Genomic DNA, 115343 nt, shown 5'->3' with positions numbered 1-115343 from the left:
AGCACGAGGCGATCCTCAACGCACTCCAGCGGCGCGACGGCGTCGGCCTCGCCCACATCCTGCGGGCGCATCTTCGTCACAAGCGCGAAGAGGTTCTGCAGGCGGGCTTTGCCGAGACGGAAGGCAATGACCTCACGCTGAGAATTGCGTAACGCGCAATTCCGCGGTCGCATGCATCCGCCGACCAATTCTACTTGCTAGCTTGTCGTAACCGGCGCAGCATGGCTTCTGCCGACCTCCGGCCACATGGCTGATCAGGCCGGTCGCAACCGCGCGAACAATGGCGCAAGATACGCAAGACAAAAGACTAAAGCGGAGGAAACGCATGACAATCGATGTCTCTCGTCGGTCCCTGCTCGCACTCGGGGCGGGCCTTGGCGCCAGCGCCATGCTCGGCAGCAGCGCGCTGGCGCGGGCTCCCAAGCTCGGCACGCAGACGCCCTACTGGCACCGCTTCATTCTCGGCGACGCCGAGGTGACCGTCGTATCCGACGGGCCGCTGCCGCTCGGCGATCCCTCAGGGACCTTCACCGGCGTTCCCAAGGAAGAGGTCAAGAAGATGCTCGCCGACAATTTCCTGTCGCCGGACAATGTCGTGCTCGAACAGAACTCGCCGATCGTGAACACCGGCGACAAGCTGATCCTGTTCGATACCGGCATGGGCAGCTCGAAAATGTTCGGCGCCAGCACCGGGCGACAACAGAAGAGCATGACCGAGGCCGGCATCAAGCCGGGCGACATCGACGCCGTCGTCTGCTCGCATGCGCATATCGACCATATCGGCGGCATCGTCGACGAAGGCGGCAAGCCGCTGTTCCCGAACGCGCAGGTCTACATCTCACAGACCGATTTCGACTTCTGGACCGACGAGGGCAAGCTCGGCGGCCCGGCCAAGGACTTCGTCGTTCACGCCCGCAAGAACCTGCTGCCGGTGCGCGACCGCATCGTGTTCTTCAAGGACGGCCAGGAATTCCTTCCCGGCGTGCAGGCGATCGCGGCGCCGGGCCATACCGTCGGCCACACCATCTTCATGGTCTCTTCGGCGGGAAAATCCTTCGCCTTCCTCGGCGACCTCTCGCACCATTCGGTGCTGCTGCTGGAGCGGCCGCGGATGGAGTTCTCCTACGACACCGATCCGAAGCAGGCGGCGGACACGCGCGTCAAGCTGCTGACGATGCTTGCGGCCAACAAGACCCCGGTGATGTCCTATCACTTCGCCTGGCCCGGCTACGGCCATGTCGCCAAAGCGGGCGACGGATTCCACTACTATCCGGAACCGATGAAGATGACGCTGTAGGCCGGCAAATCAGCTCCGGGCGGCGCGAGCCGCCCGGACCGCGATTCAGCTCATTCCGCGGGTTCCACGCGGGCGAGTGCGTTCGAGCCGGCTGCGTCCGGCCGCACGCCCGGAAACATCCGCCGAACGAGCACGAACAGCGCGGGGACGAAGAAGATGCCGAGCGCGGTTGCCGCGATCATGCCTCCGGCTACCCCGATGCCGACCGCGTTCTGGCTGGCGGAGCCGGCGCCGGTCGCGACCGCGAGCGGCAGCACGCCGAGGATGAAGGCGAGCGAGGTCATGAGGATCGGGCGCAGCCGCTGGCGCGCGGCGTGCAGCGTGGCATCGACGAGGCTGCGGCCGGCCGCGATCTGCTCCAGGGCGAACTCGACGATCAGGATCGCGTTCTTCGAGGCGAGACCGATCGTGGTGAGCAGGCCGACCTGGAAATAGACGTCGTTGGCCTGGCCGAAGAGCGTCGCCCCGAGCAGCGCGCCAAGCACGCCGATCGGCACCGTCAGCATCACCGCGAACGGAACCGACCAGCTCTCGTAGAGCGCGGCGAGGCTGAGGAAGACGATCAGCAGCGAGATCGAATACAGATACAGCGTCTGGCTGCCGGTCAGCCGCTCCTGGAACGACAAACCGGTCCATTCGTGGGCGAAACCCTTGGGAAGCTTCGCCATCTGCTCCTCGACCGCCTGCATGGCGACGCCCGAGCTGATGCCCTGCCCCGCCTGTCCCATGAGCTCGACGGCGGCGACGCCGTTGTAGCGCTCGAGGCGCGGCGAACCAAAGCTCCAGCGATTGGTGGCGAGCGCCGAGAATGGTACCATCGAGCCCGCGGCGTTGCGCACGTACCAGCGGCCGATGTCGCTGGTGTCCATGCGGAACGGCGCATCGCTCTGGACATAGACCTGCTTGACGCGGCCGCGGTCGATGAAGTCGTTGACATAGGCGCCGCCCCACGCCGCCGACAGCGTGGTGTTGAGATCGCTCAGGCTCACGCCGAGCGCCGTCGCCTTGGCCTGGTCGACGTCGAGATTGAATTGCGGCGTGTCGTCCTGTCCGTTCGGCCGCGCCTGCGCCACGCGCTTGTCCGCCGCGAGCCCGCCGAGAAGCTGGTTGCGCGCCTCGATCAGCGCCTCGTGACCGTTCCCGCCGGTGTCCTGGAGATAGACGTCGAAGCCACCGGCATTGCCGAAGCCCGGGATTGGCGGTGGCAGCACGGCGAACACCATCGCATCGCGAATCCCGGCAAACGCACCCATGGCGCGGCCCACCACGGCCTGCGCCGAGGCCCCCGCATGCTTGCGCTCGTCGAACGGTTTCAGGCTGACGAAGGCAAGACCAACGTTCTGCCCCTGGCCGGCGAAGCTGTATCCACTGATCGCGAACACGCCTTGCACGGCGTCTTTTTCGTTGTCGAGGTACTGGTGCTCGACCTGCTTGATGACGTCCAGCGTGCGCGTCGAGGTGGCGCCGACCGGAAGCTGGATCAGGGTCATGATCGAGCCCTGGTCCTCCTCGGGCAGGAACGAGCTCGGCAGCCGCTGGAACAGGACGACCATGGCGGCGACGATCGCCGCGAACGCGATCAGGACGCCGGCGACACGCTTGATCGCGCCGGCCGCTCCGCGCTGATAGCCATCGGCCATGCGGTCGAAACCGCGGTTGAACACGCCGAAGAAACCGCGCCGGGCGCCGTGTTCCTTCGGCGGCCTCAGGATGGTGGCGCACAGCGCCGGCGTCAGCACCAGCGCCACCAGGACGGAGAGCAGCATCGCCGTGACGATGGTCAGCGCGAATTGCCGATAGATGATCCCGACCGAGCCGTTGAAGAATGCCATCGGGATGAACACGGCCGACAGCACGACGCCGATCCCGACCAGCGCGCCGGTGATCTCGCGCATGGACTTCTCGGTCGCCTCGCGCGGGGAGAGATGCTCCTCCGCCATCACGCGCTCGACGTTCTCGACCACGACGATGGCGTCGTCGACCAGCAGGCCGATCGCGAGCACCATCGCGAACATCGTCAGCGTGTTGATGGAATAGCCAGCCAGCGCGAGCACGCCGAACGTCCCGAGCAGCACCACCGGCACGGCGATGGTCGGAATGATGGTGGCGCGCCAGCTCTGCAGGAACACGAACATCACGACGAAGACGAGCGCGATCGCCTCGAACAGCGTATGGATCACCTTCTCGATCGACAGTTTCACGAACGGCGTGGTGTCGTAGGGATAGATGACGCGCAGCCCCTCCGGCATGGCAGCCGTGAGCTGGGCGATGCGCGCCTTCACCGCTTCCGAGGTCGCAACCGCATTGGCACCGGTTGCAAGGCTGATGCCCATGCCGGCGGCCGGCTTGCCGTTGTAGCGCGCGCTGGAGTCGTAGGATTTCGAGCCGAGCTCGATGCGCGCAACGTCGCCGATACGGACGGTCTGGCCCGTCGCGGCCGTGCGCAGGATGATGTCCTTGAACTGCTCGACCGTCTGCAGGCGGCTCTGCGAGGTGATGGTGGCATTGAGCTGCTGGCCGCCGACGGCCGGAAGACCGCCGAGCTGCCCGGCCGTCACCTGGGTATTCTGGGTCTGGATCGCCGCGGTGACGTCGCCCGGCATCAGATTGTATTTGGCGAGCTTGTCGGGATCGAGCCAGATCCGCATCGCGTATTCGGCGCCGAACAGCTGCACCTGGCCGACACCGGCGACGCGGCTGATCGGGTCGTTGATCGAGGACGCGACGTAATCGGCGATGTCGCTGGCACTGAGCCGGCCGTCATCGGAGACGAAGCCGAGCACCATCAGGAAGCTCGACGACGACTTCACGACCTTGATGCCCTGCTGCTGCACCACCTGCGGCAGCAAGGGTGTGGCGAGTTGGAGCTTGTTCTGCACCTGCACCTGGGCGATGTCCGCGTTGGCATCGTTGGTGAAGGTCAGCGAAATCGACACGGCGCCGGTCGAGGTGCTTGACGACGACATGTACTGGAGATTGTCGAGGCCGGTCATGTTCTGCTCGATGACCTTGGTCACCGAGTTCTCGGCCGTCTGGGCGTTGGCGCCGGGATAGGTCGCGCTGATCGTGACGACGGTCGGGGCGATCTGCGGGTATTGCGCGATCGGCAGGCGCATGATCGCGAGCACGCCGCCCAGCATGACCAGGATGGCGATGACCCAGGCGAAGATCGGCCGCTTGATGAAGAAATGCGACATGACAATTACCGCTCCGTTGCCGCGCCCGCCGGCCGCGCCTCGGCCTGCCGGATCGGGCTCGCCGTGAGGCCGGTCGCCCGGTCCACCGTGACTTCGACGGTCTTGACCGGCGCGCCGGGAAGCGCCTTCTGCGTTCCCTCGACGACCAGGCGATCGCCGGCCTTGGCGCCGGCGCGAACGAGCCAGTTGCCCTCGACCGCCTCTCCTAGGTCCAGCGTCCGCTGCTCGATCTTGCCGTCCCTGTCGACGAACATCGCCACCGCCTGCCCCAGCGGATTGCGCGAGATCGCCCGCTGCGGCACCAGGATCGCGGCCGTGTCGACGCCGGCGACGATGCGTGCGCGCACATACATGCCGGGAAGCAGCAGGCGGTCGGGATTGGCGAAGATCGCGCGCGATGACACCGAGCCGGTGCTCTCGTTGACGCTCGTATCGGTGAAGCCATACTTGCCCTTGCGGCCGTAGACCTTGCCGCTCTCCATCAGGAGTTCGACCTGCACGCCCCCGGCCGGACGTCTGAGCTGGCCGCTGGCGATCTCGCTCCGCAGGCGCTCCATCTCGGAGGTCGACTGGTCGAGATCGACATAGACCGGATCCAGCTGCTGGATCGTCGTCATCGCGGTGGACTGGCTCGCGGTGACGAGCGCTCCGGGCGTGATGGTCGACTTGCCGATCCGGCCCGAGATCGACGCGGTCACCCTGGTGCGGTCGAGCGAGATCGCCGCGGTGTCGCGGTTGGCCTGCGCCGCATGCAGATCGGCCTCGCCCTGCTTGTAGGCGGCGACGGCGTCGTCGACGTCCTGCTGGCTGGCCGCATTGGTCTGCAGCAGCTGGGTCTTGCGCGCGGCCTTCAGGCGCACGCTGACGAGCGTCGCCTCCGCCCGCTGCACCGAAGCCTCGGCGCTCGCCAGCGCGGCCTTGTACTGCACCGGATCGATCTCATAGAGAAGATCGCCCTCCTTCACCTCGGCGCCTTCCACGAAGTCGCGCTTGAGCAGAATGCCCGTGACCTGCGGCCGGACCTCCGAAACCTGGTAGGCGACGACGCGCCCCGGCAGGACGGTCGATATCTCCGCCTCCTGCGGCTTCAGCGTCATCACGCCGACCTCCGGCGCCATCTGTCGCGCGGCAGGCATCTGGCCCTGCTCTCCGCAGGCCGTGAGCGACAGCAGAGCGATCAAGGGAACGATTTGGACGATCTGGGGACGCATGAACGATCCATCGGTGAAGTTACGCCGCCTCGACGAGGCCGCGGGCGGAAACAATTGGAAACTTTTCAGTTTCCTGCGGGAAACTTGGTAGTTTCCAAATCCGAAGTCAAGTGCTAGACTGCCCGCAGATTTGCGTTCAAGCAGTCGTGAAGCGGCTCACATTCGGCGGCAGGTGTGACATGGCGAGAGGATCCGGCGGCCACAGGCCCATCGAGGGCAGCCCGCCCCCAGCGCGAAACAAGCGGGATCGCGACCGCCCCACCCCGGACGCGCGCATGACGCAATTGCTGGCGGCGGCAAAGGACACTTTCACCCGCAAGGGGTTTGCCGCGACGACGATGGACGACATCGCCGGCGCCGCCGGGATGTCGAAGAAAACGCTCTACAAGCTTTTCGAGAGCAAGACCGAGCTGTTCCGCGCCATGCTGCTGGGCAGCCTGCCCGATACCGATTTCGCAGACGCTCCCTGGGAGGGATCACCGACGAGCCGGCTTCGGAATACCCTGAGAGAGGCCGCGGACGTGGCGCTGACGCCCGGCGAGATCGCGCTGCAACGCCTGATCATTGGCGAACGCCAGGTCTCGCCTGCGCTCGGTCGCATGTTCGCGGAGATCATCATCGACGCCGGCACGGAACACGTCGTCGACCTGCTCAAGTCGGTTCGTCTGCAGCCTCGTTTCGAGGCCGTGCCGCTCCGCCTCATCGCCGAGATGCTGTTCGGCATGGTGTTCGGCCACGATCATTTCAGGCTGCTGACCGACACCGGATTCAGGCTCAACCGCCGCGTCGTGGACCGACGGATCGACCTTGCGATCGCAACCTTCTGCGCGCCCGACGACAAGGCCGACGAACTGCCTCGCCCGGGTTGAGCGACGATCAGCAGCCGAGCCTGTCGGCGATCCCGCCAAAATCCTTTGCGACGATGTCCCAGTTGCCGGTCGCCTCGAAATCGACCTTCTGCAACGGCCCGTATTCCGTCGGCCGCGCCACGAACGCCGTCTTCAATCCGTTCTTCTGCGCGGCTGCGAGATCGCCGTTGTGGGCGGCGACCATCATCACTTCCTCCGGCTTGAGGCAAAGCAGGCGCGCGGCGCCGAGATAGGTTTCCGGATCGGGCTTGTAGTGCTCGAACAGCTCGGCCGACAGGATGAGGTCCCACGGGAGCCCTGCAAACTTCGCCATGTTGGTGAGGAGCGCGACATTGCCGTTCGACAGCGGCGCGATCACGAATTTCGACTTCAGCCGCGTGAGGCCGGCGACACTGTCCGGCCAGGCATGCAGGCGGTGCCAGCCCTTGGTGAGGTAATCGAGATCGGCGTCCGTGAGGCCCGGAATCGCGAACTTCTCGACCAGCTTCTCCAGCGAGCGGCGATGCAGATCGTCCAGCATGACATAGCCACGCTCGGGATGCTGGCGCACGTCGTCCATCGAGGCCATGTACATGCCGCGCCAGCCGTCGACGAGCGCGGTCCAGTCGGCGGTGATGCCGCGCTGCTTGCTCCACCACATGAAGTCGGTGATCAGGCTGGTGCGCCAGTCCACGACTGTGCCGAAGACGTCGAAGACGAGGGCTTTGACGACGGAGAGATCGGATGTCGGCGTCATGTTTCGCTCCGCGGATTTCCTGCGCCCGGTTGGCTCAAGTCGAGATCGAGGGCTTTAAAGCATGATCCTTTCCATGCAACAATAGCGGTTGTCCGCCATCGAGTTCGTCCGCGACGAGCAATGTCATGCCTCAACCGGTTGGGGTCCGTATGCATCTGCCATGACAACCATCCCTGTCGCATACATTTTGCTCGAGGATGCCCGCCTCCCGGACGAGGAGACGTTGATCCGGACATTGCGCGCTCGTCATCCCGACTTGCGGTGGAGCCGCAGCACGGTCGCACCAAGCGACGGCGCCGACGGTCCGATGTTCATCCGTGTCGGCGATCATCTCATGACGATCCGGATGATGCCGGCGCCCATACCTTTCGATCAGCAACTGTGGCAACGGGCCTCCTGGCTGTGGCCGGAAGCGTTCCACGCCGCCGGCCGCCATCGTGCGCACCTCATCGTCTCGCCGATGGGCCCTGCCGAAAGCAACGCTGGAGTGAAGGCGCTGGGGTTTGCCGAGAATGCGCGCCTCGCGACGGCCTTTGTGGGGGCCGTGGTCGCGGCACTGCCTGGTGTCGTCGCCGTCGTCTGGCTGGGAAACGTCGGCCGTTCGCCCGAGATGTGGCTGGAGCAGTCACGCAGCGCGTTTGCCCCTTATCCAGATCAACCGTTCGCATTGTGGATGGAGATCGTCCCCTACCGTTCGGGCAAGACCATAGGAGCCTATACGGTCGGACTGTCCGCGTTCACTGGACGAGAGATTGAGTTCGAGGTCGATGGGCTCGATCAACACACCGTCACCGTCCGTGTCGCCCAGCTGTCGGCATACCTGATCGGAAACGGCCCGGACGACGGACCCAAGAGCGGCGCGGTGTTCGAGGCCGACTCCGAAATCGATCATCGCGTCGCGGTGCTCCATCGCAACTCGCGCTTCAACATCGGGCCGGTCATCTCATTCTCATCCCTTGATGATCGATCGGGGAGAATTAGGACCTACCCTATTATCCCCCCCGCTATCGCCCGGAATCATCCACTGCTCGTCATGCTGGGCAAGGTCGGGCTTTTCGATCCTGCAAAGGCAGAGAACCAAATCAGGCTCAGGCCGGATCACTACCAAACAGAGGTCCGCCTCGAGGCCTTCGATCAAGGCCTCTCACGGGCGCTGTCCGGCATGATGTCAACCGACATCTATGCCGAGGCCGACACGAACGCGCGCCGTGCGCTCGCGAACGGAGACATAGCGTCCGCGAGGTCCATTCTCCAGCCCTGGGCCGAGGAAGTCGGCGAGCTTCAGCTGACCGCCAAGCTCGGCCTCACCTTGTGCGACGCGTTTCTGTTCATGCCCGCGCCGCTCCGCAGCCTGTAGCTGACAGACAATGGATCAAGTCCGCGGCGGACGTCCGACCGGAGCAGCCGAACGATCGCGCGGACGGTCGCGACATCAATCCAGATGGAACTTCGCCAGTTCGCGGTGCTCGGCCTTGATGTAGCGCACGGTGCCGGTGACGGAACGCATCACCACCGTCTCGGTCTCGATCACGCCGTCCTTGCGGAACTTCACGCCCGACAGCAGCGAGCCCGTGGTGACGCCGGTGGCGGCGAACAGGCAGTCGCCGCGCGCCATGTCCTCGATGCCGTAGATCATCTTGGGGTCGTTGACGCCCATCTTGGCGGCGCGCTCGCGCTTCTCCTCGGAGTCGAGGATGAGGCGGCACTGCATCTGGCCGCCGATGCAGCGCAGCGCCACGGCGGCCAGCACGCCTTCCGGCGCGCCGCCTGTGCCGAGATACATGTCGACGCCGGTGTTATCAGGGTCGGCGCAGTGGATCACGCCGGCGACGTCGCCGTCGGTGATCAGGCGCACGGCGGCGCCGGTCGAGCGCACGCCCGCGATGATGTCGGCATGGCGCGGACGATCGAGCACGAGCACCGTGATGCCTTCCGGCTTGACCCCCTTGGCCTTGGCGAGGCGGCGGACATTGTCGGCAGGGCTGGCATCGAGATCGACGACGCCCTTGTCGTAACCGGGACCGATCGCGAGCTTCTGCATGTAGACGTCGGGGGCGTGCAGCAGCGTGCCGCCGTCAGCCATCGCCATGGTGGCGATCGAGCCCGGCATGTTCTTGGCGCACAGCGTGGTGCCTTCGAGCGGGTCGACCGCGATGTCGACCTCGGGTCCGGTCTTGAGGCCAACCTCCTCGCCGATATAGAGCATCGGCGCCTCGTCGCGCTCGCCCTCGCCGATCACGATGGTGCCCTGGATCGGCAGCTTGTTGAGCTCGCGCCGCATGGCGTCGACGGCGGCCTGGTCGGCCGCTTTCTCGTTGCCGTGCCCGCGCAGCCGCGCCGAGGACACCGCCGCCCTCTCCGTCACCCGCACGATCTCCAGCGTCAAAATGCGCTCGAGCAAGGCGTGCGGGGGGACTTCAATATGGGTCGACATCGGCTCACTCCTTCGAAACGTTTGGGCCGGAAATCTCCGTCCGCATCAACTCGTAACACCCACAGTTCGTTCGAACCGTGTCAGTTCTTCTCAATCCTGATGACCTGCGGCCGCCCGCTGATCACCTTGTCCTTCTGCACGGCGGCGAGCGCACGGCGTACGGCATCCTCGTGTGTGGCATAGGTGATCAGGATGACGGGCACCGGGACCGCCTTGCCGTCAGCGGGCGCAGCGCCGCCATTGGGATGACGCTGCACGATCGACTCGATCGAAATCTTCTGCTCGGCCAGTCGCGTCGCGATTGCGGCCGCAGTGCCGGGGAAGTCGCGCGCCAGCAGACGGATGTAATAGCCGCCCTCGTGCCGCTCCATCGGCGCCTTCTTGGTGTCGCGAAGCTGCGAGATCGGCCGGCCGAACGGATTGGCGCGGATGCCGCGCGCAACGTCGGCGATGTCGGCGACGACGGCGGATGCAGTCGCGGCCCCCCCGGCGCCGGGACCGACCAGCGTGATCGGAGCAATGCCCTCGCCGTCGATCGTGACCGCATTGGTGACGCCCATCACCTGTGCGATCGAGGATGATTTCGGCACCATGGTCGGATGCACGCGTTGCTCGATGCCCTTGGCGGTGCGGACCGCAACGCCGAGCAGCTTGACGCGGTAGCCGAGATCGGCCGCCGCCCGAAGATCTTCCGGCGCGATGGATGAGATGCCTTCGACATACACGGCGCTTTGAGCAACTTTCGTGCCGAAGGCGAGGCTGGCGAGAATGGCGAGCTTCTGCGCGGTGTCGTGGCCGTCGACGTCGAAGGACGGATCGGCCTCGGCATAGCCGAGCCGCTGCGCGTCCTTGAGGCATTCGGCGAAGGAAAGCCCCTCCTGCTCCATCCGGGTCAGGATGTAGTTGCAGGTGCCGTTGAGGATGCCGTAGACGCGGTTGATGCCGGTTCCGGCGAGGCCTTCGCGCAACGTCTTGACGACAGGAATCGCCGCGCCGACCGCTGCCTCGAAATTCAGCGCGCCGCCGTGCTTTTCAGCCGCCTTGGCGAGCTTGAGGCCGTGCCTGGCCAGCAGCGCCTTGTTGGCGGTGACCACCGACTTGCCGGCGCTCAGCGCGGCTTCCACCGCCGACAGCGCCGGATCCCCGGCGCCGCCCATCAGCTCGACGAAGCAGTCGACCTCGGGATGGGTGGCCAGCGCCATCGGATCCCTGGCCCATTCGACGCCGCGCAGGTCGATGCCGCGCTTCTTCGCCTTCGAGCGCGCCGTGACGGCGACGACACGGATGCCGCGGCCGCTGCGGCCCGCGAGCACGCGCGCCTGCGTTTCGATCAAACGGACAACTTCGGCGCCCACGGTGCCGAGCCCCGCTATGCCCACTTTCAGGGGTGCAACCATGGTGTCTTAGAAAACCTGCCGAAGAGAACTCAACGCCGATTGGCGAGCGGAACGACGTTGTGCAACGTTTCGATGCCGCTTTCAAGGAAGCGGCGCACGCCGCGCGCGGCCTGCCTGATCCGTTGCTCGTTTTCCACCATGGCGATGCGGACATATCCTTCACCATGCTCGCCGAAGCCGACGCCGGGCGAGACCGCAACGCCGGATTTCTCCACCAACAGGGTCGCGAACTGCATGCTGCCGACGCTGCGGAAGGCTTCCGGCAGCGGCACCCAGGCGAACATCGAGGCCTCCGGCGCCGGGATCTCCCAGCCGGCGCGCCCGAACGATTCCACCAGCGCGTCGCGGCGCTTGCGGTAGGTGTCGCGCATCTCCTTGATGCAATCGTCCGGCCCGTTCAGCGCGGCGGTCGCCGCGACCTGGACCGGCGTGAAAGCGCCGTAGTCGAGGTATGATTTGACGCGGGCGAGCGCCGCGATCACGCGCTCATTGCCGACCGCAAAGCCCATGCGCCAGCCGGCCATCGAATAGGTCTTCGACATCGAGGTGAATTCGACGGTGACGTCCATCGCGCCGGGCACCTGGAGCACCGAGGGCGGCGGGTTGTTCTCGTCGAAATAGACCTCGGCATAAGCGAGATCGGACAGGATCAGGATCTCGTGCTTCTTCGCGAAGGCGACGAGGTCCTTGTAGAAATCGAGGCTCGCGACATAGGCGGTCGGGTTCGAGGGATAGCAGACGACCAGCGCCAGCGGCTTCGGAATCGAATGCACGATCGCCCGCTCCGCCGCCTCGAAGAATTGCGGCGTCGGCTCGGACGGCACCGAGCGGATCACACCGCCCGCCATCAAGAAGCCGAAGGCATGAATCGGATAGCTCGGATTCGGACAGAGGATGACGTCGCCGGGCGCGGTGATCGCCTGCGCCACATTGGCAAAGCCTTCCTTCGAACCCAGCGTCGCCACCACCTGGGTTTCAGGATTGAGCTTCACGCCGAAACGGCGGGCGTAGTAGCCGGCCTGGGCCCTGCGCAGTCCGGGAATGCCGCGGGAGGCCGAGTAGCGGTCGGTGCGCGGCTTGCCCAGCGTCTCCTTCAGCTTCTCCAGCACATGCGCCGGCGCCGGCAGATCCGGATTGCCCATGCCGAGGTCGATGATGTCGGCGCCGGCATTCCGCGCGGCTGCCTTGGCCCGGTTGACCTGTTCGAACACGTAAGGCGGCAGGCGACGGATGCGGTAAAATTCTTCCATGGCTCTCCAGGGCTCCGGGCAACCGGTCAGGACAGAATCGACAGGCCACGAGGGCCATTTCAAAAGGCGCTCATGCTCATCGCGAAAATTACTCAAAATCAAATACTTAGAGCAATCATCGACGACGAGGACTGAAGTCGTTCGCCCTGACTCTTGGCTGAACCGGGATCTTTTAGCACGGCAAGGCGGAGGCGCCAGCGATTACCTTGCAGCGCCTCATTTGGCGTCCTTGGCCGCCACCGCCTGGCGATCGCGTGCCGCGGCGAGCTCGGCCTCGATCTTGGCGCGGCGCTCCGGCGGGATGATCGCCTCATCGCGGTCCGGCGGCAGGTCATGCACCGGCAGGTAAGTGCCGGGCTCCCTGACATGCGGCTGCGCATCCCCCGGCGTCAGATCCGCGAGCTGGCTCGAGCATCCGCCGAGAGCGAGCGCCGCGATCAGCAGCGCGCCGCAGATCGGCCGTGTCTTTTGCAGGTCCCATAACGCCAACACTTGGGAAATCCCCTACTCGTCCCAAAGCACGGCCCCGGGCAACCTTACCCAAGACCGCGCCCAAGCTCAAACCATTGCTGCCCACATGGTGCGAGCGAAAACAGCCCTTGCCCAACAAGACGAGCGGTGCGGCTCGATTGTGACGGAACCAAGAAGATTTGTCGCAGTGCAACACATCTTCGAGAGTGTTTAACGTCAAACATGCGAGCTTCGCGGTGACGAATACGGAATGAATCGTTACTGTTCTGCTCATGAGCATGGCCACAACCGACACGCCGAAATCCGGGACGAAGTTCGACGCGGAAGCCTTCGCGATGAATGTCGCGCGGGCGATGGAGAGCGGCGGCAAGGCGCTCGCCGCCTATCTCAAGCCGCGCGAGAGCGGCGAGGTGCAGGACCGCCCGCCGGCCGAGCTTGCCGAGGTCGTCAGGACCTTCACGTCGGTCGCCGAATACTGGCTGTCGGACACCTCCCGCTCCTCCGATCTGCAGACCAAGCTCGCGAAGGACTATCTCGACCTCTGGGGCTCGGCGGTGCGCCGCATGGCCGGTCAGGACGCCCAGCCCGCGATCGCGCCCTCGCCGCGCGACAAGCGCTTTGCCGATCCGGAATGGAAGTCGAACCAGTTCTTCGACTTCGTCATGCAGCTCTATCTGCTCACGACCAAATGGGCGCAGGAGCTGGTGCGCGATGCCGAAGGGCTCGATCCGCAGACCCGCCGCAAGGCGGAGTTTTACGTCCAGCAGGTCATCAACGCACTGTCGCCGTCCAACTTCGTCCTGACCAATCCGGAGGTGCTGCGCGAGACGGTGGCGAGCAGCGGCGAGAATCTCGCGCGCGGCTTGAAGATGCTGGCCGAGGACATCGCGGCCGGCAAGGGCATGCTGAAGATCCGCCAGTCCGATCCGGACAATCTCGTCGTCGGCGTCAACATGGCAACGACGCCGGGCAAGGTGATCTACCAGAACGAGATCATGCAGCTGATCCAGTACACTCCGACCACGGAGAAGGTGCTGCGCACGCCGCTCCTGATCGTGCCGCCCTGGATCAACAAATTCTACATCCTCGATCTGAAGCCGGAGAAATCTTACATCAAGTGGTGCGTCGATCAGGGCGTCACCGTGTTCGTGATCTCATGGGTCAATCCCGACAAGCGGCTCGGCAACAAGAGCTGGGAAGCCTACATGAAGGAGGGCCCGCTCACGGCGATGGACGTGATCGAGAAGGTCACCGGCGAGATGAAGGTGCACACCGCCGGCTATTGCGTCGGCGGCACCATGCTCGCGACCACGCTCGCCTGGCTCGCCGAGAAGCGCCGCCAGCGCGTGTCGTCCGCGACGTTCTTCGCCGCCCAGATCGACTTCACCCATGCCGGCGATCTCCTCGTGTTCGTCGACGAGGAGCAGATCTCGGCGCTCGAGCAGGACATGAAGGCCGCCGGCGTGCTCGAAGGCTCGAAGATGGCGATGGCCTTCAACATGCTGCGCTCCAACGACCTGATCTGGTCTTATGTCGTCAGCAACTATCTGAAGGGCCAGCAGCCGAGCGCGTTCGACCTGTTGCACTGGAACTCGGACGCGACACGGATGACCGCAGCCAACCATTCCTATTACTTGCGCAATTGCTATCTGGAGAACCGGCTCTCCACCGGCACGATGGTGCTCGACAACACCCTGCTCGACCTCTCCAAGGTGAAGGTGCCCATCTACAATCTCGCCACCCGCGAGGACCACATCGCGCCCGCCGAATCGGTACTATACGGCTCGCAGTTCTTCGGCGGTCCGGTGAAGTATGTCCTGTCCGGCTCGGGCCACATCGCCGGCGTGGTCAATCCGCCCGCCTTGAACAAGTACCAGTACTGGACCAACGACAACATCAAGGACGTCAGTATCGCGCAGTGGATGAAGGGCGCCGTGGAGCACAAGGGCTCGTGGTGGCCGGACTGGCGCCAATGGCTGGGCGAACTCGATCCCGAGGAAGTCCCGGCGCGCGCGGTCGGCAGCGAAGCATTCCCACCGATCGAGGACGCACCCGGCAGCTATGTCAGGGTTCGCGCATAGCGGAATCTCCCGCGCTTGTATAAGCTTGCTTGCAGCACCGCGACGACTGAGGGAACCGGACTATGACGCGCGAATTGTTCTGGCTGACACTGACGGTGATCCTGACCGGGATCCTCTGGATTCCCTACACCATCAATCGCTGCCAGGTTCGCGGGCTTAGCGGCGCCATGGCCAACCCGTCGCGCGGCGACAAGCCGCAGGCGGAGTGGGCGAACCGGCTGATGTTCGCGCATGACAACGCGGTCGAGAACCTCGTGATCTTCGCCCCGCTGGTGCTGATCCTGAACGCGATCGACTATTCCACGAAATGGACCGTGCTCGCCTGCGCGGTCTATTTCTGGTCGCGTGTCGCACATATCATCGTCTACACGATGGGAATCCCGGTGTTCCGCACCCTGGCCTTCACCGTCGGCTTCCTCGCGCAGGCCGTGCTGGCGCTGGCGATCTTCAATATCTTCTAGAGATCAGGCCGCGACCTTGCGAACGACGAGATGCAGCATGTTTGCCGGCGTCTTGTCGAAACTCTGGATCACGTTGGTTTCGGCTGACAGCGTGATCCACGGACCTGCGCCAGCGTAAGTCGCCTCGAGCCATTCGCGCGGCGGATAGTTGTAGTAGCGATCGAGGCTGTCGCGACCGTCACCCTCGCCCATCTTGTAGCTGGCGTAGAACACGCCTGAAGGCTTGAGCGCACGATGAATGCGCCCGAGGATGCCGGCAAGCTCGTCGCGCGGGACGTGCAGGAGACAGGCACTGGCCCAGACGCCGTCATAGGCCTCCTGCGCGTCCAGCTGGTCGAACCGCATCGCCTCGACGGGATGACCGAGCCGCTGCGAGGCAATCTCGGCCATTTCAGGCGAACCGTCGGTCGCGCGCACCGAAAATCCTTCGGCCAGCATCACCGCCGCATGATTGCCGGCGCCGCAGCCCAGCTCGAGGATCGCAACGCCGGATGGCAGCAGGGCCAGGAAGTCAAGCAGCCGCGTCGACGGTGCCTTCGCCCAGCCAGCATAGGACGCGGCATGGCCGCGGTAGAATTGAGAGCTGGCCCCGGTTGTTTGGACAGCGCCCCGCTGGATTTAAGTGGATTCCTGCCGGGTTATGCTGAACGCGGGGCTTTACGATTTTGTCGTTGCGTCGGGAGGGCGTAGCCCGACCAGAGCGACGACAAAATCGTCGGCGACGGTCATGCGGCCATCACCATAGCTTGCGTGCCGAAGTAAGCCTCGTCGGGCGTGCGCCCGTCAAGGCTCGAGTGAGGGCGTCCCTGATTGTAGAAGGCCAGATACTTGGCAATTGACGCTCGCGCCTCGGACACGCTGTCGTAGGCGCGGAGATAAACTTCTTCGTATTTGACCGTGCGCCAGAGCCGCTCGACAAACACGTTGTCGCGCCAGGCGCCCTTGCCATCCATGCTGATGGCGATCTTCGCGTCCAGCAGCACATCGGTGAACTCGAGGCTGGTGAACTGGCTGCCCTGGTCCGTGTTGAAAATCGCGGGCCTGCCGTGCTTCGCCAACGCCTCCTGGACCGCTTCGACGCAGAAGGCCGCCTCCATTGTGATCGAGACGCGATGGGCCAGGACCCGTCGGCTGAACACATCGACGACCGCCGCGAGATAGACGAAGCCACGCCGCATCGGAATGTAGGTGATGTCCATTGCCCACGCATGGTCGGGCCGCTCGATCTTCAATCCGCGCAACAGGTACGGGTAGATCTTGTGACCCGGAGCCGGCTTGCTCGTGTTCGGGCGACGATAGACCGCCTCGATCCCCATGCGCTTCATCAGCGTCGCGATGTGGCGGCGACCGGCGTATACCCCCTCCCGCCGCAGCAACGATCGCAGCATACGCGCTCCCGCGAAGGGATAATCGAGATGCAGCTCATCGAGCCGACGCATCAAGGCAAGGTCCTCGGCCGAAACTGGCCGAGGTTCATAGTAGACCGTGCTGCGAGCCAGCTTCAGGACCTTCGCCTGGCGCACGATAGAAAGATCATGACCGCGGTCGATCATCGCTTTGCGCTCAGCAGGCCCGCCTTGGTGAGCGCGCCGGACAAAAAATCGTTTTCCAACGCCAGCTCGCCGATCTTGGCATGCAACGCCTTCAAATCGACCGGCGTCTCGGCCGATGTCTTGTCATGCCCAAACACGCCGGCGGCGCCTTCCAGGAGCTGGTTTTTCCAGATCGTGATCTGGTTCGGATGAACATCAAACAGTTGCGCCAGCTCCGCCAGTGTCTTGTCTCCTTTGACCGCAGCCAAAGCAACCTTCGCCTTGAATGCCGGAGAATGCGTCCGGCGGCTCTTCTTCGTCATCTTCGCTCCTGATTCGCAGCAAGAATCCTCGCCGCTGTCAGGCAGAAAATCCACTCAAGCTACTGTCCGAATTTGCGGGGCCAGCTCTTTGCAAGGTCGCTTCGTCCACCGCAGTACCTCGTGTCATGGGAACAGCGCGATCTGCTCCAGCCCCGTCGTCTCGGGCAGCCCGAACATCAGGTTCATGTTCTGGATCGCCTGCCCGGCCGACCCCTTCACCAGATTGTCGAGCGTGGAAATCACGATCGCCCGGTTCTTGATCCGGTCGGCGACGACGCCGATCTGCACATAGTTGGAGCCGCGCACATTCTGGGTCTGCGGCAGCACGCCCTTCCTGGCAACATGCACGAAGGGCTCGTTGGCATAAGCCTGCTCCAGCACGGTTCGCAGATCGTCCGGCGTCGCGCCGTTGAGCTTGACATAGGACGTGCAGAGTTCGCCGCGCGCCATCGGAATAAGATGCGGCGTGAAGTTGATCGTCACCGCGGAACCGGCGGCGACGCCGATCTCCTGCTCGATCTCGGGCGCGTGCCGGTGGGTGCCGACCGAATAGGGCGACAGCCCCTCGCCCGCCTCGCTGAACAACGTGTTCTGTTTCAGCCCGCGGCCGGCGCCGGTGACGCCCGATTTCGCGTCGATGACGATGTCGTCGATGTCGATCAGTTTGGCTTTCGCAAGCGGCACCAGCGCGAGCAGCGCCGCCGTGGGATAGCAGCCGGGACAGGCGACCAGCCGCGCCGATGTGATCTCCTCGCGATAAAATTCGGTCAGGCCATAGACCGCTTCGGCCTGCAATTCGAGCGCCCGGTGCTCGTGGCCGTACCATTGCGCATAGGTGTTCTTGTCCCGCAGCCTGAAATCGGCGGACATGTCGAGGACCTTGATTTTGGGATTTGCCTTGAGGACCGCGGCGATGATTTCCTGCGTGGTGCCGTGCGGCAGCCCACAGAACACCGCATCGAGCTTGCTCCAGTCGACCTTTTCCCATTCCACCAGTTTCGGCAGGTTCAGCATGAAGAAATGCGGAAACACGTCGCCCATCGACTTGCCGGCGTGGGTGTTGGCGGTGAGCGTGACGATCTCGGCATCCGGATGCCGCGCCAACAGGCGCACCGCATCGGCCCCGGTGTAACCGGAGGCGCCGAGAATGCCGATCTTCTTCGAGCTCATCACGCGTCCCTTTCAGGCGTCATTGGATCGTCTTGCCGGGGTAGAAAGTTGCAGCGTCGCTTCCTCCACCGGGCTGGCCTCGCGAGCAACGCTCGATCAGCTACTTGTCGGCAAACCCAGCATCAGCCGCATGTTCTGCACGGCTGCGCCGGAGGCGCCCTTGCCGAGATTGTCGAGCCGGGCAACCAGCAGCGCCTGATGGTACTTGTCGTTGGCGAAGACGTAGAGTTCGAGCATGTTGGTCTCGTTGAGCGCCTCCGGCTCGAGTCGGCCGGCCTTGGTCGCCTCGTTCTGGAGCGGCATCACCTTGACGTATTTCGAACCGGCGTAACGCTTTGCCATCGCCGCTTGCAGGTCGGCGCCGCCAATCTTGCCCGGCAGCGCGTCGAGCTGCAGCGGCACCGAGACCAGCATGCCTTGCCGGTAGTTGCCGACCGAGGGAATGAAGATCGGCCGCCGCGTCAGGTTGGAATAGAGCTGCATCTCCGGCAGATGCTTGTGCTCGAAGCCGAGGCCATAGAGCTCGAAGGACGGCGCGCTGCCATCCTCGAAGCTTGCGATCATCGACTTGCCGCCACCGGAATAGCCGCTCACCGCGTTGATGGTGACGGGATAATCAGGCGGCAGCAGGCCGGCATCGACGATCGGCCGCAACAGCGCGATCGCACCGGTCGGATAGCAGCCGGGATTGGAGACCTTCTTCGCCGCCTTGATCCTGCCGGCCTGGTCCGGCGTCAGCTCGGGAAAGCCGTAGGCCCAGTCCGGCGCGACCCGGTACGCAGTCGAGGCGTCCAGCACCTTCGGCGCAGACGTGCCCATGCTGTCGACCAGCGCAACGGTTTCCCTGGCGGCATCGTCGGGCAGGCAGAGGATGACGAGGTCCACCTCCTCCATCAGCGCCTTCTTGGCCGCGGGGTCCTTGCGCTTGTCGTCGGCAATGGTCTTCACCGCGACATCGCTCTGGAGCTTCAGCCGCTCGTTGATGCCGAGCCCTGTGGTGCCGGAGCCGCCGTCGACGAAGACGGTGGCGGGCTTCCTGGCCGCGCCCGTGGTCGAGGCTTTCGTGGTCTCAGCGAGGCTCATGGCGCGCTCCTTTCGAGCATGTTCGTATCGTCTGCGAAGATCTGCGGCCGGGTGTGCCGCATCAACCGTGAAATCTCTCTTGCGTCGGCGTCACCGGCGCCAAGCGCGTTGGCGATCGCCGCGAAATCGGCGTCCGATTTGTGCTGGTTGAGCTTGAAGCTGCCCTCGACCTCTTCAACCGTCATGACCAGGCCCACGATCGCCTTCTTCATCGCCTCGAACCGCCCGGCGGTCATCTTGCCTGACGTCCATGGCTTCTTCGGCAACAGCCAGCTCTCGAACTTTTCGCTGAGCGTGTCGACCTGCACCGACAGCTCGTCATCCGACAACAGCCGCACCGGCCCGCTCAGATGCACCGACTGGTAGAGCCAGGTCGGCACCTGATCCGGCGAGACGTACCAGTCCGGCGATACATAGGCATCTGGGCCGTTGACTGCGAGCAGCCAGGACGCAGCACCATCCGCCAGCTTTAGCAGCGGATTGTGACGGGCCAGATGAAAGGCGGCCTGCGGCGTGCCGTCAGCGGCATAGGTCAGGTAGAACGGCAATGGCGAGGCGATGGGCTTGTGGCCGTCGAAGGCGCACATGGTCCCGAAGCCGCGCTCCTCGGCGAATTTCAGGCTCGCGGCGCGGTCCTGCTTGAAAAAGGGTGGCGTGTACATCGTGGTCTCCTGCTGGGCCTCCTTGGGGGGCCGCCGGATCAGATCGCGCTGACAGGAGAGAGAATGCCGCGGATCGGATCCAGCGGCAAAGACGATGATCTCAAACGCGATCGACCGCCCAAACCGCTGAAGAGCGGCGGCGGCGACGGGCGAACAGAATGGTCGCGGCGTTGATCATGGCGCGCGGCTATAAGGCCAGATCGGGTTCCGGTCAAGGTGCCGGCGTCAGATGACGCGCCAGATCCATTCCATGAGCTTGGCGAGCACGTCGCCGAACAACAGGAGCACGGCGGACCAGATCAGGGCCGAGACGAAATTGGCGGCCTGGAAGCTCCAATAAGGCATCTCGAAGATGCCGGCCGCAAGCGGCACGGAGGCGCGCAAGGGGCCGAAGAAGCGCCCGATGAAGATGCTGGGTATGCCCCAGCTGCGCACGAAAGCCTCGCCTCTGGGCAGCAGGTCGGGATAGCGCGAGAGCGGCCACATCTGGGCAACCCTCTCCTTGTAGCGGTAGCCGAACCAGTAGGAGACCCAGTCGCCCAGCGCCGCGCCAAGGCCGCCGGCAATCCAGACCGGAAAGAAACTGATGCCGCTGGCCCCGATCAGCGCACCGATGGCCACCAGCGCGCCCCAGGCCGGAACCAGCAACGAGATGAACGCAAGCGACTCCCCGAAGGCGAGCAGAAACACGATCGGTGCCGCCCAGGCCTGGTGAACGCGCACGAAATCGGCCAGGGCGTGCGCAAATTGCTCCATCAAAAATAGCCTTCCCGCCCCGTCTCAAGGTGCTGCTCGATGAAAAGGACTGGTAAGCCAAGGACTTGTGTGACATCAAGTCACAAAACCCGACATGACGCCTAGCGAACCGTCAAATTGCCGGGAACTTGTGGGCCCTGCGGCGTAAAATCGCCGGGATTGGCTCCCAACCCACACCGCCGGCCCCGACGCGGTAACCTTTCCAAGGCAGAAGTGGCATAGTCGGCCCAACCGATTCGCCGCCCATGCGGCCCCTCAAAACGCATCAAGATATATGTCCAAGCAGTTGAAGCCTAAAGCAAAAGACGACTTTTTCGGCGGCGACGAGCCGAAACCTCGTGCCGCCAAGGCGGCGCCGCGCGGAAGCGGCGGCGAAGCCGATTACACGGCAGCCGACATCGAGGTGCTCGAAGGCCTGGAACCGGTGCGTCGCCGGCCTGGCATGTATATCGGCGGCACCGACGAGAAGGCGCTGCATCATCTGTTCGCCGAAGTCATCGACAACTCGATGGACGAGGCGCTCGCCGGGCACGCGACCTTCATCGAGGTCGATCTGAGCGCGGACGGGTTCCTGACCGTGACCGACAACGGCCGCGGCATCCCGGTCGATCCTCATCCGAAATTCCCGAAGAAGTCGGCACTCGAAGTCATCATGTGCACGCTGCATTCGGGCGGCAAGTTCGACAGCAAGGTCTACGAGACCTCGGGCGGCCTGCACGGCGTCGGCATCTCCGTGGTGAACGCCCTCTCCTCGCGTCTCGAGGTCGAGGTCGCGCGCAGCCAGAAACTCTACCGCATGACGTTCGAGCGCGGCCACCCGAAGGGCAAGCTCGAGGACCTCGGCAAGATCAACAACCGCCGCGGCACGCGGGTGCGCTTCAAGCCCGACACCGATATTTTCGGCGCCAAGGCCGCGTTCAAGCCGCAGCGCCTGTTCAAGATGACGCGCTCGAAAGCGTATCTGTTCGGTGGCGTCGAGATCCGCTGGAACTGCGCGCCCGAGCTGCTCAAGGGCATCGAGGACGTGCCGGCCGAAGCGACGTTCCACTTCCCCGGCGGCCTCAAGGATTATCTCGCCGCGGCGATCCACGCCGACACGCTGGTGCATCCCGACATCTTCTCGGGCAAGTCGGGCCGCAACGGCGCGCATGGCGCCTGCGAATGGGCTGTGGCCTGGACCGCGGATGCCGACGGATTCCTCTCCTCCTACACCAACACCGTGCCGACGCCGGATGGCGGCACGCACGAATCCGGCCTGCGCAGCGCGCTTTTGCGCGGCCTGAAGGATCACGCCGAGCGCGTCGGCCAGGGCAAGCGCGCGGCCTCCGTCACCTCGGAAGATGTGATGGTCGGCGCCGCCGTGATGCTGTCGGTGTTCGTGCGCGAGCCGGAATTCCAGGGCCAGACCAAGGATCGCCTCGCCACTGCAGAGGCGCAGCGCATCGTCGAGCAGGCGATGAAGGATCCGTTCGACCATTGGCTGTCGGGCAATCCGAACATGGCCAACCGGCTGCTCGACTTCGTGATCGACCGCGCCGAAGAACGGCTGCGGCGGCGGCAAGAGAAAGAGACCGCGCGAAAAACCGCCGGCAAGAAGCTGCGCCTACCCGGCAAGCTCGCCGACTGCACCGACGCCGGCACCGATGGCTCGGAGCTGTTCATCGTCGAGGGAGACTCGGCCGGCGGTAGCGCCAAGCAGGCGCGCGACCGCAAGACCCAGGCCGTGCTGCCCCTGCGCGGCAAGATCCTCAACGTCGCTTCTGCCGGCAAGGACAAGCTGACGGCGAACGCCCAGCTCGCCGACCTCGTGCAGGCGATCGGCTGCGGAACGCTGGCGCAGTACCGCGAGGAGGATCTGCGCTACCAGCGCATCATCATCATGACCGATGCCGACGTCGACGGCGCGCACATCGCCTCGCTCCTGATCACCTTCTTCTATCGGCAGATGCCGCGGCTGATCGACGAGGGCCACCTCTTCCTCGCCGTGCCGCCGCTCTACAAGCTCACGCACGGCACCAAATCGGTCTACGCCCGCGACGACAAGCACAAGGACGAGCTGATCAAGACCGCGTTCAACGCCAACGCCAAGGTTGAGGTGAACCGCTTCAAAGGTCTCGGCGAGATGATGCCGGCGCAGCTCAAGGAGACCACCATGGATCCAAGCAAGCGGACGCTGCTCAAGGTGGTCCTGCTCGCCGACGACCGCGACACCACCGCGGATTCGGTGGAACGACTGATGGGCACCAAGGCCGAGGCGCGCTTCGCCTTCATCTCGGACAAGGCCGAATTTGCCAGCGAAGAGCTGCTGGACGTCTGAGGGATTGGTCCGTGCCGGGCACGCCAGCTACAAGCTCAGTGGTCCGGCGGTGGCGAAGGACCGCGCCGCCGCTTCTTCGAAAACCAGCCCCGGCCTCGGCCGGGGCTTTTTGCTTTTTGGCTCCTCCAAGTCGGCCACGGCGCGGACGACTCGATTCGCGCCGGACCGGGCGACTCGGCCATCGACTCAGGAACTCAAACGCCGAGCCAGGATTGCCTCCATTTCGAACAAAGCCGGATTTGCTAACGACAAGTTACCCGAAACCGAAGTCTTGAGACCCCAAACAACATATTGAAAGATATGGACTATTACGGATTCGAGCAACAGCCTTCGAAATACCCCAGCACCGGCGTTTTCCGGCGACTGTGCCTGCCCGGCAACAGCATTTCGGCGAGAACCGTCTATAGTCCGACCATCAGATGACACGAACTTCAGCGCGCTCGCGCCTGCTACGACAGACCAAGGTTGGGGATTTTAACATGAAGAAGACTTTGCTCGCTCTGACCGCGGTTGCGGCGATGACCGGTTCGGCCTCGGCGGCTGACCTTGGCGCCCGTCCCTACGTGAAGGCCCCGATGCCGGCGCCCGTTGCCAACTGGACCGGCTTCTACGTGTTCGGCGGTGGCGGCGGCGGCCTTTCGAATGCCGACCAGAGCGTTGTCGACACCGGCACGGGCACCCCGCTGACGATCACCCAGCGCCAGGGCGGTTCGGGCTGGTTCGGCACCGTTGGCGCCGGCTACGACTGGCAGTTCAGCGGCACCTGGGTCGCTGGTGTGTTCGCCGACGGTCAGTTCGGCAGCATCCGCGCCACCATCCAGGATCCGACCCTCGGCATCACCGGCAACCAGAAGCTGGAAACCTCCTGGGCCGCGGGTGTTCGCCTCGGTTGGCTGGTCGCCCCGAACGTTCTCTCCTACGTCAACGGCGGTTACTCGGGCGCTCACTTCGGACAGACCAACTTCACCACGCTGGGCGGCACTCCCGTGGGCGTCCATCTCAGCAGCTACGATCGGCATGGCTGGTTCGTGGGCGGCGGCGTCGAGAACAGCCTGAACATCTTCGGCATCACGTCGCCCGGCTGGTTCATGAAGACCGAGTATCGTTCGGCCTTCTACAATGCCAAGACTCAGGACGAACTGTTCGACGGCACCAACCTTCCGGTGGGCAACAGCATCCGTGCCAACAGCTGGAACCAGACGATCTCGACCTCGCTGGTCTACCGCTTCAACTGGACCGGTCCGGTCGTCGCGAAGTACTGATCCGATCTCACGATCAAACGTCAAAGCCCCGGGATCGCCGGGGCTTTTTCGTTTGGGCCGGGCAACCACGCCCACCTTCAATAATTTGCACGCGTCGACGAGCCTGGTTTCGCTCGCCAACCAATAGGCACGGCCGATCGCCCAGCCGCGAAATTGCCTTTCCAGGGACACGCTTCCTCCCCGCCGGCAGCTTGCGCCGGTGCCGCCATTGTATCCACACCGAAGCTACGGTTAGTGTGGGCTCAAGCTTTCGCGGCGCGGCGATCCTTCATCGCCGCACCGCTGACAGGAGCGGACCGATGGGAGGGAATCCATGCGCAGATTTCTGCTGGTCGCAGGCCTGCTTGCGACTGCCGTCGGGCTGCTCTGGATCGGACAGGGCACGGGCGCCGTTCCGTGGCCGCGATCGAGCTTCATGGTCAACCAGCTGCAATGGGCCGGCTATGGCGCAGCCATGGCCGGCTTCGGGCTGGTGCTGATCTGGCAGAGTCATCAATAAGATAAACCAGGGAATGAAAGCATGACATCCAGCCGGTTCGATCTTCGCGGCAAGGTCGCGATCGTCACGGGAGGCAATGGTGGCATCGGCCTCGGCATGGCGCGCGGCCTTGCCGACGCCGGCGCCGATATCGCCGTGGTCGGACGCAACGAGACCAAGTCCGCCGCCGCCGTGTCCGATCTCAGGCAGCGCGGCGTGCAGGCGATCGCCGTCACCACCGACGTGACCGACAAGGCGGCGGTCGCTGCGATGATCGAGCGCGTCGTCGGGGACCTCGGCCGCATCGACGTGCTCATCAACAATGCCGGCATGAGCATCCGCAAGCCGCCGCACGAGCTCGAGCTCGACGAATGGAACAAGGTGATAGACACCAACCTCACCAGCGCCTTCGTGTGCTCGAAGCTGGCCTACCCGGCGCTGAAGGCGTCCGGCAACGGCAAGGTGATCAATATCGGTTCGATGATGTCGATCTTCGGCGCGAGCTTCGCGACGGCCTATGCCGCAAGCAAGGGCGGCATCGTGCAGTACACCCGCGCCTGCGCCAACGCCTGGGCGCCCGACAACATCCAGGTCAACGCCATCCTGCCGGGCTGGATCGACACCGACCTCACCCGCGGCGCGCGGCAGCAGGTGTCGGGGCTGCACGAGCGCGTGCTGGCGCGCACGCCTGCGGGGCGTTGGGGCGACATCGACGACTTCGCCGGCATCGCCGTGTTCCTCGCCTCGCCCGCGTCGAACTTCGTCACGGGCACAGCGATCCCCGTCGACGGGGGCTTCTCGGTAATGGCCTGAGGCCGGGCGCGCCCGCAATCAAACGACACAAAAAAGAAGCCCCGGACCAGGCCGGGGCTTTCGAAATTTGCAGTGCTTTTCTTGATCGTTGGTCGCGTTGCGTCGACGTGCTCAGTAGCGGCCGATGGTCGGCGCGTCGAACTTGTAGCTCGCGCGCACGACGGCCCATTGGATATCGCGCGGCTTGGCATCGAAGGTGTAGTTACCCGAGGTGCCGCCGAGCTGATAGGTCTGGCTGCCGAAGGCCGCATAGTTGTATTCGAGGCCGACGATCCAGTTGCGGGTGACGCCGTATTCCCAGCCGGCGCCGACGGTCCAGCCGTTGGCCCAGTGAGTCTGCTCGCCCGAACCCGTCGCCACACCGACGGTGTCGGAGACCGAGAGACGGTTGTTCACGCCGGCATAGCCGCCCTTGACATAGAACAGGTTGTTCTGCACGGCGAAGCCGGCGCGACCGACGACGGTCGCGAGCACGTTGGCGCGCCAGGAGAACACGTCGTCCGCGGCGCCAAACACGTTGTTGACGACCGTGCCCTTGTTGTCGAGGCCGGAGATCGTCCCTTCCACGCCGAACACGTAGTTGTTGGCCTGCCAGTTGTAGCCGATCTGGGCGCCACCCATGATGCCCGAGTTGCGCTGACGGAAGCCATCACCCGGCGAAAGATCGCCGAACGGCGCGCCGGTCCCGTTGTTGGTGAACTGCTCGTTGGTCCAGGCGCCACCGATATGGCCGCCGACATAGAAGCCGGTCCAGTTGAACAGCGGCTCGACATAGGCGGGCGCCTTCGTGTAGCGCGCACCGAGATCGGCGGCGGAAGCCGCGCCGGTCGAAACCAGAGCTGTCGTGCAGGCGAAGGCGGCAATCAATTTACTACGCATGGTACACCCCGTGTCCTTTGATGGGCGCACGGTCACAGACGGCTCTTACTAAAAATGAAATCAACACGGTTAACGTGGCGGATGAGCACGCATCGGCCCGAGAATGCGTCGGCGCTGTTGCAGACGCGCAACGCGCCACGCGCGATTTAGCACGGCGTTATCCCTACCAAGTCCTACGCTAGTATCCCGGTGCGGCCCTCGAATGCACGTGCTCGGGCCGCACGCCGAGCGCAAGCAGGCGCGCCGGAATGCCCTGAAGCCACGGCAGCGCGGTGACGAGGCGCACGACCAGCGGCACTTTGAGCGGCCGATCGCTGCCCTGCAAGGCGCCGCTGATGATGTTGTTCTGCACGATCACCTGCATTGCTTGCGTCATCTTCACCGGAAATTCGCGTCGGCGCCTGATAGCATCGAGCTCGTCCTCGGTCGGGCAGCCGCGCTGAAGCTTGTCCGCCAGCAGATTGGCGGTCGCGACTGCGTCCTGCACGGCGAGATTGACGCCGACGCCGCCGACCGGCGACATCGCATGCGCGGCGTCGCCGATGCACAGCAGGCCCGGCTGCGTCCAGCGCTTGAGGCGGTTGATCGCGACCGTGAGCAGCTTGATATCGTCAAAGCTCTTCACATCAGTGATGCCGGATCGAAGGATCGGCGCCATGCGCACGACGTCGTCGAGCAACGCCTGCAATCCCCTCGCCTTCACCGCTTCGTATTGTCCTTTGGCGATGACATAGGCGCATTGCCAATAGTCGCCGCGGTCGAACGTGATCATCATCTTGCCGGGCTCAACCCGCGCGAACACGTTCTCGGTCTCGTCGGGTCTACGGCCGGCGCGGAACCAGAGCACATCCATCGGCGCGCCGATCTCCTCGACCTCGAGGCCGGCGCGCTCGCGCACGGTCGAATGCCGGCCGTCGCAGGCAATGGTGAGATCGGCCTCGATGTCGATGTTGCCGTCAGGCGTTTTCGCCCGCACCCCGGCGACGGTCCCGCCGCGGCGGATCAGATCGACCGCCTCCGTACTCATCATCACCTCGAGCGAGGCAAAGCGCCGCCCGGCCTCGCGCAGGAAGTTCAGGAAGTCCCATTGCGGCATGAAGGCGATGAAGGGGTATTTGGTATGGAGCCGGCTGAGATCGGCAATGCGCACCGGCGTGCCGCCGAACAAGCCGTCCATCTTCTGCAAGCGCTGATGCGGCAGCTTCAGGAAGCCGTCGATCAGGCCGAGCTCGTCCATCACCTGAAGCGTCGAGGGATGCACGGTGTCGCCGCGGAAGTCGCGGAAGAAATCCGCATGCTTCTCCAGCACCACCACGTCAATGCCGGCCCGCCCCAGGAGATAGCCGAGCATCATGCCCGCCGGCCCGCCGCCGACGACGCAGCAGCGGACCTTCATGGTGCGGTTTGGTTGTCGGTCGGATGTCATTGCCGCCGCGATTCAAGTATCGATCAAGATATGCCTGACGATACTAGCGCGATTCAGTCCGAAGGCAGTCTCAATTTGCAGCAATAGCCCGCCGCGGTCGGTTCGCAGCAGCACCAACGCCCGCAGAGCGCGAGCCTTTGCCTGAAACCAGGATGACTATTTCTGGTCCTCGTTGCTGGTCCCGGTGCCCGGACTGCCGATCGGCAACCCATTGGGCGCATGACCGACACCCGAGTTTCGCTCGGCTTGCGCCGCCGCGGGCGTCTTCCCGGTCGTGGTCGGGGGCTGAACGTTCGGATTGTTCAGGCTGTTGTTAGTATTGACGTTCGCTCCGGTCGTGGTGCCATGCGTCCCCATTCCCGAGGGAGCCGACGGCCCCGAGTTGGCGCTGCTGGATGACGTGCCCATTCCGGCGCCTGAGCTGGCCGCAGATCCCGCGCTGGCGCCACCGGTACCCGCGCCGGCACCGCCGCCCGCACCACCGCCGCCGGCTCCACCTCCCCCTTGCGCAAAGGCGGCCGTCGACAGCGCGGCACAAGCGATGGTTACGAAGATGGATTTGCGGATCATGAATCGTCTCCCTGGTTTGACAGACAATCCAGGTGACCAATGAGTTGTTCCTTCCGCGGGAGATCGACGTTCGCTTGCCTCAGGGCTTCGACGACTTCCGTTCCCATGGGCGCTTGCCGTCGGCGTCGCGATCCCAGGGTCGCGTGATCGGAGCCAGCTTCTCATCCTCGGCGGCCTTCGCGCGGTCCACCTGGACGCGTTCACGGTCGGTGAGTGGCGGCGCTGTGGGGGCTGGATTCGTTTGGGCCAGCACCGGAAGCGTCGTAACGAGCGCGACGATGATGAATTTTGTCATCCCTGGCTCTAGCACTTCCACCTTGGCCTGTCCGATTTAAGTTCGTCCACTCCGTAGGCTGATCCCGTCAGGCTGAACAGCGCATCAATAATTACTGCGGTTCGCGCTACGAAAACTCTTGATCTCCGAGACGCTGCCGTCCCGGTAGGTCAGTTCCACCGAGACGGACTGCGTGCTTGGCGCGAGCTTCATGTAGAGCGGCATGCCGGCGGTGACCGCGCTGGGATCGCGCATGTCGCAAGACGGCATCTTCAGCACCTGGTTGGGCACGGCGGTGTCGATGCCGATGCGCACCTCGCGGATGGCGCAGCGGTAAGACACGAGGTGGGTGTAATAGACCAGCAGACCGTTGAACTCGCGGAACGACAGCCAACTCGTCGCGGTCATGTCCAGGATCTTGCGCTGGTCGCGGATCAACGCGGCCTCGGGATCGAACCTGATCGGGAACGGTCCCTGCATCTCGCCGGACTGATCGACATAGCGGACCTCGATGGTGCCGGCCTGCGCATCAGGCGGCAGCTCGATCGACGGGTTCGGCATCCGCTTGCGCGTGCGCGGATCGAGCGTGTCGATGAATCCGGTCTCGCGGAAATCGCCCTTGCCGGCCATACGCCAGGAAATGCCGAGCGTCGGGTCGGCAAAGGAGAACGTAACGCTCCAGCCGCCATTGTGCCGCGAGAAGCTCGCGATCGGCGCGTTGATGGTCTCCTCCTTCGGCATCTGTGGCACCGACACCGGCGGCAGTGCCGCAAGCTTCTGCGGCGGCGGATCGGCCGGACGCGCGGCCACATCCTTCGCCATGCCGCTGAGAAAGACGTCGTCGACCATCTGGTCGAAATAGACCGGCACCTGCCTGTGCTTGACCGTGTCGGCCATTTCGCTGACGGCACGGCGCGTGCGTTGCGCCACCTGGACGAGGTTCTCGCCGGGCTGGAGCAACTCCTTGGCGAAAGTGCGCGTGAACACCGAATTCGGATTGGTATCGTCGTTGGACAGACGATCGAGCGCGGTCTGGCGAGGTCCTGCCGAGAACACCGAGAACACGCCTTCGGGCAGTTGCGTCATCGGCGCGAGCCCGCCGCCGCCGGCGACCGCGCGGGTGCCCTTGCGCTCGAACGGGTTGTTGCGGCAGGCGTCGAACACCAGGATCGAGGTCCGCACCTTCTTGTTCTGAAGGCGCTCGACGATGCGGTCGGCCAGGATCGAGGCGTCACGCACCAGCTCTTCCTGACCTTCGGTCGCCGCCGGCACGTCGGTCGGCAGCAGATAGTTCTGGCCGGCGATCTCGAAGCCGTGCCCGGCGTAGAAAAAGAACGCCGTGTCGCCGGGCTCGATTGCCTTGTCGAAGGCGAGCAGCGTCTCCGAGAATTGCTGCCGGCTCTGGTTCTCCGCGACCATTACCGAGAAACCGAGCTGCTTCAGCGTGTCGCCCATGGTGCGGGCGTCGTTGACGGCCTTGAGCAGCTTCGGGACGTTCCTGTAGTCGTTGTTGCCGACGACGAGCGCGACGCGCTTCTCGGCATAGGCAGGCGCTGCGAAGCCGCTCAGGCTCGCCGCGAGGCCAAGGGCCGCCAGAATTCCGAAAAGCCGACGCGTCATCGCAAAATTTCCCTGCAGAACGGCCCTGCGCCGGTTCCTTCGAACAGCAGTTCACGGGATCCCCTGCCGCTGTGTGATAGTCGGCCCAGAGGCAACGACGGTTCAAGGGCCCTGGGCGCCGATTCCTCGATCTGGCTCTGGCAGATTGCGTTGGAATCTGGTTCTTCTTGGACGATTTCGCCGGAAGTGAGGGGCAGCCGTGTTTCGCTGGTGTACGGACGAGGTGGAGCCACACGACCGCTTCGAGTATTGGCGCGAGGTGCGCGCCAAGGGATTGTTCGGCGTTACCGCCGAGCTCGAGCGCGAACGGCGAACGAACTTCTTCGGCGAATTCTCGCTGCGCCAGCTTGGCGGGGCCGGCCTCGTCGAGCTGAAGGCCTCGCCCTACGCGGTCGAGCGCAGCACGTCCGACATCGCCAACGCCCCGGGTGACGCAATCTGCGTCTACCAGCAACTCGGCAGCGGTGGCTGGTTCGGCGGCATGCGCGCAAGCGACTTTTCCATCGCCAACGGCAGCTTCGCCACCAGCCATACCGACCTGCCTTACCGCACCGCGCCACAGGGCTCCGGGGGCTTCCACCTGCGGATCCTGAAGATTCCCGTGAGCAGCATCCCGACGCAGGATAAGCGCATGCGCGAGCTTGCGCCCCGGACGTTCAACGATCCAACCCTGGCGCCCCTGCTCGCTGCCTGCTTTGCCGATCTCGGCGAGGCCGCTGCGGATGATGCTGCCGCAGCGGATGCGCCCCCTCTCGTCCAGACCTCCCTGGTTCAAGCTTTGGCCCATCTGGCGCTGATCGAGCGCGGCATCGTGCGGCCCGGCAGCCGGCGCGGCCAGGCCGCGCTGCGAACGGCCCGCCTGTCGCAGGCCCGGCGCCTGATCGCACGCCACCTGCAAAACCCAAACCTGGCGCCGACCATGGTGGCCGACCTGCTCGGCGTGTCCGTGCGTCACCTGCACATGCTGTTCGAGACAGCCGAGAAGAGCTTCTCGCAGACCGTGACCGACGAGCGCCTGAAACGGAGCCGCCGCCTGATGCGCGAGGCGCCGGAGCGGCTGATCGCCGACATCGCGACGTCCTGCGGTTTCGAAAGCCTGGCGACCTACTACCGGGTCTTCAACGCCGCCTATGGCATGGCGCCCGGCGACTTCCGGGCCAGGGGTTCGGATGGCCTTTAGCCGTCGTCTAGCGATTGCCGCCGGACCGACGGGCAGAGCAGAAAATCCCAGCCGCGCCCGCGATTTGGGCAAAAACCTCAGGTTTTTTAGGGCCTTCCCGCGCCTGCTCCATTGACTTTGGCCAATTCCCCCCTATGTTCCAGTGCGACGCGGCTCAGATCGACGAGCGATTCCTGAGCCTTGCGCTTTGTTCGCGTGAGTCAGCACCCCCAGCTTCTTCGAGAGCGCGCCGTTTCGGGGTGGAACGCGACAGCCTTATTACCCTCGATTCCGAACGGCGGTTTCGACCAGAGGCTCAATGTCCTTTTCAAATCTCGGACTGTCCGAAAAAGTCCTCGCCGCAGTGGCGGCTACCGGTTACACCACTCCCACCCCCATCCAGGAACAGGCGATCCCTCACGTCCTCGCACGCAAGGACGTGCTCGGCATCGCCCAGACCGGCACCGGCAAGACCGCGGCCTTCGTGCTGCCGATGCTCACCATCCTCGAGAAGGGCAGAGCCCGGGCGCGCATGCCGCGCACCCTGATCCTCGAGCCGACCCGCGAGCTTGCGGCGCAGGTGAAGGAAAACTTCGACCGCTACGGCGCTGGCCAGAAACTCAACGTCGCCCTCCTGATCGGCGGCGTCTCCTTCGGCGATCAGGATGCCAAGCTGATGCGCGGCGTCGACGTGCTGATCGCAACCCCCGGCCGCCTGCTCGATCACACCGAGCGCGGCGGCCTGCTCCTCACCGGGGTCGAGCTGCTCGTCATCGACGAAGCCGATCGCATGCTGGATATGGGCTTCATTCCCGACATCGAGCGCATCTGCAAGCTCGTCCCGTTCACGCGGCAGACCCTGTTCTTCACCGCGACCATGCCGCCGGAAATCCGGCGCATCACCGAAGCCTTCCTGCACAATCCGCAGAAGATCGAGGTCTCCCGGCCCGCCACCACCGCCGTCACCGTCACGCAAGCCCAGGTGCCTGCCGGACGCGAGGCGCACGAGAAGCGCGAGCTGCTTCGCCGCCTGCTGCGGGAGGCCAAGGACCTCAAGAACGCGATCATCTTCTGCAATCGCAAGCGCGAGGTCGCCATCGTTCACAAGTCGCTTCAGAAGCACGGCTTCAGCGTCGGCGCGCTGCACGGCGACATGGACCAGTCGGCCCGCACGGCGGCACTCGAACAGTTCCGAAAGGGTGAGCTGCCGCTGCTCGTCGCCTCCGACGTCGCCGCCCGCGGCCTCGATATTCCCGAGGTCAGCCACGTCTTCAATTTCGACGTTCCCCATCACGCCGACGACTACGTTCATCGTATCGGCCGCACCGGTCGCGCCGGCCGCACCGGCACCGCGATCTCGATCGTGACACCACTCGACCAGAAGTCGATGGTCGCGATCGAAAAGCTGATCGGCCAGAGCATTCCGCGCGTCGAAGGTGATTACGAAGTCCCGGCCGAGGCATCCGATGCGAGCGAGCGTCCGCGCGAGCAGCGCGGCCGTGAACGTTCACGCGGCGGTCGCGGCAAGCCGCAGCGCGGCCGCGACCGTGAGCGCAGCGTCGAGCCGCGCGAGGCGCGAGGCGAGGCAAGACATGCCTCTGAATCGAGGCCTTCTTCGGAGGTGCGACAGCCCGCCGAATCACGGCATCGGTCCGACGACAAGCGCCGGGCTGAGCCGCGTCGCGAGGCGCGCCAGCAGGCCAACATCTCGCATGTACCCTCGATCGGCCGCCCGGAGCCGCGCCGCCAGCGCGAAGTCGACACCGAGCCGGGCGATCACTCGCATCTGCCGGCGTTTCTGCTGCGGCCGGTACGCTCCCCTGCCGGCGCCTGAAGCGCGACGCGCTCCAGATTCCGGTTGAGCAAACCCGCCGCACACTTTATTAGACGCCCTCGTGAACGTATATTTACGGGGCGTTCACGATCGTCCGTTAGCCTACGAACATAATTTAAGCATTGCTGCGGTCGGGGGCGCGCCGACCGCTGTGGGGTATGTTCTGTGATCAAGGTGCTCGATGAACACGAACGCACGATGGCGTTCGCCGAGGTGGCGCTCGGTCAGATCCGATCGCTTCGGCAGACGGCAATTCCCCGCAATTACGAGATCTGGTACGTCTACGCCACCGGCTACAACGCGCCGCTCAACAAGATCATCAACGAAACGCTGGCGCGCAGCGGCAAGCTGACCGAAGCCGATCTCGAGCAGATCTACGAGACCTATCTCTCCCACATCAAGACCACCGACCGCATCGACAAGGTCGGCGCGCGCGTCATCGGCGAGATCGACGACGTGATGAAGGTCTTGGGCGACGCGCTCGGCATGACCAGCGCCTACGACGCCAGCCTGTCGGGCGCGACCGAGAAATTGTCGTCGGCCAAGAACCGCGACCAGCTCAAGGCGATCGTCGAGGCCCTGCTGCGCTCGACCAGCGAGATGCGCGAGACCAACAAGGCGCTGGAAGACCGGCTCACGCTGTCGAAGAACGAGATCAGCAATCTCCAGCAGAGCCTGGAAGCGATCCGCGCCGAGAGCCTGACCGATCCCCTCACCGGCCTCGGCAACCGCAAATATTTCGACCGCATGATCGGCATGGCCGTGCAGAACGCGCTCGCCTCGGGCGAGCCGCTGTCGCTGCTGCTGTTCGACATCGATCACTTCAAGTCGTTCAACGATTCCTACGGCCATCTCACCGGCGACCAGGTACTGCGGCTCGTCGGCCTTTCGATGAAGCAGACCATCAAGGGCCAGGATATCACCGCACGCTATGGCGGCGAGGAATTCGCGGTCGTGCTGCCCAACACCGCGCTGCGCCAGGCTCTCACGGTGGCCGACCACATCCGTCGCGCCGTGATGTCGAAGGAATTGAAGAAGAAGTCGACGGGCGAGATCCTCGGCCGCGTCACCATCTCCGTCGGCGTCTCCATGCTCAAGGAGGGCGACGACACCGACGCGCTGATCGAGCGTGCGGATGCCTGCCTCTACGCAGCCAAGCGCAATGGCCGCAACCGCGTGATCTGCGAAGCCGATCCGGAATACGCGGCCGAGACACCCAGCCGCGTGGCGTAGGTTTTCGCAATGCTCCCGATCGGGCTATGTCGGTTGTCGGGCCCGCCTTCGCTCTGGGAGCTACGGCCGACGAGTCGCTTTGCCCGTCCTACGCGGCAGCCGCTTGAAACTCTTCCGTGACGAACGACATCTGAAGCTGCATCATCGGCCTCCTGTACCCGGGCCCGCAAAGGACATGTCGTCTTGTCCAATCCTCACGATTTCCATACGCCGCAACCGTCCTACACCAAGGACGAACTGCTGCGATCGAGCGAAGGCGGCTATTTCGGCCCAGGCAATGCGCAATTGCCGGCGCCGCCGATGCTGATGATGGACCGCATCACCGAGATCAGCATGGACGGTGGCGCATACGGCAAGGGCCATATCGTCGGCGAGTTCGACATCGCGCCGGGCCACTGGTTCTTCGATTGCCATTTCCACGGCGACCCGATGATGCCGGCCTCCTTGGGTCTCGACGCCATGTGGCAGATGATCGGCTACTGGCTTGGCTGGTCAGGCTCGCCGGGCAAGGGCCGCGCCATCGGCGTCGGCGAGGTGGAGTGCACGGGCACCGTCACACCGGACACGAAACGCGTGCGTTACGAGGTCGCCATGCGCATGGTCCGCCGCGGCAAGCTGGTGCTCGGAATTGCCGATGGCCAAGTGCTTGCCGATGGCGTTTGCGTGTTCACCGCCAAGGACATGAGAGTCGGACTGACCAAGGCCGTGGATTGAATGCTCGTAGAGTCGGCATAGGCGCGCAAGCCATGCCTGTCATCTCTATCCTGAACGGCGGGCACGCTTTGCTTTGCCCACCGCGCCAACCGCCTTCTTGGCGGTCTTCCTGGCCGGCCGCTTCTTCGCAACGGGCTTCTTCGGCTTCGTTTTCTTTGCCGCCGCCGTCTTCGCCTTAGGCCGCTTCTTCACCTTGGCGCGTTGAGCCGCGGCGAGGGCCGCCCTCGCCCATTGTGCAAGCTCTGCGGAATCATCGAACAGGCGTGCTGGCAACTCCCAGTAGGAATGAACCACCACGGTCTTGGCGCGGGTCGAATACTGGAACGGCTTTGAGCCTTCGGCCTCGAAGTCCGGAATGGTCGACTCGTCGGCGCGGAAGAACAGGCCGGCGCGCAAGGACAGCGCGAAATTGACACCGTCGGCGGAGATGCCGTAGCCCGAGAACATCTTGCGGATGGTGACAGGGCCGAAATCGGCGAACAGGTCGATCAGGAATTCGCGGTCCATACGCACCCTCGTGCCCCGGACGCAACGCAGCGTGTAACGATGCGCTGCTGAGCCGAGGCCCAGTCTTCTGCATCCATCACTATAACGTGGGTCGCGGCTCTGCGCAGCAGCGCAAGGGCGCTGCTGCGCGTCCGGGACACGAGAGTTATTGAGAAGACGCTATCCGTCGATCTTGGCCGGACGCAGTTCGACCGATTCGCCGCAGCCGCAGGCGGAGACCTGGTTGGGATTGTTGAAGACGAACTGGGCCTGCATCTTGTCGGCCTTGTAGTCCATCTCGGTGCCGAGCAGGAACAGCACGGCCTTGGGATCGACGAGGATCTTGACGCCCTTGTCCTCGACGACCTCGTCGGTCGGCCGGATCTCGTGGGCGTATTCGACCGAGTAGGACTGACCGGCACAGCCGCCATTCTTCACGCCGACGCGGAGACCTACGATCTCGGAATCGGCACGCTGGGTCAGCTCGCTGATGCGCTGGGCGGCGGCGTCCGTCAGCCTCATTACCTGCGGGCGCGGCCGCCGTGGCTTCGGAGTGGATGCTGGTGTCGAGCCTGACGAAATTTGGGTCATATCAGTGATGTGGTCCGTTGCGGCGCGAATTCAATGCCCGTGGTGGCGTCACCACATGTTGAGCACGAGCCGCGCCTCGTCGCTCATGCGTTCCGGCGACCACGGCGGCTCCCAGACGACCTTGACGTCGACCACGCCGACGCCAGGGACGCTGGCGACCGCGTTCTCGACCATGGTCGGCAGTTCGCCGGCGGCCGGGCAGTTCGGCGTCGTCAGCGTCATCAGCACGTCGACCGAGCGGTCGTCCTTGATCTCGACCTTGTAGATCAGGCCGAGCTCGTAGATGTCGGCCGGAATCTCCGGATCGAAGACGGTCTTGAGCCCGGCGATGATCTCGGTGGTCAGACGCTCGGTCTCCTCCGGCGGCAGCGCCGAATGGGTCTCCATCGGATTGGCTTTGATTTCGGCCGTGTCACTCATGCGAACAAATCCCGCGCTTTCAGCAGCGCCTGTGCCAGATGATCGACTTCTTCCCGAGTATTATACATGCCGAACGAGGCCCGGCACGTCGCGGTCACGTTGAACCGCTCTAAAAGCGGCATCACGCAATGGGTGCCGGCGCGCACCGCGATGCCCTGGCGGTCGATCACGGTGGCGACGTCATGGGCATGCGCGCCCTTGAGCTCGAAGGAGATCACCGGGCCCTTGCCCCGCGCCGTGCCGATCAGCCGCAGCGAGTTGATCTCGCGCAGGCGTTCCTGGGCATAGGTGGTGAGATCGTGCTCGTGCGCGGCGATGCGCTCCTTGCCGATCGAATTGACATAGTCGATGGCGGCGCCAAGGCCGACGGCCTCGACGATTGGCGGGGTGCCGGCTTCGAACTTGTGGGGCGGGTCGCCGTAGGTGACGATGTCGCGCGAGACCTCGCGGATCATCTCGCCGCCGCCATTGTAGGGGCGCATCGCGACGAGATGGTCGTACTTGGCCCAGAGCACGCCGATGCCGGTCGGGCCATACACTTTGTGACCGGTGAAGACGTAGAAATCGCAGCCGATGTCCTGGACGTCGACCGGCAGATGCACCGCGCCCTGGCTGCCGTCGACCAGCACCGGAACGCCGCGGGCATGGGCGATCTTGACGACGTCCTTGACCGGCACGATGGTGCCGAGCGCGTTCGACATCTGCGTAATCGCGACCAGCTTGGTCTTCGGCGTCAGCAGCTTCTCGAACTCGTCGATGAGGAAATTGCCCTCGTCGTCGACCGGCGCCCACTTGATCACGGCACCCTGGCGTTCCCTGAGGAAATGCCAGGGAACAATGTTGGAGTGGTGCTCCATGATCGAGATGACGACCTCGTCGCCTTCCCCGATGTTCGGCCCGCCCCAAGACGAGGCGACCAGGTTGATCGCCTCCGTCGCGTTGCGGGTGAAGATCACTTCTTCCGTACGCGGCGCGTTGATGAACTGCGCGACCTTGGTGCGGCCGCCCTCGTACGCTTCGGTCGCGGCATTGGCGAGATAGTGCAGGCCGCGATGCACGTTGGCGTATTCGCTCGTGTAGGCCTGCGTCATGCGGTCGAGCACCGACTGCGGCTTCTGCGCGGATGCCGCGTTGTCGAGATAGACCAGCTTCTTGCCGTAGACCTGCAAAGCGAGCGCCGGGAAATCCTGGCGCACGCGCGCGACGTCATAAGCGCCGTTCTTGACCGCCGGATGCGTGCTCATGACCGCCGCTCCAGCCAGCGCTCGGCCATGCCGATCACATGCTCGCGCAAACCATCGTCGGCGATCTGCTCGATCGCCTCGCCCACGAAGGCCTGGATCAGCAGCGCCTGGGCCTGCTTCTCCGGCAGGCCGCGGGCCTTCAGATAGAACAACAAGGTGTCGTCCAGCGCGCCGGCGGTGGCGCCGTGGCCGCAGGAGACGTCGTCGGCGAAGATCTCGAGCTCGGGCTTGTTGTCGGCCTCGGCCTCGTCCGAGAGCAGCAGCGCGCGCGTCATCATCTTGCCGTCGGTCTTCTGCGCGTCGGGACGGACGATGATGCGGCCCTGGAACACCGAATGGGCGCGATCGTCGACCACCGCGCGGAAGATCTCGCGGCTAACGCAGTTCGGCACGGCATGGTCGACGACCAGCGTGGTGTCGCCATGCTCGGTCTTCTGCAACAGGTTCACGCCGTTGATCGAGAGCTCGCTGCCCTCGCCCGCCAGCGTGATGAAACCTTGCAGCCGGCTGACAGCTGCGCCGATGGTCATGTTAAAGAAATTGAGCTTGGTGTTGGCACCGACGGTGACGAACTGCGAGGTGATGTTCACCGCATCGGGCGCATCGTCCATCAGACGGATATGGGCGACGTCGGCGTCGTCGCCGACCGTCACAAGCACGGCGTCATTGACCTGGTAGGTCCTTGCACCGGCCGCGACGAAACTTTCGATGATGGTGGCGCGGGCGCCCTTCCCGACTTTCACTTGCGAGCGAGTGAAGGCCGAGGCCGCAGCGGCAGTCGCCACATGGATGATCTGGACCGGCGCAGACAGCTGCGCACCATCCGCAATCGACAGCACCACGCCGTCGGTCGCCAGCGCCGCGTTCAGCGCGATCACGGCATCGGTGGATACGGTCTTCAGGAGGCCGGCATCCTTCTCCAGCGCCTCCCGCAGCGTCGTGAGGCTCACTTCGGATGCGAGCGCCTTCACGTCGGAGAGCTCGGCCGCGAAAACGCCGTCGACCAGCACCAGCTTGCAGGCGCCTGCGATCCCATGCGCGTTCACGGCCTCCGCAGCGCGCTTCAGCGCGGCCGCATCGGGTGCGGCCGCTAGCGGCAGCACCTCACCGACCAGCGCACGCAGATCGGTGTATTTCCATTCCTCGATCCGGCGATGCGGCAGGCCGAGACGCTCATAGCTCTCGAACGCCTCGCGGCGCGCCGCGATCACATCAGGCGATCCCGGCAAGCGGCCTTCGGCGCTGGCGAAGAGATCGCTCACCGCGCGGCCGCTTCCGGTCTTTGCCACAGCAACGTTCATTGCAACCAATCCTTACGCGGCCTCGAACTGGGCGTAACCGGACGCTTCCAGCTCCAGCGCCAGCTCCTTGCCGCCGCTCTTCACGACGCGGCCCCTCGACATCACGTGCACGACGTCGGGCACGATGTAGTTCAGCAGCCGCTGATAGTGGGTGATGACGACCATCGCGCGCTTGGGCGAGCGCAGCGCGTTGACGCCGTCGGCCGCGATGCGCAGCGCGTCGATGTCGAGGCCGGAATCCATCTCGTCGAGGATGCACAGGCTCGGCTCGAACAGCGCCATCTGCAGCACCTCGTTGCGCTTCTTCTCGCCGCCGGAGAAGCCGACATTGACGCCGCGCTTGAGCATGTCCTGCGGGATGTTCAGCGACTTCGAGACTTCACGGACCTTCTTCAGGAAATCAGGCGTCGAATATTCGCTCTCGCCGCGCGCCTTGCGCTGCGCGTTGAGCGCGGTGCGCAGGAAGGTCATGGTGGCAACGCCGGGAATCTCGACCGGATACTGAAATGCCAGGAACACGCCCTTCGCGGCGCGCTCCTCCGGCGCCATCTCCAGGAGGTCCTCGCCTTTGAACAGGATCTGACCGTCGGTGACCTCATAGCCGGGCTTGCCGGCGATGACGTGCGAGAGCGTCGACTTGCCGGAGCCGTTCGGCCCCATGATCGCGTGCACCTCACCTTCGTTCACGGTCAGCGTCAACCCATGGAGGATCTCACGCTCCTCGACACGAACCTTGAGGTCTTTCACTTCAAGCAAAGCCATCTTGTTTCCATCTATCTCCTCATCCTGAGGAGCGCCGCAGGCGCGTCTCGAAGGACTGAGGCCACCAATCTTTCCGAAATCCATCCTTCGAGACGGCCGCTTGCGCGGCCTCCTCAGGATGAGGCCGGAGCTAGCCGACCGACCCTTCGAGCGAGATCGAGATCAGCTTCTGCGCTTCCACGGCGAATTCCATGGGCAGCTGCTGCAGCACGTCCTTGACGAAGCCGTTGACGACGAGACCGACCGCCTCTTCCTGGCTGAGCCCGCGCTGGATGCAGTAGAACAGCACGTCCTCGGAGATCTTCGAGGTGGTCGCCTCGTGCTCGAACGTCGCCGACGAGTTCTTCGCCTCGATGTACGGCACGGTGTGCGCGCCGCATTTGTCGCCGATCAGCAGCGAATCGCAGGCGGTGAAGTTGCGTGCGCCGGTCGCTTTCCGGTGCGCCGTGACGAGGCCGCGATAGGTGTTCTGCGACTTGCCGGCGGCGATGCCCTTGGAGATGATCCGGCTCGTGGTGTTCTTGCCGAGATGGATCATCTTGGTGCCGCTGTCGACCTGCTGATAGCCGTTCGAGATCGCGATCGAATAGAACTCGCCGCGCGAATTGTCGCCGCGCAGGATGCAGCTCGGATATTTCCAGGTGATCGCGGACCCGGTCTCGACCTGGGTCCAGGAGATCTTGGAATTGTTGCCGCGGCAGTCGCCACGCTTGGTGACGAAATTGTAGATGCCGCCCTTGCCTTCCGAATTGCCGGGGTACCAGTTCTGCACCGTCGAATATTTGATCTCGGCATCGTCATGCGCGACGAGTTCGACCACGGCGGCGTGGAGCTGGTTCTCGTCGCGCTGCGGCGCGGTGCAGCCTTCGAGATAGGAGACGTAGGAGCCCTTGTCGGCGATGATCAGCGTGCGCTCGAACTGGCCGGTGTTGCGCTCGTTGATGCGGAAATAGGTCGACAGCTCCATCGGGCAGCGCACGCCCGGCGGCACGTAGACGAACGAGCCGTCGGAGAACACCGCCGAGTTCAGCGTCGCGTAGAAATTGTCCGAGGTCGGAACCACCGAGCCGAGATACTTCTGCACCAACTCAGGATGCTCGCGGATCGCCTCCGAGATCGGCATGAAGATCACGCCGGCCTTCTTCAGCTCGGCCTTGAACGTGGTGGCCACAGAGACCGAGTCGAACACCGCATCGACCGCGATCTTGCGGCGGGCCGGATCTTCCTCGCCCACCTTGGGCTCGACGCCTTCGAGCATGGCGACTTCCCGCAAGGGGATGCCGAGCTTCTCGTAGGTCTTCAGGATCTCCGGATCGATCTCGTCGAGCGAGGTGATCGTCTTCTTCGGCTTCGGCGCCGAATAGTAATAGAGATCCTGGAAGTCGATCTTGGGATAGTCGACGCGGGCCCAGGTCGGCTCCGTCATAGTCAGCCAGCGCCGATAGGCTTCCAGCCGCCACTGGAGCATCCAGGCGGGCTCGTTCTTCTTCTCGGAGATGAACTTGACGGTGTCTTCCGACAGCCCCTTGGGGGCCTTGTCGGACTCGATCAGGGTCTCAAACCCATAACGATACTGGTCGACGTCGATGCGCTTCACGCGCTCGACCGTCTCTTGTACGGCTGGCATTTCATCCTCCGCTCGCGGTTTCAAGGACCGCGGTGGATCAAACTCGGTCGAGTATTACGATATTTCTCTGCGGAAAGCACGGGCTTAGAACCGTTCGAGCCGTGTTTCGTCGCTTAGCCCTTAAGTAGGGTATTACCAAGCTTTCGCCAAGCCTCTAACGCCCTATTGATGTCATCTGGCTCCGTGGACCAGCCCAGACTGAGGCGCACCGCTCCCTGGGCGACCGCGGGGTCGTAGCCCATGGCAGACAGGACGTGGGACGGCTGGACCTTGCCGGAGGAGCAGGCGGAACCGGAGGAGACGGCGATCCCCTCCAGGTCGAAGCCGATCACGGCAGTTTCGGCCTTCAGGCCTGGAGCGGTGAAAAGCACGGTATTCGGTATCCGCTCCACGTCATCCGCAAAGACCGTCGCTCCGGCAACGTCGCGAAGGCCATTTTCCAAACGATCTCTGAGAGTTGCCATTCGCTTCACATCCTCCGGCAGAGCCTGAAGCGCGGCTTTCACCGCCGCCCCGAAGCCGGCGATCCCCGCGACATTCTCGGTTCCGGCCCGACGGTTGAGCTCCTGCCCACCACCACGCAGCACCGGCTCCAGGCCGACCATCCCGTCGGCCATCACCAGTGCGCCGACCCCCTTGGGGCCGCCGATCTTGTGCGCAGAAAAGGCGCCAAGATCTGCACCTACCTTATTGATATCGAAATGGATTTTCCCGAGTGCCTGGATCGCATCGACGTGCAGGAGACCGCCGGCCTCATGGACGACGCTTGCGGCCTCAGCGATGGGCTGGAGCGCGCCGGTCTCGTTATTGGCGGCCATGATCGAGACCAGGGCTGGCGGGCCGTCCTTGAGCTGCACCTTCAGATCCTCGAGGTCGACCACGCCGGAGCGCGTGACCCGGATCAGGCCGATCCTATCCGACGGGAACCGGCCGCCCGCCAGCACCGAAGCATGCTCAACCGCCGAGACCAGCAGCCGCTCGACGGGGCCTCCCGACGGCCCCCGCAGACCCGGCGAGAGCGCCAGCGCATTGGCCTCGGTTCCAGCTGAGGTGAAGATAACGTTTCGTGGCAGCGCGCCGACCGCGGCCGCCAGCGCGGCGCGGGCCTCCTCGACCAGCCGTCGCGCCTCCCGGCCCTCGGCATGGACCGATGACGGATTGCCGACGAGGTCATAGGCCGCGACCATCGCCGCCCGCGCCTCGGGGCGCAGCGGCGTGGTCGCGTTCCAGTCGAGATAGACACGTGTCAGCATCTCGCCCTCTTAGCACCTTTTGCCAGCGGACCAACGGGACGGAGCGTATCAGACCGGCTGGTGCTGCTCCGTCCTGAGAACCGTCCGCGGCACCGCCCGCAATCCGAACAGCGGCCGCAGGCAGGCGATGCGCCGGACGATTTCATAGGTCATCACGCATGTGAGTGCGGTCCCAACGATGACGATGGACGCCTCGATCCCGGCCGGCATACCGGTGTCATGCAATTGATGGGCGATCACGATGATCGCGGTCTGATGCACGATGTAGTACGGGAAGATCGCGTCGGTCAGATAGCGACGCACGGCGCCGTCGGCCGTGAAGTAGCGCCGCGCAAAGCCCAGCACGGCTGCAATCGCGAGCCATTGGTAGCCACCATAGGCCGAGGCGGCGCCCCACTTCAGCGCCGGCGATGGCGCAAACAGACCGAAGCGAACCAGGATGAAGGCCGAGAAGCAGATGGCCGCAGCGACCAATGCCACCCAGCGCCGGGCCTCGACGTTGCGCCAGATCCCTTCCTGCTTCGCCAGCAGAAAGCCGATCAGGAAGGCCGTGGCGTGGTCCCCGTGGTTGTACCAGTCACCGAACAACGCATGCGTCGACGGGAAGGCCGGGAACAGCACCAGACGCCAAGCCACAAACAGCAGGCACGGCACGATCAGGAGCCATGGCCCGGCGAGCAAGACGGCCAGCTTGCGGCTGAGCCAGTCAGCGCCGGCCGGCCAAAGCGCGAGCACGCCCAGCAAGGCCATCGTGTAGACCCACAGATAGACCACGAACCAGAGATGGTTCCAGGTCGGCAACACGATGCAAGGGTTCGGACAGAACTGCGCCCCGAAGACAAAATAGTGCCGGGTGTAGAAATCGAAAAAGCCCGCGGAATAGCCGAGGCTCTCGACGATCTGGAGGTAGGACTGCGGCGGCACGATGATGAGCATGCCGAAGATCAGCGGGATCAAGAGCCGCGCCGACCGCGCACCGGCCAGCGAGGCGAGACTCGACTTGTCCAGCATGAAGCGTGTGGCAACCCCGGACACCAGAAACAGAAGCGACAGCCGCCAGGGATTGAGGAACAGCATTACCGGTTCCAGCCAGGTGAGCCGGTGCACGCTCTTGATGTGAAATCCCCAGGACACGTAGAGCATGCCGACGTGGTAGAAGATCAGCAGCCCGAAGGCTAAAATCCGCACCCAGTCCAGATCGATGCGCCTGTCCGAGCTTTGGAACTGCTGTGGTGTTGTCATGGTATTCTGCTCCTTGACGGAACGACGAACGCGGTTTCCGGGCCATGGCTGCTGACACCGAAAATGCTCCGCCGGCGGCGCGCGTCGAGCCGGTTTGGGATCAGAATCGGACGCGGGGGGACGAGCCGCCCGCGGCCGGGACGAGTCGCGGGCCCTTTGGGACCAGCGGCGGCGACCGGACGATGTTTGCCGCGATTGCGGCGGTTGCGCTCGCGATCGGAATCGTCAACGCGTTTTCGGGCGCTCAGGACGCCGCCTGGCGCGGCGACCGCTACGACATCGGCCGGCGGCTGTTCTGGGAGATGTCGAGCATTGCCGTCATCCTACTGCTGCTGCCGATTCTGGTGCTGGCGGTCCGCCGCATGCGCCGGACGCCCGGCCTTGCCGCCCGCGCAGCAATCGGGGCGATCGCCCTGCTCGGCTTTTCGGCGCTCCACATCACCGGCATGGTCTGGGTGCGGAAGCTTGCGCTCTGGCTCGCCGGCGGAGCCTACGATTTCCGTTTCTCGCTTGCGACGGTCCTTTACGAATTCCGCAAGGATGCCGTGGCCGTCGTCCTGATCGCCGGCACGATCTGGCTGTTCGAAAGCCGCCGCGAGCTGAAAAGCGCCGCGGCCGCTCCGCCGACACCACCGGTCCCCCAACAGGCTTTATCACCGGATGTGATCTGGCTGCGCGACGGTACGAGCCGCCTTCGCGTGGTGCCGCGCGACATCCTCTGGGTCGCGTCCGCCGGCAACTACATCGAATACAGCCTCGCCGACGGCACCCAGCACCTGATCCGGGGCACGCTGGCGGCCGCGGAAAGCGAGCTGGCGCGTTTCTCCATCGTTCGCGTTCATCGGACCAAGCTTGCCAATCTCGACCGGGTGCGCGGCGTGGACCTCAAGCCTTCCGGAGATTTCGAGCTCGCCTTCGACAACGGGCAATCGCTCGGGGGCAGCCGACGTTACCGGCCGGCTGTCGCCTCGCTCGGAAGCCGAACCGCCCCGGCGGGAATCACCACTGCCGATCGACGGGAAAAACAATCGTGATTCCAATTGGTTGAGCGCTGCCCTCCGGCAGAGCGGCCAGCTCCCGCCGTTCTCCGGTTGAACCCAGGCAGATCCCGATCATGGGCGGCAGGCCGAAGATGACGCTGCCATGACCGACTAAGCTCTTGAGCCCATTGAGAGATGTCGAAGAAGCTTGCTTTTTGACCCTTGCCTCGTGCTAGAACGCGCGCGTCAGTTCACCTGCGCGCCACTCGCGCATCATCCGAGGGCGCGCCTCTCCACCCTCATTCGTGCTCCCGTCGGCGGCAACGCTGATGGAGCCACAGTCGGTTGATTGCGCAGGGATCACCTCCAAGGGACTCAATCAGAGACATCCATGCCTGAAGTCATTTTCACCGGCCCTGCGGGCCGTCTCGAAGGCCGCTATCATCCGGCCAAGCAGAAGAACGCGCCGATCGCGATGATCCTGCATCCGCATCCGCAGTTCCACGGCACGATGAACCATCAGATCGTGTACCAGTGCTACTACGCCTTCGCGCATCGCGGCTTCTCGGTGCTGCGCTTCAATTTCCGCGGCGTCGGCCGCAGCCAGGGCTCATTCGACCACGGCACCGGCGAACTGTCGGATGCGGCCGCCGCGCTCGACTGGGCGCAGACCATCAATCCCGAAGCGCGCGCCTGCTGGGTCGCCGGCTTCTCGTTCGGCGCCTGGATCGGCATGCAGCTGCTGATGCGCCGCCCCGAGGTCGAAGGCTTCATCTCGATCGCGCCGCCCGCGAACCTCTATGACTTCTCGTTCCTCGCGCCCTGCCCGTCGTCGGGCCTGATCGTGCATGGCGAGAAGGATGCGGTTGTGCCGCCCAAGGACGTCAACACGCTGGTCGAGAAGCTGAAGACGCAGAAGGGCATCGTGATCGACCAGCAGATCATCCCCGGCGCCAACCATTTCTTCGACGCCAAGCTCGAGCCGCTGATGGAAACCATCACGGCGTATCTGGACATGCGTCTCGCCAACGTGCGTTAAGCCAGCTTGAGCGCGACGATCCCCATCAAGACGAGCGCGATGCCCGCAAGCTTCATCGCGCTCAAGGACTCGCCGAACAGAGCCACGCCCATCAGGAAGGTGCCGGCGGCGCCAATGCCGGTCCAGACCGAATAGGCGACGCCGACCTCGAGCACCTTCAAGGCGCGTCCCAGCAGGAAGACGAAGGCAGCGAGCAGCACGAGCGACGCGACGCTCCAGCCGGGCCGCGTATAGCCTTCCGCATATTTCATCGCGATCGCCCAGCCGACGTCGAGCAGGCCCGCGAGCATGAGCATGGCCCAAGCCAATGACGGCGACATGGCGCGCGCTCAGGCCGCAAGCTTGAGCAGATGCGCGTCGTGCCGCACGAGGAAGGCGCGCAGCAATTGCGGATAGTCCGCGCCGACGGCGCTGCGCACGCTCGGACGTTTCGCGAGCCCGGCGCGCCACGCACGGACCTTCGGCACATCGCGGAAGATGCCGTGCTCGGTCAGCTCGTCGAACAGATCGAAATAGCGGAAGATCGGCGCGAACACGGCGTCGACGAGACTGAACGCGTCGCCGGAAAAGAATGGACCTGCGCCAAGCGCAGCCTCGACGCGCGCAAATTTCGCCGCGAGCGCCTGACGCTTGTTCTCGAACGTCGCCGGATCGGTCGTGGTTTCCAGGCCCCAGAGATCACCGAGGATCGCCGAGCCGAACTCCATCCAGGCGCGGTGCTCGGCACGTTTCAAAGCATACGCCGGATGCAGCTTCGCACCGCCCTGCGTCTCCTCGATGTACTCGCAGATGACGTTGCTCTCGAACAGCGCAACCTCGCCGCTGTCGGTCGTCACAACCAATACCGGCACCTTGCCGAGCGGCGACAGCTTCAGAAACCAGTCGGGCTTGCTGGCGAGATCGATGTCGATGCGCTCGAACGGCACTCCCTTCTCTTTCAGCGCGATCACCGCGCGCTGCACATAGGGGCAAAGCTTGTGGCTGATCAGTTTGAGCGAGGCGGTCATGGCGATGATCCCGGCAGGTTGATGCAACTGCATCCAAAATAGATGCATTTACATGTATCCGTCAAGATCAATGCATCTGCATTAATCGGTCGTGATCTCAGGGCCGCGCCATGACCCCGCCTGTCATCGGCATGGGCACGCCCGTGGTGGAAGGATAGGACAGCGGCAGGCCCTTCAAGCCGCGGGCGGCGAGAAAGCCGAAGGCCTGCGCCTCGATGGCGTCGGAGGCCCAGCCGAGCGTTTCGGCGGCCTCGACGGTTGCCGAGCCCACCCGCTCCCGCAGCATGCGCAGCATGGACAGGTTGCGGGCGCCGCCGCCGCAGACGATCCAGCTGCGCGGCCGCCGCGGCAACAGCGGAATGACCCGGGCGATCGCCGCCGCGGTGAAGGCAGTCAGCGTCGCGGCACCGTCGGCCGGCGCGACGTCGCCGAGCTTCAGGGCGGCAAAGTCGTTGCGGTCGAGCGATTTCGGCGGCGGCAGCGCGAAGAACGGCAGCTCCAGCGCCCGCGCGATCCAGGCTTCATCCACCTTGCCGAGCGCTGCGAATTTGCCCTCGGCATCGAACGCCTGGTTCATGGTGCGGTACATGAAATCGTCCAGCAGCGCATTGCCGGGGCCCGTGTCGCAGGCAATCAACGCGTCGTTGCCGTCGATATAGGTTATGTTGGAGACGCCGCCGATATTGACCACGACGATCGGCCCCTCGCGCTGCAGCGATTGGACGAGCGCCCGGTGGTAGACCGGCACGAAAGGCGCACCCTGCCCGCCGGCCTCGACGTCGGCCGCGCGGAAATCATACATGACGGGAATATGGATCGCCTTGGCCAGTGCCGGCCCATCGCCGATCTGGACCGTCAGCCGTTTTTCGGGCCGGTGCAGCACGGTCTGGCCGTGGAAGCCGACGATGTCGATGTCCTCCGGCCTCATGCGGTTCTGGGCGAGGAAGGCAGTGACCGCCTCGGCATGGGCCCGCGTCACCGCACGCTCGGCATCGGCCAGAATGCCCGGGCGGGCGTCGCGTTGCTGCAGCTGCACGGCCTCGCTCAGCGCCTGGCGCAGCAGGTTGCGCTCGGCCGGGCTGTAGGCCCGGTAGCCGGACGGCCCGAACGCCTTGACCTGTTTTCCATCGGTTTCGATCAGCGCGACATCCACCCCATCCAGCGAGGTGCCGCTCATCAGACCGAGTGCCGTCAACATCATGGATCAGCGTCCTCAAGAGACCCGCCCTGGCCTGCCGATCTTGTGCCAGAGGGACACATCTTATAATGCCAACGCGCCAAGTGGCGGGCGGTCATCGGGTTCCCGCGGAAGACCCTTAAATTGCCCCCAAAACAGTAAACCAAGAATTGTCAGGCACGCCGACAGATGACTGCATTTAAATCGGATTTCCTCAATATCCTGCAGGAACGAGGATTCATCCACCAGTGCTCCGATTTCGAGGGGCTGGATGCGCTTGCCGCCAAGGGCGAAGCCATCGCCTATGTCGGCTACGATTGCACCGCCCGCTCGCTGCACATCGGTAATTACCTGACCATGATGATGCTGCACTGGCTCCAGCAGTCCGGCAACAAGCCGATCACGCTGATGGGCGGCGGCACCACCATGGTGGGCGACCCCTCCGGCAAGGACGAGACACGCGCGATGCGCACCGTCGCCGAGATCGAGGCCAACAAGGAATCGATCCGCGGCGTGTTCGCAAAGGTACTGCGTTATGGCGAGGGCAAGAGCGACGCCATCATGCTCGACAATGCGGAGTGGCTGACCAGGCTGAACTGGATCGAGATGCTGCGCGACGTCGGCCGGCACTTCTCGGTCAACCGCATGCTGACCATGGACTCCGTGCGGCTGCGTCTCGAGCGCGAGCAGGAGATGAGCTTCATCGAGTTCAACTACATGGTCTGCCAGGCCTACGACTTCGTCGAGCTAGCCAAGCGCACCGGTTGCCGCTTGCAGATGGGCGGCTCGGACCAGTGGGGCAACATCATCATGGGCGTCGATCTCGGCCGCCGCATGGGCACCCACCAGCTGTTCGCGCTAACGACACCGCTGCTGACGACCGCGTCGGGCGCCAAGATGGGCAAGACCGCGCAAGGCGCCGTCTGGCTCAACGCCGACCAGTTCAGCCCTTATGACTTCTGGCAGTACTGGCGCAACACTGAGGATGCCGACGTCGGCAAGTTCCTGAAGCTGTTCACGACGCTGCCGATCGCCGAGATCAGGAAGCTCGAGGCGCTGGGCGGCTCGGAGATCAACGAGGCCAAGAAGGTGCTCGCGACCGAGGCAACCGCGCTGCTGCACGGCCGGGACGCTGCGAACGAAGCGGCGGAGACCGCGCGCCGCACCTTCGAGGAAGGCGCGCTCGCCGAAAGCCTGCCGACGGTGGAAATTCCGCGTGGCGAGCTCGACGCCGGCCTCGGCGTACTCAACGCTTTCGTCAGGGCAGGCTTGGTTGCCTCCAACGGTGAAGCCCGGCGGCAGATCAAGGGCGGCGGCCTGCGCGTCAACGACGCGCCAATTACCGACGAGAAGATGGCGCTGTCGGCGGGCAATCTGACGCCGGAAGGCGTGATCAAGCTGTCCTTCGGCAAGAAGAAGCACGTGCTCATCAAGCCTGCATAGGCGTATGAGCTTTTCACTGCTTGTCAGGCGGCGTCGAAGCGCGCCTCCTGACCGGCAATGGACCAGAACACGCCCAAGGAAACGACAGCGGAAGCGAGCAAGGAACGAGCCGGAAGCACCAGGCCGAACGCGGTGCGCACCGCTCTCGTCGTGCTCGGCCTGTGCTTTACGCTGGCGGTTCTTGGCCGCGGGCTGAGCGAGAGCTTCACCGTCTTCCTCAAGCCGATCTCCGAAGATCTTGGCTGGGACCGTGCCCAGGCCGTCTCGATCTATTCACTGACCTGGCTCGTCAGCGGGCTGACCGCACCGCTGGTCGGGCGCCTGTTCGATCATTCCGGACCGCGCATCGTCTATGCGCTCGGGTTGGTCCTGCTCGGTTCGGCCTTTCTGATCGCGAGCCATTCGCAAGCCCTCTGGCAATTCCAGCTCTCGATCGGCATCTGCCTCGGCATCGGCGTCGCCTTCATCGGCAATGTGCCCAACTCGATCCTGCTCGGCCGCTGGTTCGGCCCAAAGCTGCCGACCGCCATGGCCGTGGTCTATTCGGCGATGGGCGGCGGCGTGCTGGCATTGCTTCCGGCCTCGCAGCTTCTGATCGATCATCTCGGCTGGCGCGAAACTTATCAGGCCTATGGCCTCGCCGCGCTCGGGCTGCTGGTGCCGCTGCTGCTCCTGCCCTGGCGCGTGTTCGCGGCCGGCTCACCGCACGTCACCAAGAAGAGCGATCCGGATTTCGTCGACAGCGGCTGGACGCTTGTGAGCGCGATGCGTCACCATGCCTTCTGGGCCCTGTTCTCGACCTTCTTCTTCACCGCGGTCGGCATGTATTCCATCGCCGCGCAGATCGTGGCCTATTTGATCGACGCCGGCTTTCCGCCGCTCCAGGCTGCGACCGCCTGGGGCTTCTCCGGCGTCGTGCTGGTGTTCGGCATGCTCGGCGTCTCCGCGCTCGACGGACTGATCGGACGCCGGCCGTCGGTGCTGCTCAGCTACGCGATCTCGATCCTTGGCATCGTTCTGCTCTGGCTGCTGCAGTACTATCCGAACGTCATCCTGCTCACCGGTTTCGTCGTCTGCTTCGGCAGCATGATGGGCTCCCGCGGGCCGCTGATCACCGCCACCGCGATGAAGATCTTTCGCGGCAAGCGCGTCGGCACCATCTTCGGCACGATCTCGATCGGCAGCGGCTTGGGCTCGGCCTTCGGCTCATGGAGCGGCGGTCTGATTCACGATGCAACGCACGGCTACAATCTCCTGCTGGTCTTCGCGCTTGCGAGCGTGATCCTCGGAATGATTCCATTCCTGATCGTCCCCGCCTTGCGGGAGTAGGTCTCCCCGACGTAACCTGCATCCCTTGGCGTCACCGGGATATTACCTACGAGCCTGAGGCGAACGCGCAAAAAAGGCGGATCGCGCGCGGCTGAAAAGCCGGGCCTGCGGTGTTTTGTCCGACATGACAAAAATGTCAGCGCGGAATTGATCGTAGGTGGCTTGCGAGACGAAACTGAATACGGTCCAAGTCGCAGCATTGGATGGAGGGCAAACCAATGGACTTTCCTTATCTCTCTCGCTTTCAACCGGTTCTGCTGAGCCTGTTTCGCTTCGTCACCGGCCTCTTGCTGTTCCAGTACGGCGTCGCCAAGCTGTTCAAGTTTCCGGTGCTTCCCTACTTCGCCAACATTCCGCCGCTGATCTGGACGGCCGGCGCGATCGAGCTCGTGCTCGGCGCGCTCCTGATGCTCGGCCTGTTCACGCGGCTCACCGCGTTCATCCTCGCGGGTGAAATGGCCTTCGCCTACTTCATGGGCCACATGTTCAAGGGCGAGACGCCGGTGTTCCTGCCGCTGCTGAACGGCGGCACCGCCGCGATCCTGTTCTGCTTCGCCTGTCTCTATCTCTCGGCGGCCGGCGGCGGCTCGGTGAGCGTCGATGCCGCGATGGGCAAGGAGAGCGACGCAGGCGGCGGCGCCTATGCGCGGCGCTGATGCGCTTCGCCGGTTAACCTGAAAGTAAGACGGCACCGGCGGATCTGCCGGTGCCGGTCACCGCGTCCCCAGCACGTTCCAGATGAGAACGAGGACCGCCACGAGCAGCACGGACATGATGATTCGGTGAACGAATCGATTCATGAGCGCTCCTGCCAGGCTGGCTGACCGCCAAAGCGAAAGACCAATTCTCTCCGGCATCTGCATTGGCCTGCATCGACACCTGTCGTCGATTTGGTTGCAGGCTTGCGCATAAGGCTGCACCGCTGCTTTCGCGCGGCGCGCTTCTGCGCGCTTATGTTCATGATTGGTAAGAACTTCATGCTACCCATGCGAGCAATAACAACCATTCCGTAGGGGCTGTGATGAAGTTGCTGAGCAATCTGAAGATCCGCACCAAGCTCGCCAGCATGGTCTGCCTTGCGGCTCTCACAGTCACGGCCATCATCGGCGTATCGGCCGTGCTCAGCAAGAGCCGCATGATGGAGGACCGCGTCCAGCAGATGCGGACCGCAGTGGAGCTCCTCTTCAACTACGCTCAATCGCTCCAGGACGAAGTGACCGCCGGCAAGCTGACGCCAGCCGACGCCAAGGCCCTGTTCCACCAGCGTGGCCGCCGCATGAGCTTCAACGGCGGTCAGGGCTATCCGGTGGTCTACAATCAGGACACCTCCCTGGTCGTGAACGGCGCCAACCAGCAGCTCGAAGGCAAGATCACCGGCGCCAAGGATTCCAACGGCGTGCTGATCGCCGACGCCATCATCAAGGCCGGCAGCGAGACCGCGCAGGGCGGCGTGACCTCCTATCTCTATCCCCGTCCCGGCCAGACCGAGCCGGTCCGCAAGATGGTGTTCGCACGTAAATTCGCGCCCTGGAACGTGACCATCAGCTACGGCCTCTATGTCGACGACATCGACGCCGACGTGCGCGCGCTGACGCTAGAGCTCGGCGCAATCGGCATCGGCCTGATGCTGCTGATGGCGACGCTGTCCTGGCTGATCGCCCGCGACGTGCTCGGCGCGCTCGACCGCCAGAAGAATCGTATGCAGGAGATTTCCGAAGGCGCCATCGACAAGCCGGTCGAGGAGACCGATCGCGGCGACGAGATCGGCCGCATGGCCGAGACCCTCGAAATCCTGCGCCAGACGGCTCTGACAGCGCGCGCGCTGGAGGCCGAACAGGCCGCCACCAAGACGCGCACCGAACAGGAGAAGCGCGAGGCCCTGATCGCGCTTGCCGACCGCTTCGATGCCTCCGTCGGCCAGCTCGTCGGCCTGATGGCCTCCGGCTCCGGTGAGCTCGAGGCCACCGCCAAGTCGATGTCCTCGACCGCCGAAGGCACCAACAGCCGCGCCGCCGTGGTCGGCTCGGCCGCCACCGAAGCCAGCCAGCGCGTCCAGACCGTCGCGGCCGCCGCGGAAGAGCTCTCCTCCTCCATCACCGAGATCAGCCGTCAGGTCGCGCAATCCGCCGAGGTCACCGGCCGCGCCGTGGACAGCGCCCGCCGCACCGACACCATCGTGCGCGCATTGTCCGACGGCGCCCAGCAGATCGAGCACGTCGCCGAGCTGATCTCCAGCATCGCGGCACAGACCAATCTGCTCGCGCTCAACGCCACCATCGAGGCGGCCCGCGCCGGTGAAGCCGGCCGCGGCTTTGCGGTCGTCGCCTCCGAGGTGAAGTCGCTGGCGAGCCAGACTGCGGAAGCCACCCGCGAGATCGGCGACAAGATCGCCCAGATCCAGGGCGCGACCAAGGAAGCGGTGGATGCGATCGGCGGCATTACCGCCACCATCGAGGAGGTCAGCCGCATCGCGACCTCGATCGGCGCCGCCATCGAGGAGCAAGGCGCCGCCACGGCCGAGATCGCCCGCAGCGTCTCGCAGACGGCGGAGGCGACCAAGGAGGTCACCACCAATATCGGCGTCGTCTCCACTGCCGCCAACGAGACCGGCAACGCCGCCGGCATGGTGCTCGCTGCGGCCTCGAACCTCTCCAAGCAGGCCGAGCAGCTCTCCGGCGAGGTCGGGACGTTCCTGGCCGGCGTGCGCGCCGCCTAACGCGCCACCCCCGACTCGAGACGTTTAGCGCGAAAGCGTCGCCACATTCGTCATGGCCGGGCTTGTCCCGGCCATCCACGTTTTTGGCCGCGCCGCACGAAGAACGTGGATGCCCGGGACAAGCCCGGGCATGACGAGCACTTGGGAATGTGGGCGTTTATCGCCGCGCGAGGCTGCAACCGCTCGACAGCTGGCGCGTCGATCCCGTCGAGCCGTCGTTGGACTGCGACGGGAATTCGTCGAACGGCGAGTTCTGCTTCCCGGTGTTGAACTCGAAGATCTTCCGGAACAGGCCGGGGGCCATCGCCGAGATCGGATTGACGCGCATCACCGGGGCCGCCGGGGTGCCGACGACCTCGTAGGTCACGCCGATCAGTCCCTCGTTGTTGCCGCCGCCGAGGAAGATGCCGAACAACGGGATCTGGCCGAAGATGTTGTTGACGCCGTACATCGGCACGAAGGTGCCGCTCATGCACACCTGGTTGCCGGGATAGTCGATCGAGCCCTCGATGGTGGCACCGATCATCGGCCCCTTGACCACGCCGTCGCGGACCGTGAGCGCACCGTTCTGCCGCGTGAACTCGGCGCGAAGCGCGCTGAAGGAGACGCCATTCCCGGTGCCGTTGGGCGCGCCGGCGGCAACGCGTTCGAGCTGCGCCTCGCCCTTCACCATGAAGTCGCGCACATTGATCAGGCCCTCGCGCGAGGCGTTCGGCTCGGACGTCGGCGGCTCCATCGCCACCACCATCTGGCCGCCGACCGCCTTGGTGTAGGTGTCGGTGAAGCGCAGCAGCGCGCCGGCATCGTTGGTCTGCAGATAGATCACCTCGCGGCTGCCCTGCGCGCGGCCGCCGCGCAGATCGGCTGCCACCGGTGTGTCGCGGCCGATCTTGCCGCTCAGCGTGAAGGCTTTGACGGCGCCGTTGCGTTTCGACATCTTGGCATCGACGCTGCGCATGGCCTCGCCGTTGAATCCGGCGACGGCACCGAGCTTCACGTCGATGTCGAAATCGACGTTCTTCAGCTTGCTCTTGCCGTCGTCCCTGGAATTGCCTGAGATCGCCGACTTCAAGAAACCGCGGCCGTCGAACACGTCGCCGCGCATGGTGCCGCGCACCACGCCGTCCTGGCTGCGCTCTACTTTGAGCGACGCCTTGTCGCCGTCTGACGGCGCATAGGTCGGGAAGTTGGCGTTCATGAGATCGCCGTTCGCGTCGATCTCGAGCGAGCCCTTGATCGAGGCTCCGCCACCGTCGATGACGATGTCCTCGAAACGCGTCGATTGCGCCGTCGGCACCACCTTGAAGCTCGCCTTGGCGGATTTGCCCGGCAGCTTGACCCAGCCGGGAAGGATGTTGTCGAGCTTGACCGAGGTCAGGTCGGCCTCGACGCCGAGCTTGGTCGTCTGATCCGTGCCACTTGCGATCTTGCCCGAGAGCTTGATTGGCAACGATCCGCTGACGGCGGGGCTCAGATCGAATCCCAGGCGCGCGCGGCTGGCATCGTCCAGCGTCGCCTGCAATCGGACGTCCGCATCGCCCTCGGCCGGCTTGCGATAATCGAGCGAGGCCGCCTGGCCGTTGATCTTGACGTCGCCCTTGACCTGGTAGCCCTGGTTATTGGCGACGATCTTGAGGTTGTTGGCCTCCAGCTTCTGGTTCATCACCAGCTTCTCGGCGGCAAAGCCGTTGAGGTCGGCAGTGACGGCATACGTGGTGTCAGCCTTGGTCAGTTCGCCCTTGACCGGCATGCCGAGCTGGATGTTCGCCGAGAACGTCCCCTTGCTGGTGTTGGGATCGACGACTGTCGACGACAGATCGCTCAGCCGATCATTGGCGAGCATTTCAGCGGCCGCGGGCACCGGGCCATCGACCCGGAACCTGCTCCGCGACGGCGACGGCTTGGGCGCCATATCGGGCACCTCGAAGACGAAGTCGGAGATCGTGACCTTGCGCCCCGAAGGCGTATCCGCAACGCCCTGTCCGATGTTCACGGTCGCAGTGCGCCCGGTCACACGCGCCTTCAAATCGGCATCGCGCACCACCGGCATGCCGTCCACGGGGCGGACCGAGACGCCGCTCGCCACGATGTTGACCGACAGGCCGTCGTCCGGAATCGGCGGGCCCCTGCGCGGGAGGTTCTTCGTCGGCGAGTTGATGCCGATCTCGATGCGCTGGAGCGTACCGCGCTCGATCCGTTCGATCACCCATTCGCGCAATTCGGGGACGATCAGCGTCGGCCACATCCGCTTCAAGGCCGAGGCCGACATCGGCGTTCCCGCAAAGCCCAGCGTCAGCCGCGGCTCGCCGGAATAGTCGATGGCACCAGTGCCGGCGACGCCGATCTCGCCATTGCTGATGTCCGCCTGCGTCAGCAAGAGGCGCTTGTGATCCGTATCGAATCGGACTCCGATCGCAATGCGGTTGAAGACGAGCGGCGGCTCGTTGTCGATGCCGCCGAGCAGAATCGAACCGCCGCTGAAGCCGAGCTGCCAGTCGTTGGTGCTGCCGTTGGGCGGCTCGAGATGAGCCAGCAGCGTCAGGCGGTTCGCGCCGGAGAGAATCTTGAACGGAGCGACCAGCACGCGCCGGTTGGCGTCCCACTCGACATTGATCTCGGCCGAGTCGATTGCCATCGGATAGTCGGGCGTGTCGGTGTCGATGATGTTGCCGGCTCCGACCGCGATCTTGCCGCGGAAGAAGGTCGGCACGCCGTCGCGGCCGAGCTCGCCCTTGAGTTCGCCGGTCAGCGGCAGGTCGGCGGTATAGGTGAAGTCCTTCACCCGCAGCGCCAGGAGGATGTTGGAGGTCGAGACCTTGTCGGCCTTGATGTCGACGGAGCGCACGCCGTTCTCGGCGGGACCGATCGTGGCGCGCAGCATCCACGGGCGCGCGCCCTCCTCGCCGAGGCTGAGCGCGACGCCGCCACGGCTCGGCCGGCGCAGGCTGAGCGTGATGTTCTCAAACGACCATTTGCTGCCGCGCTGCTGATCGTCGACGATCAGGTTGCCGTTCTTGAGGCCGATCTCGTTGAGGTTCTGGCCGTCGAGGCCGGTCATGCTCAGGCTGTCGAGCCAGTCGAGGCCCTGGAGAATGCCACTCTGCGCTGTCGCCTGCGGTGCGGCTTGCGACACCTCCGGGCTCGCGGGTCCGGTCGCGAATGGCGGCGGTGGGACGCCGTTGCGCGGGAAAGTCGGCGGCAGGCCCGCGTCCTTCTTGGAGGCGACGCCGGTCGCCAGCGGCTTCGCGGTATCGCCGGCCGACACGGTGACGGTGCCATCGGGCGCGATGCGGATCGCGAGCTCGGCATCGACGAGATTGAGGCTTTCGGCGCGCAGGTGCCCCATCAGGAGACCCGCGCCCGACAGCTTCACCTCGGCCTTCGGCGCGCTGGCGACGATGGCGTGATCGCGGTCGCGAACGATGATGTCTCGGATGCGGACGGCGATGCGGACCCGGCCGGCGCGCTCGATCTGGGTGCCGCCGATCTCAACCGTGTTGCCGTGACCGATATTGTCCTCGATCGCGGCCGCCAGCCATGGCGTTGCGATGTCCAGATTGATGGGACCGGCGCCGAGCCGCCACCACAGCGCGCCGAAACAGCCGACGAAGATGATGAGCAGGGTGCCGAGAACCACCGCGATGCGCTTCAGCCAGCGACCACCACCCAGCCGGCGGCGCAAGCCGCCGAATCCGCCACCGAAGCGATGGAAGCCCGAACCGGAACGCGCCAGCAGCCGCCGCGCGCGATGGCCCGCCGCCGCTTCCTGATCCGGATCCCACTCGGCGTCGTCCCATTCCTGCGGCTCATGTTGGCCGCCGCGCCGATCGAAATCCCGATTGTAGTCCTGGGGCGACGTATTCCTTGCCATTGCTTCTCGATACAGGCGCCCGTCATAGGATTGAGCGCCGCCGGGACCGCAGCCGGCCACGGGAAGTGGTGCTCCCTGCGCCGGCACTGCCGCCATACCTCGTATATTCCTGCTGTTCGTCATTTCGCCCCGGGAGCGCGTTCAACGAGCAGTGGGGTGGTCGGTGGAATTCCTTGTAACCATACTCCGGCGTCGTCAGACTTGCCCAGCCGAGGGCGCGATTCCGGCACGCCGGACGAGGGCTGCAATACCGCTTCGATTGACCCGCCGAAAGCGTCGAAAGGAAGGCGTATGTCCCAGAAATCCCGAAAGAAATCGTCCAAAACGTCCTCCGGCAGTTCGACCGCCAAAAAGAAGACCGCAAAAGCGCGGGCATCGACTCAAGCAAAGTCCGCGCAAACACACCGGACACCGGCAGGCAAATCAACCGGGACCATCGCAAAAGCAGGATCACATAAGGCCGCATCGGAACAGTTAAAATCACCCAAAACGGCCTCCCCACCCGCTGAGGCGAAGTCCGGCTTGGTTGAGGGCCAGAAGGCCCCCGCCTTCCGCCTGCCCCGCGACGGCGGCGACGTGGTCACGCTGGCGGGCTATGCCGGGCGAAAGCTCGTCCTGTTCTTCTATCCCCGGGCCGACACGCCCGGCTGCACCCGGGAGGCGATCGACTTCACCCGCCTGGCCGGCACCTTCACTGCCGCCGGCACGGCCGTGCTCGGCATCTCCGCCGATCCGTTAAAGGCCCAGGAAAAGTTCCGCGACAAGCACAAGCTGGGCGTGCCCCTCATCTCGGATGAGAAACATGAGATGCTGGAGGCCTATGGCGCCTGGGGCCAAAAATCCATGTATGGCAAAAGCTTCCTGGGAATTCTTCGCACCACGATACTGATCGGGACCGACGGCAGGGTCGCCCGGATCTGGCGCAATGTCCGGGTCGACGGCCATGCCGACGAGGTGCTGGAAGCGGCAACAAGCCTTTAACCAGTCCGTTGAATTCGCCCGTTCCCGTTTCCAGAAAATTAACCATGACCAGCCCAGATTGCTGCGGCAATTGAGCCGCAAGGAGCCCATCCGACCGGCGCGGGAGTGCCGATGTCGAAAAGTTCTGCCCAATACTCGCACTACCCCCAACATCATCCTCATGACCACGGACGCGTCCTCCATCGCCGTCCGGCCGCCCCGGCGGCGGTCGCCGCGATTCCCCTGCCCGCCGCCGACGATGCCTACACCATCGTCCATGCCGGCAAGCAGGTCCGCTTTGGCCCTGTGGTCTTCTGGATCGTGGTCGGCACCGTGGTGCTGCTCGGGCTGTGGTCGGCCGCGACGGCCACCTACTTTGCGTTCCGCGACGACGTCCTGACCCGGCTGATCGCCCGTCAGGCCGAGATGCAATATGCCTATGAGGACCGCATCGCCGAGCTGCGCGCCAAGGTCGACCGCGCCACCAGCCGCCAATTGCTCGACCAGGAACAGTTCGACCAGAAGCTCGACCAGATCATGAAGCGCCAAACGGCGCTGGAGTCCCGGGCCACGGCGCTCGGAGCCATGCCCGACGTGACCGGCTCGATTCCCCGCTCCGCCCCGCAGCGCGGCGATGCTAGCCAGGCCACACCGAAGCCGTCGCCGATCAGCGACACCGTCATCTTCGTGGCGCCGCCGGACCGCGAAGCGCGCCTCGAATCGCGCGCTCCGACCGTCGCGGCGCCGCCGACCAGCCAATTCGCCAAGAACCACGGTTTCGACAACGTGCTGGCCCGGCTCACGAACTCGCTCGATCAGGTCGAGCGGCGCCAGATGGCGACGCTCAACGCCGTCGAGGAAAGCATGGATTCACGCATGCGCCGCATGCGCGGCGTGGTCAGCGATCTCGGCCTGAACCTCGCCAGTCTCGAAGCCGCCGTGCCGCGCTCCGCGATGGGCGGGCCTTTCGTACCCGTCAGGCTGACCCCCAACGCCGGACCGTTCGAGAAGCAGCTCAATCGCATCAACACCACGCGCGCCGAGATGGACCGTCTCAACCGCACGCTCGCGCTGGTGCCCTACCGCAAGCCCGTCATCGGCGAGGTCGAGTTCACCTCCGGCTTCGGCGTGCGCAGCGATCCCTTCCTCGGGCGGCCCGCGATGCACACCGGGCTCGACTTCCGCGCCGCCACCGGCGATCCCGTTCGCGTCACCGCCAACGGCAAGGTGGTCTCGGCGGGCTGGTCCGGCGGCTACGGCCGCATGGTCGAGGTCGACCACGGCAACGGGCTGTCGACCCGCTACGGCCATCTCTCCGAGATCAATGTCAGGGTCGGTGAGATCGTGAAGATCGGCCAGGTCGTCGGGCTCGTCGGCTCGACCGGCCGCTCCACCGGTCCGCATCTGCATTATGAGACCCGCATTGAGGGCGAAGCAGTCGATCCGCAGAAATTCCTGCGCGCCGGCGTGCGTCTCAGCGCGGGCTAAAGCGCGATGCGATTGGGATGAATCGTCATCGCGCTTCAGGTTGTTGCTTAAGCATGATCCTTTCGGAAAACTGCTGCGCACTTTTCCGGATCATGCCTTAGTCCCGCGCTTCTCTCTGTCCCGTAAGCGGCCCTCACCGCCGGCCACCCATTCCGCCTCCGGGACCGCCGAAGCCGCCACCACCCATTCCACCACCGGGTCCCATGGGCCCGCCCAGACCGCCGGGACCTGACGGGCCGCTCGGTCCTGTCGGCGCAGAGCCGGACGGCCCGCCAGACCCCGCGCCTGGCGCAGGCGCGCCCGGAGTGCCGGGCTGGCCGCCGCCAGGGGTGGTGCCGCGATCTGGATGCATGATCGAGCCGCCCGGCGAGCGCCCGGGATGCCCCGCTCCGCCGGGTGCCTGCCCCGGCGATCCCGGGAATTGCCCAATCGCCTGCGCCGAATCGAGCTGAAGCCCGCGCGACCGGTCGAACACGCCATTGACCACCATGCGCGCTTCGCCGGCGGCTGGGCCGAAGCGCGAGCCGTCACGGGCAATGAGCCCGGAGCCGAGCTGGAGGTTCGAACCCGCCCGCTGCACATAGGCCTCGATCGACAGGCGGCTGGCGCCGACGAGATCCGAAAAATCGTCGATCCGCGTGCGCGCCGCCTGCATCGCCCCCTGGCTCGCGCTGCCCTCGATCTGGACGCGCTGGCCGACCAGCAGGGGATCGACGCCGCGCAGCTTCAATCCGCCGATTCGCAAGCCGTCCGGCCCGCGCTCGACCAAGCCCGTCACGCGCGCGGCCGCGTTGCGCCTCGGCTCCACCAGGCTTGCGACGATGACCCCGTCAGTCCGGCGCAAGCCGTAGACGGCGACTTGTGTACCCGTCCGCAGCTTGCTCGCCTTGTCGCCGGCGAAGATCTTCTGGCCGAGCACGGTCAGCTCGTTGCCCTTCACCTGCTCAATCGGACCGGAGACCTCGCTCGCGACCGTGATGTTGCGCGTGACGAGCGTGCCGTCGGCCTGACGGATCGCAACCACGCGCACGAGCTGGCCGATGCGCAGCGCCCTGGGGCTGGTCGCCTCCCCGTCGATGCGGACCGGCACGTCGCTCGCATAAGTGATGCGCTCGCCATTGACGTAGATGCTGCCGAAACGCTGGATCACGCCGACGATGCCGGTGCCGCCGATGCCGTGATCATCGCCGCGCGTGATCCCGGTGCCACCGATGCCCTGATCGGTGCCACGCTTGACCTGTGCACGGGCGATGGCCGTGCCGGCGAGCCAGAATCCAGCCAGCAGCAGGCGACGGGAGATGACCGGCGGCCGGCTCATGAAGGACCGCCCTCTTTGCCACGCACCTTCGCTTCACCCTCCTCGTCGGCACCCTCGCTGTAGATGTAGATGCCGAAATTCCAGCGGGCATTGCCGCCCTTGTCCTTGGCCAGCGCGCGGTTGGCCTCGCGGTTGGCGGTCTTCAGCGCGTCCATGGCGAGCTCTCGCGAGCGCGCTTCGAGCCGCCGCGCCAGCTTCGGCGAGATGTTGTTGTAGTGCACCGCGCGCTCGAGGAAGCGTGGCGCGGGCCCGGAGACGTTTTCCGCGGCGGCAGCGATGTGGTCGTGCAGATTGCGGCCGAGATAGTGCCATTTGCCGTCGTCCTCGCCGCTCGGCACGAACGCGGCCTCGACCAACTCGATCTCGTCGGCCTCGTTGATGGTGACGAGCTTGCGGTCGATCCATTCGTCGAGCACTGCGCGTGGGCGCACGTCCTTGGTGACCGAGGCGACGAGCTGCTCGAACGAGGGCGCATCACCCTCGGCCGTGCGCGGCAAAGCGAGCGGCTCGCCCCTGGCATCGGTGAACTCGGGCGCGGCAAGCCAGCGCGCGATCACCGCGCTGGTCAGCGATACCGCCGCCGGCGCCTCGTGCACAGGCGCGCCGGCGCCGCGCAGCCGCGCCACTTCCTTGCGATGGATGCCGGTGAGCAGGCTGACCCGGCTGTCGGTCTGCTCCTTTCCTTCCAGCGCGAAATCGTGCTCGGCGACGTTGACGAACAGCTCGCGAAGCAGCTGCGCCAACGCCGGAAAGGTCATGCCGCTTCGGATGCAGAGCCGCACGAGCGGGCGCAGCAGCCGCGCCAGCGGCGCGTGCAGCTTCGCGGCGGCATTCGGCTGCGGTGCCGCTGCTTTGGACCCGGACCTGGCATTCATGTCTGAATTGTACCAATGCAACACGTGGGACACAATCCCACACTTTTCCGTGCCGCAATTGACGTGGTAAATTTTCCCACATATACGAGACGCCACTGAGGGGCGCGACATAGAGAAGAGACTTCACCCATGGCTGACCGCCTGGTCCGCATTTCCAGTTCACCGCGTGCTGTGCCGGCTCCCGACTGGAGACATGGCGCGATCGAGCCGATGCTGCCGGCGCTGCTGCGCGGCGTCATCTTCATCTCGGTGCTGGCCGCACCGTTCCTCGCAGCGCTTCTCGCAGGCTGACCGCCATCATGCATCACACCAGCGACGCCCCGCCCCGCCCGTCGGTGCTGCACATCTTCAAGGTCTACTATCCCGACCTGTTCGGCGGGACGCTCACGGTGATCCGCGACATCTGCGCGAGCCTAAAGGATGCCTTCGCCTCCGCCGTGCTGGTCTGCTCGCAATCGGCCGAACGGCGCGAGATCGTCGTCAACGACGTCCGGGTCGAGCGCGTGCGCTCGTTCGGCAACATCATGTCGCTGCCTGCCGCCCCGACCTATCCCTGGCGACTGTGGCGCAGGATCGCCGAGCACGATCTGCTCGCGCTCCATGCCCCCTTCCCTCTCGCCGACCTCGTCTTCGCCTTCGGATTCGGCGCGAGGCGTCCACTGGTTGTGCACTGGCACGCCGACATCGTCACTCATGCCGGCCTGCGCTGGCTCGTCGAACCTCTGATGCGGCGAACGCTGCGCCGCGCCAAGGCGATCATCGTCTCGGACCACGCGCTGGTCGACAACACGCCGCTGCTGCGCGAATTCGAGGACAAATGCCGCGTCGTGCCGTTCGGCATCGACACCACCGGCTACGACTGGCCGAAGATCGAGCCGCACCATGTCAAAGACCGCGGCCGGCTCGTGCTGGCCTGCGGCCGGCTCGTGCCCTACAAGGGTTTCGACGTGCTGGTCCGCGCCGCAGCCGCGCACGATTTCGAGGTCTGGATCATCGGCGAGGGCATCGAGCGGCCGCGGCTCGAGCAGTTGATCCAGGAACTCGGCCTTCATGACCGCGTCCGCCTGCTCGGCTCGGTCAACGATTGCGAACGCATCAAGCTGATGTGTCTCGCCGACGTCTTCGTGATGCCGTCGGTGACCAATGCCGAGACCTTCGGGCTCGTCCAGCTCGAGGCCATGGCCGCCGGCCGCCCGGTCGTGAATACGGCGCTCGACACTGCGGTGCCGCGTGTCGCCCGCCACGGCATGGAGGCGATCACCGTGCCGCCCGGCGACGTCGCGAAGCTGGGTGAGGCCATCGATATCCTGATCCGAGATCCCGAGCGACGCCGTCGCATGGGGCTAGCAGCGCGCACGCGCGCCCTCACCCGCTACTCGACCACGGCCTTCAGGCAAGGCATGGAGACCGTCTACCGCGATGCCGTTGCCGCACCAGGCAAGGAGCGACCAGCAACCGCGAAGCCGCTTCAAACGACCGCCTGGCTGGACTGCGTTCGGATCGCGGCGGCACTGGCCTGGTCGGACATGCGCCACCGCTACGTGCGTTCGTTGCTCGGCCCGTTCTGGATGTCGCTCCAGATGGCGATCGTGGTGGCGGTGCTGGGCTCGGTGATCGGCCAGATGTCGAACGACGACATGCTGTCGCGCCTGCCCATGCTGGCGCTGTCGATGACGGCCTGGACTTTCCTCAACGGCGTGGTGCTCGACGCCACCACGGCGCTCCAGAACTCCGCGAGCCTGATCCGCGACCGAGCGCTGCCGCCGGTCATCTTCCTGCTGCAATGCACGTTCCGCCAGGCGCTGTTCGCGCTTCATAACGCCTGCGTCCCACTCGTCCTATGGCTCATCCTGTCCCGCCACGAGCTCTCCCACGCGCCGGCGGCGCTGCCGGGCCTCCTGGCGTTCGTGGTCTGCACCTTCGCCTTGAGCCTCGTTCTCGGTGCGATGGCAACACGCTATCGCGACCTCAAGCCAATCATCGAGTCCACGTTGATGCTCGCCTTCCTCGCCTCGCCCATCATCTGGTCGTCGGAGATGATCAACCACCGCTCGACGGTGATGCGGATCAATCCGCTGACGCATCTGTTCGCGGTGTGGCGCGAGCCACTGGCCGGCGGCCATGTCGACCCCGTCAGCATCGTCTATGTCCTCGTCGCGCTGGCGCTTCTGATCGTTGCGAGCGTGCTGACGCTGCTCCACCTGCGCAAAGCCGCGTTCTGGATCTGATGCATGGTCTCGATCAGCCTGCGCAACGTCTGCCTCGACTATCCACTCTATGGCGCTTACGACCATTCGCTGAAACGGCGGCTGCTCGGCCATCTCATCCGCGAGCCCGGCGAGATGCGGATCATCCGCGCCCTCGACGACGTCACCATCCAGGCTGAAGCCGGTGCCCGTATCGGACTTGCCGGAGCCAACGGCTCCGGCAAGTCGACGCTGCTGCGGCTGATCGCCGGCGTCTATCCACCAAGCAGCGGCAGCGTCGCGATTCAGGGTAAAGTCGTGCCCCTGCTCGGTCTCAATGCCGGCGTCAACCTGGATTTCGTGGCCGAGGACAACATCGCACTGCTGCTGCGGATCAGCGGCCGCAAGCCGACCCGCGGCGTGATCGACGAGATCTGGGCCTTCACCGAGCTGGAGGCGCGCATGCAGCGGCTGCCGCTGCGGATGTTCTCCTCGGGCATGCTGATGCGGGTGCTGTTTGCGACCGCCACGGCCTTTCCGGCCGACATCCTCCTGCTCGACGAATGGCTCAACGTGGTCGACGAGCACTTTGCCGAGAAAGCGCAGGAGCGGCTCCTCAAGCTCATGTCACAGGCGGCGATCGTGATCATCGCCTCGCACGACCAGCTGCTGCTGCGCCGCACCTGCACCAGCATCATCAATCTCGATCACGGCCGCATCGCCTCGACCGTCACGGTCACCCCGCCGGTCCCCAACGCCTTCGAGCTCCGCGAGAAACGCGCATGAAGCAGAACATCCTCGTCGTCTCCGAGTCGCTCGGACAACCCAATCACAAGCGCGGCATCTTCCACTTCACCCGGGAACTGGTACGTTCGCTCGCCTCGGAAGGTCACGAGCTCACGCTGGTGGTGGAGACCACGAAGCGCTACCGCAAGCTCTGCCGGCGCGAGCGGCGTACGAGGCTGTTCGCGGCGCAATCGCGCAACATCGAGCTGCTTGCGCTTTATCGCTACCTCGACGAAATCAACGTGAGCGGGCCGGTGACGCTCAGCGGTACGCTCCGCAAACTCGACTGGCTCCGCCGCAGGGCCGGCCTGTTGCTGTCGCGGGACAACATCGTCTGCCTCCTGCGCGCGCTCGGCCTGATCGGCCTGCCCACGCTCCTGATCGAAAACCGGCCCGCCGCGCTCGAATACATTCCGCCGGATCTGAGGCACCTCGAGCTGTTCGGCGACTTTCAGCTCGAGCCGGGATTCTTCAACTATCAGGACGCCTCGGCCTTCTTCCTGCTGCCACCGCCGCGGATCGACGCGCGCGATTACGACGTGATCGTCGTGGACACCCCGACACGGGTGGTGATCAGGCGCAAACCCTGCGCCAAGGTGATCTGCATCGTCCACGACCTGTTGCCGCTCACCGACCTCAAGCTCAGCGACATCGCCACGCGGCAGTTCCTGGCGCGAATCCGCACCAGCCTGCGCCAGGCCGACGAACTCGCCTTCGTTTCAAACTACAGCATGATGCGGTTCAGGGAATTGCTGCCGCAATTTGCGCACCTGCCGGCGCGGGTCGTGTATCCCCGCACCCGGTTCGACGCCCCGGATGTCCTGCACCTTCCAGCCCCGTCGGGGCGTCCGGGGCGGCCGAGCTTCGTCGTCATCGTCTCGAACGAGCCACGCAAGAACGTCGCCGCCGTCGTCCGCGCCTTCCGCAACGTTCCCCACGCCGATCTCGTCGTGATCGGTTATACCGGCGAGATCAGCCGGATGCGCGACCTCCCGCCCAACGTCCGCTTCGCCGGCTATGTCGACGAGCACGAGAAGGCGGCCCTGATCGCGGAAGCCCACGGCCTGATCATGCCGAGCCTCGCCGAAGGTTTCGGCGTGCCTATCATCGAGGCGCTGGCTGCGAACACGCCGGTGCTGTGCTCCGACATCGCCGTCTTCCGCGAGGTCGCGGGCGAGCTCGCCGACTATTTCGACCCGTTCTCGACGGAGGCGATCGCCGCCTCCGTCACCCGCGTGCTGACGCGGCAGGAGGAGTGCCGCGGCAGGATCCGGGCGCGGCGCCACGAGCTCGCCGAACGCTTCGGCTACGAGACCCAGGCCCGGGATTTCCTCGGCCATGAGAAGCCCAGAGAAAGCCTGGTCGCAGCACAGTAAGCGTCAGCCACATGACCGCTGAGCAAGCCGTATCGCCCAGTCCGGCCAGCCCGCCAACCTTGCGCGACCGATCGCAGGCCCTGAGCCATTCCGCCCGGCTGTTTCGCGCTGCCGACCTGCTCGTCATCCTGATTGCGGCATCGCTGCCCTGGTCGACCACCGCGACCTCGATCCTGGTCGGGTTCTGGCTGCTTGCGGTGACGCCGACCATCGCCTGGCGCGACTATGCGCGCCAGCTCGCGCGGCCGGCGTTTGCCTTGCCCTTGGCACTCCTGCTGTTCGCGCTTCTTGGCACGCTGTGGTCAGAGGGGGCGTGGGCGGACCGGCTGCATGCGGTCAAGCCGGTTGCAAAGCTCATGCTGATTCCGCCGCTGCTCCACCATTTCAGCCGGTCCGAGCGCGGCTTCCATGTCTGCATCGCCTTTCTCGCTTCCTGCGCGCTGCTTGCCGTGTTCTCCTGGATCGTGCTGCTCGTTCCTGCCTGGAAGATCACCGCAACGGCGTCGTCAGGCGTTCCCGTCAAGAACTACATCGACCAGAGCCAGGAGTTCACGCTGTGCGCCTTTGCGCTCGCGCTGCCCCTCTGGCGCGGCAGACGCGCGGTCGCAACAATCGTCTGTCTGGCCCTGATCCTGCTGTTCGTCACCAACATGGTGTTCGTCGCCTCGGCCCGCACCGCCCTGCTCTGCATCGCGGTGCTGCTGGCCCTGTTCGCCTTGAGGCATTTGAGCCGGCGGGCGGCGCTGGTCCTGCTCGCAGGCACGATCGCCGCGAGCCTGTTGGCCTGGACCACATCGCCCTATCTGCGCCAGCGCATCAACGACGTCGCCGTCGAATACCGCCACGGCCACGAGGACATCAGCCGCGCCTCGACCGCGCAGCGGCTGACCTATTGGCGCAAGTCGCTCCATGCCTTTGCCGAGGCGCCTCTGATCGGCCACGGCACCGGTTCGATCAAGCGCCAGTTCGAGCGCGCCGCCACGAGCGAGAGCAGACTCGATGCCGAGGTCGTGAGCAATCCGCACAACCAGACCCTCAACGTCGCGGTGCAGTGGGGCCTTCTGGGTGTCGTCCTGCTCTACGCCATGTGGATCGCGCATCTTCGCATGTTCGCGGGTGAAGGCTTCGCCGCCTGGATCGGCCTCGTGGTCGTCGTGCAGAACATCGCGAGCTCGCTGCTCAACTCGCACCTGTTCGATTTTCACGAGGGCTGGATGTATGTGCTCGGCGTCGGCGTCGCCGGCGGCATGGCGCTGAAGGCCCAAGCCGGAGAAACGACAGGCAGCGCGCGACTACTGGCTGCGCTCGTCCGTCGATCACCAGCAGCGCGCTGCCGATGACGATCGCGCCCGCGATCTCGCGCATCGAGATCGGCTCACCCAGCACCAGCCAGCCCAGAAGGATGGCGGTGACGGGAATGAGCAGCGTCACCAGCATCACATTGGTCGCGCCGGAGCGCCGCAGGATCTGGAAGAAGACGATGTAGGCGAGCGCCGTCGACAGGCCGGCGAGGCCGAGCACCGCAAGCCATGTCGTGATGCTCGGCATAGCAAGACGCCAGGGCTGCTCTACCGCACCGGCGATGATCGCCATCATCACGGTGGATGCCATCAATTGAAACGTCGCCGTTCCAAGAGGCGGAGAATCCTTCAGCAGCCGCCGCGCGGCCAGTGCCGCAAAGCCATAACTCAAGGCCCCGCCAAGGCAGAGCAGGATGCCGAGCCCATGCCCCGACATTGTCTCGGCACCCCATCCACGCAAGACCACTACGCCGACGACGCCAAGCGCCACGCCGGCCACGCGCCGCATCTGCAACGTCTCCTCGCCCGCCATCGCCATGACGATGACCGTGAACAGCGGCGTGGTCGCGTTCAGGATCGACGCCAGTCCGCTCGGGATGAAAGTCTGGCCCAGCACGATCAGCGAGAACGGGATGGCGTTGTTGAGCAGCCCGATCGCGACGAACGGCTTCCAGCCAGTCGCTCCGATGGGAAAGCCGATGCCCTGCACGCGGAGCAGCGGCAGCAGAATGGCCGCGCCCAGCGCGACGCGCAGGAACACCAGCGTCAGCGGCGGCAATTCCCGCAAGGCCGCGCCGTTGAAGAAGAACGAACCGCCCCAGAGGATGGAGAGCATGCAGAGCAGCGACCAGTCTCGAGCGTCGATCCGCCTGTCGTTCGGGGGCATGAGTCTCACCTTGGCGGCCAAGTCTGCCCGCGTAGACCGGCGCGATCGAGGGCGCCACCCGAATTCCGATGAAACAGAGGTTTGTAAAACCGATGCGCGAAAATGAACGCGACGATCGAGATGCCCGGGTCGACCAGCTACGGCTGCTTCGGCCGCGATACCAGCTCGATCATCCGGCCTTCGTCATCGTCGGGCATCGCATCTTTCGCCTGCGCGTAGGCCTCGACCGCGGCGCGCGCGACCAGCGGCTTGTCGGCCAGCAGGCTCTCGGCGAGCCTCACCGCATAAGCGGCATCCTTGTGCCGCAGCGCCGTCGTGAACGTCGCACCGCTGAAATCGCGGGCGACCATGCGCTTGGAGTGACGCTGCACCTGCGGGCTTGCCGCCACGCCCGCCTGGATGGACTCGAGCACCAGGTTCATGTCGAGACCAGCCTGCTCGGCAATCGCGAGTCCCTCGGCGAGACCGGCGATCTGGATCGCGCCCATCAGATTGTTGATGAGCTTGTAGACCGTGCCGGAGCCGACCGGCCCGAAATGGCGGATGGTCGAGCCGATTGGCGTCAGATAAGGCCGCGCACGCTCGAGATCGGCCGGATCGGCGCCGGCGAGCAGCGTCAACCTCCCGGCCGCCGCCGCGTCCGGCAATCCGGTGACGGGGCAATCGATGTAGATGAGCCCGCGCGCGTTGAGCTCGCGGCCCATCTCGCGCGCGTGGTCATAGGAGACTGTGGAGCATTCAATCGCGATGGTGCCGGCCTTCGCCGTCTTGGCCGCACCCTTGGGTCCGAGCCAGACCGCGCGCGAGGCCTCGTCGTCGGCGACCATGGTCACGACCGCGTCGGCATCGATCGCCGCGTCCTCCGGCGAGGTCGCCCAATGCGCGCCGCGCGCGATCAGGTCTTCCGCCTTGGCCTTGCTCCGATTCCACAAGCTGACCGTGAAGCCGGCATCGAGATAGCGGCCGGCCATGCCGTGACCCATCCGCCCCAATCCGATGAAGGCGACACGGGGCATGGCTAGTCCACGTCCTCGATCTCGCCGGTCGTGGTGCCGAATGCGCGCTGCGCCAGCGTCGCGGCCATGAACTCGTCGAGCTCGCCATCGAGCACGCCCGCGGTGTCGGAGGTCTGCACGCCCGTGCGCAGATCCTTCACCATCTGGTAGGGCTGCAGCACGTAGGAACGGATCTGGTGGCCCCAGCCGATGTCGGTCTTGGCCGCCTGATCGGCGGCGGCCTTCTCCTCGCGCTTCTTCAGCTCCATCTCGTAGAGCCGCGCGCGCAGCATGTCCCAGGCCTGCGCCCGGTTCTTGTGCTGGGAGCGTCCGGCCTGGCAGACCACGGCGACGCCGGTCGGAATGTGCGTCAGGCGCACTGCCGATTCGGTCTTGTTGACGTGCTGGCCGCCGGCGCCGCCTGAACGCATGGTGTCCACGCGGACATCGGATTCCTTGATGTCGATCTTGATGCTGTCGTCGATGACGGGGAAGACCTGCACGCTCGAGAACGAGGTGTGCCGTCTCGCGTTGGAATCGAACGGCGAGATGCGCACCAGGCGATGCACGCCGGCTTCCGTCTTGAGCCAGCCATAGGCGTTGTGCCCGGAGACCTGGATGGTCGCGGACTTGATCCCGGCCTCTTCGCCCTCGGATTCTTCCAGAAACTCGACCTTGAAGCCGTGGTTTTCGGCCCAGCGCGTGTACATGCGCAGCAGCATCTGCGCCCAGTCCTGGCTCTCGGTGCCGCCGGCGCCGGCATGGACTTCGAGATAGGAGTCGAAGCGGTCGGCCTCGCCTGACAGCAGAGCCTCGAGCTCGCGTCGCGCGACTTCCTTCTTGAGGTTCTTCAGCGCAGCTTCGGCTTCCGCGACGACGCCGTCATCGCCCTCGGCCTCGCCGAGCTCGATCATGCCGATGTCGTCTTCGAGCTCCTGCTCGACCTTGCCGATTCCTGAGAGCGCATCCTCGAGCGAGGTGCGCTCCTGCATCAGCTTCTGGGCTTTCTGGGGATCGTTCCAGAGGTTGGGATCTTCTGCGAGCTTGTTCAGCTCAGCGAGGCGCGCCGTCGATTTCTCGACGTCAAAGATGCCTCCTCAGCAGCCCGACTGACTGCTTGATCTCTTCTACCAACCGTTCGATTTCGGCGCGCATGTCGTTCTCTGGTTTCGCGGAACCGGTCCCGCAAGCAATTGAGGTGGGGATGTAGCGGCGGCGGCTGCAAAGCGCAACCGCCGGAACCGCGATCGTCTGTCTTGTCCTGAGCCTTAAAGCGCGATGCGATCAGGATCAATCGTCATCGCGCTTTAGGTTGTTGTTTAAGCATGATCCTTTCGGAAAACCGCTGCGCACTTTTCCGGATCAAGCTTTAGTACAGCCCGCCGGTGCCCGGCCGCGTGAAGAAGCCGGAATCCGGCTGCTGCTGCTGCGACGCCGGCATGCGCCCGTCGGCGTCGGCAACGCCGATGACCGAATAATTGTCCGGCGGCGCGGTGCCCGGCTTGAAGGCTTCGAGGATGGTTCCGCCGGTCTCGCCGGGGCCGGCGCGCATGCCGGTCTTGGCGACGACACGCACGAGCTTGATGCCGGCCGGCACCTTGAACGGCACGGCGGGCTTGTCGGCGAGCGCGAGCTTGAGGAAATCGCGCGCGATCGGAGCTGCCAGATGGCCGCCGGTCGCGGCATTGCCCCGACCCAGCGGACGCGGCTTGTCGTAGCCCATATAGATGGCGACGGCGATATCGGGCGAGAAGCCGACGAACCAAGCGTCCTTGGCCTCGTTGGTGGTGCCGGTCTTGCCGGCGACGGGTTTGCCGACGTCCTTGATGACCGTGGCCGTACCGGCCTGCACCACGCCTTCCATCAGCTCGGTGATCTGATAGGCGGTCATGGAATCCAGCACCTGCTCGCGGCGGTCGATCAGCTGCGGCTCGGGCTGGTTCTTCCAGCCGCCCGGCGCGTCGCAGCCGCGGCATTCGCGCTGGTCGTGCTTGAAGATGGTGTGGCCATAGCGGTCCTGGATGCGGTCGATCAGCGTCGGCTTCACCCGGCGGCCGCCATTGGCGAGCATCGAGTAAGCGGTGACCATGCGCATCGCCGTCGTCTCGCCGGCGCCGAGCGCGTAGGAGAGATAGTTCGGCAGCTCGTCATAGACACCGAAACGGCGGGCGTATTCGCCGATCAGGGGCATGCCGATGTCCTGCGCGAGGCGCACCGTCACGGTGTTCAGCGACTGCCGCAGCGCGTTGCGCAGCGTCACCGGTCCCTGGAACTTGCCCGAGGAGAAGTTTTCAGGCCGCCACACGCCGGCGCCCTGGCCCTGATCGATTTCGATCGGCGCATCGAGCACGACGGTCGAGGGCGTATAGCCGTTGTCGAGCGCGGCCGAGTAGACGATCGGCTTGAACGACGAACCCGGCTGCCGATAGGCCTGCGTGGCGCGATTGAACTGGCTCTGGTCGAACGAGAAGCCGCCGACCATCGCGAGCACGCGGCCCGTCCAGGGATCCATCACCACCATGGCGCCGGAGACCTCCGGGATCTGGCGGAGCCGGTACTGGCCCTCGACGGGCTGGCCGTCCTTGTAGAGCGGATCGGCATAAATGACGTCGCCGGGCTGAAGCACCTGAGACACGGCCGTCGGTGTCTTGCCCTTCGTGCCGCCCTGCAAGGCCCGCGCCCAGCGCACGCCGTCGACAGTGACGATTCCGGTCTCGCGCTGCTTGCTCACCGCGCCGCCGAGCTCGCGGCTCGGCTGGAAGCCGATGCGCGCCGACTGGTCGCTGGTCTCCAGCACCACCGCCATGCGCCATGGCGAGATGTCGGAGAGCGATTTGATCTCGGCGAGCTTCACGCCCCAGTCGCCCGAAACATCGAGCTTGCTCATGGCGCCGCGATAGCCCTGCTGCTCGTCGTAGTTCACAAGGCCGGCGACCATGGCCTTGCGCGCCATGACCTGGATCTTCGGATCGAGCGTGGTGCGAACCGACAGGCCGCCTTCATACAGCTTCTTCTCGCCGTAGCGTTCGAAGATGTCGCGGCGGACTTCCTCGGCGAAATATTCGCCGGCGAAGGTGTGGGCGCCGTTGGACCGGCTGGTGACGGCCAGCGGCTCCTTGCGCGCCTTGTCGGCGTCGGCCTGCTTGATCCAGCCGTTCTCCAGCAGACGGTCGATCACGTAGTTGCGGCGCTCGATGGCGCGGTCGCGGTTGCGGACCGGATGCAGCGTCGCCGGCATCTTCGGCAGCGCCGCCAGATAGGACGCTTCCGCCACCGTCAGCTCGTTCACCGACTTGTCGAAATAGACCAGCGAGGCGGCGGCGATGCCGTAGGCGCCGAGGCCCAGATAGATTTCGTTCAGGTACAGCTCGAGGATCTTGTCCTTCGAGTAGGTTTTCTCGATGCGCATCGCCAGCAAGGCTTCCTTGATCTTGCGGGCGAAGGAGACCTCGTTGGTCAGCAGGAAGTTCTTGGCGACCTGTTGGGTGATGGTGGACGCACCCTGCGGGCGGCGGTTGGAGCCGTAGTTCTGCAGATAAACCAATCCTGCGCGCGCCATGCCGGTGTAGTCGATGCCGCCGTGCTCGTAGAAATTCTTGTCCTCGGCGGCCAGGAACGCGTTGATCACGAGCTTGGGCACGGCCTGGATCGGCAGATACAGCCGCCGCTCCTTGGCGTATTCGCCGAGCAGCGAACCGTCGACCGCGTGCACGCGGGTCATCACCGGCGGCTCGTAATCCTGAAGCTGAGAATAGTCCGGCAAGTCCTTGGAGAAATGCCAGATCAGGCCTGCCACGGCCCCGACACCGACAAGGAACACCACCGTTCCCGCGGCGAACAGGAAGCCCATGAACCGCACCAGCAAGCGCATTATCAGTTTATCCGTTCAAACTCTGGATCAGCCCAGTATCAGCCCATAGCGACCCCAAATGGCCGCCAACCTCACGTCGCGAATTCGCCGGCCTACGCAATCACATCAGTGCCGGACTTCCGACGCTTGCCGAGCAGGATTCTCGCCGATTCCGACCCCCCTGCGGGGTTTTTATAGAGCGTCCGCTGTGGCCAAACTAGGGCCTTTGGATCGGGAGGGATCAACCCATTCAGTTCGGAGTCCCGGCCGTGGCCATCCGCTTGGTCAAAAATCCGTCGATTGCCTGTGCCATCGAGCCCACGGCACGCGACCGCCACCCCTCGGAGACCAGGTGCTCGAGATCCCCCTTGTTGGAGACATAACCGATCTCGACCAGCACCGAGGGCACGTCGGGCGCCTTCAGCACCCGGAAGCCGGCGGACTTCAGGGGATGCTTGTGCATCCGCACCGTCGCCTTCATTTCACCCATCAAGAGGCGGGCGAAACGGTTTGAAAATGTGCGGGTTTCCCTCTGCGTGAGGTCGATCAGGATATCGGCGACGTCGTTGGGCTCCTCGGCGAGGTTGAAGCCGGCGATCGCATCGGCCCGGTTCTCGGCATCCGCCAGCCGCTGGGCCTCGGCGTCGGACGCCTTATCCGAGAGCGTATAGATGGTCGCGCCCTGCGCATCGCCCTCGGCGCGAGGCAGCGCATCGGCATGAATCGAGACGAACAAAGCAGCCTTGTGGTTGCGGGCGATCTTGGTCCGGTCATTGAGGGGGATGAAGGTGTCGTCGTCCCGCGTCATCACCACGCGGTATTTGCCGCCCTTTTCCAGCTTGTCCCGGAGCGCCAGGCCAAAAGCGAGCACCAGGTTCTTCTCGCTCTCGCCTCCCGACTGCGTGCCGTTGTCGATGCCGCCATGGCCGGGATCGATCACGACCACCGGCCGGTCGTCGGCCTTGTGCTGCGCGGCATCCGCGGTTGCCTTGGCGGGAACCGTGGCCGGCGGCGCCTCGGCGATCGCGGGCCGCAACTCGGGACGGTTTTCAGGGGGAAGCGATGCCACGAAGGCGGCGCGCTCGATCTCCTCCAGCTCGAGCACGAGCCGGGCCGGCTGGCCGTTGGCGGCTTCGACCACGTAGGAATTGGCGATCTTTGCCGGCCCCGTCAGGTCGAACACGATTCGCGAGCCGCCGGGCATGACCAGACCGTAGCGGAAAGCCTTGATCAGCCCCCGCCCCCCGCTCCCGGTGCCAGCGGGCAGCTGGAAATTGACTTGCGGCACGTCCACCACCACGCGGAAGGGGTCGGCCAGCGTAGCGGTGCGGAAGGTAACGGTCCGGTCGAGGTCGAGGACGAAGCGGGTCTGCTTGCCATCGCCGGCCAGGCGGGCGGCCGAGGCCACCGGAAAATTCGCTGCGGCAACAACGGGCTGCGGCTGGCTTTCCGCAGCAATGAGGCGCGAGGAATCAGCACACGGCAGCGCCGCGATGCACAGCAACACGCCTCCCAGCAAAACCCGTCGATTTGTGCGGCTCGCCACCGATTCCGTGCCTCCGAGCAGCCCTCTTAACGCAATAGAACCACAGGGTTAATCGCTCCTTAATGACAGAAGCGCGAAACTCGGCGACTGTGACCGCCGTGCGACGCTTCCCTTGCACGGATGGCTCATTCCTCGTATGTACGGAATGCTGACGGCCGATATTTCAGGTTGTGTCGCATTCAGCCTCCCGGCGCTGCGCCGGAACTCCCAAGTTTTGGGGATTCCAGCGTTTTCCGCTTCCCTCTAAGACCAGCGCGGTGCGCGGCAGCGAGGTGGAGCGGGTTAGGCACCGGCGGCGGACGGTCTCGGGTTACCACTCATGTTACCGGGACGGTTCTGACGGCGGCGTAACCCATTACCCGGTCCCTTGATCCCAAGGGGGCGGTTCGTGATCCCCAAGGCGAGCGCGCTCGCGCCGTGCCTGGCCAGCAGCAACTGAAAGGGCGGCCTCGTCGCCCAATGTTTCATACGGGCCGACGCTTGATGCGCCAGACTGTGCCGACGAAATCTGAAGGACCATTCGCGACGCTGCGGAGTGACAATCCCGCGCGTCGCAACGGTCCTGAAGCTTCCGGTTCGGCAAGGCGCGAGAGACGGCGTTTCGGCCTTCCCCTCACCCCCGAATCAGGTGGACCGTCGCGTCACCCGGAGGCGCGATACGCGCCCACGGTTTATCGCGTCCGCCGCCGCCAAGAGTTAAGACATGCCCAACAAGATGTTGATCGATGCCACCCACCCGGAAGAGACCCGGGTCGTCGTGGTCCGCGGCAATCGCGTCGAAGAGTTTGATTTCGAAACCGCGCAACGCAAGCAACTGCGCGGGAACATCTACCTCGCCAAGGTCACAAGGGTCGAACCCTCGCTCCAGGCCGCCTTCGTCGAATATGGCGGCAATCGCCACGGCTTCCTCGCCTTCAGCGAAATCCATCCCGACTATTACCAGATCCCGGTCGCCGACCGGCAGGCGCTGATCGAGGCCGAGGAGCAGGCCCATCGCGAGGCCGAGGAAGAGAGCGAGAACCGCTCGCACGGCCGCCGCCGTTCGCGCCACCGCAACGCCCGCCGCCGCGGTCATGGCGAGCGCGTGCGCAGCGACATCGTCGAAGGCCTCGAGGTCGGCGCCGATCCCGCAGCCCAGCCCTCGGAGGGCGAGGCCCCGCACACCGAAGGCGCGCCGTACGAGGGCGAGCATCTGCACGCCGATGCGGAGCACCGCGGCGGGCACGAAAGCCACGATCACCACGACCACGATCAGGGTGAACATGCTCATGGCGAGCATGATCACGACGATCATCATGTCCATGATGACGAGCACGCCGGGGATCGCGACCCCGGTCACGATCACCAGCGCGATCATCACGACCACGATCACCACCATGATCATCACGACCATGATCATGCCGACGAGACGCCCGCGGCCGTCGGCGCCGAGCCCGTGGTCGCGGCCGAGGCCGGTGCCGAGCCGCAGGATGCCCAGACCTTCGAAGCTCACGTTCCTGAAGCCCATGCGGAAGCTCTGGCTGAGGCCGTGACATCGGCCGCCGAGCCGGCCGATGCGATGTACGCCGACGGCGAGAAGGCCGAGACGTCCGCCGAGGCTGCGGAAGCAACCACCGAAGACGACGAAGACGAGGACGAGGACGGCGAGGAAGCCGAAGAGGAAGTCGTCGAATCCGTCGGCGGCGACGATGTGCTGGAGGAAGTGCCGGAGCGCACCTTCCGTCCGCGCCGTCAGTACAAGATCCAGGAAGTCATCAAGCGCCGCCAGGTGATGCTGGTGCAGGTGGTCAAGGAAGAGCGCGGCAACAAGGGCGCGGCGCTGACGACCTACCTCTCGCTCGCCGGCCGCTATGCCGTGCTGATGCCCAACACCGCGCGCGGCGGCGGCATCAGCCGCAAGATCACCAGCGCGCAGGATCGTTCGCGCCTGAAGGAAGTGGTGCAGGATCTCGACGTGCCCGAGGGCATGGGCATCATCCTGCGCACGGCAGGCGCTTCCCGCACCAAGCCCGAGATCAAGCGCGACTTCGAATATCTGATCCGGATGTGGGAAACGGTGCGCGACCTCACGCTGAAGTCGCAGGCCCCGACCCTCGTCTACGAGGAAGGCTCGCTGATCAAGCGCTCGCTGCGCGACCTCTACAACAAGGAGATCGACGAGATTCAGGTCGCCGGCGAATCCGGCTACCGCGAAGCCCGTGATTTCATGAAGATGCTGATGCCCGCCAATGTCGGCGCGGTGAAGCAGTATCGCGACGGCCAGCCGCTGTTCTCGCGCATGGGCGTCGAGAGCCAGCTGGACGCGATGTTCTCGCCGACCGTGCAACTGCGCTCCGGCGGCTACATCGTGATCAACCAGACCGAAGCGCTGGTCTCGATCGACGTCAACTCCGGACGATCGACGCGAGAGCACCATATCGAGGACACCGCGCTCAAGACCAACCTGGAAGCGGCCGAAGAGGTCGCCCGCCAGCTCCGGCTGCGCGACCTCGCGGGCCTGATCGTCATCGACTTCATCGACATGGACGAGAAGCGCAACAACCGCGCGGTCGAGCGCAAGCTGTCCGATTGCCTCCGGCAGGATCGCGCGCGCATCCAGGTCGGCCGCATCTCGCATTTCGGCCTGCTCGAGATGTCGCGCCAGCGCATCCGCGCCAGCGTGCTGGAGAGCTCGACCGATCCGTGCCCGCATTGCGGCGGCACCGGTCACGTCCGTTCGGTGTCTTCGGTGGCGCTGCAGCTGCTGCGCGGCCTCGAAGAGATCCTGATGAAGGGCGCGACCCACAATCTCGTGGTCCGCACCCGCACCGACGTCGCGCTCTATGTGCTGAATCACAAGCGTGGCCATCTGCGCGACCTCGAGAACAGCTTCAAGGTCACGCTGTCGGTCATCGCCGATCCCACCGTCAGCGGACCGCAGGCATATGTGATCGACCGCGGCGAGCAGGTGCATACGCTCGAAGCCGCCAAGGCGCTGCTCGCTGCGCAAGTGGCTGCGAGCCCGCCGCCACAGGCCGAAGAAGCGTATGACGACGAGGATGGCTTCGACCTGGAGACCGAATCCGAAGTCGAGACCGACGAGACCGAAGGTCTTGCTGACGAGCAGGCTGCCGGCGAGGCAGCCTCCGAGCAGGACGGCCAGCGCCGCAAGCGCCGTCGCCGCCGGCGCGGCCGCGGTAGCCAGCGCGAGGGGGAGTTGCGCGAGGATACCGCCCCCACGCTCCCCGAAGCGGCCGTGATGGCCGGTGAAGGTGAAGACGATACCGAGTCCGAGCAGGACGGCGAGGAAGGCGAGGAACAGGCAGCCCGTGGCGAGCAGCAGGGCAGCGGCGAGCGCCGGCGTCGGCGTGGTCGCCGCGGCGGACGCCGCCGTCGCGGTGGCGGCGAGGAAGGTCTCGCCGGCTCCATCGGTGACGAGCTCGGCGCCAGTCAGCCGTCGGAGGCGACCGACGCGGTTGCCGATTTCGACGGCTTCGGCAGCGAGGCTGCGCCCTCCATCGCACAGGCCGAGCACATCCAGGCCGAGCACACCACCGAGCCGCAAATCGAGCAGCCCGAACCGCGCGCCGAGGTGCGGACCGAGGCGCCGGCCCAGCCGGAGCCGGCTTCCGCCACGACGACGGCAACGTCAGAAGAAGAGTCCGCCGGCGACAAGGCCGCGCGGCGCCGCTCCACGGTCCGGGAAAAGGTGAGCTTCCTGGTGAACAGCCAGCCCGAGCCGGCAACGCCGGTCGCGCAGGTAAACGAGCCGGTCGCTGCGCCGGCACCCGAGCCTGCGCCGGAGCCCACGAGCGAAACGCCGGCGGCCCCACGCCGCGCCGGCTGGTGGTCGCGCCGCTTCGGCGGCGGCGAATAACAGGGACATCCAGATGAAACCGCCCGGCCAAACCGGGCGGTTTTTGGTTGACGAGGTCAGTTTCGATGCGACGTGCAATAGTTCTCGGCGGTGGCATGATCGGTGTGAGTGCGGCGCTGCACCTGCAGCAGCGCGGCTGGTCCATCACGCTCGTCGACCGCAGGGAGCCGGGTCGCGAGACCAGCTACGGCAATGCCGGGATGATCCAGGCGGAAGCGGTACGCCCCTATCCCATGCCGCGCGACTTCGCTTCGCTCTTGAAGATCGCGACCGGCCGCACCAACGACGTGCGCTACAGCCTCTCCTCCCTCCATCTCCACATCGAGCCCCTGCTCCGCTACTGGTGGCATTCGGCGCCGAAGCGTCATCGCGAGGCGATCGAGGCATGGGCACGGCTGATCGCCTACGCGACGGCCGAGCACGACATCCTGATCCGCGAGGCCCATGCCGATAATCTCATCCGCCGTGCCGGCTATCGAGCGTTGTTTCGCGATCCCGCTTCATTGGATCTCTCGATCAAGGCCGCGGAAGAGGATCAGCGCGAATTCGGCGTGAACTTTCGCGTGCTGTCGGGCAGCGAGCTTGCCAAGGCCGAGCCGATCCTGCGCGACGATCTCCCCGGCGCGATCCATTGGCTCGACACCTGGACCGTGTCGGATCCCGGCGCACTGGTCACCGCCTATGCCGAGTTGTTCGAGCGCCTCGGCGGCACGATCGTGCTCGGTGATGCGCAGTCGCTGCAGCAGACCGCGACCGGCTGGTCGGTCGACACCGACAGCGGACGCCTCGATGCTCCCGACGCCGTCGTGACGCTCGGGCCGTGGTCGCCCGACCTCCTCCACAAATTCGGCTATCGCATCCCGCTGGTGCGCAAGCGCGGCTACCACATGCACTACAGCGGCGGCGCTTCGCTCGACCTGCCGCTGATCGACAAGACCGGCGGCTATGCCATGGGTCCGATGGCCAAGGGCATTCGCATCACGACGGGAGCGGAGCTGACGGGGCCGGATGCGCTGGCAACACCGGTGCAACTCGCCAGCGCCGAAGCCTCGGCACGCGAGCTGATCGACCTCGGCAAGCGGGTCGAGCCGGACCCGTGGTTCGGCACTCGGCCCTGCACGCCCGACATGCTCCCGGTGCTCGGCCGCGCCCCGCGCCACCCCGGCCTCTGGATGAACTTCGGCCATGGTCATCAGGGCTTTACGCTGGGACCCGCGACCGGACGCCTGCTCGCCGAGATCATGAGCGGCGAGACGCCGGCGGTCGATCCCACGCCATACCGGCCCGAGCGGTTCTAACTCCCTGCTTTCGCGGCGAGGACTGCGAGCGCGGCCGACAGGCGCATCAGCGGGTCGTCCCATTCGCGCGGCCTGCGCTGGCGGAACAGCCGCATGGTCGGATACCAGGGAGTGTCCTCGCGATCGCGCAGCCAGCGCCAGTCGAGCGCGTAAGGCGTGAGCATCCACACCGGACGGCCGAGCGCGCCGGCAAGATGCGCGACCGACGTGTCGACGGCGATGACGAGATCAAGCGACGCGACGGCCGCCGCCGTATCGGCGAAATCGCCGAGGGCGGGGGCAAGATCGACGATATCGCGGTTGAGAGCCGCGAGGACCGGACCATCGTCGGGGCGCGGCTCCTTTTGCAGACTGTAGAGCTGCACGCCCGGCATCACCAGGCGCGGCAGCACGGCCTCGGCCGACAGCGAGCGCTGCCGGTCGCCCTTGTGCCTGATATTCCCGGCCCAGGCCACGCCGACCTTCAGGGCCGTCACGCCGGCGAGCGCAGCCCGCCAGCGCAAAAGTCTTGCGGGATCGGCATGCAGATACGGAACGTCGGCCGGAATGGTGTCGAGCGTGGTGCCGAACACGCGCGGCAGGCTCATCAGCGGCAGTTGCAGGTCGAACGGCGGCAGCGGTTCGCCGCGCGGGATCACGGTCACATCGGGCAGCGTTCGCAGCAGGGAGGCGAGTGCGGGCTGCACCTGGAGGACGATATTTCCGCCCCTCGCCGTCACCATCGGCAGATAGCGCACGAAATGCAGCGCGTCGCCGAGCCCGTATTCGGCAAACAGCAGCAATGTGCGGCCATCGAGCGGCTCCCCCTGCCATTCCGGCTCGCTGAATGTGGGGTCACCGTCCGAGAGCGCCTTGGATTTGTGCCGCCACCGATACGCTTCGAAGCCATTGGCGAAGTCACCGTTCATCAGCAGCAAGTGTGCGTGATTGTACTGGGCGAGCGGCTGCTCGGGATCGAGCGCAACCGCATGACGCGAGACCGCGAGCGCCTCGTCGATCTCTCCGGCATTGCGCAGCGCCACCGCCAGATTGGCGTGGCCCTTGGCATAGCCCGGATCGGCGGCAACCGCGCAGCTATGGGCGGCAACCGCGTCGGCGACGCGCTCCTGCTTTTCGAAGATGATGCCGAAATTGGTGTAGGTCGGCGCGTGATCGGGCTTGAGCAGCAGAGCGCTTTCACAGCATGCAATCGCCTCATCGAGCGCGCCGAGCTCGGAGTAGCAGGCGCCGAGATTGGTTGCGATCACATGGTCCGCCGGATCGAGCGCAAATGTCCGTCTGTAGACCTCGGCAGCCTCGCGCAGCTGACCATCCTCGTGCAGGACGAGGCCGAGCAGGCGCAGCGCCGCGATGTTGTCCGGCCCAAGCGCGACGGCGCGGCGGTACTGCTCGATGGCGTCCCCGAGCAATCCCTGCCGATAGAGCGCCGCGCCAAGATTGCAGAGCAGCCCCGGATTGTCCGGATCGGCGTCGAGGGCGCGACGATAGGCGGCCGCGGCCTCGTCCAGCCTGTTCTGGTCCGCAAGGACGTTGCCGAGATTGAGCCAGGCGCCGCGATAAGCGGGCTCGCGCGCAATCAGCACGCGATAGGCCTCTTCCGCTTCGGCCAGCCGTCCCTGCTCGGCCAGCGCGACGGCGAGGTTGAAACACGCCCGCGTCAGATGCGTATCGAGCATCATCGCACGGCGATAGGCGACCTCGGCCTCGCCGAAACGCGCGAGCTCGCCGAGCGCCACGCCAAGCTTGTTGTGAAGGCCGGCGTCGTCCGGGCGCCGGCGGAGCGCCCGCTCGAACGCGGCCACGGCCCCCTCATGCTCGCCCTTCACCGCCAGCGCATCGCCCAGCGTGACCAGCGCTGGCGCGTGGTCGGGATCGATGTCGAAGAGGCGGCCGAGCAGCGCGGCGCCGTCGGCGGCACGATCCGTGACGAAGGCGGCGACGGCGGCCAGATGCAGCGCCGGGAGGTGATCCGGCTCGGCCCTCAGGACCTCCTCGCACAAGGCATCCGCCTGCTCCGGCCGGCCCGCCGCAAAATGCTCCGCCGCCTGCACCATGATCGGATTCACAGCCGCATTGCCCACGATACCCCCACCCTTTCGAGATCCGAGATGCAGGTTGAACGCGCGAGGTCGAAAATTCCGTCAGTCCGCGCGCACGGCGCAATATCGAAATCGCCGGGGCAAGCGCCCAAAGAAAAAGGGCTGATCGAGGATATCGACCAGCCCGGTTACTTCAGGACCTGACGGCGCATGCGCCGCCGCAGGCGATCGCCGGATCAGTCCGTCGTGATCGCCGTCTCCATGTCGGTCGGATCGATCTGCTTGGCGAGGTTGGCGTTGAGCTTGTCGCGGTCGAGCTCGCCTTCCCACCAGGCCACGATCACGCAGGCGACGCCGTTGCCGCACAGATTGGTCAGCGCACGGCACTCGCTCATGAACTTGTCGATGCCGAGCACGATCGCCATGCCCGGCACGAGGCGTGGATCGACCACGGCGAGCGTCGCCGCCAGCGTGATGAAGCCCGCGCCGGTGATGCCGGAGGCGCCCTTCGAGGTCAGCATCGCCACGACCAGGATCGTGAGTTGCTGGCCGAAGGAAAGATCGACGCCGAGCGCCTGCGCGATGAACAGGGTCGCCAACGTCATGTAGATGTTGGTGCCGTCGAGGTTGAACGAGTAACCCGTGGGCACCACGAGGCCGACCACCGACTTGGAGCAGCCGAGCCGCTCCAGCTTCTCCATGAGGGACGGCAGCGCGCTTTCCGAGGACGAGGTGCCGAGCACGATCAGCAGCTCGTCCTTGATGTAGGCCAGGAACTTGAAGATCGAGAAGCCGGCCATGCGCGCGATGAGGCCGAGCACGACGAACACGAACAGCGCCGCTGTGACATAGAACGTGGCGATGAGACCGAGCAGGTTAAGGATGGCGCCGGTACCGAACTTGCCGATCGTATAGGCCATCGCACCGAACGCACCGATCGGCGCCGCGCGCATGACGATCGAGATGACGCCGAACACCGCGTGCGCAGCATCGTCGATGAAGCTGCGAATCGTATGGCCGCGCTCGCCGAGGCTCATCAAAGCAAAACCGAACAGCACCGCGAACAGCAGCACCTGCAGAATTTCGCCTTGTGCGAAGGCGCCGACCACGGTGTCGGGAATGATGTGCAGCACGAAGTCGACGGACCTCTGGCCGGCGGCCTGCTTGGCGTAGCCTGCAACGGCCGCCTCGTTCGCCGCCGCATTGCCGAAGCCGGAGCCCGGCCTGACGAGATTGCCGACGATGAGACCGATCACCAGCGCGAAGGTCGAGACGACCTCGAAATAGACCAGCGCCTTGACGCCGATGCGGCCGACCTTCTTGGCGTCCTGGATGTGGGCGATGCCGGAAACGACGGTGCAGAAGATGATCGGGGCGATCACCATCTTGATCAGCTTGATGAAGCCGTCGCCGAGCGCCTTGATCCATTCGTTGGTGGCGACCTGCGGCCACAGCCAGCCGACGATGGCACCGAGCACGATGGCGATCAGCACCTGGACGTAGAGGACCTTGTACCACGGCTTGGCGACGGGCGGCGCGACCGGCGCTCCCGCCATCGTTGTCGTCGTCATGGTTTCACTCCCCCTCAAAACATTTGGCCAGCCAAGATCAACTTGGCCGGCCCTGTCAATTGGAACTGCTGGTTGTAGCGCGCCTTACCCGCGGCGCTCGACGATCCGGCGTGCCGCCGGCATCAGGGCCGCGCCGAGCGCATTCTTGACCAGCGAGGCCGCAATGAACGGCACGATGCCGACCTGCCAGGCCTTGGCGGCGCCGAGACCCAGGCCAAAAGCCAGCCAGCCGAAGCCGGCGGCCAGAATGGCGATATGGCCAACGGCCATCGCCGCAAACAGCAGCAACACGCTGCGATCCCAGCCGCGCTCGGCGAGCCAGCCGGTCACGAAGGCAGCCAGCACGAAACCGAACAGATAGCCCGCGGTCGGGCCAACCAGCGGCGCAATCCCACCCACGGGACCGGCGAACACCGGCAGCCCCATCGCACCCTCGGCGAGGTAGGCAATCATGGTTGCGCTGCCAAGGCGCCAGCCATAGGCGGCGCCGATCATCAGCACCACCAGCGTCTGCAGGGTCATCGGCACATAGGGCAGCGGCAGGTTCACCTTGGCCGACAGCGCCATCAGCGCTGTGCCGAGAACAATCAGCACGACGGCACGCAGCGCGCCGACGGTTTCGCCCGGCCGGGTCGGCCACATCAAAGCGGCGAGAGAGGAATGTGGCGCAGCGGCGGACGGGACGGATCGGTCTGACAAGTTGAACTCCGAAAAGCTGAAGAAAACTGGCGCAGTTATTTAAGCCACTCAGCAATCCGGTCAACTGCCTCTCGCATCTCATCGGGCGAGCGGGCATAGGAAAACCGTATGAATGAACGGCCATGGATGGGATCGAAATCGAGGCCGGGCGTTGCCGCCACGCGCGCCTGCTCCAGCATCTGCTTGGCGAACTCGAAACTGTCCGAGGTGAAATCCGAGACGTCGGCGTAAAGATAGAAGGCGCCATCGGCCGGCAGGAATCTCGTCAGTCCGGCCTTGGGCAATCCATCGATCAGGATACGCCGGTTTTCCTGATAGCCGTGCTTGATCTCCTCCATCTCGGCCGCGCCGTCGAAGGCAGCCTCTGCCGCGATCTGCGACAGCGACGGCACCGAGATCGAGAGGTTCTGCTGGAGCCGCTCGATCGGCCGCACCAGGATCTCTGGCACGACCATCCAGCCGACGCGCCAGCCCGTCATGCAAAAATACTTCGAGAACGAGTTGATCACGAGTGCGTGCTCGGACAGTGCCGCCGCCGTCACGGCCGGAAACGCGTAATCGAGCCCGTGATAGATCTCATCCGAGATGAAGCGGATGCCAGCGTCTTCCGCGGCCGCGATGAGACCGGCGAGCGCTTCGCGGGACATCATCGTGCCCGTCGGATTGGCGGGACTGCCGACCAGCACGCCCTTCAGCGGCGCCTTGCCGTGGGCGGCGATGAGCGCCTCACCGGTGAGCGCGTGGCGCGTCTCGTTCGTGGTCTCGATCAGCGCCGGCTCGCAGCCGAGCGCGGTGAGGATGTGACGGTACGGTGGATAGCCCGGCACGGTCACGGCGACGCGATCGCCGGGCTCGAACATCGACAGGAAAGCCAGGATGAAGCCGCCGGAGGAGCCTGTGGTCACCACGATCCGCTCGGGGCTGACGTCGCAGCCATACGTGTCGCGATAATGGCGCGCGATGCGCTCGCGCAGGCTGGGGATGCCGAGCGCGGAGGTATAGTCGATCCGTCCGGCCTGCAGCGCCGCATGGGCGGCTGCGATCGCGGTCCTGGGCGCGCCGGCCGCGGGCTGGCCGACCTCCATATGGATGACACGACCACCGGCGGCCTCGATTCGGGCCGCCGCCGCCATGACGTCCATCACCATGAACGGGGGAACATCGCTGCGGCGGGAGGGCTCGAGCCACTGCCCCAACCGGTTCCTCAAGGTCGCATCGTGCATCGATTTCTGCTATTCGCTGGCGGACCGGATCCGTCCGGTCCGGAAAACAGGGCGCTTGCGCCCCAGACTGGCCGTATTGTACGGCTCATAAAGGGCACGGCTCACAAGGGGCATATCGCGGATCCGGTCCGCCGCCAATCGCCAAACCAATCACGAAACTGCTGACCAAGACCGTTTGACCCAGACCGCTCGATGTTGCTCAGGATCGCATTGCGCCAGAAGGCCTCCGCTCTCACCGCCCTCGTCACGGCCGCGGCCATCGCGCTGACGCCGTTCTCGGCCGCGCGGGCACAGGCCAAGGGGCCGCCGGTCCTGCGCGACACCGAGACCGAGCAGCTGCTGCGCGAATACACCCGTCCGATCCTGCGCGTCGCGGGTCTGGAGAAGCAGAACATCCAGATGGTGATCATCAACGACGGCTCGTTCAACGCGTTCGTCGCGGACGGCCGCCGCATCTTCGTCAATTGGGGCGCGATCCTCCAGTCGGAGACGCCGAACCAGATCATCGGCGTGCTCGCGCACGAGACCGGACATCTGGCCGGCGGTCACCTGTCCAAGCTGCGCGAGCAGCTCGCCACGGCCCAGACCCAGATGATCATCGCGATGCTGCTCGGCGCCGGCGCGATCGCCGCCGGCAGCACCCGCAGCTCGAGCGCCGGCAACAACGGGCTGGCCAATGCCGGCGCAGCCGCGATCGCCGCTCCGCAGGAGATGATCCGCCGTACGCTGCTATCCTACCAGCGCCAGCAGGAGGAGAACGCCGACCGCGCTGGCGTGAAATTCCTGACGGCGACCCAGCAATCGCCGAAGGGCATGTACGAGACCTTCAAGCGCTTCACCAGCGAGAGCCTGTTCGCGTCGCGCGGCGCCGATCCCTATCTCCAGTCGCATCCGATGCCGGCCGAGCGCGTCGCCGCACTCCAGGAATTCGCAGGCACCAGCCCATACTGGAACAAGAAGGACGATCCCGCGCTTCAGCTCCGGCACGACATGGTCCGCGCCAAGATATCAGCCTTCATGGAGCGGCCGGAGACGGTGTACCGCCGCTATCCCCAGACCAACGACAGCCTGCCGGCGCGCTATGCCCGCGCCATCAGCACCTATCTGCATGGGGATTTGCGCAGCGCGCTCACTCAGATCGATGCGCTGATCCAGGTTCAGCCGAACAACGCATACTTCTACGAAGTGCGCGGCCAGGCGCTTTTGGAGAGCGGCAAGCCGGCCGAAGCGATCGCTCCCCTGCGCAAGGCAGCGCAGCTCTCGAACAACGCCCCCCTCATCGAGATGTTACTTGGGCAGGCTCTGGTTGGAGCAGATAATAAGGCCTACACCGACGACGCCGTTCGGATTCTCCGCGCTGCGGTGGCTCGAGAGCCCGAGGCGGCGCTCGGTTATACCCAGCTCGCAATGGCCTATGGCCGGAAGGGAGACTACGCCGAGGCAGATCTCGCCTCGGCCCAGGCCGCTTACTTGCGCGGCGACAACAAGACCGCCCGCGAGCTTGCAACGCGCGCGAAAACCCGTTTCGCCATCGGCACGCCCGGATGGGTCAAGGCCGACGACATCGTGGCGGCGAAGCCGCCGCGCAACTGACGCAACTCGAACGACGCCCGATACCACGACGTCACGACACCGAGCTTAAGTCCGCCCGGACGTTCATCGAAACCTGCTTTGGATAAGAGGATTTACCTATGCCTTCGTTGCGCCTGCTTGCTCCCGCATTGTTCGCGCTCGCCATGTTCGGCGCAGCCGTGCCCGCGTCGGCCGACAGCTTCTCCGATGCCCAGCGCACCGACATCGAGGCCATCATCAAGAAGTACCTCGTCAGCCATCCCGAGGTGCTCGAGGAGGCCATGGCCGAGCTCAGCAAGCGCCAGGCCGCGGCCGAAACGCAGAAGCACGAAGCCAGCATTGCGCAGAATGCCGAAGCGATCTTCAACTCGCCGCGCCAGGTCGTGCTCGGCAACAAGGACGGCGACGTCACCTTCGTCGAGTTCTTCGACTACAATTGCGGCTACTGCAAGCGCGCCATGGACGACATGCTCACCCTCATGAAGAGCGATCCGAAGCTGAAGGTCGTGCTGAAGGAGTTTCCGGTGCTGAGCCAGGGTTCGGTCGAAGCGGCCCAGGTCGCAGTCGCGGTGCGGATGCAGGATCCCTCAGGCAAGAAATATCTCGACTTCCACCAGAGACTGCTCGGCGGCCGGGGCGCCGCCGACAAGGCGCGTGCGATTCAGGCGGCGAAGGAAGCCGGCCTCGACACGGCTCGAATCGAGAAGGACATCGCCAGTCCCGAGGTGCGCGCCACCATCGAGGAGAACTTCAAGCTTGCCGAAGCGATGGGCATGAACGGCACGCCGAGCTACGTCATCGGCAAGCAGATCGTGATCGGCGCCGTCGGCGTCGAAGGCCTCAGGGAAAAGATCGGCATTGCCCGCTGCGGCAAGGCGACTTGCTGAAGGCGACTTGCTGATCGCGCCTTGCACAACTCGTGCATGCAAAGGGCCGGCTGAAGAGCCGGCCTTTTCTTTCGCGCGCCAAACGTTGGCGTCTTCGTGCGAAGTCGTTCATCTGGCGTTCAACAAACAAATGACGCGGAACAGACGAAGTTCCGGAACAACTCAAATCTCCTTTCGTTGTCGGCGCGGGCAATGACGCAAGAAACACGTGAGGAGAATTTCGATGTTGAACCGCTTTATGATCTCGGTTGCCGCAGTCGCACTCGTCGCGGGGACCGGTCTGGCAAACGCACAGGGCACCATGAGCCGTGACAGCGGTGGCAGCGCCGGTGGCTCGCAGCAGATGCAGCAATCGCAGCCTTCCGGCAGCGCCGCAGAGCGCGGTGGCTCGATGGGTCGCGATTCCATGAGCCATGACAAGGGTACTGTCGGCCAGGCCGGCGGCTCCAGCACGATGAAGTCCGATCGCGCCTCCGAAGACAAGTCCGGTGCGATGAAGGAAGAGCGCCCGGGCGGCGCGATGAACAAGAATGCGGCCGACGACAAGGCCGGCGCCACCAAGGGCCAGCGCACCGATGATCGCGCGCAGGGTCAAATGGACAAGTCCCAGCAGGACAAGTCCAAGAGCATGAGCCAGGACACCAGCAAGTCCGGCAGCAAGGACCAGAAGGACATGAAGGCTGAGGGCAGCAAGAGCGGCACCTCGACCAACAACGCCGAGAACCGGCCGGGCACCGGCACCAGCACGACCCAGAACGCGCAGGGCCAGAGCTCGACCACGGTCGGCCAGGCCGGTGCCGCTGCAAAGCTTTCGACCGAGCAGCGGACGCAGATCACGTCGGTGATCCGCGAGCAGCGCGTCGCTCCGGTGACGAACGTGAACTTCTCGATCTCGGTCGGCACCCGCATCCCGCGGGAGGGCATTACGCTGCACGCCCTGCCGTCGCGGGTCGTGACCATTTATCCGGAGTGGCGGACCTACAGGTACGTCCTGGTCCGCGATGAGATCGTGATCATCGATCCGGACACCTACGAGATCGTCGCGGTCCTGAACGTCTAAGGCAGGACAGCGGCAACTTCGGGGGCGGGCAGCAATGCCCGCCCCCTTTGCATTCGGCCCGCAGCCATGCTTCGGACTGGTTAACAAGCAATTTCCGTAGTTTCCGCACAGATTTTTGCGCACTGGGTGAGGTACCTGAACCCGTCCCTGAGGCCCTTCGAGGCTTCCCCTCACGCGCTTTGTTACCTATAACCCCGCCACGCCGAAGCACCTCTTCCGGGATTGGAATGGCCGAACCTGCAACCGACACGATCCTCGTCCTGAACGGGCCGAACCTCAACATGCTGGGGACGCGCGAGCCCGAAAAGTATGGTCATGCGACGCTGGCCGACGTCGAGGCGCTGTGCCGGGAGACAGCGGCGACCTTCGGCCTGAAGGCCGACTGCCGGCAGTCCAACCGCGAAGGCGAGCTGATCGACTTCATCCATGAGGCACACCGGCGCAAGATGAAGGGCATCGTCATCAATGCCGGCGGCTATTCCCACACCTCCATCGCGCTGCACGACGCACTGCTCGCGGTGCAGATCCCGACGGTCGAGGTGCACGTGACCAACATCCATGCCCGCGAGAGCTTTCGTCACCATTCCTACACCGCACGCGCGGCCTTCGCCTCGCTCTGCGGTTTCGGCATCGAGGGCTACCGCCTCGCCATTCAGGGCCTTGCCGCCAAGCTCGGCATCAAGCCCAACGCCTGACGCTCCCTTCCAACAGAACATTCGGATCAAACAACATGGCGCGCCAGCCAGACGACAAAGCAGCCGCAAAGTTTTCCAGCGAGGATTCGGCGCTCATCCGCGAGCTTGCCTTGCTGCTCGATGAGACCAGCCTGACCGAGATCGAGATCGAGCGGGCGGGGCTGCGCCTGCGCGTCGCCCGCAACATCAGCGTGGCCGCGACCATGCCGATGCCGATGGCGGCCGCTCCTGCCGCCATGACGGCGGCTGCAAGCGCGACCGCCACTGCCGCTTCCGATCTGTCGAAGCATCCCGGCGCCGTGACCTCGCCGATGGTCGGCACCGCCTATTGGGCGCCGGAGCCGGGCGCAAAGCCGTTCATCGAGGTCGGCACCAAGGTCTCGGTCGGCCAGACGCTGCTGATCATCGAGGCCATGAAGACGATGAACCAGATTCCTTCGCCGCGCGCCGGCACGGTGACGCAGATCCTGGTCGAGGATGGCCAGCCGGTCGAGTACGGCGAGCCGCTCGTCATCATCGAGTGAGGGAGTGGCGAATAGCGCGTGGCGCACAGCCACTCCTCCCTGTTCGCCATTCGCTATTCCCCATTCGCCCCTGAGGCACCATGTTCGACAAGATCCTCATAGCCAATCGCGGCGAGATCGCCCTTCGCATCCTCAGGGCCTGCAAGGAGCTCGGGATCGCGACCGTCGCCGTGCACTCCACGGCCGACGCCGACGCCATGCATGTGCGGCTGTCGGACGAGAGCGTGTGCATCGGGCCGCCGTCGTCCAAGGACAGCTATCTCAACGTGCCCGCGCTGCTGGCGGCCTGCGAGATCACGGGCGCCGATGCCGTGCATCCCGGTTACGGCTTCCTCTCCGAGAACGCGCGCTTTGCTGAAATCCTCGCCGAGCACAATCTGCATTTCATCGGCCCGAAGGCCGAGCACATCCGCCTGATGGGCGACAAGATCGAAGCCAAGAAGACGGCGAAGCGCCTCGGCATTCCCGTGGTGCCCGGCTCCGATGGCGCGGTCGGTCCCGATGACGACGCGATGGCGATCGCCAGGAAGATCGGCTTCCCGGTGCTGGTGAAGGCGGCGGCCGGCGGTGGCGGCCGCGGCATGAAGGTCGCGCACGGCGAGGCCGACCTCCAGCTGGCGCTGTCGACCGCGGCCAACGAGGCCAGGTCCGCCTTTGGCGATGCTTCCGTCTATCTGGAAAAATACCTCCAGAAGCCGCGCCACATCGAGATCCAGATCCTCGGCGACGGCCGCGGCGGCGCGATCCATCTCGGTGAGCGCGACTGCTCGCTGCAGCGCCGGCACCAGAAGGTCTGGGAGGAAGGCCCCTCGCCCGTGCTGTCCGCCGCGGCGCGGGCCAAGATCGGCGAGACCTGCGCGAAAGCGATGCGCGAGATGAAATATCTCGGCGTCGGCACCATCGAGTTCCTGTACGAGGACGGCGAGTTCTACTTCATCGAGATGAACACCCGCATCCAGGTCGAGCATCCCGTCACCGAGAGCATCACCGACATCGACCTCGTGCTGGAGCAGATCCGCATCGCCGCCGGCGGCGACCTGCCCGCCAGGCAGGACGAAATCCAGGTCATCGGCCACGCGATCGAGTGCCGCATCAACGCCGAGAATCCGCAGACCTTCCGCCCCTCGCCCGGTCGGATCCTGCAATATCATCCGCCCGGCGGCCTCGGCGTCCGGATCGATTCCGCCGTCTATCAGGGCTACACGATCCCGCCCTATTATGATTCGCTGGTCGGCAAGCTGATCGTGCACGGCAAGACCCGCGCCGAATGCCTGATGCGGCTGCGCCGGGCGCTGGATGAGATGGTGGTCGAAGGCATCGAGACCACGCTGCCGCTGTTCCGGGCGCTGGTGCGCGAAGACGACATCATCAACGGCGACTACCACATCCACTGGCTGGAGCAGTACCTCGCCGGCAAGCCGGAACCCGAAGCGAGATAATCTTCTCCTTGTGGAACCCTTTGGCCCCAATCGCGTTCTGGACGGTTGGGGCTAGTTCCAAGGGGGCGTCTTGAACTCCATTGAACGCAGACAGGTGAACCGTCGTGACGGCTGAAGGCCAGCGACGGCGCGCATTTTGGCAGATCCTGCTGTTCGCGGCGGGCCTTTTGGTGCTGACCGTGATCAGTGCCGGCTCCGTCTACCTCGTCAACAAGGCGCGGGAAGACAGCAAATGGGTGGTTCACACCATCGAGGTGGAGAACCAGATCAACGCCCTGCTGCTCGAAGTCCGGCGCGCCGAGAGCAGCGCTCGCGGATTTCTCCTGACGCAGGGGGAGAACTTCAGGGACGACCACGAAAAGGCCGTGGCGGCAATCATCCCCGCCCTCGACAAGCTCACGCGCCTGAGCGGCGACAATCCAGGGCAACGCGAGAACGTCGAAAAGCTGAGCGCCGCGATCGAGACACGACTCGGCCAGTTCGTGCAGGAGATGGACTTCATCCGTCAAGGCCAGCCGGATAAGGCCGCCGCGCTCATCCGCGAAGTCGTGTCCACCGACGCTACAGCCGCAATCGCCAAGATAGCCACCGCGATGATCCAGGAGGAGGAGCGCCTGTTCCGCCTCCGCACCGCCAACGCCGACCGCAGCCAGACCCTCGCCGCGTCGATGACCGGCATCGGCTCCGGCCTCGTGGTCGTGCTGGCGATGCTCTCGATCTGGCTGGTGCGGCGTTCGGCCCGCGCCCGCGACGAGGCCGAATCTCGCCTGCGCGATGCCAACGTCAATCTGGAGGCCGTCGTCGACGAACGCACAGCAGACCTGCGCGAAGCCAACGACGAGATCCAGCGCTTTGCCTATATCGTCAGCCACGATCTGCGCTCGCCGCTCGTCAACATCATGGGCTTCACAAGCGAGCTCGAGGAGCTCGGCGGCGATATCTTCCGCCGTATCAGCAGCCTCGCTCACGTCCCTGCGGAGGGAGCACCGCTGGCCCCCGCCGGGCCGGGTGAGATCGCGCTCGAAGGCGCCGACAAGCAGCTCTCGGAGGATTTTTCCGAAGCGCTCGTCTTCATCAAGACGTCGATCGCCAAGATGGACCGGCTGATCTCGGCCATCCTCAACCTCACGCGCGAGGGCCGGCGGGAATTCCAGCCGGTGAAGATCGACACGCGCGAGCTGATCGAGGCCATCGCCTCGACCCTGGCGCACCAGGCGGCCGAGGCGCAGGCCGAGATCCACCTCGAGCCCCTGCCGGACCTCGTGAGCGACCGTCTCGCACTCGAGCAGATCTTCTCGAACCTGATCGACAATGCGATCAAATATCTCAAGCCCGGCGTGCCCGGCGAGATCAGAATCCGCGGGCGCACCAAGCTCGGCTACGCTATCTTCGAGATCAGCGACAACGGCCGCGGGATCGATCCGAAGGATCACCAGCGGATATTCGACCTGTTCCGCCGCGCGGGAACCCAGGACAAGCCCGGCCAGGGCATCGGTCTTGCGCATGTCCGTGCACTTGTGCGTCGCCTCGGCGGCACCATGTCGGTATCATCGGAACTGAACGCAGGCAGCACCTTCACGATCACGCTGCCGATCGCCTGGAATGTGAGCAACCGGAACACAGATCGATGACCCAGCCTGTCACCATCATCATGATCGAGGACGACGAGGGCCACGCCCGCCTGATCGAACGCAACATCCGCCGCTCGGGCGTCAACAACGAGATCGTCTCGTTTGCCAACGGCACCGACGCGATGAAGCACCTGTTCGGCGCCGACGGCTCCGGGCTCGTGCAGAAGGGCAACGCGCTCCTAATCCTGCTCGACCTCAACCTCCCCGACATGACCGGGATCGACATCCTGAAGCAGATCAAGGAGAACAAATATCTGAAGGCCTCGCCCGTGGTGGTGCTGACCACCACCGACGATTCCCAGGAAATCAAGCGCTGCTACGAGCTCGGCTGCAACGTCTACATCACCAAGCCCGTCAACTACGAGAATTTCGCCAATGCCATCCGGCAGCTCGGGCTGTTCTTCTCGGTCATCCAGGTCCCGCCCGCCGCCACATGAACCAGCGCACGCCGACACTGCTCTACATCGACGACGACGACGCGCTGGCGCGCCTGGTCGACCGCGGCCTGACGCGGCGCGGCTACAGGGTCGTTCATGCCGCGAGCGGCGAGGAAGGTCTCGAGCGCATCCGCCGCGCCAGCGCCGAAGGCGGCATCGACGTCGTTGCTCTTGACCAGTACATGCCGGGCCTCGACGGGCTGGAGACGCTCGAGCAGATCATGGCGATCCCGGACGCGCCGCCGGTCGTATTCGTCACCGCCTCGCAGGATTCGAGCATCGCGGTCACCGCGCTGAAGGCGGGTGCGGCCGATTATCTGGTGAAGGACGTCCAGGGCGACTTCATCCCGCTTCTCCACGTCGCCGCCGAAGGCGCGCTGCGCCAGGCCGCGTTGCAGAGGGCGCGCGAGGAGGCCGAAGCCGAGATCCACGCCTCGCGCGACCGCTACGCGGCGCTCGCCGCCGAACGCGAGCTCCTGCTGCGCGAGGTCAACCACCGCGTCGGCAATTCGCTCCAGATCATCGCCTCGTTGCTGCACCTTCAGGCGAGCTCCGCCGCGCAGGACGAGGTCAAGGCGGCACTGACCAATGCGATGGGCCGCGTCGCCGCGGTCGCGCAGGTGCACCGCCGCCTCTACACCTCGCAGGACCTCAAAAGCGTGGTCCTGAATCAGTATCTGGACTCGCTGCTCGAGGATCTCCGCCGCTCGGCCGAAGGCAACCGGATGTCGCGCCTGACGCTGAAGGCCGAGCCGATCGAGATCGATCCGGACCGTGCGGTCGCGGTCGGTATCATCGTCAACGAGCTGGTGATGAACGCGGTGAAATACGCCTATCCCGACGGCGCCGGCCCGATCCATGTCGAGCTGGTCTCGATGGGCGACGATCTCCTGCTCTCGATCACCGACGACGGCGTCGGCGACAACGCCAAGGCCGATCCACGCTCCACCGGCATGGGCCAGCGCATCGTCGCCGCAATGGCCTCCAAGCTCGACGCCTCGGTCGAGCGCGATCCCGCGCACTCCGGAACCCGGGTCGTGCTGAAGTTCGGCCGCATGCCCGCAGCCCCCGGCAAGACCAGCACCGCCGCCGCGAGCTGACCTCGCGCCCGGTTGCGCCACCCATCGCAACCGCATTGCGATCCTGCTATGATGGCAAACCATGACTTCGCGCGACTCTGCCCCGTCTGAAATCACGCCGGCCGTGCTGCTGCGCGCTTATGCCTGCGGCATCTTCCCGATGGCGGAAAGCGCCGACGATCCGACCCTGTTCTGGGTCGAGCCGGAATTGCGCGGCGTCATCCCGCTCGACGGATTTCGCGTCGCCTCGCGGCTTGCGCGTACCGTACGGTCCGACGCCTTTCGCGTGACCGTCAACACCGCGTTCAAGGCGACGATCGCCGGCTGCGCCGCGCCGCAGGCCGGACGCGAGGACACCTGGATCAACAAGCGCATCCGCGACCTCTATGGCGGCCTCTTCGAGCTCGGCCACTGCCACAGCGTCGAGGCCTGGCAGGGCGACGACCTCGTCGGCGGGCTGTACGGCGTGAGTCTCGGACGGGCCTTCTTCGGCGAGAGCATGTTCCACACCGCGCGCGATGCCTCGAAGGTCGCGCTGGTGCATCTGGTCGCGCGGCTCATCTATGGCGGCTTCGAGCTGCTCGACACCCAATATGTCACCGAGCATCTGAAGAGCTTCGGCGCGGTCGAGATTTCGCGGCGACGCTATACGGCGCTGCTCGACAAGGCGCTGGCAGGCGAGCCGGGCGATTTCCTGAGGCTCTCCGAAGGCGAAGCGATCCCCGGCGCACGCGCGCTCGAGATCATCGCCTCGCGGCAATGATCGACAGCCGGGCTCGATTTTAGCGGCCGAACCCGGGGATACCGAACAGACCTGGCCGCTGCTCCGGCGGCGGGGGTGGCGGAGCCGGTTGCTGCTGCGGCGGTGGCGGCAAGGGCTGCGGCGGACGCTGCTGCACGGCCTGCTTGGGCGCAGCCTTCTTCTGCGTGGGCGGCGCAGCTGCCGGCTTGGTCGCGGGATCCGGTGCCGCGGTCGCAATGGTCTGCTGCGGCTCTTTGCAGTCGGTCAGCCAGATGTCGTAGATCGGATGCTCGACGCCGTGCAGGCCCGGGCTTGCCGCATACATCCAGCCCGAGAAGATGCGCTTCACCTCGCCCTGCAAGGTGATCTCGTCGACCTCGACGAAGGCGTCGGTGTTGGTGGCCTCCGTCGCCGGCCGCGTATAGCAGGCGTCGGTCTTGACCCTCAGCGCACCGAATTGGACGGTCTCGCCGATCTCCTCGTCGAAATTGATGATGCGCCCGGTGATCTTGTCGAGGCCGGAGAAGGTCGCCTTCTTGTTCACGATCTTCTGGGCCGGCGGCTCGGTGACGACCTCGTCGCCCGGCTGGAGGCTCGCAGGGGTCTGCGGGACCGTGCCCGGCGCACCCTTCTGCTGGGGCTGGCGCTGACCAGGCGCACCTTGCGGACTGGGCGGCGCGATCGCGGTGGACGGCAGCTGGCTTGGCGGCGCGACGGTCGAGCCCGGCGGTGGCGCCAGCGGCTGGCTCTCGACCGGCCCCGGCATCACGTTACCTTGGCGGCCCTGCGGCGGCGGCATCGGGCGAGACGGCAGCACGCGGCCCTGCGGCGGCAGCTCCGGTACCTCTTCGTCGTCCTCGGGGACCTGCGGTTGCGGCTGGCCGCGCGGAATGCTGCCGGGCGGCCGCAGCGGCGGCGGATCCGAAAAGATCGTGCCGATCTGCGCCTGGGCCGGCGTCGCGACGGTCAGCACGGTGGCGGCCAGCAGTGCCGCAAGGCCTGTCAGGGAAAAGGTTTTGAACATCTCGCGCGGCTTCAACAGCGAATCGGGCTCGTTGGACATTTTACAGGGGATACCGCCGCTCGCAGGCCTCCGGTTAACACGGGGAATACGGCGGGGGAAGGGCGGCATCCCTGCCCTTCCCGGCGCGCTCTGGCCAGGCCAGCTCCCGGATGGGATAGTCATAGAATAGTTTTGGGATAGTCATGGCCCCTCCCCGGGGCCAAAGGCGGGCGTTGCGCCGAAATGACATCCAACGATCACAGGAAACTCCAAGGTCCCCTTTCATGCCCGTTGTGCTCGATCCCGACGCCGTCGCCGTCTACAAGGCCTTCCAGGAGGCCGGCCGCCCCGCCTACGAGACCCTGACCGCGGACGAAGCACGCGCCTATTATTCGCAGGCGCGGTTTGCCACCAACCCTGACGCACCGGAGCTCGCACACGTCGCGCCGCTGGCGATAGCGGCACCGCACGGGACGATCCCAGCCCGCCTCTACGTGCCCAAGGAACCACGCCAGCACGACGGCCTGTCGCCGGCGCTGGTGTTCTTCCATGGCGGCGGCTGGGTGATCGGCGATCTCGATTCCCACGACGTCGTCTGCCGCCAGCTCGCGGCCGAAGGTGCGCTGATCGTGATCTCGGTCGACTACCGCCTCGCGCCGGAGCACAAGTTTCCTGCCGCGGCCGACGACGCGATCGCCGCGACCAAATGGATCGCCGCGCATGCGCGCGATCTCGGCGTCGACGCCTCGCGCCTGTCCATTGGCGGCGACAGCGCCGGCGGCAATCTCGCCGCGGTCGTGGCGCTCGCTGCGCGTGACGCTGGCGGCCCCGCGCTCGCGGGTCAGGTGTTGATCTATCCGGCGACCGATTTCGCCATGACGCACGGCTCCCATGGCGAGCCCGAGACCAGCGTGCTGCTGACGCATTCGGTGATCCGCTGGTTCCGCGACCACTACCTCAATGGCGCCGCCGACATCCACGACTGGCGCGCCTCGCCGGCGCGCGCGCAAAACCTTGCCGGCCTGCCGCCGGCCTATGTGCTGACCGCCGGCGCCGATCCCCTGCGCGACGAGGGCGACGAATATGCCGAGCGCCTCAGGCAGGCCGGCGTGCCCGTGACCTACAAGCACTTCCCCGGCCAGTTCCACGGCTTCTTCACCATGGGAAGGCTGTTGCGACAGGCGAACGTCGCGGTGAGCGAGATCGGCGTCTGGTTGAAGGGATTGGGCTGACCCCTCCTGCATGCCTTCCGTTCTTCAACCCATCTTCGCTCTCCCCCTGCGCGGACTGACATGGCTCGGCAGCCAGGGCACCCGCGCAGTCGCCGCCGTCGTCTTCATCGCGGTCGCGGTGCCGCCGCTCGGCGCGCTGCTGCGCCCCTATGTCACCGAGGCGATTTTCCTTCTGCTCTGCATCTCCTTCATGCGGGTCGATCTGGCGGCGCTCTACAGCCATCTCCGCAGGCCGGCGTTGGTCGCGGCGGCCACGGCCTGGACCACGATCGGCGTGCCGCTGATCGTCGGATTGGTCGCCCATGCAACGGGACTGACGAGCCACTCGCCCGGCCTTGCTCTCGCGCTGATGCTCCAGGGCATGGCCTCGCCGATGATGGCCTCGCCCGCACTCGCCGCGCTGATGGGGCTCGATGCCACCTTGGTGCTGGTCACGCTGGTGACCTCGACCGCGCTCGTTCCCTTCACGGCGTCGATGTTCGCAGGCCTGTTCCTCGACGGAATGCTCAGCATCTCGCCGCTTGCACTCGGCCTGAAGCTGCTTGGCATTCTCGCCGCATCGCTGCTGGCCGCGACCGTCATCCGCTGGATCTTCGGCGCGAAGGCGATCCAGCGCCGGAAGCGGCCGATCGATGGCTTCAACATCATCATCCTGTTTGTGTTCGCGTCCGCAGTCATGGGAGATGTCGCGAGCGAGCTGGTGAGCCAGCCGGTGTTCACCATCGGCCTCGCGCTGCTGTCCTTCGCGATCTATTTTACACTGCTCGCCATCACCACGCTGCTGTTCCGTCGCATCGGCTATGAGCGCGCGCTGGCGCTCGGGCTGATGGTGTCACAGCGCAATCTCGGCCTGATGCTGGCGGCGACGGCCGGTGCGCTGCCGCCGACCACCTGGCTCTATTTCGCGATGACGCAGTTCCCGATTCATCTTGCGCCATACATGCTGATGCCGATCGCGCGGCGCTTGACGGCACGGGCAGATGCGTCCAGCGGGGAAAACAAGGCTGATGTTCACTCGTTTGCGTCGCACCGACGCAGTGGAGGAACATCAATTCATGGCCCCCGTTGAAGCCTCTCATCGAAAAGGAGGTTCGCGATGAAGTTTGCCACAATTCTGGTTCTCGGCTCGCTCGCCGTGGGCTCGGCAGCGAGAGCCGATCAACCCGGACCCGACTGGATGCCGATGGAGCAAGTGAAAGCCAAAGTCATGGAGTCGGGCTATTCGGAGGTCACCAAGCTTGAGGCCGACGATGGCCAGTGGGAGGGCGAAGGCGTCAAGAACGGACAGAAGATGGAATTCCATGCCGACCCCAAGACTGGCGCGATCGTGCGCGAGAAGCCCGATCGATGAGCATCGCCGAAGTCCGCTTCTCAGGCGGGAGATTCAGCGGTGGTCGGCTTGGAAGAACGCCCTGGTCTCATCCGTTCAGCAGCGCTTGTCAGCGGCGCCGAGCTTCACTGGCCGCTTCCTTTGACCTTGGCAAGATAGTCGACGATCGCGGGCACGTCGCTGTCCTGGACGGGAGCTCCATAGACCTTGATCATCTTGTGCACCTCGGATTCCCAGGTGGACCTGGGCAAGGCCGGCTGGTTCAGCACCATGTCTGCCGAATGGCAAGCCAGGCAGTTGTTGTTGATGGCATCCGCTTCGGGTCCACCGGGAAACAGCGCGTCGCCCGCCGGAAGCTCCACGGTCGTGGAGGAAATTGCGGGGGCCGGCCACGCGGGCGTGGATGCCAGCAGAGCGGCGAACGAGGTGCCGAGGACAAAGATGAGGTGACGCATGGCGTTGCTCCTAGATCGCGGTGAGTTGGACCGTCTCGACGACGTTGCGCATGAAGCCACTGGTGTTCCAGTTCGATGCTGCCGGCTGAATGTCGCCGGCGGCGTTCGTGCAGCGAACCATCAACGAATGGCCGCCCTTCATCAGTTGTGGAATGTCCAACTGCCAGCGGCGGAAGCTGTACTTGCCGTGGTCCTCGCCAAGCGTCGCGGGTTGCCACGTCCTGCCATCATCCATCGATAGTTCGACCTTGGCGACGCCGGCATCACCACCGAACGCGATGCCGCGGATTGTTGCGACTGCGCCCGCCGGAAGCGATGCGCCATCCGCGACGTTCGTGAAGAATGACCGTGGCACCATGCGGCTGATCGGAACCATCTTTACGCCGGACTGGCCCGGCTTGATGTTGGCATGCGGCGTATCCGGAACGGTGTAGGCCGTCGCCATCCAGTAATTGTCGTCCCGGCGATCGAGAACCTCGATGTCGCTGAGCATCTTGACCCAATAGGTCGAGTACCATCCCGGCACGATCAGCCGCAGCGGGAAGCCGTTGAGGAGCGGCAGTTGCTCGCCGTTCATGGCAAAGGCGATCATGACCTCGCCGTCACGGGCGTGATCGATATCGAGCGACTTGCGAAAGTCCGGTGCGTCGGGCACGACCGGCTCGTCCAGTCCGTTGAAGCGGACCTGAACTGCGCCCGGCTTGACGCCCGCGCGGTCCAGCACGTCCTTGAGCAGGACTCCCGTCCACCGCGCATTGCCCATCGCGCCATGCGCCCATTGCGCGCCCGGCACACGAGGCAGGAAGAACCCTCGCGAATTGCCCGAGCATTGGTTGACGGCGGCAAGCTCGACACGGGGCAGCTTGAGCAGGTCGCCGATGGACAACGAGAGGGTCCGGTTGACGTGACCGCGCACGGACAGTCTGAAGGCGTCCGCATCCACCGAGGTCGGTATCACCGCCCAGTGCCAGCGCACATAGAACTGGTCGTTGGGGGTGAACACGCCGCGGTCGAACACCTCCATCGGGGTCTCGAGCAGCGGCGGTCGCGTGCGCTGCAGGATCATGCTCCCCTTTTGCGGAAAGTCATGCGTGATCGGCCGATCACGCGGCTCGCCGGCGATCGGCAGCCGGATCGATTGATCGGCGCGGACCGATGAGCCGGCGAGCGTGAGGCCGGCAACCCCGAGGGCTTGAAGCATGGCGCGGCGGGACAATGCCGGAAAGCGTGCATGGTCGAAATGTTGGGACATCGAAGACTCCTCAGGAATGGATTTGTGCTGGTTCAGTCCCGCGGCTCATCCGAGGAGCAAGTCCGCGAGCGGATCTTCGACGGGCTGGCGAGGTTGCGCCTGCCGGATGGTCGGAAGATGCCTGTCGATATGGCGAAAGCCTCGTTCCGGGTGAACGGCAACTCTGGAATCCGGCACGTGCACCGGGCTGCCGGCAAGCGCAGACGGCGCACCAAGCGTGGACGCGGCGGCGACGAACAGGGCGATCGCAAGGAAAGCGCGACGTGAATGGGTCATTGTCGTTCTCCATCTCTGTATTTCCGGCACGCAATGCTCGAAGTGCCTGCCTGTGTCCAAAGAGGTAGACCTCGGCGCATCGGCGATCCAACGCGATGATCAGATCGTTCTGATCGTCGACCGCGATCGAATCCCGCAGGCGCTTGCACGCGCGCGTCGGCGCCCTCGCCGGTCGGACGTGGGTTCGATCGTTGCGGAATCGGTGCTGCGGGCGGGCGCAGCTCTGGCTACGGTGCGGCGCCGGCAGCGATGCTGGACATCAGGGCGGCTTCCGCCTTGCTGATATGCCGCTCCTTGTGACGGAGCGCGTAGAACGAACGCTTCGCCAATTCGTCCTCGAGCCGGACCAGTCGTTTTGCCGTGATCGCCTTTTCGACCACGAGATCGGACACGGCTGCAGCGCAACTGCCAGCCTCGACCGCAGTTCGGATCGCCTCGTTCGAGGCCAGCTCGAGCTGCACCGTCAGGTCGGCGAGGCGCACCCCGCGCTTCTTCAGGGCACGCTCGAACATGGCCCGCGTTCCGGAGCCCGGCTCGCGAAGGATCCACGGTGTCCTGGTGATCCAGTCGGCGGGCAGCTTCTTTTGGCTCGCCAGAGGGTGCCGCGCACCCACGACGGCGACCAGCGCATCGCCGTCGACCCGGCGGGCGGACAATGCGGCGTCGTCAATGTCGCCCTCGACGAAGCCGACATCCGCCATGCCGTCGCGAACGTCGGTGGCGACCTGCTCGCTGTTGGCGATCCTGACGTTGATTTCGATGCCGGGATGGACGGCCTGAAACGCCAGCAATCTCATCGGAAGCCAGTAGCTCCCGACCGTCTGGCTTGCCGCGATCACCAGTCGGCCGGCCTTGAGGCCGGCAAAATCGCGCAGGACCTGCTCGGCGGCGTGCGCACGCGCCAGCACCGCACGCGCTTCCCCGAGAAACGTGCGGCCCATATGCGTCAGAACGATGCCGCGTCCCACCCGATCGAACAGCTTGACCCCGTAGCGCCCTTCGAGCGCGGCGATTGCCGCGCTCGTGGCCGATTGTGTCAGATTCAATTCGTGGGCGGCCTGGGTGACGTGCTGCTTGTCGGCGACAGCGGCGAAGATGCGGAGCTGTTCGAGCGTCATGGTCATCCAACGAGTTTGATGAGGGCCAGGCTGAAGCCTGCGATGAAGAGGAACGCGAGCCCGCCCAGCATAGCCGGACGCAGCCCCTCCGCGTACAATTTCGAGACGTCCGTCTCAAGGCCCATGGCCGCGAGCGCCATCGTGAGCAGGAACGTCGAGAGCGTGATCGTCGCGCTCCTGAGGCCTGCCGGAATGCACACGACGCTGTTGAGTGCGGCTATCGCGACAAAGCCGATCGCGAACCAGGGGACGGGAGGCCTTGCCGACTTGCCGCCGGCCGGCTGCGCCGAAGCCCGGGTGACGACGCTCAGGGTCAGCACGACCGGCGCGAGCAGCATGACACGGGCAAGCTTGGCAACGGTTGCCATTTCACCCGCGCGCTGGCTGTTCTGGAAGGAGGCGGCAGCCACCTGGGCGATCTCGTGGATGGATGCGCCGCTCCAGAGGCCGTACGCATCTGCATCGAGATGCAGGAGGCGAGGCAGCATGGGATAGACGAACATCGCGATCGAGCCGAAGACCGTGACGCAGGCGATTGCATATGCGACGTCCTCATCGGAAGCTTCGGTGACGCTGTTGGTCGCGACGACGGCTGACGCGCCGCAGATCGAGGTGCCCGCGGCGATCAGTCGAGCGAGCTTGCGTTCGACGCCCAGCGCACGCCCTGCTGCGAGCGTGAATCCGAACGTGGCAACGAGCGTGCTGGCGACGATGAGGATCCCCTTGGTGCCGACGCTGGCAAGCTGGGCCAGCGTGATCTGGAAGCCCAGGAGCACGATCGCGAGCCGAAGCAGCCGGCGCATGCTGAAGCTGATTCCAGCGCGGGCGAGAGCTGGCGTTCCGGCGAGGTTGCGCACGGCCATTCCGATCGCGATCGCCAGGATCATGGGACTGAACGTCGCGACGGCAGGAATACTGCACATCGTGTTGGCGACCACGGCAATGGTCGCGGCCAGCGCGACGCCGGGGACGATTGCAAGGGCGGCGTCCCGATATGACAGGATGTTGTCGCGCATGGCACGCGTGGCGGGGTATGGGCGCGAATTCTGAACGATGGTCATTGGCGTATCTCTGGGTATCGACGCTGGCGCAGCGAGGATCAGAGAATCCGATAAATTGATCCAACAGATTGTTCGAGTATAAATAATCGATAAAATCGATTTGTTCAGATCTGACTACAGCAGGCCCCGGCCAGCCGATTGCGCAATGGGATGTCGCGCATGAGCTAACATTTGTGCGATCTGACCGGTCCCACCGAACTCCCAAGGCCAGTCGCGAACGAGGTCCGTAGCGCGCCTACCCCACCCGCGCCGCGCGCCGCAGGGCCTGCGGCGGCTGGCCGAAGGCGCGGATGAAGGCGCGCCGCATTCGCTCGGGATCGCGGAATCCAGTCGTCTCCGCAACGAGCTCGATCGCCTCGCGCGAGGACTGAACGCGCTCGCGCGCAACTTCCAGCCGCAGGCGCTCGATCGCCTTGGATGGCGTCGTGCCGGTCTCGGCGGCAAAGGCACGGGCAAAATGCCGCGCGCTCATGCCGGCGCGATCGGCGAGATCTTCCACCGTCAGCGGCGCGTCGAGATTTTCACGCGCCCAGGACAGCAGTGCGCCGAACCGCCCGTTCGGCGTCTTCAGTTCCAGCAGCGAGGAGAATTGCGACTGGCCGCCGCTGCGGCGGTGATAGAGCACGAGCTGGCGTGCGGTCTGTCGTGCGATCTCCTCGCCGTGGTCCTCGGTGATCATCGCGAGCGCGAGATCGATGCCCGCGGAGATGCCTGCCGAGGTCCAGACATTGTCGTCCCGCGTGAAGATCTGGTCCGGTTCGAATTTCACCTTGGGAAAGCGCGCGACGAAATCGCGCGTCCGCCCCCAATGCGTGGTGGCGCGGCGGCCATCGAGAAGTCCCGCTTCGGCGAGCACATAGGCGCCGGAGCAAACGCTCGCGACCCGAACGCCGCGCTTTGCCAGCCGCTGCAGGAAGGCCCGCGTGACCTCGCAGCGCGCGGCGTCGGCTACGCCCACGCCGCCGGCCACGACCAGCGTCGTGATCGCGTTCGCCGCCTTGAAGTCGCGCGCCATCATCTCGACCCCGGATGAGCTGCGCACGAGCCCCGGCTTGACTGCCAGCACGCGGATAGCCGGCGTCTTGCCGGTACATCGCGCTGCGATCTCGAACGCCGAGATCGGGCCTGCCGCATCGAGCAGCTGGAAATCCGGGAAGATCAGGATGCCGATCATGGGCCAACTCCTATCGAAATGTCCGAAAGTGAGGGAATTATGCCATTTCGGACGAGAGGGCATCATGACATCGTGCCGGCGTCAAGCTCGCAATTGGAGGATCTGCCGATGTCGTCACCGCTCCAGATTGGTCTCTTGGTGTTTCCGCGCGTCACCCAGCTGGACTTCACCGGTCCCCTGCAGGTGTTCGCCATGGTCCCCGGCGTAAAACTGCACCTGATCTGGAAGCGGATCGAACCGGTGCCGAGCGATTCCGTGATGACGCTGACGCCGACCACGACGTTTGCGGACTGCCCTCAACTCGACGTGATCTGCGTGCCCGGCGGCGGCGGCACCAACGACCTGCTCAACGACGAGGAGGTGCTCGACTTCCTCCGCCGGCAGGCCGACGGCGCCAAATACGTCACCTCGGTCTGCACGGGATCGCTGGCGCTCGGCGCCGCAGGCCTGTTGAAGGGCTACCGCGCCGCCACCCATTGGAGCGCGATGGACATGCTCGCCCAGTTCGGCGCGACGCCGACAAAGACACGCGTCTGCATCGATCGCAACCGCATCACCGGCGGCGGCGTCACCGCCGGCATCGATTTCGCGCTGACGCTGGTATCGATCATGGTCGACCGCACGACGGCGGAAGCGATCCAGCTCCAGATGGAATACAATCCGGCCCCGCCGTTCAATTCCGGCTCGCCGGACACCGCGCCTGCTGAGGTGATGGCGTTGCTGAGGGAGCGCGGCGCGCAGAACCAGGCGCGGCGGCTCGAAGCGGTGAAGCGCGCGGCTGAAAGGGTGATGTAGAGCGGTCTCAGCTCTCGTGCCCCGGACGCAGCGCAGCGCCTCTTCGGCGGCGCGCTGCAGAGCCGGGATCCATGCAACAGCACGCGCGCGGCCTTCTAGGTCCCGGCTCAGCGGCGCAGCGTTACACGCTGCACCGCGTCCGGGACACGCGAGGAGAAGAATGCGCCAAAGAAAAAGGCCGCTCGGTTTCCCAAGCGGCCCTTCCTGTCTTACGGCGGCTGCACATTCACATCGGGCGATTTCGGAGCTTCCAGACCGGGGGCCTATCTCCCGATCGAGTCCTGGTCGGCGGCCGCTGCATCTCGGGACAGTCGCGAACTGTTGCCCGAACCGAACGCGATGGTCTCCCATCACCGTAAGATGGGATCATTGAGCCGCATCGCCCGCGTCAATGCAACGCCGGCGCAAGCGGCATCCCCGCTGTCCCCGTTGTCCACAGCAGCGCAGCGCGGATGCATGTGCATCCGCTTCGAACGATGGCAGTTCGCCGGTGAAAAGGCTAGCTGGGCGTCCAGGGCTGGTAGTCGCCGGTCGCCTTCGGACGCCGCCCGCTGGCAAGCGTCGAGCCGGAGGGACGATACGCCTTCGCCGTGCCGGTGAGGTTCGGCTGGTGCGGCTTTTCCCACTCGCGCGGCTGGTAATTGGCCTCGGTCGGCGGCGCGTCGACGACGTGATGTATCCAGCCATGCCAGGACGGCGGGATCCGGCTCGCTTCCGCGTAGCCGTTATAAATGACCCAGCGGCGCTCGAAACCGAGGGCCGGATCGATCGCCCCGCCGCGGGTGCGGTAGTAACGGTTGCCCTGCTCGTCCTGGCCGACCAGCTCCCCGTACCGCTTGGTCCAGAGCTGGGTGCCAAAAGTCTGGCCATTCCACCAGGTGAAGAACTTGAGGAAGAATTGTTTCATGCGGCAAGGGCCCTGCTTCGTCGGGTCCTGATGCCATCCGGGCGGCGAAATGTCCAGTTCGGCAGGTGCGCGGGTCTCCCTCCGCAATCCGGGTACCGAGCAGGACCTGCCGCAAAGCGGTCGCGATTCATTCATGCCCGGTACAGCGGCCGCGCGTGAGGCTCCATTTGCGCGCAAACCGGCGTGATCCCAAGGAACCCCCGCGCTTTCATAGGGTTTGCTTTCCGGGAAAGGAGTTTAACTATGAACAGTCTGAAAATCTTGAGTGCCGCCGCAGCGGTGGCGCTGGTTCTTCCCTTTGCGACACCGAGCTTTGCCCAGCGTCCCGGAGTGGGCGGAGGCGGGGGCGGTGGCGCCCATGTCGGCGGCGGTGGCGGCGGCTTCGGTGGCGGCGCGCGCATGGGTGGCGGCGGCGGTGGCGGCGGCGCTGCGTTCCGTGGCGGTGGCGGCAATTTCGGCGCCGGTGCCGCGGTACGTCCGAGCGGAGGCGGCTTCGCGGCCGGGGCTGCGATGCGTCCGAGCGGCGGCGGCTTCGCGGCCCGCACTGCGATGCGTCCGAGCGGCGGCAGCTTCGTAGCCGGCGCAACGCCCCGGCAGGCCTTCGGTGGCACCCGTAGCGTCGCAACCGCGGGCAACTGGCACGGCGGAAGCAACTGGAGCGGCCGTCACTGGCATCATCGTCGCGGCGGCTTCTGGCCGGGCTTCGCGACCGGCGCCGCAATCGGCGGCCTCGGCTCGTACGCCTATTACGGCGGCTACGGCGGCGGCTACGGCTATTACGATGATCCCTACTATTACGGCAGCTATTATGATGAACCGTCGGTTGCGGTGGTGCAGGACGGCGGCGGCGATTCCGCGGCCTATTGCGCGCAGCGCTTCAAATCGTACGACCCGGCTTCCGGAACCTATCTCGGTTACGACGGCCGGCGGCATCCCTGCCCGTAAGCAGACCGCCAAGGCGTGAGATTGAAGGCGCCGCAGCGATGCGGCGCCTTTCTCGCGGCCGGCGTATCCTCTCACCCGCTTCGATTTCCGTCCTGCTCGCCCGCCCGGGGACACCGACGGTCAGAGGCAAGCGGACCTATATGCACTGCGCCGTGCATATCCCTGGGGTCCAATCCAAAATTGACCGGACACACGATTCGCGGATATCACCAAATGCAGTGGGGACTTCGATCACCTGGGAAGTGTCATGCCGCGCATTCTCGTGGTTGATGACGATCCGATGGTCGGCGCGACCATCGAGGTCCTCCTGCAACGTCAGGGCTTCGACGTCACGCTGGCCGACGGCGGCGAAACAGGACTGGCTGCGCTGGAATCGCAGGCCTTCGACGTGATGCTGGTTGACATCTTCATGCCGCATATGCGCGGCTTCGAATCCATCCGCATCTTTCACGAGCGCGCGCCGACCACTCCGCTGATCGCGATGTCGGGCTACGCCTTCGCCTCATCCGCCTCGCCCTCTCCCGATTTTCTCCGCATGGCGCTGGAGCTTGGCGCAACGCGCTGCCTGCGCAAGCCGTTCACGCCGGAAGCGCTGATGACCACGATCCGGGAATGCCTCGCCGGCGCGGGCGAGAGCGCGCAGCCGAAGGACAAGAAAGAAGCCCCTTGATTCCAACGCAGCGCGTCATTTTCGGTGTTGGACTTGCCATCCTCCTGATCATCGCCGCGGCCTCGATCGCCCTCGACGTCAAGTCGCGTTCCGACGCGGCATGGGTCAACCATACCGTCCAGGTCCAGAAGAAGATCTCCGATCTGCGCGTGCTGCTGCGCCGTGCCGAGAGCGCTGCGCGCGGCTACGAGCTCTATCGCACGCCGGGCTTCCGCGATGAGTTCCGGGCGGTGCAAGCCAGCATCGCGCCGGCCCTCGCCGACCTCAAGCGCGACGTGCGCGACAGTCCCGATCAGGTCGCGCTGCTGGAGGGCACCGAGCCGCTGGCGCTGCGCCGGATGGAGATCGCCGCCACAGCGATGCGCCTCCGTGCCGAGAACGACCAGGCCGGTATTGCCGCGCTCAACAGCAAGGCCGAGGGCCGCGGCCTCATGGACACGGTGATGGCCAATCTCGACCATCTGAGCGCCGAGGAAGAGCGCCTGCTCGCCGAGCGATCCCGGGATTCGCGCCGCACAGGCATCGCACTGCTCGGTATCGACGTCGCCGGCGCCGTGCTGATCCTGCTCCTGGTCGCGCTGGTGATGCGCGAAAGCCGGCGCGCCACGGGTGAGCTCCAGAGCTCGCTCGAGCAAACACAGGCCGCCAAGGCGGCGCTCGAGGAAGCGGTGGCGGAGCGGACCGAGCACCTGGTCACCGCACATGACGAGCTGCGCCTGTCCGTCAACGTGCTCCAGAGCACGTTTCGCAGCATGGCGGAGGCGGTGCTGGTCATCGACGCCGAGGGCAATGTCCTTCTGTCCAATCCGGCCGCCGAGCGCATGCTGTTGCATCGCGCCGGCATGAATTTGGGCAATCTGCGCGCGCTGTCCGATGTGTTTCACGGCGACGGCGTCACGCCGCTCGAGGCCGACGAGCTGCCATCGGCGCGCGTGCTGCGCGGCGAGCAGTTCGAAGAGCTGGAGATGATCGTCCGCCCGCACAGCGGCAATCCTCCCCGCCATCTCATGATCAGCGGCCGGCCGATGCGGGACGGGCAAGGCAATGTCTCGGGCGCGGTGCTGGTCTATCACGATGCCACCACCTCGCGCGAGACCGAGCGGCAGCTGCACCAGTCACAGAAGCTGGATGCGATCGGCAAGCTGACCGGCGGCGTCGCGCACGACTTCAACAACATGCTGACCGTCATCTCCGGCAACACCGAGACCCTGGTGGAGAGCCTGAAGGACCAGCCCGAGCTTCAGCGCACGGCACGGCTGATCGACGACGCCGCCGAGCGCTGCGCCGAGCTGATCCAGCATCTGCTGGCGTTTGCGCGCCGGCAGCCGCTCGAGCCGCGCAACGTCGAGATCAACGCCGCGATAGCGGACATCGCAAAGCTTCTGCGCCCCACCCTCGGCGAGCAGATCCAGATCGAGACCGTGCTGGAACAGGGGCCGATGACGACGCATATCGATCCGTCCAGGCTGACCAATGCGGTGCTCAACATGGCGATCAACGCCCGCGACGCCATGCCGAACGGCGGCAAGCTGCTGCTGGAAACGCACCGCGTCGTGCTGGACGAGGCCTATGCGCAAGCCAATGCCGACGTGGCGCCCGGCCCCTATATCATGCTCGCGGTCAGCGATACCGGCACCGGCATGTCGGTGGAGATTCAGCAGAAGGCGTTCGAACCCTTCTTCACCACCAAGGAGGTCGGCAAGGGATCCGGCCTCGGCCTCTCCATGGTCTACGGCTTCGTCAAGCAATCCGGCGGCCACATCAAGATCTACAGCGAGGAAGGCCACGGCACCACGATCAAGCTCTATCTGCCGCCGGGCGAAGGCACGGCGGAGGTGGCAGCCAGCATCGCGCCGCAGGCCGAAGGCGGCGCCGAGACCATCTTCGTGGTCGAGGACGACCCGCTGGTGCGCAACTTCGTCACCACCCAGCTCCAGAGCCTCGGCTACAAGACGGTGGCCGCGCCGGACAGCAAAGCCGCGCTGGAATTGATCGGGGCCGGCCAGAAGTTCGATCTCCTGTTTACCGACGTCGTCATCCCCGGCGGCATGAGCGGCCGCGAGCTCGCCGAAGAAGTAGCCAGGCGCCGGCCGGGCGTGAAGGTGCTCTACACCTCCGGCTACACCGACAACGCGATCATCCATCAAGGAAAGCTCGACGACGGCGTCATGCTGCTGACCAAGCCCTACCGCCGCAACCAGCTCGCCGAGATGATCCGGAAGGCGCTGGGCGGCGGGGCGGAAGCATGATCCGGAAAAGTGTGCAGCGGTTTTCCGACAAGATCATGCTCAAACAAGAAGGCTAGCGCGTCGCCAGCACCACGGCGGCGAGCGTGAAGATCAGCGCCGCGATCTGCCCTGCCCCGAGCGGCTCGCCCAGCGCGATCGCCGAGGCGACGACGCCGATGACAGGCACCGCCATGGTCCCGATCGCGGCGACCGAGGCCGGCAGGCGCGACAGCGCCGCGAACCAGCTGACATAGGCGATGCAGAACTGCACCACGGTCGAATAGACCAGCAGCCACCAGCCGAGCGGCGTCACCTTCGACAGATGCGTGGTCTCGACCAGCAGGCCGACGATCGAGATCGGCAGGCAGCCGATCCCGATCTGCCAGGCCGCAGCCGTGATCGGCGGCAGATGGATCGGGTACTTCTTCGAGAACACCGTGCCGACGGCGAAGCCGAACGCGCCGGCGAGTGCCATGATGATTCCCGGCGCTTTCTCCGCGCTCGCAGCGATGCCGTTGCCGCCCATGATCGTGGCAAGGCCGGCAAAGGCCATCACCAGCCCCAGCGTGCGCAAGACCGTCGGCCGTTCGCCCAGCACCGGCCAGGCGATGATCGACGCCCAGACCGGCATGGTGTAGGCGATCAGCGCCGCCTCGCTCGCCGGCAGCCAGAGCAGCGCCAGCCCCATCAGCACCATCCAGCCGGTGACGTTGAGTACGGCCGCGGTCAGGAGACGCGGCCAGATCGCGCCCTCCACCCGCAGGCTTTGCCGGCGCATGATCGCGAGCAGCGCCAGCAGCACCGCCCCGAGCACGCCGGTCACCCCGCGCAGGGTCAGCGGCGGCAGCTCGGCCAGCAGGAATTTCGTCACCGGCCAGTTGAAGCCCCAGCCGATCGAGGTGATCGCGAGGAACATCAGGCCGGCCGGGGCGATGCGCGGTCGCGCATCCCGGCGGGTCGAATCATGCATGTGGGCAGTCCGGCAAAATCTTGCGGTCAGCTTGGCCCGGATTCGCAGGCCGAACCACCGCCCCGGCGGGCATGCCTGCCCTCACCTTCCGTAGGGCTACGTGAGTCCCCCCGGGGCAATCCCGGTCATGAAAAATATACCTGCCCTGTGAACAGCGGGATGAAGCCTCCGCGGCATCACCGGATGCGAATTTTTTCGGTTGGGAATCCCTGAGGACTCACTGATACTTGGCTCCACAACAGGCGCGGCGAAGACCCCTGTTATCCCCCACAATCCACCATATTTAGTATTTGATTCAGGAACTCGCACTAGTTCTTGACGGGCGCAACGGAGAGTCCTAGCTTTCGGTCCGTTCGGCGCGAGTGAGTTTGCGTCCCGCCGGCACTCCCCCAAAGGGTCTCGCAAATCTCAGCTCCGCCGGCCAGCCAAAGGCAGCGGCATGAGGGCTCGTCTGCCCTCGACATGCGGACTCCCGGGGGCGCCAGAACGGGCCGGCAACAGGCTCGGAAGGCAGACTTCACGGCGGTTTCGAAGTGACACCTGCGTGAAGTGAGAGAAGTTGCGGCGTTGTGGGGCGTTGAACGCATGTCGCGCACATCCCCTTGGGGGCGGATGGGCGTGGACGTGCCGGCGGGATGATCGATGCACGCATCGACGTCGCGCCGGGAAAAAACAGGGCCGGATCCACCGGCTGAACTGCGGTGCGCGAAGGCCGGACGGCCGGAAGGCGCCGCGAAACGAAATGTCGACCCGGCACGCCCTCAACGGGGGGGCGGGACCGGTCAAAGATTAAGGACGGGGCAAGACCATGCGGATAGAGCGGCGCCACACCACTTCGGGACAGTCACCTTATGCGGGAATCGAATTCCGCCTGACCACGTCGGAGATTCGCAATCCCGACGGCTCGGTCGTGTTCAAGCTGGAGAATGTCGAGGTGCCGGCCGAGTGGTCGCAGGTCGCCTCCGACGTGCTCGCCCAGAAATATTTCCGCAAAGCCGGCGTTGCCGCCCGCCTGAAGAAGGTCGAGGAGGAATCCGTCCCCTCCTTCCTGTGGCGCTCCGTGCCCGACACCGATGCCCTCAGCCAACTCCCCGAGAAGGAGCGCTATGTCAGCGAGCTCAGCGCCAAGCAGGTGTTCGACCGCCTCGCCGGCTGCTGGACCTATTGGGGCTGGAAGGGCAAGTATTTCTCCTCCGACGAGGATGCCCAGACCTTCTACGACGAGCTCCGCTACATGCTCGCCAGGCAGATGGTCGCGCCGAACTCGCCGCAATGGTTCAACACCGGCCTGCACTGGGCCTACGGCATCGACGGCCCCGGCCAGGGCCACTATTACGTCGATCCCTTCACCGGCAAGCTGACCAAGTCGAAGTCCGCCTACGAGCATCCGCAGCCGCACGCCTGCTTCATCCAGGGCGTCGGTGACGACCTCGTCAACGAAGGCGGCATCATGGACCTCTGGGTCCGCGAGGCGCGCCTGTTCAAATACGGCTCCGGCACCGGCTCCAACTTCTCGCGCCTGCGCGGCGAAGGCGAAAAGCTCTCCGGCGGCGGCCGCTCAAGCGGCCTGATGAGCTTCCTCAAGATCGGCGACCGCGCGGCGGGCGCGATCAAGAGCGGAGGCACCACGCGCCGCGCCGCCAAGATGGTGGTCGTCGACGTCGATCACCCCGACATCGAGACCTATATCGACTGGAAGGTGAAGGAGGAGCAGAAGGTCGCCGCCCTCGTCACGGGATCCAAGATCAACCAGAAGCACCTGAAGGCGGTGCTGAAGGCCTGCGTGAACTGCGAAGGCTCGGGCGACGACTGCTTCGACCCTGAGAAGAACCCTGCCCTGCGCCGCGAGATCAAGCTCGCCCGCCGCAGCCTCGTGCCCGACAATTACATCAAGCGCGTCATCCAGTTCGCCAAGCAGGGCTACAAGGACATCCAGTTCGACACCTACGACACCGACTGGGATAGCGAAGCCTATCTCACGGTCTCCGGCCAGAACTCCAACAACTCGGTCTCGCTGCGGGACGACTTCCTGCGCGCGGTCGAAACCGACGGCGACTGGAATCTCACCGCCCGCACCTCCAAGAAGGTGACGAAGACGCTGAAGGCGCGCGACCTCTGGGAGAAGATCGGTTACGCCGCCTGGGCCTCGGCCGATCCGGGCCTGCACTTCAACACCACGATGAACGACTGGCACACCTGCAAGGCGTCCGGCGACATCCGCGCGTCCAATCCGTGCTCGGAATACATGTTCCTGGACGACACGGCGTGCAACCTCGCCTCGGCGAACCTGCTGACGTTCTACAACACCGAGACCAAGCGTTTCGACGTCGAGGGCTACGAGCATCTCTGCCGGCTCTGGACCATCGTGCTCGAAATCTCCGTGATGATGGCGCAGTTCCCGTCCAAGGCGATCGCCGAGCTCTCCTACGAGTTCCGCACGCTCGGCCTCGGCTACGCCAACATCGGCGGCCTCCTGATGACCATGGGCCTGCCCTATGACTCGAAGGAAGGCCGTGCAATCGCCGGCGCGCTGACCGCGATCATGACCGGCATCACCTACAAGACCTCGGCGGAGATGGCCGCCGAGCTCGGCACCTTCCCCGGCTACAAGAAGAACGCGGCGCACATGCTGCGCGTGATCCGCAACCACCGCCGCGCCGCCCATGGCCAGTCCAACGGCTACGAGGCGCTCAGCGTCAACCCGGTGCCGATGGACCTGGTCTCCTGCCCGCAAGGAGACCTCGTCAGCCACGCCCAGGCGGCCTGGGATGCGGCGCTCGAGCTCGGCGAGAAGCACGGCTATCGCAACGCCCAGACCACGGTGATCGCGCCGACCGGCACGATCGGCCTCGTCATGGATTGCGACACCACCGGCATCGAGCCCGACTTCGCGCTGGTGAAGTTCAAGAAGCTCGCCGGCGGCGGCTACTTCAAGATCATCAACCGCGCCGTCCCCGCGGCGCTGCGCGCGCTCGGCTATCGCGAGAGCGAGATCGCGGAGATCGAGGCCTACGCCGTCGGCCACGGCTCGCTGGCGAATGCCCCCGGCATCAACGTCACCACGCTGAAGTCCAAGGGCTTCACCGACGAGGCGATCGCCAAGGTCGAAAAGGCGCTGCCGACCGCCTTCGACATCAAGTTCGCCTTCAACAAATGGACCTTCGGCGAAGACTTCATCCGCGACCAGCTCGGCATCGGCGCCGAGGCGATCGCGGCCCCCGGCTTCGACCTGCTCCAGGCCGTCGGCTTCACCAAGCGCGAGATCGAGGCGGCCAACGTCCACATCTGCGGCGCGATGACGGTGGAAGGTGCCCCGCACCTTAGGCCTGAGCACTATCCGGTGTTCGACTGCGCCAATCCCTGCGGCAAGATCGGCAAGCGCTATCTGTCGGTCGAGAGCCACATCCGCATGATGGCGGCGGCGCAGCCCTTCATCTCGGGCGCGATCTCCAAGACGATCAACATGCCGAACGACGCCACGGTGGAGGACTGCAAGTCCGCCTACATGCTGTCGTGGAAATTGGCCCTGAAGGCCAACGCGCTCTATCGCGACGGCTCCAAGCTCTCCCAGCCGCTCAACTCGCAGCTCATCAGCGACGATGAGGACGAGG

96 protein-coding genes and 1 pseudogene (2 of these 97 cut by a window edge) are annotated in these 115343 nt (G+C 65.2%); 47 read left to right on the top strand and 50 right to left on the bottom strand.

Annotated features, from left to right (window positions below; translation table 11 throughout):
- Together ABIA42_RS12740 and ABIA42_RS12735 are read left to right on the top strand one after the other, a co-directional pair.
- Positions 1-152: the end of a GntR family transcriptional regulator gene (locus tag ABIA42_RS12740; RefSeq protein WP_370113278.1), read on the top strand. 514 nt of this gene lie to the left of the window's left edge; 152 of the gene's 666 nt are visible here — the last part of the coding sequence; its start codon lies beyond the left edge, outside the window; its stop codon occupies positions 150-152.
- 173 nt (positions 153-325) lie between these two features.
- Positions 326-1297: an MBL fold metallo-hydrolase gene (locus ABIA42_RS12735; protein WP_370113280.1), complete on the top strand. Its 972-nt coding sequence runs from the start codon at positions 326-328 to the stop codon at positions 1295-1297.
- 50 nt (positions 1298-1347) lie between these two features.
- On the opposite strand, the gene ABIA42_RS12730 is transcribed toward ABIA42_RS12735, so the two are convergent.
- Positions 1348-4494, bottom strand: a complete 3147-nt coding sequence (locus ABIA42_RS12730) for an efflux RND transporter permease subunit (protein ID WP_370113282.1) — start codon at positions 4492-4494, stop codon at positions 1348-1350.
- A 5-nt stretch (positions 4495-4499) separates the two neighbouring features.
- Positions 4500-5705 carry an efflux RND transporter periplasmic adaptor subunit gene (locus ABIA42_RS12725; protein WP_370113284.1) on the bottom strand — a complete coding sequence of 402 codons (1206 nt, stop codon included), beginning with the start codon at positions 5703-5705 and terminating at the stop codon, positions 4500-4502.
- 275 nt (positions 5706-5980) lie between these two features.
- Here ABIA42_RS12725 and ABIA42_RS12720 point away from each other — a divergent pair, with 275 nt between their 5' ends.
- Entirely contained in the window at positions 5981-6574 is a 594-nt protein-coding gene (locus ABIA42_RS12720; protein WP_370113286.1) for a TetR/AcrR family transcriptional regulator, read from the top strand.
- 7 nt (positions 6575-6581) lie between these two features.
- Here ABIA42_RS12720 and ABIA42_RS12715 read toward each other — a convergent pair whose 3' ends face one another.
- On the bottom strand, positions 6582-7310 hold the full coding sequence (locus ABIA42_RS12715) for a haloacid dehalogenase type II (RefSeq protein ID WP_370113288.1): 729 nt from the start codon (positions 7308-7310) through the stop codon (positions 6582-6584).
- Between the two features lie 160 nt (positions 7311-7470).
- Here ABIA42_RS12715 and ABIA42_RS12710 point away from each other — a divergent pair, with 160 nt between their 5' ends.
- The gene (locus ABIA42_RS12710) at positions 7471-8667 is read left to right on the top strand and encodes a hypothetical protein (RefSeq protein ID WP_370113290.1); all 1197 of its coding nucleotides are present in this window, start codon (positions 7471-7473) and stop codon (positions 8665-8667) included.
- 75 nt (positions 8668-8742) lie between these two features.
- Here the strand turns inward: ABIA42_RS12710 and glpX are convergent, their stop codons facing one another.
- The 4 genes from glpX to ABIA42_RS12690 form a co-directional block, all read right to left on the bottom strand.
- Complete coding sequence (glpX, locus tag ABIA42_RS12705) at positions 8743-9744, bottom strand: class II fructose-bisphosphatase (RefSeq protein WP_239623442.1); 1002 nt, start codon at positions 9742-9744, stop codon at positions 8743-8745.
- A gap of 80 nt (positions 9745-9824) precedes the next feature.
- Entirely contained in the window at positions 9825-11141 is a 1317-nt protein-coding gene (locus ABIA42_RS12700) for a homoserine dehydrogenase (RefSeq protein WP_370113293.1), read from the bottom strand.
- A gap of 29 nt (positions 11142-11170) precedes the next feature.
- Positions 11171-12391 (bottom strand): LL-diaminopimelate aminotransferase, encoded by a 1221-nt coding sequence (locus tag ABIA42_RS12695; protein WP_028177568.1) that lies wholly within the window; start codon positions 12389-12391, stop codon positions 11171-11173.
- A gap of 216 nt (positions 12392-12607) precedes the next feature.
- Entirely contained in the window at positions 12608-12883 is a 276-nt protein-coding gene (locus ABIA42_RS12690) for a hypothetical protein (protein ID WP_271530600.1), read from the bottom strand.
- Positions 12884-13134: 251 nt separating this feature from the next.
- Between ABIA42_RS12690 and ABIA42_RS12685 the strand changes: the two genes are divergently transcribed.
- Together ABIA42_RS12685 and ABIA42_RS12680 are read left to right on the top strand one after the other, a co-directional pair.
- Positions 13135-14943 carry a PHA/PHB synthase family protein gene (locus ABIA42_RS12685; RefSeq protein WP_370113295.1) on the top strand — a complete coding sequence of 603 codons (1809 nt, stop codon included), beginning with the start codon at positions 13135-13137 and terminating at the stop codon, positions 14941-14943.
- Positions 14944-15005: 62 nt separating this feature from the next.
- Positions 15006-15404: an MAPEG family protein gene (locus ABIA42_RS12680; RefSeq protein ID WP_370113297.1), complete on the top strand. Its 399-nt coding sequence runs from the start codon at positions 15006-15008 to the stop codon at positions 15402-15404.
- A 3-nt stretch (positions 15405-15407) separates the two neighbouring features.
- On the opposite strand, the gene ABIA42_RS12675 is transcribed toward ABIA42_RS12680, so the two are convergent.
- The 6 genes from ABIA42_RS12675 to ABIA42_RS12650 all read right to left on the bottom strand — a co-directional run bounded on the left by ABIA42_RS12675 (position 15408) and on the right by ABIA42_RS12650 (position 20930).
- Positions 15408-16022, bottom strand: a complete 615-nt coding sequence (locus tag ABIA42_RS12675) for a class I SAM-dependent methyltransferase (RefSeq protein ID WP_370123505.1) — start codon at positions 16020-16022, stop codon at positions 15408-15410.
- 107 nt (positions 16023-16129) lie between these two features.
- Positions 16130-17259 (bottom strand): IS3-like element ISRj2 family transposase gene (locus ABIA42_RS12670; RefSeq protein WP_109866565.1). Its coding sequence is split into 2 segments (ribosomal slippage): positions 16130-17007 and positions 17007-17259, totalling 1131 coding nucleotides; the frame shifts between segments, so codons are not numbered across the junction.
- Positions 17260-17382: 123 nt separating this feature from the next.
- Entirely contained in the window at positions 17383-18429 is a 1047-nt protein-coding gene (gene argC / locus ABIA42_RS12665; protein WP_035678946.1) for an N-acetyl-gamma-glutamyl-phosphate reductase, read from the bottom strand.
- A gap of 96 nt (positions 18430-18525) precedes the next feature.
- Positions 18526-19512, bottom strand: coding sequence for an N-acetyl-gamma-glutamyl-phosphate reductase (argC, locus tag ABIA42_RS12660; protein ID WP_370113300.1), 987 nt, complete (start codon positions 19510-19512; stop codon positions 18526-18528).
- The gene (locus tag ABIA42_RS12655) at positions 19509-20174 is read right to left on the bottom strand and encodes an FMN-binding negative transcriptional regulator (RefSeq protein WP_370113302.1); all 666 of its coding nucleotides are present in this window, start codon (positions 20172-20174) and stop codon (positions 19509-19511) included. Before ABIA42_RS12655 ends, argC (ABIA42_RS12660) begins: the two co-directional genes overlap by 4 nt.
- 225 nt (positions 20175-20399) lie before the next feature.
- The gene (locus tag ABIA42_RS12650) at positions 20400-20930 is read right to left on the bottom strand and encodes a DedA family protein (protein ID WP_239623433.1); all 531 of its coding nucleotides are present in this window, start codon (positions 20928-20930) and stop codon (positions 20400-20402) included.
- Between the two features lie 274 nt (positions 20931-21204).
- Between ABIA42_RS12650 and parE the strand changes: the two genes are divergently transcribed.
- The 4 genes from parE to ABIA42_RS12630 all read left to right on the top strand — a co-directional run bounded on the left by parE (position 21205) and on the right by ABIA42_RS12630 (position 25800).
- Positions 21205-23247, top strand: a complete 2043-nt coding sequence (gene parE / locus ABIA42_RS12645) for a DNA topoisomerase IV subunit B (RefSeq protein ID WP_370113304.1) — start codon at positions 21205-21207, stop codon at positions 23245-23247.
- A gap of 479 nt (positions 23248-23726) precedes the next feature.
- A complete protein-coding gene (locus tag ABIA42_RS12640; protein WP_370113306.1) occupies positions 23727-24509 on the top strand; it encodes an outer membrane protein in 783 nt (260 codons plus the stop codon).
- A gap of 313 nt (positions 24510-24822) precedes the next feature.
- Complete coding sequence (locus ABIA42_RS12635) at positions 24823-25008, top strand: hypothetical protein (RefSeq protein WP_028177579.1); 186 nt, start codon at positions 24823-24825, stop codon at positions 25006-25008.
- Positions 25009-25029: 21 nt separating this feature from the next.
- Positions 25030-25800: an SDR family NAD(P)-dependent oxidoreductase gene (locus tag ABIA42_RS12630; protein ID WP_370113308.1), complete on the top strand. Its 771-nt coding sequence runs from the start codon at positions 25030-25032 to the stop codon at positions 25798-25800.
- A gap of 111 nt (positions 25801-25911) precedes the next feature.
- Here the strand turns inward: ABIA42_RS12630 and ABIA42_RS12625 are convergent, their stop codons facing one another.
- The 5 genes from ABIA42_RS12625 to ABIA42_RS12605 form a co-directional block, all read right to left on the bottom strand.
- Positions 25912-26679 (bottom strand): outer membrane protein, encoded by a 768-nt coding sequence (locus ABIA42_RS12625; RefSeq protein ID WP_370113310.1) that lies wholly within the window; start codon positions 26677-26679, stop codon positions 25912-25914.
- 178 nt (positions 26680-26857) lie between these two features.
- Positions 26858-28105, bottom strand: a complete 1248-nt coding sequence (locus ABIA42_RS12620) for an FAD-dependent oxidoreductase (protein WP_370113312.1) — start codon at positions 28103-28105, stop codon at positions 26858-26860.
- A gap of 156 nt (positions 28106-28261) precedes the next feature.
- Positions 28262-28675, bottom strand: a complete 414-nt coding sequence (locus ABIA42_RS12615; protein WP_370113314.1) for a hypothetical protein — start codon at positions 28673-28675, stop codon at positions 28262-28264.
- Positions 28676-28754: 79 nt separating this feature from the next.
- A complete protein-coding gene (locus ABIA42_RS12610; protein ID WP_370113316.1) occupies positions 28755-28970 on the bottom strand; it encodes a hypothetical protein in 216 nt (71 codons plus the stop codon).
- Between the two features lie 84 nt (positions 28971-29054).
- The gene (locus ABIA42_RS12605; protein WP_370113318.1) at positions 29055-30569 is read right to left on the bottom strand and encodes a caspase domain-containing protein; all 1515 of its coding nucleotides are present in this window, start codon (positions 30567-30569) and stop codon (positions 29055-29057) included.
- 199 nt (positions 30570-30768) lie between these two features.
- Here ABIA42_RS12605 and ABIA42_RS12600 point away from each other — a divergent pair, with 199 nt between their 5' ends.
- The 4 genes from ABIA42_RS12600 to fabA all read left to right on the top strand — a co-directional run bounded on the left by ABIA42_RS12600 (position 30769) and on the right by fabA (position 35509).
- Positions 30769-31749, top strand: coding sequence for a helix-turn-helix domain-containing protein (locus ABIA42_RS12600; RefSeq protein WP_370113320.1), 981 nt, complete (start codon positions 30769-30771; stop codon positions 31747-31749).
- Between the two features lie 298 nt (positions 31750-32047).
- Complete coding sequence (locus ABIA42_RS12595) at positions 32048-33562, top strand: DEAD/DEAH box helicase (protein WP_370113322.1); 1515 nt, start codon at positions 32048-32050, stop codon at positions 33560-33562.
- 165 nt (positions 33563-33727) lie between these two features.
- On the top strand, positions 33728-34795 hold the full coding sequence (locus tag ABIA42_RS12590; RefSeq protein ID WP_370113324.1) for a GGDEF domain-containing protein: 1068 nt from the start codon (positions 33728-33730) through the stop codon (positions 34793-34795).
- Positions 34796-34978: 183 nt separating this feature from the next.
- A complete protein-coding gene (gene fabA / locus ABIA42_RS12585) occupies positions 34979-35509 on the top strand; it encodes a bifunctional 3-hydroxydecanoyl-ACP dehydratase/trans-2-decenoyl-ACP isomerase (RefSeq protein WP_370113326.1) in 531 nt (176 codons plus the stop codon).
- 45 nt (positions 35510-35554) lie between these two features.
- Here the strand turns inward: fabA and ABIA42_RS12580 are convergent, their stop codons facing one another.
- The 9 genes from ABIA42_RS12580 to ABIA42_RS12540 form a co-directional block, all read right to left on the bottom strand.
- Complete coding sequence (locus ABIA42_RS12580; RefSeq protein WP_370113328.1) at positions 35555-36016, bottom strand: TfoX/Sxy family protein; 462 nt, start codon at positions 36014-36016, stop codon at positions 35555-35557.
- 159 nt (positions 36017-36175) lie between these two features.
- Positions 36176-36586, bottom strand: a complete 411-nt coding sequence (locus ABIA42_RS12575) for an iron-sulfur cluster assembly accessory protein (protein WP_271530581.1) — start codon at positions 36584-36586, stop codon at positions 36176-36178.
- 48 nt (positions 36587-36634) lie between these two features.
- Complete coding sequence (locus ABIA42_RS12570; RefSeq protein WP_028177247.1) at positions 36635-37006, bottom strand: SUF system Fe-S cluster assembly protein; 372 nt, start codon at positions 37004-37006, stop codon at positions 36635-36637.
- Positions 37003-38250, bottom strand: a complete 1248-nt coding sequence (locus tag ABIA42_RS12565) for a cysteine desulfurase (RefSeq protein WP_370113331.1) — start codon at positions 38248-38250, stop codon at positions 37003-37005. Before ABIA42_RS12565 ends, ABIA42_RS12570 begins: the two co-directional genes overlap by 4 nt.
- Positions 38247-39551, bottom strand: coding sequence for a Fe-S cluster assembly protein SufD (gene sufD / locus ABIA42_RS12560; protein WP_271530579.1), 1305 nt, complete (start codon positions 39549-39551; stop codon positions 38247-38249). The genes ABIA42_RS12565 and sufD overlap by 4 nt, the downstream gene beginning before the upstream one ends.
- A gap of 12 nt (positions 39552-39563) precedes the next feature.
- Positions 39564-40313 (bottom strand): Fe-S cluster assembly ATPase SufC, encoded by a 750-nt coding sequence (gene sufC, locus ABIA42_RS12555; RefSeq protein WP_035675958.1) that lies wholly within the window; start codon positions 40311-40313, stop codon positions 39564-39566.
- A gap of 130 nt (positions 40314-40443) precedes the next feature.
- Positions 40444-41940: a Fe-S cluster assembly protein SufB gene (sufB, locus tag ABIA42_RS12550; RefSeq protein WP_271530578.1), complete on the bottom strand. Its 1497-nt coding sequence runs from the start codon at positions 41938-41940 to the stop codon at positions 40444-40446.
- Between the two features lie 113 nt (positions 41941-42053).
- Complete coding sequence (locus ABIA42_RS12545) at positions 42054-43193, bottom strand: cysteine desulfurase family protein (protein WP_370113334.1); 1140 nt, start codon at positions 43191-43193, stop codon at positions 42054-42056.
- A 48-nt stretch (positions 43194-43241) separates the two neighbouring features.
- Entirely contained in the window at positions 43242-44435 is a 1194-nt protein-coding gene (locus ABIA42_RS12540) for an acyltransferase family protein (protein WP_271530576.1), read from the bottom strand.
- A 182-nt stretch (positions 44436-44617) separates the two neighbouring features.
- On the opposite strand from ABIA42_RS12540, the gene ABIA42_RS12535 reads away from it, so the two are divergent.
- Positions 44618-45469 (top strand): LytTR family DNA-binding domain-containing protein, encoded by an 852-nt coding sequence (locus tag ABIA42_RS12535; protein ID WP_370113337.1) that lies wholly within the window; start codon positions 44618-44620, stop codon positions 45467-45469.
- A 337-nt stretch (positions 45470-45806) separates the two neighbouring features.
- Positions 45807-46454: an alpha/beta hydrolase gene (locus tag ABIA42_RS12530; RefSeq protein WP_024337874.1), complete on the top strand. Its 648-nt coding sequence runs from the start codon at positions 45807-45809 to the stop codon at positions 46452-46454.
- Here ABIA42_RS12530 and ABIA42_RS12525 read toward each other — a convergent pair.
- The 3 genes from ABIA42_RS12525 to ABIA42_RS12515 form a co-directional block, all read right to left on the bottom strand.
- The gene (locus tag ABIA42_RS12525; protein ID WP_370113339.1) at positions 46451-46774 is read right to left on the bottom strand and encodes a multidrug efflux SMR transporter; all 324 of its coding nucleotides are present in this window, start codon (positions 46772-46774) and stop codon (positions 46451-46453) included. The genes ABIA42_RS12530 and ABIA42_RS12525 overlap by 4 nt on opposite strands.
- A gap of 9 nt (positions 46775-46783) precedes the next feature.
- On the bottom strand, positions 46784-47461 hold the full coding sequence (locus tag ABIA42_RS12520) for a glutathione S-transferase family protein (protein WP_370113341.1): 678 nt from the start codon (positions 47459-47461) through the stop codon (positions 46784-46786).
- 97 nt (positions 47462-47558) lie between these two features.
- Positions 47559-48662, bottom strand: coding sequence for an anhydro-N-acetylmuramic acid kinase (locus tag ABIA42_RS12515; protein WP_271530572.1), 1104 nt, complete (start codon positions 48660-48662; stop codon positions 47559-47561).
- A gap of 165 nt (positions 48663-48827) precedes the next feature.
- Here ABIA42_RS12515 and tyrS point away from each other — a divergent pair, with 165 nt between their 5' ends.
- From tyrS to ABIA42_RS12495, 4 genes are all read left to right on the top strand, one after another.
- On the top strand, positions 48828-50081 hold the full coding sequence (gene tyrS, locus ABIA42_RS12510; protein ID WP_370113344.1) for a tyrosine--tRNA ligase: 1254 nt from the start codon (positions 48828-48830) through the stop codon (positions 50079-50081).
- Positions 50082-50138: 57 nt separating this feature from the next.
- The gene (locus ABIA42_RS12505) at positions 50139-51410 is read left to right on the top strand and encodes an MFS transporter (protein ID WP_370113346.1); all 1272 of its coding nucleotides are present in this window, start codon (positions 50139-50141) and stop codon (positions 51408-51410) included.
- Between the two features lie 218 nt (positions 51411-51628).
- Positions 51629-52066: a DoxX family protein gene (locus ABIA42_RS12500; protein ID WP_271530569.1), complete on the top strand. Its 438-nt coding sequence runs from the start codon at positions 51629-51631 to the stop codon at positions 52064-52066.
- A 365-nt stretch (positions 52067-52431) separates the two neighbouring features.
- Entirely contained in the window at positions 52432-54126 is a 1695-nt protein-coding gene (locus ABIA42_RS12495) for a methyl-accepting chemotaxis protein (RefSeq protein WP_271530568.1), read from the top strand.
- A gap of 157 nt (positions 54127-54283) precedes the next feature.
- Here ABIA42_RS12495 and ABIA42_RS12490 read toward each other — a convergent pair whose 3' ends face one another.
- A complete protein-coding gene (locus ABIA42_RS12490) occupies positions 54284-58093 on the bottom strand; it encodes a DUF3971 domain-containing protein (RefSeq protein WP_271530567.1) in 3810 nt (1269 codons plus the stop codon).
- Between the two features lie 195 nt (positions 58094-58288).
- On the opposite strand from ABIA42_RS12490, the gene ABIA42_RS12485 reads away from it, so the two are divergent.
- Both ABIA42_RS12485 and ABIA42_RS12480 read left to right on the top strand, forming a co-directional pair.
- On the top strand, positions 58289-58978 hold the full coding sequence (locus tag ABIA42_RS12485) for a peroxiredoxin (RefSeq protein ID WP_370113349.1): 690 nt from the start codon (positions 58289-58291) through the stop codon (positions 58976-58978).
- Positions 58979-59089: 111 nt separating this feature from the next.
- A complete protein-coding gene (locus ABIA42_RS12480; RefSeq protein WP_271530565.1) occupies positions 59090-60445 on the top strand; it encodes a peptidoglycan DD-metalloendopeptidase family protein in 1356 nt (451 codons plus the stop codon).
- 133 nt (positions 60446-60578) lie between these two features.
- On the opposite strand, the gene ABIA42_RS12475 is transcribed toward ABIA42_RS12480, so the two are convergent.
- Positions 60579-61763 carry a DUF5666 domain-containing protein gene (locus ABIA42_RS12475; RefSeq protein WP_370113351.1) on the bottom strand — a complete coding sequence of 395 codons (1185 nt, stop codon included), beginning with the start codon at positions 61761-61763 and terminating at the stop codon, positions 60579-60581.
- On the bottom strand, positions 61760-62638 hold the full coding sequence (locus ABIA42_RS12470; protein ID WP_370113353.1) for a DUF6502 family protein: 879 nt from the start codon (positions 62636-62638) through the stop codon (positions 61760-61762). Before ABIA42_RS12470 ends, ABIA42_RS12475 begins: the two co-directional genes overlap by 4 nt.
- A gap of 299 nt (positions 62639-62937) precedes the next feature.
- On the opposite strand from ABIA42_RS12470, the gene ABIA42_RS12465 reads away from it, so the two are divergent.
- From ABIA42_RS12465 to ABIA42_RS12450, 4 genes and pseudogenes are all read left to right on the top strand, one after another.
- A complete protein-coding gene (locus tag ABIA42_RS12465; protein WP_271530561.1) occupies positions 62938-64866 on the top strand; it encodes a glycosyltransferase in 1929 nt (642 codons plus the stop codon).
- Between the two features lie 3 nt (positions 64867-64869).
- A complete protein-coding gene (locus tag ABIA42_RS12460) occupies positions 64870-65610 on the top strand; it encodes an ABC transporter ATP-binding protein (protein WP_370113356.1) in 741 nt (246 codons plus the stop codon).
- Entirely contained in the window at positions 65607-66986 is a 1380-nt protein-coding gene (locus ABIA42_RS12455) for a glycosyltransferase family 1 protein (RefSeq protein ID WP_271530559.1), read from the top strand. Before ABIA42_RS12460 ends, ABIA42_RS12455 begins: the two co-directional genes overlap by 4 nt.
- 11 nt (positions 66987-66997) lie before the next feature.
- Positions 66998-68257, top strand: a pseudogene (locus ABIA42_RS12450) (O-antigen ligase family protein); the annotation flags it as partial.
- Here ABIA42_RS12450 and ABIA42_RS12445 read toward each other — a convergent pair.
- The 5 genes from ABIA42_RS12445 to ABIA42_RS12425 form a co-directional block, all read right to left on the bottom strand.
- A complete protein-coding gene (locus tag ABIA42_RS12445; RefSeq protein WP_370113358.1) occupies positions 68166-69173 on the bottom strand; it encodes a DMT family transporter in 1008 nt (335 codons plus the stop codon). The pseudogene ABIA42_RS12450 and the gene ABIA42_RS12445 sit on opposite strands and share 92 nt — an antisense overlap.
- Before the next feature lie 137 nt (positions 69174-69310).
- A complete protein-coding gene (locus ABIA42_RS12440; protein WP_370113360.1) occupies positions 69311-70189 on the bottom strand; it encodes an NAD(P)-dependent oxidoreductase in 879 nt (292 codons plus the stop codon).
- A gap of 2 nt (positions 70190-70191) precedes the next feature.
- A protein-coding gene (prfB, locus tag ABIA42_RS12435) for a peptide chain release factor 2 (protein WP_194387559.1) occupies positions 70192-71323 on the bottom strand; the annotation gives its coding sequence in 2 pieces (ribosomal slippage) (positions 70192-71253 and positions 71255-71323; 1131 coding nt in all).
- 214 nt (positions 71324-71537) lie between these two features.
- On the bottom strand, positions 71538-74039 hold the full coding sequence (locus ABIA42_RS12430; protein WP_370113362.1) for a penicillin-binding protein 1A: 2502 nt from the start codon (positions 74037-74039) through the stop codon (positions 71538-71540).
- Between the two features lie 229 nt (positions 74040-74268).
- Complete coding sequence (locus ABIA42_RS12425; protein ID WP_370113364.1) at positions 74269-75564, bottom strand: N-acetylmuramoyl-L-alanine amidase; 1296 nt, start codon at positions 75562-75564, stop codon at positions 74269-74271.
- Positions 75565-76267: 703 nt separating this feature from the next.
- Between ABIA42_RS12425 and ABIA42_RS12420 the strand changes: the two genes are divergently transcribed.
- Positions 76268-79420 (top strand): Rne/Rng family ribonuclease, encoded by a 3153-nt coding sequence (locus tag ABIA42_RS12420; RefSeq protein ID WP_370113366.1) that lies wholly within the window; start codon positions 76268-76270, stop codon positions 79418-79420.
- A 65-nt stretch (positions 79421-79485) separates the two neighbouring features.
- Positions 79486-80718 (top strand): NAD(P)/FAD-dependent oxidoreductase, encoded by a 1233-nt coding sequence (locus ABIA42_RS12415; protein WP_370113368.1) that lies wholly within the window; start codon positions 79486-79488, stop codon positions 80716-80718.
- Here ABIA42_RS12415 and ABIA42_RS12410 read toward each other — a convergent pair.
- The 4 genes from ABIA42_RS12410 to ABIA42_RS12395 form a co-directional block, all read right to left on the bottom strand.
- Positions 80715-82772: a tetratricopeptide repeat protein gene (locus ABIA42_RS12410; RefSeq protein WP_370143826.1), complete on the bottom strand. Its 2058-nt coding sequence runs from the start codon at positions 82770-82772 to the stop codon at positions 80715-80717. The genes ABIA42_RS12415 and ABIA42_RS12410 overlap by 4 nt on opposite strands.
- A 221-nt stretch (positions 82773-82993) precedes the next feature.
- On the bottom strand, positions 82994-84328 hold the full coding sequence (locus ABIA42_RS12405; protein ID WP_370113370.1) for a dicarboxylate/amino acid:cation symporter: 1335 nt from the start codon (positions 84326-84328) through the stop codon (positions 82994-82996).
- An 84-nt stretch (positions 84329-84412) separates the two neighbouring features.
- Positions 84413-84970 (bottom strand): biotin transporter BioY, encoded by a 558-nt coding sequence (locus tag ABIA42_RS12400; RefSeq protein WP_370123508.1) that lies wholly within the window; start codon positions 84968-84970, stop codon positions 84413-84415.
- A gap of 92 nt (positions 84971-85062) precedes the next feature.
- Positions 85063-86250: a pyridoxal phosphate-dependent aminotransferase gene (locus ABIA42_RS12395; protein WP_370113372.1), complete on the bottom strand. Its 1188-nt coding sequence runs from the start codon at positions 86248-86250 to the stop codon at positions 85063-85065.
- Between the two features lie 192 nt (positions 86251-86442).
- Here ABIA42_RS12395 and ABIA42_RS12390 point away from each other — a divergent pair, with 192 nt between their 5' ends.
- From ABIA42_RS12390 to aat, 10 genes are all read left to right on the top strand, one after another.
- On the top strand, positions 86443-87843 hold the full coding sequence (locus ABIA42_RS12390) for a M48 family metalloprotease (protein ID WP_370113374.1): 1401 nt from the start codon (positions 86443-86445) through the stop codon (positions 87841-87843).
- A 98-nt stretch (positions 87844-87941) separates the two neighbouring features.
- Complete coding sequence (locus ABIA42_RS12385; RefSeq protein ID WP_271530547.1) at positions 87942-88709, top strand: DsbA family protein; 768 nt, start codon at positions 87942-87944, stop codon at positions 88707-88709.
- Between the two features lie 223 nt (positions 88710-88932).
- Positions 88933-89769, top strand: a complete 837-nt coding sequence (locus ABIA42_RS12380) for a DUF1236 domain-containing protein (RefSeq protein ID WP_370113376.1) — start codon at positions 88933-88935, stop codon at positions 89767-89769.
- 227 nt (positions 89770-89996) lie between these two features.
- On the top strand, positions 89997-90464 hold the full coding sequence (aroQ, locus tag ABIA42_RS12375) for a type II 3-dehydroquinate dehydratase (RefSeq protein WP_028177213.1): 468 nt from the start codon (positions 89997-89999) through the stop codon (positions 90462-90464).
- A gap of 35 nt (positions 90465-90499) precedes the next feature.
- On the top strand, positions 90500-90988 hold the full coding sequence (accB, locus tag ABIA42_RS12370) for an acetyl-CoA carboxylase biotin carboxyl carrier protein (protein WP_271530545.1): 489 nt from the start codon (positions 90500-90502) through the stop codon (positions 90986-90988).
- A gap of 80 nt (positions 90989-91068) precedes the next feature.
- Positions 91069-92427: an acetyl-CoA carboxylase biotin carboxylase subunit gene (gene accC / locus ABIA42_RS12365; RefSeq protein ID WP_271530544.1), complete on the top strand. Its 1359-nt coding sequence runs from the start codon at positions 91069-91071 to the stop codon at positions 92425-92427.
- Between the two features lie 104 nt (positions 92428-92531).
- Positions 92532-94058: a CHASE3 domain-containing protein gene (locus ABIA42_RS12360; protein WP_370113379.1), complete on the top strand. Its 1527-nt coding sequence runs from the start codon at positions 92532-92534 to the stop codon at positions 94056-94058.
- Complete coding sequence (locus ABIA42_RS12355) at positions 94055-94495, top strand: response regulator (protein WP_035703796.1); 441 nt, start codon at positions 94055-94057, stop codon at positions 94493-94495. The genes ABIA42_RS12360 and ABIA42_RS12355 overlap by 4 nt, the downstream gene beginning before the upstream one ends.
- Complete coding sequence (locus tag ABIA42_RS12350; RefSeq protein WP_370113382.1) at positions 94492-95595, top strand: sensor histidine kinase; 1104 nt, start codon at positions 94492-94494, stop codon at positions 95593-95595. The genes ABIA42_RS12355 and ABIA42_RS12350 overlap by 4 nt, the downstream gene beginning before the upstream one ends.
- 61 nt (positions 95596-95656) lie before the next feature.
- Positions 95657-96337: a leucyl/phenylalanyl-tRNA--protein transferase gene (gene aat / locus ABIA42_RS12345; protein ID WP_271530541.1), complete on the top strand. Its 681-nt coding sequence runs from the start codon at positions 95657-95659 to the stop codon at positions 96335-96337.
- Positions 96338-96356: 19 nt separating this feature from the next.
- Here aat and ABIA42_RS12340 read toward each other — a convergent pair whose 3' ends face one another.
- Positions 96357-97379: a DUF2155 domain-containing protein gene (locus ABIA42_RS12340; protein ID WP_271530540.1), complete on the bottom strand. Its 1023-nt coding sequence runs from the start codon at positions 97377-97379 to the stop codon at positions 96357-96359.
- Positions 97380-97603: 224 nt separating this feature from the next.
- On the opposite strand from ABIA42_RS12340, the gene ABIA42_RS12335 reads away from it, so the two are divergent.
- The 3 genes from ABIA42_RS12335 to ABIA42_RS12325 are packed head-to-tail and all read left to right on the top strand — an operon-like array spanning position 97604 to position 99902.
- Positions 97604-98551 carry an alpha/beta hydrolase gene (locus tag ABIA42_RS12335; RefSeq protein WP_370113385.1) on the top strand — a complete coding sequence of 316 codons (948 nt, stop codon included), beginning with the start codon at positions 97604-97606 and terminating at the stop codon, positions 98549-98551.
- Between the two features lie 10 nt (positions 98552-98561).
- Positions 98562-99620 (top strand): Na+-dependent transporter, encoded by a 1059-nt coding sequence (locus tag ABIA42_RS12330; protein WP_271530538.1) that lies wholly within the window; start codon positions 98562-98564, stop codon positions 99618-99620.
- 27 nt (positions 99621-99647) lie between these two features.
- A complete protein-coding gene (locus ABIA42_RS12325; protein WP_239623380.1) occupies positions 99648-99902 on the top strand; it encodes a PepSY domain-containing protein in 255 nt (84 codons plus the stop codon).
- 104 nt (positions 99903-100006) lie between these two features.
- On the opposite strand, the gene ABIA42_RS12320 is transcribed toward ABIA42_RS12325, so the two are convergent.
- Positions 100007-100336, bottom strand: coding sequence for a cytochrome c (locus tag ABIA42_RS12320; RefSeq protein WP_370113387.1), 330 nt, complete (start codon positions 100334-100336; stop codon positions 100007-100009).
- A 10-nt stretch (positions 100337-100346) separates the two neighbouring features.
- A complete protein-coding gene (locus ABIA42_RS12315) occupies positions 100347-101588 on the bottom strand; it encodes a molybdopterin-dependent oxidoreductase (protein WP_370113389.1) in 1242 nt (413 codons plus the stop codon).
- Between the two features lie 24 nt (positions 101589-101612).
- On the opposite strand from ABIA42_RS12315, the gene ABIA42_RS12310 reads away from it, so the two are divergent.
- Complete coding sequence (locus ABIA42_RS12310; RefSeq protein WP_370113390.1) at positions 101613-101855, top strand: hypothetical protein; 243 nt, start codon at positions 101613-101615, stop codon at positions 101853-101855.
- A 236-nt stretch (positions 101856-102091) separates the two neighbouring features.
- Here the strand turns inward: ABIA42_RS12310 and ABIA42_RS12305 are convergent, their stop codons facing one another.
- The 3 genes from ABIA42_RS12305 to ABIA42_RS12295 all read right to left on the bottom strand — a co-directional run bounded on the left by ABIA42_RS12305 (position 102092) and on the right by ABIA42_RS12295 (position 105217).
- Positions 102092-102982 carry a LysR family transcriptional regulator gene (locus tag ABIA42_RS12305; RefSeq protein ID WP_370113391.1) on the bottom strand — a complete coding sequence of 297 codons (891 nt, stop codon included), beginning with the start codon at positions 102980-102982 and terminating at the stop codon, positions 102092-102094.
- A gap of 2 nt (positions 102983-102984) precedes the next feature.
- Positions 102985-104043, bottom strand: coding sequence for a YeiH family protein (locus tag ABIA42_RS12300; RefSeq protein ID WP_370113393.1), 1059 nt, complete (start codon positions 104041-104043; stop codon positions 102985-102987).
- 235 nt (positions 104044-104278) lie between these two features.
- Positions 104279-105217 carry a GlxA family transcriptional regulator gene (locus tag ABIA42_RS12295; protein WP_271530531.1) on the bottom strand — a complete coding sequence of 313 codons (939 nt, stop codon included), beginning with the start codon at positions 105215-105217 and terminating at the stop codon, positions 104279-104281.
- Positions 105218-105325: 108 nt separating this feature from the next.
- Here ABIA42_RS12295 and ABIA42_RS12290 point away from each other — a divergent pair, with 108 nt between their 5' ends.
- Positions 105326-106012, top strand: a complete 687-nt coding sequence (locus tag ABIA42_RS12290; RefSeq protein ID WP_370113395.1) for a DJ-1/PfpI family protein — start codon at positions 105326-105328, stop codon at positions 106010-106012.
- Between the two features lie 499 nt (positions 106013-106511).
- Here ABIA42_RS12290 and ABIA42_RS12285 read toward each other — a convergent pair whose 3' ends face one another.
- Positions 106512-106919 (bottom strand): NADH:ubiquinone oxidoreductase subunit NDUFA12, encoded by a 408-nt coding sequence (locus tag ABIA42_RS12285; RefSeq protein WP_370113396.1) that lies wholly within the window; start codon positions 106917-106919, stop codon positions 106512-106514.
- A 243-nt stretch (positions 106920-107162) separates the two neighbouring features.
- Between ABIA42_RS12285 and ABIA42_RS12280 the strand changes: the two genes are divergently transcribed.
- The 3 genes from ABIA42_RS12280 to ABIA42_RS12270 all read left to right on the top strand — a co-directional run bounded on the left by ABIA42_RS12280 (position 107163) and on the right by ABIA42_RS12270 (position 110783).
- Positions 107163-107864 carry a BA14K family protein gene (locus ABIA42_RS12280; protein ID WP_370113398.1) on the top strand — a complete coding sequence of 234 codons (702 nt, stop codon included), beginning with the start codon at positions 107163-107165 and terminating at the stop codon, positions 107862-107864.
- 247 nt (positions 107865-108111) lie between these two features.
- The gene (locus ABIA42_RS12275) at positions 108112-108534 is read left to right on the top strand and encodes a response regulator (RefSeq protein WP_028181350.1); all 423 of its coding nucleotides are present in this window, start codon (positions 108112-108114) and stop codon (positions 108532-108534) included.
- Positions 108531-110783 carry a CHASE3 domain-containing protein gene (locus tag ABIA42_RS12270; RefSeq protein WP_370113400.1) on the top strand — a complete coding sequence of 751 codons (2253 nt, stop codon included), beginning with the start codon at positions 108531-108533 and terminating at the stop codon, positions 110781-110783. Before ABIA42_RS12275 ends, ABIA42_RS12270 begins: the two co-directional genes overlap by 4 nt.
- A gap of 52 nt (positions 110784-110835) precedes the next feature.
- Here ABIA42_RS12270 and ABIA42_RS12265 read toward each other — a convergent pair whose 3' ends face one another.
- Complete coding sequence (locus ABIA42_RS12265) at positions 110836-111732, bottom strand: DMT family transporter (protein WP_370113402.1); 897 nt, start codon at positions 111730-111732, stop codon at positions 110836-110838.
- 808 nt (positions 111733-112540) lie between these two features.
- Here ABIA42_RS12265 and ABIA42_RS12260 point away from each other — a divergent pair.
- Positions 112541-115343, top strand: partial view of a vitamin B12-dependent ribonucleotide reductase gene (locus ABIA42_RS12260; protein ID WP_370113404.1) — the 5' portion only. It continues 968 nt past the right edge of the window; the window shows 2803 of its 3771 coding nt (coding positions 1-2803); the start codon lies at positions 112541-112543; its stop codon lies off the right edge, out of view.

This window comes from Bradyrhizobium sp. USDA 327 (assembly GCF_041262065.1).
In the GTDB taxonomy this organism is placed as follows: domain Bacteria; phylum Pseudomonadota; class Alphaproteobacteria; order Rhizobiales; family Xanthobacteraceae; genus Bradyrhizobium; species Bradyrhizobium liaoningense.
This window is presented reverse-complemented; position numbering and strand designations above follow the sequence as displayed.

Excerpts from the sequence above, each read along its gene's own strand:
- ABIA42_RS12735 (WP_370113280.1), top strand. The coding sequence starts at position 326 with ATGACAATCGATGTCTCTCGTCGGTCCCTGCTCGCACTCGGGGCGGGC.
- ABIA42_RS12730 (WP_370113282.1), bottom strand. The coding sequence starts at position 4,494 with ATGTCGCATTTCTTCATCAAGCGGCCGATCTTCGCCTGGGTCATCGCC.
- ABIA42_RS12725 (WP_370113284.1), bottom strand. The coding sequence starts at position 5,705 with ATGCGTCCCCAGATCGTCCAAATCGTTCCCTTGATCGCTCTGCTGTCG.
- ABIA42_RS12720 (WP_370113286.1), top strand. The coding sequence starts at position 5,981 with ATGACGCAATTGCTGGCGGCGGCAAAGGACACTTTCACCCGCAAGGGG.
- ABIA42_RS12715 (WP_370113288.1), bottom strand. The coding sequence starts at position 7,310 with ATGACGCCGACATCCGATCTCTCCGTCGTCAAAGCCCTCGTCTTCGAC.
- ABIA42_RS12710 (WP_370113290.1), top strand. The coding sequence starts at position 7,471 with ATGACAACCATCCCTGTCGCATACATTTTGCTCGAGGATGCCCGCCTC.
- glpX (WP_239623442.1), bottom strand. The coding sequence starts at position 9,744 with ATGTCGACCCATATTGAAGTCCCCCCGCACGCCTTGCTCGAGCGCATT.
- ABIA42_RS12700 (WP_370113293.1), bottom strand. The coding sequence starts at position 11,141 with ATGGTTGCACCCCTGAAAGTGGGCATAGCGGGGCTCGGCACCGTGGGC.
- ABIA42_RS12695 (WP_028177568.1), bottom strand. The coding sequence starts at position 12,391 with ATGGAAGAATTTTACCGCATCCGTCGCCTGCCGCCTTACGTGTTCGAA.
- ABIA42_RS12685 (WP_370113295.1), top strand. The coding sequence starts at position 13,135 with ATGAGCATGGCCACAACCGACACGCCGAAATCCGGGACGAAGTTCGAC.
- ABIA42_RS12680 (WP_370113297.1), top strand. The coding sequence starts at position 15,006 with ATGACGCGCGAATTGTTCTGGCTGACACTGACGGTGATCCTGACCGGG.
- argC (WP_035678946.1), bottom strand. The coding sequence starts at position 18,429 with ATGAGCTCGAAGAAGATCGGCATTCTCGGCGCCTCCGGTTACACCGGG.
- argC (WP_370113300.1), bottom strand. The coding sequence starts at position 19,512 with ATGAGCCTCGCTGAGACCACGAAAGCCTCGACCACGGGCGCGGCCAGG.
- ABIA42_RS12655 (WP_370113302.1), bottom strand. The coding sequence starts at position 20,174 with ATGTACACGCCACCCTTTTTCAAGCAGGACCGCGCCGCGAGCCTGAAA.
- ABIA42_RS12650 (WP_239623433.1), bottom strand. The coding sequence starts at position 20,930 with ATGGAGCAATTTGCGCACGCCCTGGCCGATTTCGTGCGCGTTCACCAG.
- parE (WP_370113304.1), top strand. The coding sequence starts at position 21,205 with ATGTCCAAGCAGTTGAAGCCTAAAGCAAAAGACGACTTTTTCGGCGGC.
- ABIA42_RS12640 (WP_370113306.1), top strand. The coding sequence starts at position 23,727 with ATGAAGAAGACTTTGCTCGCTCTGACCGCGGTTGCGGCGATGACCGGT.
- ABIA42_RS12635 (WP_028177579.1), top strand. The coding sequence starts at position 24,823 with ATGCGCAGATTTCTGCTGGTCGCAGGCCTGCTTGCGACTGCCGTCGGG.
- ABIA42_RS12630 (WP_370113308.1), top strand. The coding sequence starts at position 25,030 with ATGACATCCAGCCGGTTCGATCTTCGCGGCAAGGTCGCGATCGTCACG.
- ABIA42_RS12625 (WP_370113310.1), bottom strand. The coding sequence starts at position 26,679 with ATGCGTAGTAAATTGATTGCCGCCTTCGCCTGCACGACAGCTCTGGTT.
- ABIA42_RS12620 (WP_370113312.1), bottom strand. The coding sequence starts at position 28,105 with ATGACATCCGACCGACAACCAAACCGCACCATGAAGGTCCGCTGCTGC.
- ABIA42_RS12615 (WP_370113314.1), bottom strand. The coding sequence starts at position 28,675 with ATGATCCGCAAATCCATCTTCGTAACCATCGCTTGTGCCGCGCTGTCG.
- ABIA42_RS12610 (WP_370113316.1), bottom strand. The coding sequence starts at position 28,970 with ATGACAAAATTCATCATCGTCGCGCTCGTTACGACGCTTCCGGTGCTG.
- ABIA42_RS12605 (WP_370113318.1), bottom strand. The coding sequence starts at position 30,569 with ATGACGCGTCGGCTTTTCGGAATTCTGGCGGCCCTTGGCCTCGCGGCG.
- ABIA42_RS12595 (WP_370113322.1), top strand. The coding sequence starts at position 32,048 with ATGTCCTTTTCAAATCTCGGACTGTCCGAAAAAGTCCTCGCCGCAGTG.
- ABIA42_RS12580 (WP_370113328.1), bottom strand. The coding sequence starts at position 36,016 with ATGGACCGCGAATTCCTGATCGACCTGTTCGCCGATTTCGGCCCTGTC.
- ABIA42_RS12575 (WP_271530581.1), bottom strand. The coding sequence starts at position 36,586 with ATGACCCAAATTTCGTCAGGCTCGACACCAGCATCCACTCCGAAGCCA.
- ABIA42_RS12570 (WP_028177247.1), bottom strand. The coding sequence starts at position 37,006 with ATGAGTGACACGGCCGAAATCAAAGCCAATCCGATGGAGACCCATTCG.
- ABIA42_RS12565 (WP_370113331.1), bottom strand. The coding sequence starts at position 38,250 with ATGAGCACGCATCCGGCGGTCAAGAACGGCGCTTATGACGTCGCGCGC.
- sufD (WP_271530579.1), bottom strand. The coding sequence starts at position 39,551 with ATGAACGTTGCTGTGGCAAAGACCGGAAGCGGCCGCGCGGTGAGCGAT.
- sufC (WP_035675958.1), bottom strand. The coding sequence starts at position 40,313 with ATGGCTTTGCTTGAAGTGAAAGACCTCAAGGTTCGTGTCGAGGAGCGT.
- sufB (WP_271530578.1), bottom strand. The coding sequence starts at position 41,940 with ATGCCAGCCGTACAAGAGACGGTCGAGCGCGTGAAGCGCATCGACGTC.
- ABIA42_RS12545 (WP_370113334.1), bottom strand. The coding sequence starts at position 43,193 with ATGCTGACACGTGTCTATCTCGACTGGAACGCGACCACGCCGCTGCGC.
- ABIA42_RS12540 (WP_271530576.1), bottom strand. The coding sequence starts at position 44,435 with ATGACAACACCACAGCAGTTCCAAAGCTCGGACAGGCGCATCGATCTG.
- ABIA42_RS12535 (WP_370113337.1), top strand. The coding sequence starts at position 44,618 with ATGTTTGCCGCGATTGCGGCGGTTGCGCTCGCGATCGGAATCGTCAAC.
- ABIA42_RS12530 (WP_024337874.1), top strand. The coding sequence starts at position 45,807 with ATGCCTGAAGTCATTTTCACCGGCCCTGCGGGCCGTCTCGAAGGCCGC.
- ABIA42_RS12525 (WP_370113339.1), bottom strand. The coding sequence starts at position 46,774 with ATGTCGCCGTCATTGGCTTGGGCCATGCTCATGCTCGCGGGCCTGCTC.
- ABIA42_RS12520 (WP_370113341.1), bottom strand. The coding sequence starts at position 47,461 with ATGACCGCCTCGCTCAAACTGATCAGCCACAAGCTTTGCCCCTATGTG.
- ABIA42_RS12515 (WP_271530572.1), bottom strand. The coding sequence starts at position 48,662 with ATGATGTTGACGGCACTCGGTCTGATGAGCGGCACCTCGCTGGATGGG.
- tyrS (WP_370113344.1), top strand. The coding sequence starts at position 48,828 with ATGACTGCATTTAAATCGGATTTCCTCAATATCCTGCAGGAACGAGGA.
- ABIA42_RS12505 (WP_370113346.1), top strand. The coding sequence starts at position 50,139 with ATGGACCAGAACACGCCCAAGGAAACGACAGCGGAAGCGAGCAAGGAA.
- ABIA42_RS12500 (WP_271530569.1), top strand. The coding sequence starts at position 51,629 with ATGGACTTTCCTTATCTCTCTCGCTTTCAACCGGTTCTGCTGAGCCTG.
- ABIA42_RS12495 (WP_271530568.1), top strand. The coding sequence starts at position 52,432 with ATGAAGTTGCTGAGCAATCTGAAGATCCGCACCAAGCTCGCCAGCATG.
- ABIA42_RS12490 (WP_271530567.1), bottom strand. The coding sequence starts at position 58,093 with ATGGCGGCAGTGCCGGCGCAGGGAGCACCACTTCCCGTGGCCGGCTGC.
- ABIA42_RS12485 (WP_370113349.1), top strand. The coding sequence starts at position 58,289 with ATGTCCCAGAAATCCCGAAAGAAATCGTCCAAAACGTCCTCCGGCAGT.
- ABIA42_RS12480 (WP_271530565.1), top strand. The coding sequence starts at position 59,090 with ATGTCGAAAAGTTCTGCCCAATACTCGCACTACCCCCAACATCATCCT.
- ABIA42_RS12475 (WP_370113351.1), bottom strand. The coding sequence starts at position 61,763 with ATGAGCCGGCCGCCGGTCATCTCCCGTCGCCTGCTGCTGGCTGGATTC.
- ABIA42_RS12470 (WP_370113353.1), bottom strand. The coding sequence starts at position 62,638 with ATGAATGCCAGGTCCGGGTCCAAAGCAGCGGCACCGCAGCCGAATGCC.
- ABIA42_RS12465 (WP_271530561.1), top strand. The coding sequence starts at position 62,938 with ATGCATCACACCAGCGACGCCCCGCCCCGCCCGTCGGTGCTGCACATC.
- ABIA42_RS12460 (WP_370113356.1), top strand. The coding sequence starts at position 64,870 with ATGGTCTCGATCAGCCTGCGCAACGTCTGCCTCGACTATCCACTCTAT.
- ABIA42_RS12455 (WP_271530559.1), top strand. The coding sequence starts at position 65,607 with ATGAAGCAGAACATCCTCGTCGTCTCCGAGTCGCTCGGACAACCCAAT.
- ABIA42_RS12445 (WP_370113358.1), bottom strand. The coding sequence starts at position 69,173 with ATGCCCCCGAACGACAGGCGGATCGACGCTCGAGACTGGTCGCTGCTC.
- ABIA42_RS12440 (WP_370113360.1), bottom strand. The coding sequence starts at position 70,189 with ATGCCCCGTGTCGCCTTCATCGGATTGGGGCGGATGGGTCACGGCATG.
- ABIA42_RS12430 (WP_370113362.1), bottom strand. The coding sequence starts at position 74,039 with ATGCGCTTGCTGGTGCGGTTCATGGGCTTCCTGTTCGCCGCGGGAACG.
- ABIA42_RS12420 (WP_370113366.1), top strand. The coding sequence starts at position 76,268 with ATGCCCAACAAGATGTTGATCGATGCCACCCACCCGGAAGAGACCCGG.
- ABIA42_RS12415 (WP_370113368.1), top strand. The coding sequence starts at position 79,486 with ATGCGACGTGCAATAGTTCTCGGCGGTGGCATGATCGGTGTGAGTGCG.
- ABIA42_RS12410 (WP_370143826.1), bottom strand. The coding sequence starts at position 82,772 with ATGGTGCAGGCGGCGGAGCATTTTGCGGCGGGCCGGCCGGAGCAGGCG.
- ABIA42_RS12405 (WP_370113370.1), bottom strand. The coding sequence starts at position 84,328 with ATGACGACGACAACGATGGCGGGAGCGCCGGTCGCGCCGCCCGTCGCC.
- ABIA42_RS12400 (WP_370123508.1), bottom strand. The coding sequence starts at position 84,970 with ATGTGGCCGACCCGGCCGGGCGAAACCGTCGGCGCGCTGCGTGCCGTC.
- ABIA42_RS12395 (WP_370113372.1), bottom strand. The coding sequence starts at position 86,250 with ATGCACGATGCGACCTTGAGGAACCGGTTGGGGCAGTGGCTCGAGCCC.
- ABIA42_RS12390 (WP_370113374.1), top strand. The coding sequence starts at position 86,443 with ATGTTGCTCAGGATCGCATTGCGCCAGAAGGCCTCCGCTCTCACCGCC.
- ABIA42_RS12385 (WP_271530547.1), top strand. The coding sequence starts at position 87,942 with ATGCCTTCGTTGCGCCTGCTTGCTCCCGCATTGTTCGCGCTCGCCATG.
- ABIA42_RS12380 (WP_370113376.1), top strand. The coding sequence starts at position 88,933 with ATGTTGAACCGCTTTATGATCTCGGTTGCCGCAGTCGCACTCGTCGCG.
- aroQ (WP_028177213.1), top strand. The coding sequence starts at position 89,997 with ATGGCCGAACCTGCAACCGACACGATCCTCGTCCTGAACGGGCCGAAC.
- accB (WP_271530545.1), top strand. The coding sequence starts at position 90,500 with ATGGCGCGCCAGCCAGACGACAAAGCAGCCGCAAAGTTTTCCAGCGAG.
- accC (WP_271530544.1), top strand. The coding sequence starts at position 91,069 with ATGTTCGACAAGATCCTCATAGCCAATCGCGGCGAGATCGCCCTTCGC.
- ABIA42_RS12355 (WP_035703796.1), top strand. The coding sequence starts at position 94,055 with ATGACCCAGCCTGTCACCATCATCATGATCGAGGACGACGAGGGCCAC.
- ABIA42_RS12350 (WP_370113382.1), top strand. The coding sequence starts at position 94,492 with ATGAACCAGCGCACGCCGACACTGCTCTACATCGACGACGACGACGCG.
- aat (WP_271530541.1), top strand. The coding sequence starts at position 95,657 with ATGACTTCGCGCGACTCTGCCCCGTCTGAAATCACGCCGGCCGTGCTG.
- ABIA42_RS12340 (WP_271530540.1), bottom strand. The coding sequence starts at position 97,379 with ATGTCCAACGAGCCCGATTCGCTGTTGAAGCCGCGCGAGATGTTCAAA.
- ABIA42_RS12335 (WP_370113385.1), top strand. The coding sequence starts at position 97,604 with ATGCCCGTTGTGCTCGATCCCGACGCCGTCGCCGTCTACAAGGCCTTC.
- ABIA42_RS12330 (WP_271530538.1), top strand. The coding sequence starts at position 98,562 with ATGCCTTCCGTTCTTCAACCCATCTTCGCTCTCCCCCTGCGCGGACTG.
- ABIA42_RS12325 (WP_239623380.1), top strand. The coding sequence starts at position 99,648 with ATGAAGTTTGCCACAATTCTGGTTCTCGGCTCGCTCGCCGTGGGCTCG.
- ABIA42_RS12320 (WP_370113387.1), bottom strand. The coding sequence starts at position 100,336 with ATGCGTCACCTCATCTTTGTCCTCGGCACCTCGTTCGCCGCTCTGCTG.
- ABIA42_RS12315 (WP_370113389.1), bottom strand. The coding sequence starts at position 101,588 with ATGTCCCAACATTTCGACCATGCACGCTTTCCGGCATTGTCCCGCCGC.
- ABIA42_RS12305 (WP_370113391.1), bottom strand. The coding sequence starts at position 102,982 with ATGACGCTCGAACAGCTCCGCATCTTCGCCGCTGTCGCCGACAAGCAG.
- ABIA42_RS12300 (WP_370113393.1), bottom strand. The coding sequence starts at position 104,043 with ATGACCATCGTTCAGAATTCGCGCCCATACCCCGCCACGCGTGCCATG.
- ABIA42_RS12295 (WP_271530531.1), bottom strand. The coding sequence starts at position 105,217 with ATGATCGGCATCCTGATCTTCCCGGATTTCCAGCTGCTCGATGCGGCA.
- ABIA42_RS12290 (WP_370113395.1), top strand. The coding sequence starts at position 105,326 with ATGTCGTCACCGCTCCAGATTGGTCTCTTGGTGTTTCCGCGCGTCACC.
- ABIA42_RS12285 (WP_370113396.1), bottom strand. The coding sequence starts at position 106,919 with ATGAAACAATTCTTCCTCAAGTTCTTCACCTGGTGGAATGGCCAGACT.
- ABIA42_RS12280 (WP_370113398.1), top strand. The coding sequence starts at position 107,163 with ATGAACAGTCTGAAAATCTTGAGTGCCGCCGCAGCGGTGGCGCTGGTT.
- ABIA42_RS12275 (WP_028181350.1), top strand. The coding sequence starts at position 108,112 with ATGCCGCGCATTCTCGTGGTTGATGACGATCCGATGGTCGGCGCGACC.
- ABIA42_RS12265 (WP_370113402.1), bottom strand. The coding sequence starts at position 111,732 with ATGCATGATTCGACCCGCCGGGATGCGCGACCGCGCATCGCCCCGGCC.